A 115,343-nucleotide genomic window follows, 5' to 3' on the forward strand; every position below is an offset into this window, starting at 1 on the left:
CCGTAGCGGTCGCGGTAACGGTCAACGTGAATTTACCGCTGTAGTAATCCGGCGTTTTGATGCTTAGGCTGCTCAGGTCCAGGCTGCTGACATCGACCTTGGTGGTTGCATCGGTCACCATAACGCTATGGCCATTCGCATCACTCAATACCGAGCCAGCAGGTGCGCCGGACATCGTGGTGATGTGAGTTTCTGAGCCGTCGTTATCGGTATACGTCGCGCTGACAGAACTGAGTTTGATCGCAGTATTTCCTACGCCGTGGTTGAGTTCGTAGCCTGCGTAGTAACCCTCGCCGATGACGCCATTCACCTCGTTCAGGCTGGAAACGGTCAGGCCTGCATTGGTCAGATCGCTCACGTTACGGTAAAGCAATGCATTGGCGCTGTTCAGCTCCGAGGTCACGCCGTTTACCGTCAGATTGATGGTGTAGTTTCCAACGTTGTCCTGGTTGTAGTGGTAAATATCCAGCGTGTAGAAGCCGGTTGCCGTTGGCGTGTATTGGCTGGAGGAAATAGCCCCAGAGTTGATGCCCCACGCCGCGTTGGCTACCGTCTTACCGCCGATGGTGATCAGCAAGCTGTCATCGGCCGTACCGCCGAAGCTGTAAACCTTGCCAGCTTCCAGGTAGACAAGTCCGGAAATTTTAGTGGCGGTACCTACTGCAACATCTCCCGTCGACTTTGTGATCGATGTATCGGTGTGTGTGGTGGGAGTAATGGTGGTATTGAAGCCCAACTTGATCATCGACTCCGTTGCGCCGCTGCCGCTACCAGACATACCGGTCAGGGTATTAACCCATACGTCCTTTACCAGTCCGGTTGAGCTGATCACTGCACTGCCAAGCGCCAGGCTCGGCTGATCGGCAACGGGAGTGATATCGACTTTCAGGGTTGCCACGGTACCCGTTACACCCTCAAGGGTCGGTTTGAACTGAATCTGCGCGTAGTCGGCTTGCTTGTTACCGACACCGGTTCCGCCAAAGCTGTCTATACCCGACTCATTGCTGAGCGGCACAAAGGTCAGCTTGTTTTGGACAATGTCGTCTTTGCTGATGACCTGATTTGCAATGACGGCAACACCGTTGAGCAGCAACGTACCGCTGCCCGGAAGCGTGGTAATGATGATGCTCGGAACGGCTGTTGCGTTGACCGGGTTTGCAACGCCGAAGTTATCCCACGTCAGAGTCAACGTCTGATCTTCGGTGCCAGTGGCCTTCCCGCCAGCTGAAACCGGAGCATCCGCGTCCACGATGCTCGTAGTAACGCTGTTGTTGGCGCCAGGCACCAAGCTTTCGAAGTTGCCACCCGTGGCCGAGTCGATTTTGACTGTGAACTTCTCGGTGCCCTCTACAAGCCCATCGGTGAGGGCTTTGATGTCGAGCAGCGCTGTTGTCTGGTTGGCTTTGATGATCACCGTGGTTACGCCACTGAAGTCACTGCCATTGGTGGCGGTGCCGGTGTAGCTAAGCTTGACCGTTACATCTGCTGTTGGCGTGTTGCTCAATGTCAGCGTGTAGTGGGCAGTAGCGCCTTCTGTCACTTGTGTTGACCCAGCGGTGAAATTGACAGTGGTGGTGTCGATGGTGTCAGTAACAGCCGTGGTTGCCGAAGCCTTGCTCAGATCGAGACCTTCCAGCTGACCGTCTTTACCGTTGGACACCCCGGTCACACTCAGGGTGGTCGGACCGGCATCCTTGTAGACGTCGTCTGCCGGCGCGGCAGCGGTGAAACTGGCTGATGTGGCGTTGGCCTTGATGGTGACGTTATCACCATTGGACAGGGTCAGGACCAGGTCGGACTTCGGTGCATTGGCCACCGAAACGGTGTAGTGAATCGTGCCGCCTTCGGCCACGGTGTCGGACGCGGTCAAGGTAACGGCGGTGGTGTTAATGGTGTCGGTAACAGCCGTGGTTGCCGAAGCCTTGCTCAGGTCCAGGCCTTCCAGTTGGCCGTCTTTACCGTTGGACACCCCGGTCACGCTCAGGGTGGTCGGACCGGCATCCTTGTAGACGTCGTCTGCCGGCGCGGCAGCGGTGAAACTGGCTGACGTGGCGTTGGCCTTGATGGTGACTTGATCACCATTGGACAAGGTCAGGACCAGGTCGGATTTTGGCGCATTGGCCACCGAAACGGTGTAGTGAATCGTGCCGCCTTCGGCCACGGTGTCGGACGCGGTCAAGGTAACGGCCGTGGTGTTGATCGTGTCAGTGACGTTGACCGTTGCCGAGGCCTTACTCAGGTCCAGGCCTTCCAGTTGGCCGTCTTTGCCGTTGGACACCCCGGTCACGCTCAGGGTGGTCGGACCAGCGTCTTTGTAGACGTCATCTGCCGGTGCGGCAGCGGTGAAACTGGCTGACGTGGCGTTGGCCTTGATGGTGACGTTATCACCGTTGGACAAGGTCAGGACCAGGTCGGATTTCGGTGCATTGGCCACCGAAACGGTGTAGTGAATCGTGCCGCCTTCGGCCACCGAACTATCAGCGGTCAAGGTGACCGCCGTTTTGTTAATGGTGTCGGTAACAGCCGTGGTTGCCGAAGCCTTGCTCAGGTCGAGGCCTTCCAGCTGGCCGTCTTTGCCGTTGGACACCCCGGTCACGCTCAGGGTGGTCGGACCGGCGTCTTTGTAGACGTCGTCTGCCGGTGCGGCAGCGGTGAAACTGGCTGACGTGGCGTTGGCCTTGATGGTGACTTGATCACCATTGGACAAGGTCAGGACCAGGTCGGATTTTGGCGCATTGGCCACCGAAACGGTGTAGTGAATCGTGCCGCCTTCGGCCACCGAACTATCAGCGGTCAAGGTGACCGCCGTTTTGTTAATGGTGTCAGTAACAGCCGTGGTTGCCGAAGCCTTGCTCAGGTCGAGGCCTTCCAGTTGGCCGTCTTTGCCGTTGGACACCCCGGTCACGCTCAGGGTGGTCGGACCAGCGTCTTTGTAGACGTCGTCTGCCGGTGCGGCAGCGGTGAAACTGGCTGACGTGGCGTTGGCCTTGATGGTGACTTGATCACCATTGGACAAGGTCAGGACCAGGTCGGATTTTGGCGCATTGGCGACCGAAACGGTGTAGTGAATCGTGCCGCCTTCGGCCACGGCGTCGGACGCGGTCAAGGTAACGGCGGTGGTGTTGATCGTGTCAGTGACGTTGACTGTTGCCGAGGCCTTGGTCAGGTCGAGGCCTTCCAGTTGGCCGTCTTTACCGTTGAACACCCCGGTCACGCTCAGGGTGGTCGGGCCGGCGTCTTTGTAGACGTCGTCTGCCGGCGCGGCAGCGGTGAAACTGGCTGATGTGGCGTTGGCCTTGATGGTGACGTTATCACCGTTGGACAAGGTCAGGACCAGATCGGATTTCGGCGCATTGGCCACCGAGACGGTGTAGCTGATGCTGCCGCCTTCGGCCACGGTGTCGGACGCCGTCAAGGTGACGGCGGTGGGGTTGATCGTGTCAGTGACGTTGACCGTTGCCGAGGCCTTACTCAGGTCCAGGGCTTCCAGTTGACCGTCCTGGCCATCGGCGATCCCGGTGACTTTCAGGGTGGTTGGGCCGGCGTCCTTGTAGACGTCGTCTGCCGGTGCGGCAACCGTAAAGGTGGCTGACGTGGCGTTAGCCTTGATGGTGACGTTATCACCGTTGGACAAGGTCAGGACCAGGTCGGATTTCGGTGCGTTGGCCACCGAGACGGTGTAGCTGATGCTGCCGCCTTCGGCCACGGTGTCGGACGCCGTCAAGGTGACGGCGGTGGGGTTGATCGTGTCAGTGACGTTGACCGTTGCCGAGGCCTTACTCAGGTCCAGGGCTTCCAGTTGACCGTCCTGGCCATCGGCGATCCCGGTGACTTTCAGGGTGGTCGGGCCGGCGTCCTTGTAGACGTCGTCTGCCGGTGCGGCAACCGTAAAGGTGGCTGACGTGGCGTTAGCCTTGATGGTGACGTTATCACCGTTGGACAAGGTCAGGACCAGGTCGGATTTCGGTGCGTTGGCCACCGAAACGGTGTAGTGGATCGTGCCGCCTTCGGCCACGGCGTCGGACGCGGTCAAGGTAACGGCCGTGGGGTTGATCGTGTCAGTGACGTTGACCGTTGCCGAGGCCTTACTCAGGTCCAGGGCTTCCAGTTGACCGTCCTGGCCATCGGCGATCCCGGTGACTTTCAGGGTGGTCGGGCCGGCGTCCTTGTAGACGTCATCTGCCGGTGCGGCCACCGTAAAGGTGGCTGACGTGGCGTTGGCCTTGATGGTGACTTGATCACCATTGGACAAGGTCAGGACCAGGTCGGTCTTCGGTGCATTGGCGACCGAAACGGTGTAGTTGATGCTGCCGCCTTCGGCCACGGTGTCGGACGCCGTCAAGGTGACGGCGGTTTTGTCGATGGTGTCGGTGATCTGCGTTACTGCGGGCGTCGGGTCGATGGTCAGTACCAGGCCCCCCCCGCCGGTGGTGCCGGTCACTGTGGTCGATATCTGGCTTGGATCTATGTAAGGCGTGTTGTGGTCCTGGATCTGGAGGGAGCTACTGCCCGTGGTCTGGCCGCCAGCGATCACGATGGTCTGGCCATTGGACAAGGTAATGGTCAGGTCGGTCAGTGGCGCCTGGGTTACGGTCGCGGTGTATACCAACGTACCGCCAGCTTCGGTCAAGGTCGGGGTGGCGGTCACGGTCAAGGTCGAGGCGCGCAGAGGTGCGCTGGTATCCACGGCGCCAGCGTTTTGGGTGGTCGACAGGGTAGAAAAGCCAATGCCTGCAGTGGGAAAACCGATTGTAGGGTTGACCACACCCGCCGTGGCATCCAGCACGACAAAACTATGGCCGCCACCGGCAGCACCACCACCAGCGCCTGCCGGGGTCGGGCCAGCGGCAGCCGCTTCAAAGTCTTGCGTCGGGTCAGCACCGGCGGCGATGGCCTGCTGCAACTCTGCAACCGAAGGCGCGGCTTGCGCGGTAGCTTCCGCCAGGTTGGTGGCTGAGTCCGGTGCATCGGCACTCCACTGCGTGTCACGGCCCAGATCAATGCTGCGGCCGTCCGCGAGTTCAAGCGTCACGGCACCTTCAGGCCCCGTCAGTGCTTGCTCCCCGGCAAACAGCCGATCCCCTTCGATGAGCACACGACGAATCCCTTCAGGGGAAACTGCGATTACTTGGCCAACAATGCTTTTGACGATGGCAACAACACTGCTCATTTGGGGGACTCTCCGGTTTTACCGTCAGTGGGTATCCATTATGCCGACCGGCTTTTTTATATGCCGCTTCGTAACGTGGAGTACTTAAGTGTTCAATTATATTCAATAGCGTTTGGTGTATGTTTGACGTCAAGTTATTAGCGTGTGTTTTTACGTTGCGTTGTAACCTGCAATACTGAACTGTCCAACTATGTTCGACGCATATTTGGCGTCAAATTATCAGCGTATGTTTTATATGTCGCGTCGCAACACACAGCACTGAAGTGTTCAACTATGTTTAACTATGTTCAATAACGTTTAGTGTATATTTGGCGTCAATTTACTAGCGCTCACTGTTGCAAAAATTAACTTTCTGCCAAACTATTGACCTATTCGGCGCCATCCTAAACAATCCGCTTCGTAATGTCACATTGATATTTAAATGGCAACGCGGCTTTCTGTTGTGTGATCCAGTTCCTATTCAGAACATTCCGACAACGGTCCATTTGATTGCCATTTTTCCGATGCAGCGGTCGGTTTTTGCTGTGTTTTGAAACCAGAAAGTCCTCGGGATATAATTTACATGCGTGCGTACTTCTTTAAGGCTCTTCCTTTCGCTCTGACCGCCAGTTTCGTCCAGGCACAAAGTCTGCCAGAGGCCATGCAGAAGGCCTTGGACGTTCATCCAGAAGTCCAGGCTGGAGTTAATAGCCGCCTTGCTGCTGACTACAATTTACGGGCTGCAAAGGGTGGCTATTTGCCGCGTGTAGATGTATTGGCCGGTTACGGGCGGGAAGGTTCTGACTCTCCGAGCTCACGTGTTAACACTAACGGCTGGGACACCATGAACCGAGGGGAGTCCAGCGTACGTATGCAACAGATGCTGTTTGATGGCTTTGCCACCAGCAGTGAAGTAGGTCGTCAGCAAGCCACCGTCAACTCTCGTGCCTATGCGTTGTTGAATACGTCTGAGCGTACAGCGCTGACCGTTGCACAAGTTTATCTGGACGTTCTGACCCGCCGCGAGATGGTGCGTTTGGCTGAAGATAACTTGAAAAGCCACGAACGGATCTTCGATCAGATCAGGTTGCGTACAACGCGTGGCGTCGGGAGAATGGCTGACATGGACCAGGCCGAAGCGCGACTGGCTCAGGCACGAAACAACTTACTGACCGAGCAGGCCAACTTGGCTGATGCTCAGACCAACTACCTCAGCGCCGTCGGCGAAATGCCCGATCAACTGAGCCCGCCACAAGGCTTTATCGCCTTGATGCCGGCAAATTTGAACGAAGCGCGCCAGCAGATGATCGAGAACAGTCCTGTTCTGCGCTCTGCTGAGTCAGACATTGCCGCCGCCGAGAAGCAATATCAGGCCGCGAAGTCGAATTTCTACCCACGTTTCGATGCGGAGCTTGGCCGCACTGCCGACAATAATATTGGCGGCGAACAAGGCCATAACAATAGCTGGGAAGCGATGGTGCGCATGCGGTTTAACCTGTATTCGGGTGGCAGCAACAAAGCGGACCTTGAATCCAAGTCCTACCAGGCCAATCAGGCGCTGGACATCCGCAACAACGCACTGCGCCAGTTGAATGAAGAAGTCGGCCTGGCCTGGAACGCCTACAACAACGCCAACGCGCAATTGCCGATTGCCCAGCAATACGTTGACCGCAGCAACAGTGTGCGTGTTGCCTACCAGCAGCAGTTCAGTTTGGGAGAGCGCACCCTGCTTGACTTGCTCGACAGCGAGAACGAATTGTTCACCGCTCAGCAGCGTCTTGTGCAAATCAAGAACCAGCAGCTTTACACTCAGTACCGCATCAAGGCCGACATGGGTCAGTTGCTTAAAAGTCAGGGTGTCGTAGCGCCGATGGCGTCAGTTGTGCAAAACGATATGAAACCGTCGGTAAACCTGCCAGGCATGAACTGATTCTTGACTGAGTCAGGTCATTCAATTGCTTAAAAGAGAGTGTCAGCGTGGATTCGGAATTAAGTGCAGTTCAACTCAGCCATGATCCTCGCAGCCAGCATGATGACCCGTTGCTGGACGGCCTGCTGACACTTTGCTCTCTACATCACAAGCCAGCCAGCCGGGCGATGTTGACCACCGGCCTGCCGTTGCCGTCGCAGCGGTTGAGTGCCGACTTGCTGCCCCGTGCGGCGGCGCGAGCCGGTTTGCAGGGGCGTCTGCTGCAGCGTCGTCTTGAGCAGATTCCTTCCATTGCCTTACCCGCCATGTTGTTGCTCAAGGACGCGCGTTGCGCGGTTTTGTTGGGTTGGGAGGGTGATACTGCGCGCCTGCTGCTGAGCGAAAGCGACGGTGGCGAGGTACACGTCGGCCGTGATGTGCTGACTGAGGATTACAGCGGTCGGGTGTTCTTTGCCCAACCGCAGCATAAATTCGACGTGACCAAGGGCTCGCTCATTCCTCGGGCGCGCTCCTGGTTTCGCGACACACTCAAACGCTCGCGCTGGCTGTACGCCGACGCGATTGCCGCCAGCCTGGTAATCAACTTGATTGCGTTGGCCGCGCCGTTGTTCGTGATGAACGTCTACGACCGCGTCGTGCCCAATCAGGCAACCACGACCTTATGGGTGCTGGCCGCCGGTATCTGCGGCGCTTACCTTTTCGACTTGTTGCTTAAGGGGCTGCGCAGCCTGTGCCTGGACCTGGCAGGCAAGAAGACTGACCTGATCATTTCGGCAACGCTGTTCGAGCGCATTGTCGGCATGTCCATGAAGTTTCGCCCTGCTCGTGTGGGCAGCTTTGCCCAGAACATCCACGAGTTTCAGGGCATGCGTGACTTTCTGACCTCGCTGACCCTGACCAGCCTGATCGACCTGCCGTTCACCCTCATCATTCTGCTGGTGATCGCTCTGCTGGGCGGAAACCTTGTGTGGATTCCCATCGTCGCGTTTCCGTTGGCGTTGGGTATCGGTCACTTTTTGCAGAAGCCGTTAACGGCAACCCTGGAACGCACCATGGCGCTGGGTGCCGAACGCCAGTCGAGCCTGATCGAGACCCTCGCCGGTCTGGATGCGGTGAAGGTCAACAACGCCGAAAGTGAGCGCCAGTATCAGTGGGAGCAAACTATCGGCACCCTCAGCCGCCTTGAGCTGCGGGTCAAGGTTCTGTCTGGTCTGGCCATGAACATCACCTTGCTGATCCAGCAACTCGCTGGCGTGGCGATGATCATTTTCGGTGTTTACGAAATTATTGCCGGCAACCTCAGCATGGGCGGACTGGTGGCCTGCTACATGCTCAGTGGCCGTGCATTGGGGCCCTTGGCGCAGCTGTCGGGGTTGTTGACCCGCTATCAGCAGGCCAAGGTCACCATGGTTTCCGTGGATCAGATGATGGAGCTGCCGCAAGAGCGCAATTTCGACGAGCGCCCGTTCAGCCGTCAGGTCTTGCAGGGTGCCTTGGAGTTTCGCAACCTGAACTTTACGTATCCCAACCAGCAGACGCTTGCCTTGCAGGGCATCAATCTGGTGGTTCGCCCCGGCGAAAAAATCGGCATCATTGGCCGTAGCGGCTCGGGCAAAAGCTCACTGGCAAAATTGTTGGTCGGGTTGTACCAGCCTGACTCTGGCGCCTTGATGGTAGACGGCGTCGACATTCGCCAGATTGACGTGAGTGAGCTGCGCCACAACATTGGTTATGTGGCGCAGGACATTCAGTTGTTGGCAGGTACCTTGCGCGACAATCTGGTATCGGGCGCTCGCTACGTTGACGACGAAATGGTGCTGCAAGCAGCAGAGCTGGCCGGTGTGCATGAGTTCGCCCGGTTGCACCCGCAAGGCTATGAACTTCAAGTCGGCGAGCGCGGCCAGAACCTTTCCGGTGGCCAGCGGCAGAACGTTGCGCTGGCTCGCGCATTGCTACTCAGCCCGCCGATTCTATTGCTGGACGAACCGACCAGCGCCATGGACAACACCGGCGAGGAGCGCTTGAAGCAGCGCCTGCAAGCCGTCATCGAGAACAAGACCGTGATCCTTGTCACACACCGGGCCTCACTGCTCAGCCTGGTTGATCGCCTGCTGGTAATCGACCGCGGGCAGATTCTCGCCGACGGTCCTAAAGCCGCCGTCATGGAAGCGTTGAAGAAGGGGCAGATCAGTGTTGCTTAAGTCCGGTCCAGGCCGCTTCAAAGACGCAATTTTTGGTTACTTCAAGGGGTCTGACTCCCTCGACGGGCAACCGATGCCAGAGGTCGAAAAGGCCCTGATCGACGATGCCCCGCGCATCGTCCGGCTGACCATTTGGGGGATCATCGCGTTTTTCGTCTTTCTTCTTTTATGGGCACACTTTGCGATCATTGATGAAGTGACCAAGGGTGAAGGCAAGGCGATTCCATCCTCCAAGATCCAGAAAATCCAGAACCTTGAGGGCGGTATCGTTGCTCAAATCTATGTTCACGAAGGCCAGATCGTCGAAGCCGGCGCGCCGTTGGTGCGTCTGGACGACACGCGCTTTGCCTCTAACGTAGGCGAGACCGAGGCTGATCGGGTGTCGATGGAGCTGCGCGTAGAGCGCTTGAGTGCGGTAGTGGACGACCGGCCGTTGAACATCACGCCTGCAGCGCGCAAGGCAGTACCTAATCAGGCGGCCAACGAAGAGTCGCTGTACCTGAGCCGTCGCCAGCAACTGGCTGACGAGATAGGCGGTTTGCAGCAGCAACTGATCCAGCGCCAGCAAGAGTTGCGCGAGTTCAGTTCCAAGCAGGAGCAGTACCGCAACAGCCTGAGCCTGTTACGCCAAGAGATCGGCATGTCCGAACCGTTGGTCAAACAGGGCGCTGTTTCGCCTGTTGAAGTCTTGCGCCTCAAGCGCTCGGAAGTGGAAACCCGTGGTCAGCTCGATGGCACCACGCTGGCCATTCCTCGGGCACAGGCGGCGATCAATGAGGTGCAGCGCAAAATCGACGAGACCCGTGGCAGGTTCCGTAGCGAAGCGTTGACCCAGCTGAACGAGGCCCGCACTGACCTGAGCAAGGCCCAGTCCACGGCTAAAGGCCTGGAAGACCGGGTCAATCGCACCATGGTGACCTCGCCGGTTCGTGGCATCGTCAAGCAAATGTTGGTCAATACCGTGGGCGGCGTCATCCAGCCAGGCAGCGATCTGGCCGAGATCGTTCCGCTCGACGACACCCTGCTGATTGAGGCGCGCATTCGCCCGCAAGACATCGCCTTCCTGCACCCGGGTCAAGAGGCAATGATCAAATTCACGGCCTACGACTACACCATCTATGGTGGGATGAAAGGCAAGCTTGAACAGATCGGCGCCGACACTATCCAGGATGAAGAGAAGAAGAACACCTTCTATGTCATCAAACTGCGCACTGATCGCAGCCACTTGGGGACCGATGAGCACCCGTTGCTCATCATCCCCGGCATGATTGCTTCGGTCGACATCATCACTGGCAAGAAAAGCATCCTCAGCTACCTGCTAAAACCCGTGCTTAAAGCACGCGCTGAAGCGATGCACGAGCGGTAGCCGTGCGTCAGTCACCGAAAAAACATCAACCCATCAACGCACCACCCGGCCCGAAACAAAATGCGCGATATCGTTGTAACCCGGTGTAGACGAGTGCCCCGGTGTTACCAGCGAATCAATGAATGCTTCGTCTTCGGCAGTGATTTTCACGTCCATGGCTTTGATGTAGCCATCCCACTGTTGCTCGGTACGCGGCCCGACAATCGCGGAAGTGACGGCCTGGTTGTTCAGTACCCAGGCGATGGCGAACTCGACGATGCCGACGCCTTTGGCCTGGGTGTACTCCTGAATTTTCTGCGCGATACGCAGAGACTCGACCCGCCATTCGGTTTCCAGGATGCGTTTGTCCTGGCGCCCTGCGCGGGTGCTGCTGTCGGGGGTGACGTCTGGAGCGTATTTGCCGCTGAGCACACCGCGCGCCAGAGGGCTGTAAGGCACCACGCCCAAACCATGAAAAGCCGCAGCGGTGATTTGCTCAATCTCGGCCATTCGGTTGGTGATGTTGTACAGCGGCTGACTGATCACGGGCTTGTCCACCCCCATGCGCTGGGCGATATTCACGACTTCTGCGATGCGCCAGCCGCGATAGTTGGATAGGCCCCAATAGCGAATCTTGCCTTGGCGCAGCAGGTCGCCGATGGCCGACACCGTCACCTCCAGCGGCGTATCGTGGTCTTCGCGGTGCAGGTAATAAATGTCCACGTAATCGGTGCCCAGCCGGTTCAGGCTGGCCTCGATGCCATTGAAAATATGTTTGCGGCTCAGCCCGCTGGAGTTGGGCGCACCCTTGGCGGGACCATAGCCCACCTTGGTCGCTACTACCCAGTCATTGCGCCGTGATGCGATGGCCTCCCCGACTATTTCCTCGGAGCGCCCACCGCCATAAACATCCGCCGTATCGATGAAATTGACGCCCTGATCCCAGGCCTTGTCGATGATGCGCAGGGACTCTTCAGTACTGGTCTGCTCGCCGAACATCATGGAGCCGAGAGTCAACGTAGAAACCCGCAGGCCGGATTGGCCAAGAATGCGATAAGTCATGCTCGATATCCTTTTCAATGAGTGGAAGGGAAAAACAGAATGTTTCCAAACATAGAACCTCGCCACGTCGCGGTCCATTACAAATGCAGGGTATTTATGAATGGCTCTGGGCCATTCGACACCCTTGACGGCCAGCACCGCTACCGTAGACTGCCGCCTTTAGTCGGGAGTAAAGGCTATGCGCCACTTGCGTTGTTGGGCTTACGGATTTGCCTGTCTTGCTGGCTTGGCACAGGCAGACACTTCCCAATCGAATGATCCATTGTTGGACAGTGCTCCCCCCAGCGCGCAGACCGTGACCACCGGCGAAGCCCGTGGCGTCTTGCGGGCTCGTGATCAGGCGGTGCTTGCCAGCGAATTGTCCGGGCGAATCGTCGACATGCCGTTCAGCGAAGGCGAGGCCTTCAACAAGGGCGATACCCTGGCGCGCTTCGACTGTGCCGCTTATCAGGCCCAGCTCAATGCCGCCCAGGCAGGCATTCGCGGCGCCAGTGAAGAGTTGGCGCACAACAAACAACTGGCCTCGCTCAACTCCGTTGGCCGTTTCGAAGTGGCGCGAGCCGAAGCCAAACTGGCTGAAGTGCAGGCTCAAGCGCAGGTCTATCAGGTTCAGGTCAAGCGCTGTAGCGTGGTCGCGCCATATGATGGTCAAGTAGTGCTACGCAAGGCGCAGCGCTATGAAAGCGTTTCGGCTGGCGCGCCGCTGATGGAAATTGTCGACAACCGCACCCTGGAAATTCACCTGTTGGTGCCGTCGCGCTGGATGTCACGACTCAAGCCTGGGCAAACCTTCAGCTTTACCCCCGATGAAACTGGTCAGCCACTGACCGCAACGGTCAAGCGATTGGGTGCGCGCATCGATGAGGGTAGCCAAACGCTGTTGCTGGTCGCCTCGCTGACTGACGTCAAGGGCCTGCTGGCGGGCATGAGTGGTACCGCGCATCTGGCGTCCGCCAAGTGAACGCTGCGGCGCCAGGCATAGCCGACCGGGTTTTCGCGCAATTTCTCGATCTGGAGCGTCAGACCCGCGCCGCCAAAGATATCGATCAACTGGCCTACAGCCTGGTCAATGACGGTCAGGCCCTGTTCAGTTTTCGTCACGCAGCGCTGTTGATCGCTGGCAAGGTGCGCGCAGTGACGGGCGTCAGCATGGTTGAACCCAATGCGCCCTTTGTCGCCTTCGTCGAGCACGCTGTGGCAGACCTGTTCAAAAAAAATCAGTTAAACCAGCCGGGTTCTGTCGCCATCGAACAGCTGGGTGGGCAGGACCAGGCGGAGGTGCAGGCGCTGTCGGCGACCCAAGTGTTCTGGCTCCCCTTGCTTGATCGCAAAGGCCTGGTATTTGGTGGGTTGTGGTTGGCCCGCGAACAAGCCTGGACACAGCCTGAGCAAATGCTTCTGGCGCGGTTGGGCGACACCTACAGTCACGCCTGGCTGGCGTTGCAACCGCGCAAGCCGTGGCGTTTGCATTGGTCCGGGAAAAAGCAGCTGGCGTTGGTCGGGGTGTTGTTGCTGTGTCTGTTGATACCTGTGCGTCAATCGGTGCTCGCACCCGCCGAAGTGGTGCCATTGGGTGGCCGCGTGGTGGCGGCACCGCTGGACGGAGTGATCGCCGAGTTCTTGGTCAAACCCAACCAGCCGGTAAAAACTGGCGACCTGTTGCTGCGCTTCGAAAGTACCACGCTCAAAGCGCAGGCAGATGTTGCTGAGCGGACCTTGGGTGTGGCCGAAGCGGAGCTCAAGGCCAACGCACAGCGGGCCTTCGCTGATGCCGAATCCAGCTCGCGCATCGACCTGCTGGCGGCGCGCGCCGAACAAAAGCGCGCCGAGCGTGATTACGCGCGTGAGTTGCTCAAACGCAGTGAAGTGCGGGCCGAACGTGACGGCATCGCGGTATTTGCTGACGCAGAGCGCTGGACCGGAAAACCGGTGCAGACGGGCGAGCGCCTCCTGGATATTGCCGACCCGACCCAAGCGGAGCTGCGTATCGAACTGGCGGTTGGCGATGCCATTGAGCTTGAGCCTGGTGCAAAGGTGGCACTCTTTCTCGACAGCGATCCTTTGCACCGCTATGAGGCAACTCTGGAACGTGCGGCTTACGAGGCACAACCTACCGCTGCGGGGCAATTGGCCTACCGGCTGGACGCGAGCTTCAGCGAAGCGCCGCCGCGAATTGGTTTGCGTGGCACCGCCAAACTCTTCGGTGAGCGCGCGCCAGTGGGGCTCTATCTGCTGCGTCGTCCTCTGGCAGCGTTGCGTCAGAGCGTAGGCCTTTAAATGAACGTGCCCGCGCTGCGAGCGGATTTGCAGCTGTCGGCGGCTGCCCCGGCGCTGGACGGTTCGCCACGCTGGACCCTGGCTGACCCGGTGCGTGGGCGTTACTTCAAGCTCGGTGCGGCGGCAATTCGCTTGCTGCGCCATTGGTCGCTGGGTGATGCCAGCAAAGTTTTGGCTGCTGCCAATCAGGAACCTGGTCTTCCATTGGTCGGGCATGAGCTTGACGAGCTGCTGAGCTTTCTGCGCGCCCATGACCTGATTGCCGCACTGGATCAGGAGCAGCGCGACAGTTATATGCGCAAGGCGGCCGCCCAGCGTCAGGGCGTTTGGCAGATGCTGCTGCATCAATACCTGTTTTTCCGAATCCCGCTGTGGCGCCCCGATGCTTTCCTCAATCGCGTCTGGCCGTGGCTCGAACGTTATGGCTCGCGTCTGCTGCGCTATGGCTTACCCCTCACCCTGGGAACTGGCGTGTTTCTGGTGGCGCGTGATTGGGACCGTTTTCTGTCGACGTTTCCGCATTTGTTCAGTCTCGGCGGCGCGATGGCGTTCGGCATCGCGTTATTTTTCGCCAAACTGTGTCACGAATTCGGTCATGCATTCATGGCCAAGCGTGCCGGTTGCCGGGTACAAAGCATGGGCGTGGCATTCATGGTTATGCTGCCGTTGTTTTATACCGATGTCAGCGATGCCTGGCGGGTCAATGATCGCCGTTCACGGCTGCTCATTGGCGCGGGTGGCGTGCTGGCTGAGTTGGTCTTGGCCTGCATCGCCTTGCTGGTCTGGTCACTGCTGCCCGACGGCCCGGCGCGTACCGCTGCGTTCATGCTGGCCAGTGCGACCTGGCTGACCACGCTGGCGGTGAACCTCAACCCATTCATGCGCTTTGATGGTTATTTTCTGCTCAGTGATTTGTGGCAGGTGGACAACCTGCAAGGTCGCGCCTTCGCTCTGTGCCGCTGGCGCTTGCGTGAGGTCCTGTTCGGTTATCAGCAACCGGCACCGGAGCCGTGGTCTCCCGCCATGCAACGTCGACTGTTGTTGTGGGGGTATTTCTCCTGGCTGTGGCGCGCAGCGTTGTTCTTTGGCATTGCGCTGGCGGTCTATCACCTGTTCTTCAAGCTGCTCGGCATCTTCCTGATGATGGTCGAGTTGGTGTGGTTCATCTTCCTGCCGATTTGGAAAGAAATGCGCATCTGGTGGAAAAGTCGCGAATACGCCCATAACGCTCGCGCCCTGTTCAGTTTGCTGGGTTTGCTGGCAGTTATTGCCGTACTGGTATTGCCATGGCGCAGCAGTGTCGAGTTGCCGGCGATGCTTGAAGCCGGACGTGTCAGTGCGCTGCACACGCCTATCGCGGCGCGGGTCAAACGAGTGAACGTGCAGGACGGGCAGCGCATCGAGGCAGGGGCGGTTTTGATCGAGCTGGAGTCGCCGGATCTGGACTCGCGCCAGACCATCGTGCGTCGGGAGATAGATATTCTGCAGCTGCAATTACGGCGTCAGGCCGGACGTAGTGAAACGGTGGCCGATGTGGGCATCTTGGAGCAGCGGCTGGCTGAAGCGGTGGCTCAATACCGTGGACTGGTGGCGCAGCGTGAGCGTCTGCTGGTGCGTGCGCCGCAGGCCGGACAGGTGCGTGATCTGTTACCAGAACTGAGCGTCGGGCGTTGGGTATCGACCAAGCTGCCATTGGCGCGCGTGGTGGAGGACGGTGTCCGGCTGCGAGGCTATCTGGCTGAGGAAGCATTGTGGCGTGTTGCGTCGGGCGCGGAGGGACGTTTTATTCCTGATGACCCGATGCGCCAGGCTATCCCTGTGGCGCTCCTGGAGGTGGACGCCAACGGCGTGAACTATCTGGATCTGGAAGCCCTGGCCTCCGATCACCATGGGCCAATTGCCGTTCGCCGCGATGAAAGCCACCGCGCCGAACCTGTGCAAGCGCAATACGGCGCACGCTTGAGCATTCTGCAACCCACGCCTACCCCAAATCAGCCCCTGCGTGGTTTGGTGGTGTTGCAGGGGCGCAGTGAGTCGCTGCTGGGCAATGCCTGGCGTCGATTGGCGGCGTTGGGCGTGCGGGAAAGCGGTTTCTAAGAATAACGAGCGCACTGGGCTGGCAAGTGCTCATCGGCATACTGTTATAAAACGTTATTTTTTCAGGCCGTTACCGAGGGACGGCTCAAGTGTTTTTTCGTCGCCAGAAAACTGCCGAAGAGGCCTGTATTTACGGGGGGGTTCATCCCGAAAAAGTGCCAGGTGATATCAAAACAATACTAGGCGTATATTCCACGATCCGGTAATCTTGTCCTACAAATGGACTTCCGCAGTGGGTGAAGGGATTAGCAAGTTTTCATTTTATTTCAGGCTTGCCGCGTTCCGGGTCTACCCTGCTCTCCGCTATCCTTCTGCAAAACCCAAAATTCCACGCCGGCATGACCAGCCCGCTGGGTTCGTTGTTTTCTGGCGTGCTCGAACAATGCAGTGCGGGCAGTGAGTTCGGTGCGGTTATCGACACCGGCATGCGCCAGCGCCTGCTGCGTGGGTTGTTCGATTCCTACTACGCCGACAAAGCCGACAAGCCCGTTATCTTCGACACCAATCGCCAATGGTGTGCACGTTTACCTGCCCTCAAGGAACTGTTCCCCCAGGCCAAGACCATTGCCTGTGTGCGTAACGTTGCCTGGGTGATGGACAGCATTGAGCGGTTGTACCGCGCAAATCCGTTCGAGAACACCAAGTTGTTTTCCGACGCGAACGAGCGCAATACCGTTGAGAGCCGCGTCGAAACCCTGGCCCAACGCAACCGCCTGGTGGGGTTCGCCTGGTCAGCGCTTAAAGAAGCCTATTACGGTGAGCAAGCTGACTCGTTGTTGATCGTCGACTACGAGCTGCTGAGTCAGGCACCCGAGTTGGTCATGCGCCTGGTCTACGACTTTATCGGCGAGCCCTGGTTCGAGCATGACTTCGAGAACCTGGTCTATGACGCGCCGGAGTTCGATCAAGGTCTCGGCATGAGTGGCCTGCACAAAGTAAGACGCAAGGTCGAGATGACACAGCGGCGCACGATCCTGCCGCCAGATATTTTCGAGAAGTACGCAGAGTTGTCCTTTTGGAACGATGGTCGGTCCAGTGCCGCCAACGTCATCCGTATAAAAAACTGAAACCGCTATCAACTGATAGCGGTCATTCGTTTGAGAGTCTGAGTTTCGAGCGCAGGTGAGCCTCATGTGGTGGAATAAAGCTAAGTCGTCGAGTGCAAGACAGGTAGCGCCACGGGCGAAAGCTTTGGCTGCGCCATTGATCATGTCGCTTGAGCCGCGAATGCTGTTCGACGGTGCGGTCGCCGCGACAGTTGCGGACACCGCTCACGCCGACAGCCATGCCACCACGGACGCCGCCAAGCCAGCGGCGGCGACTGATCATGCTGCCAGCAACGATAGCCATCCCCAGACCGATACGGCCGCAACGCCGACACCGACACCGCCTGCTGTCCCAGGGCAGACCGTGGTGTTCGTCGACTCGCGGGTCAAGGATTCCGAAAGCCTGCTTAAAGGTGTCGCGGCCGGTACCCAAGTGGTCGAATTACAGGCCGGCAAGGACGGCTTGCAGCAAATTGCCGACTACCTCGACACCCACCACGGCGTGAGCACCGTTGAACTTATTGCCCACGGCAACTCGGGCGACCTGTGGTTGGGCAGCACCTACCTCTCGGCCGATAACGTCGCGGCACGGGCCGACGTATTGGCGCGCATCGGCAATGACATGAATGTCGGCGGCGATATCCTGCTCTACGCCTGCAACACCGCCGCGGGCGACAAGGGTATCGGCTTTGTCGACTCCCTGGCGCAATACACCGGGCGCGATATCGCGGCGTCGACCAACCGCACCGGCCTGGGCGGCGACTGGACCCTGGAAATAGCCACCGGCACCATCGAAAGCCACAATGTGCTGTCGGCCGATGCCGTGGCTGCCTATCAGTACGGTCTGGCGACCATTACTGTGACCAATGCCGCTGACAGCGGCGTCGGTACGCTGCGTGCGGCCCTGAATAATGCGGTGACGGGCGATATTGTCACCTTCAACGCCGCCGGCATGACGGTCAACCTGGTCTCGCAACTGACCATCACCAAGAACCTCACCGTCGAAGGCGACCTGAACCACGACGGCGTTGCCGATGTGACCCTTAACGGGCAGTACCAGACCCAGGTGCTCAGGGTCAATTCCGGGGTCACCGCGACCCTGGACGGTCTGATCATTACCAAGGGCCTGGCGGCCGGCAATGGCGCGAATGCCGGGGTCGACGGCACCTCGGTCATGGGTGGCGGTATCGTCAACGCCGGTAACCTGACCCTGAACAACGTCACGGTGACCAGCAACGCGGCCTCGGGTGGCGGTGGCGGTGGCGGGGTTACTACGCCTTACGTCGGCGGTGCAGTCGGCGGTGGCGGTGGCGGTGGCGGTGCCCTTGGCGGGAAAATCGGTGGTCACGGCGGTACCGCAGGCTTCGGTACCGGGGTCTATGCTGGTACCGCAGGTTCTGCCAACCAAGGCGGTAACGGCGGTAGCTACGACCCCAACTACATGGGCGGTCGCGGTGGCAGCAGCACCGGCGGCTCGGGTGGCTTAGGCGCCTCCAACTACAGTAACGGCGGGGTTGGCGGCACGGCGAACAATGGCACTATCTCCATTGGCGGCGGCGGTGGCGGCTCCGGTTGGGACAAGCCGGGCCGGGCCGGCGCCTCGGCCAGCGGCGGTATCTACAACGCGAGTACGGGTACCCTGACCGTCGTCGGCACCTCGGTGATTTCCAATAACATCGCTGCCGGCGGTGGCGGTGGCGGTGGCGGTGGCTTGGGCGGCTCTGCCGACCCCGGTGGCGCGGCCGGTAAAGGTGTCGGCGCGATCTGGAACAAAGGCACGTTGTTGGTGACCGCCGCCAACTTTGCGGCGATGACCGGCAACGCCGGCGGCAGCGGCTCCGGCGGTTCGGCGCTGGGCGGCGGCAGCACCGGCGCCAGCGTGGCGTCCGTGAACAATATCTTCAATGACGGCGGCACACTGAACACCGCCTATGCCCCGGCACCGACCGCGACCATCGTGGTCTCCAACACCTCCCAGCACATCGGGAGCACCTCGCTGGTGACCTTCACCTTCAACCAGACGGTGGCGGGGTTCACCAACGCCGACCTGACGATTTCCAACGGTACCCTGGGCACCCTGACTACCAGCGACAACATCACCTATACGGCGACCTTCACTCCAAGTGCCAGCGTCACCAGCGCCACCAACCACATCGTCCTCGACAATACCGGGGTCAGCAGCGTGTCGGCAGGCACGGTGGGCAGCGGCACCACCGCGTCCAACAACTACGCCATCGATACCGTGCGCCCGACCGCGACCGTCACGGTGGTCGCGCCGACGTTGAGCAGCACGGTCAACTCGACGGTGAACATTACCTTCAGCGAAGCGGTGAGCAGTTTCAGCCTGGCTGACATGTCGGCCTCCAACGGCACCCTGAGCAACCTGAGCACCAGCGACAATATCCACTGGACCGCGACCCTGACACCGACCGCCAGCAGCAACAGCAGCGGCAATGTCATTACTCTGGATAACACCCTCTATACCGATACCGCGACCAACGTCGGTACTGGCACGACCACCTCCAACACCTATGCGGTCGACACCGTGCGGCCGACCGCGACCATCGTGGTGGCCAATACTGCGCTGAACATCGGTGGAACCTCGCTGGTGACCATCACCTTCAGCGAGGCGGTGACCGGCTTCACTACCGCCGACCTGACGGTCGGCGGTGGGACCTTGAGCGGCTTGAGCAGCAGCGACGGCGGTACCACCTGGACCGCGACCCTGACGCCGACCGCCAGCGTGACCCAAACCGGCGATGTCATCACCCTGGATAACACGGGGGTCAGCGATGCGGCAGGCAATGCCGGCAGTGGCACCACCCACTCCAACACCTATGCCGTCGATACCCAGCGGCCGAACGCGACCGTCGTGTTCGCCAACACCAACCTGGGCGTCGGCCAGACGTCGCTGGTGACCATCACCTTCAGCGAAGCTGTGGTCGGTTTTACCAACGCCGACCTGACGGTCTCCAATGGCACCCTGAGCGCGGTGAGCAGCAGCGACGGCGGCATCACCTGGACCGCGACCTTCACCCCGACAGCGAGTATCGTCAGCGCGAGCAACCACATCACCCTGGACAACACTGGGGTCCAGGATACGGCGGGCAACGCCGGCAGCGGCACTACCACGTCGAACAACGTGGTCATCGACGGCGTGCGTCCGACCGCGACTGTGGTGGTTGCGAACCACTCCCTGATCATTGGCCAGACCTCGCTGGTGACCATTACCTTCTCGGAAGCCGTGGTCGGTTTCAGCAACGCCGACCTGACGATCGCCAACGGCACCTTGAGCGCGGTGAGCAGCAGCGACGGTGGCATCACATGGACCGCGAACTTCACCCCGACGGCGAGCATCACCAACGCCAGCAACGTCATCACCCTGGACAATACCGGCTATAGCGACACCAGCGGCAACGCCGGGACCGGCAGCACCAACTCCAACAACTACGCCATCGATACCCAGCGTCCGACCGCGACCATTGTTGTCGCCGATCCTGCGCTCACGGCCGGCGAAACCTCGTTGGTGACCATCACCTTCAGCGAAGCGGTGACCGGCTTCACCCTGGCCGACCTGAGTGTGAGTCACGGTAGCTTGAGTGGCTTGAGCACCGGCGATGGCGGTATCACCTGGACCGCGACTTTCACTCCGGGCACCAATACCAGCAGCGCGACCAACGCCATCACCCTGACCAATACCGGTATCGCTGACATCGCTGGCAACGCTGGCGCGGGCACCTCTAACTCGGCGAACTTCAGCATCGACACCGTGTTGCCCTCGGCGACCATCGTGATGGCGAACCCGTCTCTGAAAATCGGCGACACCTCGCTGGTGACCATTACCTTCAACGAGGCGGTGACCGGGTTCAGCAATGCCGATCTGTCGATTACCAACGGCACCCTGGGCGCGGTGAGCAGCAGCGACGGCGGCATTACCTGGACCGCCACGTTCACCCCGTCGGCGAGCATCACCGATGCCACCAACCAGATCACCCTGGACAACACTGGGGTCCAGGCGGCCGTTTCGGGCAATGTCGGCAGCGGCAGCAGCGTTTCCAACAACTATGTCATCGACACCCAGCGTCCGACGGCCACTGTCGTGGTCGCGACCGATCATCTGGGCATCGGCGGTACATCCCTGGTGACCATCACCTTCAGCGAGGCGGTGACCGGTTTCAGCCTGGCCGACCTGACGATCGACAACGGTACCGTGAGCATCCTGAGCACCAGCGACAACATCACCTATACCGCGACCCTGACGCCAGCGGCGGGTATCACCCAGGGCAACAATCACATTGTCCTGGACAACAGTGGCGTGGCCGATGGTGCTGGCAACGCCGGCTCTGGCACCACCAACTCGAACACTTACGACGTCGACAGCGTGCGCCCGACGGCGACCATCGTGGTCGCCAACCCGACCCTGGCGGCCGGGCAGACCGCGCTGGTGACCATCACCTTCAGCGAGGCGGTGACCGGGTTCGACAACAGCGATCTGAGCGTGCCCAATGGTACCCTGAGCGCGGTGAGCAGCAGCGACGGCGGCATCACCTGGACCGGGACTTTCACCCCGACCAGCAACGTTCACGACACCACCAACCTGATCAGCCTGAACAACGCGGGCTATACGGACCTGACCAATAACGCCGGCACCGGCATCACCAATTCGGGCAACTTCACCATCGATACGGTGCGCCCGACCGCAACCATCGTGGTGGCGGACAACGCCCTGAACATCGGCGAAACCTCAGGGGTGACCATCACCTTCAGCGAAGCGGTGAGCGGTTTTAGCAATGCCGACCTGACGATCAGCAACGGCACATTGACCGCCGTGACCAGCAGCGACGGCGGTATCACCTGGACGGCGACGTTCACGCCAACCAACGCCATCACCGACAGCAGCAACCTGATCAGCCTGGACAACAGCGGTGTGCAGAACGCCTCGGGCAATACCGGCAGTGGCACCACCGACTCCAACAACTTTGCCATCGATACGGCGCGTCCAACCGCGACCATCGTGGTGACCGACCCTGCCTTGGGCGTCGGCCAGACCACGCAGGTCACTATCACCTTCAGTGAGGCGGTGAGCGGGTTCGATAACAGCGACCTGACCATCGATAACGCCACCCTGAGTAATGTCGCCAGCAGCGATGGCGGCATTACCTGGACCGCCACATTGACGCCGTTAGCCGGCATCACCGACACCAGCAACATCGTCCGGCTGGGCAATGCCGGCGTTCAGGATCTGTCCGGCAATATGGGCAGCGGCACCACCGACTCCAACAATTACGCCGTCGACAGCCAACGCCCGACAGCGACTATTGTGTTGAGCGATACGCTCCTGAGAGCAGGGGAAGCCTCGCTGGCAACCATCACCTTCAGCGAGGCGGTGAGCGGCTTCGACAACAGTGATCTGACCATCGCCAACGGCACTTTAAGTGCGGTGAACAGCAGCGACGGCGGCATCACCTGGACCGCTACGTTCACCCCGACCACGGGCCTGACTGATACCACCAACGTCATCACCCTGAATAACACTGGCGTCTCAGACTTGGCTGGCAATGCGGGTGTGGGCACCACCGACTCCGCCAACTATGTGGTGGAAACCCAGGTTCCGACCGCGACCATCGTGGTGGCAGATAACGCCCTCAAGGCCGGCGAAACCTCAGGGGTGACCATCACCTTCAGCGAAGCGGTGAGCGGTTTCACCAACGCCGATCTGACCATTGCCAATGGCTCCTTGAGCAACGTCAGCAGCAGCGACGGCGGCATTACCTGGACCGCGACCTTCATACCAACGGTTGACGTGACGGACAGTACCAACCTGATCAGCCTGGACAATCGGGGTGTGACCAACGCTTCGGGCAACAGTGGGGTCGGCGTGACCGACTCGAACAACTTCACCATCGATACGGTGCGCCCGACCGCAACCATCGTGGTGGCGGACAACGCCCTGAACATCGGCGAAACCTCGCTGGTGACCATCACCTTCAGCGAGGCGGTCAGCGGGTTCGACAACAGTGATCTCACGGTAGCTAACGGTTCCCTGAGCAACGTCAGCAGCCGCGATGGTGGCATGACTTGGACCGCAGCGTTCACCCCGACCGGTAACATCACCGGCGCCAGTAACCGGATCACCCTGAACAATAGCGGCGTCAGTGACCTGGCAGGCAACGCCGGAGTGGGCAGTACCGACTCGAACAACTACGCCGTCGACACCCAGCGGCCTACCGCCAGTGTTGTGGTCGCCAGTTCGGCGTTGACCGCAGGACAGACGTCGCAGGTGACCATCACCTTCAGCGAGGCCGTGAGTGGTTTCGATCTGTCCGACCTGAGCGCCACTAATGGCACGCTGTCGAACTTGTCCAGCCACGATGGCGGCCAGACCTGGACTGCCACCCTGACGCCGACGGCCAATATCAACGTCGCCAGCAATCTGGTCAGCCTGAACACCCTCGGCGTGACGGACCTGGCAGGCAATGCTGGCACCGGCAGTACAAACTCCAATAGCTTTGGCATCAACAGTATTTCCATGACCGGTGACCCGGAATTCCGCACCAGTATTACGCCAGCTGCGCTTCCGGGCGTGTCCAACGTGGCGCTGCAACCGAACGTGTTCGCTGCGCCGCCCGGCAATCTCGGCTCACCGTTGGCCTTCAACTCGCTGTTTCAGTCGCCGACCCTGGGCAGCGATGTACCGGCCCTAGGCAACATCTTCATCAATAATCAGGCGCTGGCGCCAAGTTATATTGCCCAGGTTTTCGGTAGCAGCGACAGCACGGGCAGCGTAACCAGTGGCTTTCATGGTGCTGGCGGGGGCGACGGTGGAGTGTTCGGTACTAGCACGATTTCCGGGGTATTTGGTCGGGACTCGGTGCCTGATGTTTCGCCGCTGAACGTGTTCGACGGTAAGCAATGGAACAGCAGTAGCAAAAATGCAGGCGAAGGGGTGCGCGGAATTTTTGGCGCGCCGACACTGAGCCAGCAATTGCATCAACTCAAAGAAAACGAGCAACGCCAGATTCGCGAATTGACGTTGGCGCTTGTGCAGATCGGCGCGAGTGAAGCGCAGGCCTGACTATAAAGAAGCTGTTTGCCGTACTAGGGGTTAGGGATGAATAAGGCTCAGAAGTTGTTCAGCGTCAGCTTGCTGGCGTTGATTGTGAGTGGTTGTGCGGTCACCAGTAAGCCGATCGATCGAAGTGAAAGCGAGCAGCGCGCCAAGAGTGATCTGGTCGATATGTACAAGGATCAGGAGCCGCTCAATGGTCCGCTGACCTTGCATGAGGCGATGGCTCGCGCGGTGAAATATAACCTCGAAGCCCGCCTTAAAGTCATGGAAGAGGCCATGGCTCAGCGTCAGGTCGATCTGGCCAGCTTTGACATGCTGCCACGCATGGCGATGAGTGCCGGTTACGCCGGGCGTAATAACGTCGGAGCCTCCAGCAGCCAAAGTATCCAGACCGGAACCCAGTCGTTGGAACCCTCGACCTCCCAGGACCGCGACCGCCGGGTTGCCGACTTGACCATGGTCTGGAACGTGCTCGATTTTGGTGTCAGCTACATCAGTGCCAAGCAACAGGGCGATCAGCGCCTGATCGTGCAGGAGCGTCGGCGCAAGGTGGTTAACACTATCGTCCAGGACGTGCGTTCTGCTTACTGGCGTGCTCTGGCTGCTGAACGGTTGCTCACGCAAATCGACAGTCTGATGGCGCGCGTCGAAAAGGCCCAGACCAACAGCGAGGCCATGAGCGACCAGCGCGTGGGTGACCCGGTTCAGGCCCTGAGTTATCAGCGCGCCCTGATCGAAGCGACCCGGCAACTGGAAGACCAGCGCCGCGCTTTATCCTTGGCCAAAACCGAGCTCGCAACCCTGATCAATCTGCCATTGGGTTCCGATCTGAAGCTGGCAGCGCAAAGTGATTACGAGGTCCCCGTGCTGAAAGTGGGCCTTTCTCGTTTGGAGGACGAGGCCTTGGCCAGCCGTCCTGAACTGCGCGAACAGGATTATCAGACGCGCATCAGCGCTGCAGAAACCCGTAAAGCCATGCTGCGCATGTTGCCGGGGCTTGAGTTCTCTGCTGGCGGGCATTACGACAGCAACTCCTTTCTGGTCAACCAGAGCTGGGCTGATTACGGCGTCAAGGTGACCTGGAACCTGTTCAACGTGATTTCGGCGCCCGCCGCCATCAACGTTGCCAAGGCAGGGGAATCCGTGGCTTCAGCTCGTCGGCAGGCCATGTCGATTGCGATTCTGGCGCAGTTGTATGTTGCCAACGCCAATTACCAAGAGGCCCTGCGTCAGTTCAAGACCAGCCAGCAATTGTCGAAACTCGACGGGCAGATTGTCGGCCAACTGCGCAATCGCTATAAGGCCAACAGCATTGGCGAACTCGATTTGATTCAGGGTGAACTCAATACTCTGCAAGCCGATTTGCGCCGTGACTTGTCCTACGCTGACTTGCGCAACGCCTATGGGCAAATCTTCGCCAGTGCCGGCCTTGATCCGCTGCCAGTGACGTTGGAATCGACGGAAATAAAATCCATTGCCAGCGCGTTGGCTACGCGTGAAGACGGCTGGGCGCAGGGTAAGATCTCGACGCCATGAGTGGGATGCGTTCGACGTCGCCTGACAGGCGCTCTGTCGGCGCGTTTGAACGCTGCGCTTTTCCATCGCCCAAAATTAAGCCCGGCAAAAGCCGGGCTGAAAGAACCTGCATAAGGTGTTAGCTCACACGGTTTGTACCGACGTGGTCATCGCTGATATTGATAGTCCGGAAAAATCATACTGATCATAGGATTAGCGATTTTTTTCCGGGCGATGCGAAGGAGTAGTGCGAGGGGTGTGGTTTTTTCGATGCTCGCAGCGTTCTATTTTTTGACCGAAATCGGGGCAGGAAAGTGCAACAAGGTCGGCGCAACGGCCATTCATCATTAGCCGTTGCAGCCTGTTGTAACTATTCCACGACCGCAGTCAGCTCGGGTGTACCGAAGCCTTTGAGTTCGGCATGCGAGCGTTCGAAGTAACCCGTCCAGAAGCTTTGCAAGTTCTGGATCAGTTTGCCGGAGCGGTAGCCGTTCTTGTTGTCTTGAGGGACGAACGCAGCACCGTGAACATAGACGCGGGCTCCCGCGAAGTCGGCAAACAAATTCTGCTTTTCGACCTTGGCCAACTCGGCTGCGGGGTTGATATCGCGTATCCGATTAGCCGCATAGAAACTGCCGAAGTCGCTGTATTCGAGCATGTCGGACATCAAGAAAATGACCTGTTCGTTGGCGTCTTTGGCGTTGCGCAAATCGGCGGAAATTTCCCGCAAGCTGAACAGGATCTCACTGCGCGGAATGTCCGTGCTGGAGGTGCCCATGGTCGCTGCGAATGCCTTGCCGAAGTTCTGCCAGAGCACCTGCGGTTGAGCTTTCAGACAGTTGCCCAGTTTGCGCGCAGGCATCATCGGCACATCGCCAATGACACTGTCTTGCAACGGATTTTCCAGGGTTCCGGAGAATTGCAGTCGGGTGTAGTGCCCTTCCAGGTAGGCGCTGAAGCTGTAAAGCCGCAGCTTGTCCCCAGGCTGAATGAACCGCTTGATGTGGCTCCAGGCGGTTTGCTGCAGCTCCTTGGTCAGCGGCGTGGTCTGGTCGATGATAACCGTCAACAAGCGCCCCGAAGAGGGCGCCTTGAACTCGGTCAACTTGCTTTGCTCATAGCAGCTGGGCACGTCGTTGCGCTCAGCGCCCCATGCTATTAGCGGGACAAAGGCCAGCACAGCGATCAGTGTTTTGATCATCATCAGCTTTCCTGCTCGTCCAGCATCTGGAGTTTGTAAGCACGGCGGATCAGCGTTTCGTCCACGCCTTTTTTGCCCGCGACATAGGCTAGGTCTTCCTCCTCATAGCCGGTCAGCTTGCCCCAGGCGTGCGGGTCGAAACCGGCCGTCTTGGTGGAGACGTGTGCAATGGGTTCTGGCGTGACATCGACCGCGGAGGTCACCACAGCGGCTTGCCGTGTTTCGGCCGCGATGGGGTCAGGGATGGCCGACAGGTTTTCGGACCTTTTGTTTTCGATGAAGCGCTCAAAGGTCCGCGCGTGTTTGTTCGATTCCTTCTCGCTGTGATCAGTGCCAGAGATATGGAACTGGGCCGACAGCAGCGCTTGCAGCGTGCTCAGTGCCTGTTGTGCGTCAACCGCAATGGAGCTTACGAGGCGGCGGTGATAGGCCACATATTCATCGGCGTTGGCAAAACCGACGGTCTGCTCCCAGGCCTCTTTCGATTTGCTGCCAACAAAACCTCGGGAGTACGCCAGGTAAGTGCTGGTGAACTGAATGAACACGAACAGTGCGCTGAGCACGCCGAAAGTGATCATCGACGCGCGGTGCATCGAATCAATCTGGTCCTGAGCGCTTTTGGTTTTCGAATCGTTGCCCAGCGACTTCATGTCGTCGGTGATCGGGAAGTCATTCGAGGACGGGAAGTCATCGGCCGAAGCACTGATGGCCGGAGGGTTGGCGATCAACTCGGCCTCTTGGGCCTGCAGAGTTTCAGCCCGCACCCAGAAGGCTGCAACCGCCAGAATCAGGATGAAAACGCCATAGGCGACAGTGATGCCGAAGGACTTGGCTGGCGTTTGCTTGCTGTAGTTGACCTTGATGCGGTTGAGCATCTGCTGGTACGCCGGGCGGTCATTATCATCGTAGGTCTTGTCGATATTAAGCCGGTCTTTTTTGATGAAGTCGCCTTCCTCACCTTTCTTGCGCATGGTGGCGTAGGCCATGATCTGGCCGACCATGTGGTTCAGGTACAACTGGCGACCGGTCAGCTCAGACAGCAGCAAGGCGATGATCGAAATGACCAGACCAATACCAAACGCACCCGCCAGCGCGGTGTTGGGCGTGGCGAGTGTCATGGCGTATGGCGACAACGCGTAACCGAACGCAGAGGCTTCGATCACCATCAGCATGATCACCAGCATCCACAGCCACATGCTTTTTTCGATGCGGTGATCCTCGCTGACTTTCATCAGATAGTCTTCGCACTTCTGAAAGAACTGACCATTTTTTACATGGCCCTCGTAGTAGTGGTAGTAGGCGCTGCACAGCTGGGTTTCGGCGTCGAGGAAGTGGGTTTTCGGGTTCTGTTCGCCCGGATGATTGACCCAATGTTTGATCTTCCCGAACAGCGGGACGTTGTGCCGGGCCAGCATTAAGCCGTAACGCACTTTGTTCCAGTAGATGACCACCGGAATCATGAGAAAGAGCGTCGCCAGGAGAGGCACAACGATGTACCAGTAGGCGATGAAGAACGCCTGAATTGTCTGCAGCATGTTATTTCCCTATTTCATCTGGTTAGCGACGAACCGGCTCGAATTCAGCGACGAAAGCCTCGCCTTGTTTTGGATAGAACAGTTCCCCGGCTGTCGCGGCGCCTGTTCTTTTGTCGAACACGATGTCCATGCAGGACACCGGCGACTTCGATGCATCGACTGCGAAAACCCGGTACAGCACCTTGGTTTCACCGTCGAAGGTATTGGCAATCGACTGAATCTTTTCCGACTGCTTTTTTGAAGTCTTGTAGTCAGGGATGAATTGCATGAACGGCTGTACTGCCACCGTCGCATCTTCTTTGAGAATGGCGACTGGCCCGACCAAGGCGACATGCCCGTTGATGGCCTGGCCCCAAGGGCGACCGTTCATCCCAGGCAGGTAGTCAGTGGTGGCGATATCCACCAGCGCTCGATCAGTGGCCAGGTTTTTTACTTCGCCCGCCATACGTGGCATATCGGCGACGCAGGAACCTACCGGAGCCGAGGCGTAGGCCGGAGAGATAACGCTGAATACCGATTTCTTGGGCTCGATACCGCGCGCCAGTGCCGACTCCATACTGACGACCTGATGGCCGCCAAAATCGATACCACCTTTGCCCTGAACCGGAATGCCTGTGGAAGGCGCAGGTTGGGCTGTCGCGGGCGAGGACTCGGCTTTGTCGGCTTTGCTCAGGGTCGGTGTTTTGACCGGTGCACTGGCAGCTGTTGCCGCCGGGCTGGTCCGGGTGCCGTGTTCCAGGTATTTGGGGTTGTTGCGCTCGGCGCGTACGCGGGCAACCAACAGTTGCTGGTTATCGACCTGGGTCAATTCCACTCGACGGTTTTGCGCCCGACCTTCGGTCGTGATGTTGGCCGCCACAGGTCGCGAGGCACCGGCACCCTGGTAATAGATGTCTGCGGGCTGCAAACCGGCCTGGGCGAGGATTGTGCTCACGGCGCGGGCACGTTGTTCCGAGAGTCGCTGGTTGAGCTCGGCGTTGCCGGTGGAGTCGGTATGGCCCACTACCAGGATTTTCTTCGGCGCCGTTTGTGTTCCGCTCTGGCCTTCCGCAAGTACCGCAGCCATCTTGCGCAACTGACGTTCCCCATTGGCGGTCAGCATGGCAGAGCCGGTGGCAAACATTGCACTGTCCTGCACCTGCGCCTCTATGCCCACGGGTTGCAATTGGGGGGCGCTTTTACCTGGAGTGGGAGCCTGGGCCGTTGCAAGCTCCTTGATCTGCATGCTCATGCCTTCCTCGGTGGCAATCGCCTGCAGACGCTTGACGCGTGCCTGATACGCCAACGTTGCACCGCATCCGACAGCGGCACCGGCAATCGCACCGCCCGCAGCGTTCTTGCCTAGGGCAACCGCCACACCCGCGCCCAGCACGGCACCCAACATGCCGCCAGCCACGCATGCTGAGGTCTTATCCATTCCGCCCAATTGGTTATCGACGCTGGCGCAACCGGTTACACCGAGAGCAATGGCCATAGCCAGTGCTGTCGGGCGCACATTCCTTGAGTTCAACATCCCTTGCTGATTCCTTTTTTGTCCTTGGCACCTGACAGACTTGTCGGTGTGCCATATCACGCAAAACGCGTTGCTATCCCGTGTCATTACACAACGAACGCCACCATGCCAGAGTGGGCGGCCCGACGGTTAATCAGGCTGGCGTCGCATCCGAGAGTGCGTGCTTTGACGGGTGTTACAAAATGTCGGGGGATAGTAGTAGCATTTCGATGTCAATAAAACAGTCGGCGACCACTTTCATTGAAGCCGGGGCAACGAAGTTGCCCCGCAATCGATGCCTGCCAGAAACACGTTCGAGGGGTGGCCGCAGACGCTCGCAGACGCAAGGGGCTGCGCATCAGAACGCCGGCAACCCCCATGCTTCAAGCGGGAAATCCAACAGCGACTCAAGGCGCAGATCGGCGTGAACGTATTGCTCGATTGGCATATGGGCGTCCGGCACGGCCACGGCGGACATGCCCGCAGCCTTGGCGGCCGTCACGCCGAAGGGCGAGTCTTCGAACACCAGGCAGTCCTTTGGGGCAACGCCCAGGCGGCGGGCGGCGACCAGGAAGATATCCGGTGCGGGTTTGGCGGCGCCCACTTCCGAGTCGTCAGCCGTTACCACGGTGTCGAACAGCTCGAACCATGCCCGATGCAGGGTGGTTTTGGCCTTGAAGTAGTGGATCGACGAGCTGGTGCCCACGGCGATGGGGATATTGTGCGCGGCCAAATGCCGGACCAATGCCTCGGCGCCTGGCATTGCGGGTGAACGTGGGAAGCGCTCATCCAGCATGGGTTCGCGAGTGGTCAGAAACTCATCGATGGACAGCGGCAACTCCAGCGCGCCGATCACGTAACCGGCGAAATCCCGCGCCCCACGGCCGATGGTGTTCTGCTTGATCGTCCAGTCAAACGTCCGACCGTAACGACTGGCAATAATATGAGTGACTTCGGTGTAGATACCCTCGGTATCCAACAACAAGCCATCCATATCGAAAATAACGGCCTTGATCGGGCCAAAAACGGTGCGTTGCTCACTCATCTCGTTTGATCCCGTTTTCAAATTCGAACATCAGCCTACCGTCTGAGGGAAGACCGTGGCTAGCGGCGGATGATAATCTCGGTCGATTATGGACAGCGAAGTGGGGCGGAAGATGAGCAAATCAGCAAACGTTGCAGTAGGCGTCGTCATTGCGGTGGCGGCACTGGGCACCGCTGGGGCGTGGTACACCGGGACTCAACTGGATGGTGTTTTGCGCGATTCGATCGACAACGCCAACCGACAGTTCAAGTCGTCTTTTAGCGGAACCGACGACAGTATGAGCGTCGAGCTGGTGTCGCTCGAGCGCCATCTGTTCACCAGCACTGCGCACTATCGTGTGAATGTTCAAAGCAAAAGCCTGGGCAAAAACAACGAAAAGATCGAGCTGTTGTTCGTGGATAACATTGAGCACGGCCCGTTGCCTTTTTCGCGACTGAGGTCGTTGAAGCTGCTGCCGGTCATGGCTTCCAGCAATTATGAAATCGAGAAAAACGCTTTTTCCGAAAAGTGGTTTGCCATGACTAATGGTGCCGCGCCGCTCAAAGGCAGTGCGAGCATCGGCTACGACCGCGCTACCGAAGGCACCCTGCAATTGCTGCCATTGGATATCAATGACAAAGACGGCATGTTCAAGTTCTCCGGCCTCGACCTCGCTGTGGCGGCCAGTGCCGATGCAGAGAAGCTCAAGATCACCGGGAATATGGACAACCTGCAACTCAACGTAGCTTCGGAACAGGGCCCTGTGAGTGTTGAACTCCACGGCGTGACCTTCGACACCGGTGGCACCAAAGGCGCCTCGGGTTTCTATCTTGGGCATAGCAACCTCAAAGTGGCCAGCGCGTTGTTCCAGATCGGGGACAAGCCTCCGGTGCTGTTCAAAGACTTTGTGAACACCAGCTTGATGCAAGAGGCAGATAGCAACCTGTCGGCTCAAGTGACCTATGACATCGGCATGATCAACTACAACGGCAAGGACATTGGCGCCTCGCAGATGCTGTGGAAGTTCGGCAACTTCGACGTAGCGTCTACACAAGCACTGCTCCATTTCTTCCAGGAGAAAGTCCAGCCTCAACAACAGGCTGCCGCGCAGGCCGGTATACCGTTCAAGTTGAAGCTGAGCGATGCCGATCAGGCAAAAATGAATGCCGACCTGGCGAAACTGCTGAACGCCAAGCCGCACATCGAACTGGAAAAAATATCGCTCAAGACCTCCAACGGCGAAAGCCACTTCAGCCTTGCGGTGGACCTGAAAAATCCCGGGCCGCTCGATCAACCGCCTGCAGAAGTGGGCAGAAAAATGATCGGCGAACTGAACGCCAAATTGCTGCTGTCTCAACCCATGATCAAGGATGTCGCCAGTCTGCAAGCGAGCCTCAACGGTCTGACCGACCCCAAAGCGATCGCTGAACAGGCGCAGGGCGCGAGCGACATGGTCAGCGGCATGGCGGTGATGACCCAGTTGGCCAAGGTCAAGGGCGAGAACGTTGTCTCGGACCTTCACTATGCCAACGACATCGTTGACTTCAACGGCCAGAAAATGACCGTGCAGCAGTTCTTCAGCATGGTGACGAGCAGACTTGGCGGGCTGAGCACAACGGATCAGTAAGTCACCGAGTCAGCAAAGAGGGGCGAGTTTATTTATCGAAAATAAACTCGCCCTTTTTCTGCATGTTTACTGTCAGCGATGCCGACGAGATCAGCGCTCCGATGTATGCCATTCCATAGGGTTAGACGAAGGGCTGACCATGAAACCCTCGAGGGAGTCGCTGCGGTCCGGGCATATCCGTGAGCCGCTGTTGCCAAGAGGCACGCCAGTCGCTCGATGCATGAGCAGTCCTCGCTTTCCTCGCAGCTCTGCGTGCTGCGTTTCGCACGGTTTTCCTCGCCTCTTTGAAGGCATCGGTGTTACGGCAGTTGCGACACTTCACACGTCCAAGCTCAGTGGTGGAGATGATGTTGTCGCCGTGGCGGCCGCAGGCGATGTGCCCGGCGAGCCTGTAGTGAGTAACCATCGGTAAATCTCCTTCGCAGTGATTGCGGTACAGGAGTAAAAACAAGACGGATTTATCTATTAAAAGTAGATCCGTCTTGCTCAATTTGCAACGTACCGTTGGTCCCAACAATCTGCGCCACCCGCTCCAATGCGATCTTCAATTGTGCTCGATTGCTGGCTGCACACAGGCTGATGCGTACGGCATGGGTATCGTGTTCCTTGACTGCGAAAACCTCAGCAGGCACCACGTCGACCTGTGCTGCACGGCAGGCCTCGGCCAGCTTCATGGAGGGCAGTGAGCTGGTGACCCAAATGTGAGGAGACGGGCTTTGTGCCTGATACAACGCCGCGCCGAGTGTCTTTTTTGCCAAGCGCCAGCGCTGGGTGGTTTCTTCGGTCTGCCACGCCAGACGACGTTGTGCGGTTCCATCGTTGATCCATTGGCAGGCGATACTCAGGCAGAGCGGTGAAACGCCCCAGTGCGTGGCCTGCGCGTGGGGGTCGATACGTTCAAGCACGGACGGTTCGGCCGTGATCCAGCCAACCCGTAAACCGGGCGCGACCGTTTTCGACAGACTTGTCACCAACAGGCCATGCTTGCCCAACAGTCGCGTCAGTGGAGGTGAGGAGGTCAGCGCGCCATAGACATCATCTTCGATAATCAGCAGGTCATGCTGTCTTGCGACTTCCGCGATCTCGAATTGCCGCTGGGGCGACATGATCGTTGACGTCGGGTTCTGTAGCGTGGGCGTCAGCACGACGATTTTTGCCCCGGTGGCCCGCGCCATCCGGTCGAGTTCGTCAGGGAGGATGCCGCATCGATCAAGCGCAACGCCATGCATGGGCAAGCGCAATTGGCGGCAGGCCGCTTTGATCCCTGGCGCAGTGAAGGCTTCCACGATGACCGGCTCGCCGGGCTGACACAGCGACAGCAACGCCGTGAACAACCCCTGCTGGGCGCCGTTGCACAGCATGATGTTTTCTGTGGGCACGTTCAGGCCCCGGGCTTGCAGCCAGGCGGCACCCTGAGCCCGGCCAACTGCCAGGTCGTCAGCCGTGAGGTAGCGTTGCAGGCGCTGTGCTTGTCCGTTATTGATCAGCGTAGAGAGCGCCAAGACTTCGTCCTGACTGTCCTCATCGGTCACCGGCACATTGGTGCAAAGATCAATCAGGGCAGGGCGTTCGCTTGGTTGCTTGAGCCGGAACAACGTCGCCTCTTTGCTCCCGGCCAATACATAAGTGCCGCGCCCCACTTCACCCGAAACCAAATGCCGCCGCGCGGCCTCACGATAGGCCTGCATCGTCGTACTTGGGTTCAGGCCCAGGTTCCAGGCGAGACGTCGTTGCGGTGGCAGCCGCTCGCCGACTTTTAACTCGCCGCTTTCTATCGCGCGCGTGATCGCTTCAACCAAGGCCAGGTACTTCGGCTGCGCACTGTCGTTGAGCGTCGGCGTCCACATTTATTGTTGCTCATGCAATATAAGGTTTAACCCATACAATGCCCCGGCCCTAAGATCAGGTCAAACCCACCCACAACCCGGTGACCTGATGTTTGACCTCGCCTCGTTACGCCACGCCGCGCAAACCATTCGCCCACTGGTTCCGCCTACCCCCCAATACGCATGGCCGCGCTTGGCCGAGCGTCTGGGTTGTGAGGTCTGGGTCAAACACGAAAACCACGCACCGACCGGCGCCTTCAAAATTCGTGGTGGCCTGCTGTACGTACAGGGATTGCTCAAGCGCAAACCTGACGTTACCGGGCTGGTGACTGCCACCCGAGGCAATCATGGGCAGAGCCTTGCAACGGCCGCACGCAACGCAGGGCTGCCGATTATCATCGTTGTGCCCCTCGGCAATTCGCAGGAAAAAAATGCCGCGATGCGGGCCATGGGCGCGCAACTTATCGAGTACGGGCAAGACTTCGACGAGGCGCGGATAGAAGCCGCGCGCCAAGCCGAAATGCAGGGCTACGAGAGTGTCCCGGCGTTTCATCCTGACCTTATTTTAGGTGTCGCGACCTACGCGCTGGAATTGCTGGAGGCGGTGCAGGGTCTGCAGACGGTCTACGTCCCCATCGGTATGGGTTCCGGCATATGCGGCCTGATCCAGACTCGCAACTTACTGGGCCTGAAAACCGAAATCGTCGGTGTCGTATCCGAACACGCCGACGCCTTTGCGCAGAGCGTCGAACAAGGCCGAATCATCACCACCGAAACCGCCAACACCTTCGCCGACGGCATGGCCTGTCGCCTGCCATTGCCGCAAGCATTCGACATCATCCGCCGAGGCGCAGCGCGAATCGTCCGGGTTAATGACGACGAAATCGCCAGCGCGATCCGGATCTTCCACGAAGACACCCACAACACCGCCGAAGGCGCCGGAGCTGCGGGCCTGGCGGCGCTGATCAAAGAGCGTGAGCGCCAACAAGGTGCCAAAGTGGCGGTGATTTTGAGTGGGGCGAATATTGATCGGCAGGTTTATGCGCGGGTGCTTGGGGGGTGAGTTTTCAGTGTTGGATTACGTCTTCTTGCGCCTACCAATAACCCTCTGAAATAGAACATCATCTGTGGGAGCTGACTTGTCTGCGAATAAGCCCGGTACGGGCTTCAGACATGCCCTAATGCACCCACATCACTGCATAGCCCAAGGTCATCAGACCCCAGGCTACCAGCGGATGAAACACCACTTGCCACACGCGTGCATGCGGGTCGAAGCCCACGCCGTGCACGTACCCCGCAGCCACGCCCCACATGACCAGCATCAGCAGGTTGTGGTTGTAGTGCCCTTGGGCGTTGAGGATGGTGATGGGGTGGATCAGTAGAATCAGGCTCAACGGAACGGCCAGCAGCAGGGACAAGACCCTGCTGCTGGCGCGTCGCAACCGCGGTGTGGCTTCAGATGTCACCCGCTGGCTCCTTGTCCAGCGTGTCGGTGGCCTCGAGCCACATGACGTTGATGATGCCGAAGCTACAGGCCAATAAGACACCGAGGATCCAGGCGAAATACCACATAGTGTGTGCTCCTCAGTAAAGGCTGTGAGTGTTGGCGTCGATGTGTTTGGTGGTCACTTTTCCCCACATTTTGGCGTAGCACCAAAGGGTATAGCAGAGGATCAGTGGCACGAAAATCGCTGCCGCAACCAGCATGATATTGAGTGTCATGCGGCTGGAAACAGCATCCCACACGGTCAGGCTGGAGGCAGGGTCGATACTCGACGGCATGACAAACGGAAACAGGGCGAAACCGGCTGTGCAGAGGGTGCCAACGATGGCCAGGCTGCTGCCCAGGAACGCACAGCGACTGTGACCGCCGCTGGCCGAGAGCAGGGCCAGCAGCGCGCCGACTATCCCCAAGACCGGCGCAATGATGGTCAGTGGGTATTTCCCGTAGTTCACCATCCAGCCCGGATTACTCGCGGCCACGGTTTTGCTCAGCGGATTCAAGGCTATGCCGGGTTCGAAGGCTGAGGTGATGGTTTGCCCTTCAATGCCGCCCAGCAAGAGCCAGACTCCGGCACCGATGAAGGCGAGCAGGTAAACCGCCGCGAACAGTTGAGCAGCGCTGCGAGAACGCCGGGCGATGTCACCCTCTGTACGCATCATCAACCATGTGCCGCCGTGCAGGCAGAGCATGCTCAAGCTGACGACGCCAGCGAGCAGCCCGAATGGGCTGAGCAGTTGCCAGAAGCTGCCGTGGTAGCTGGAGCGCAGGGTATCGTCAAATTGGAAGGGCACGCCCAGGAGCAGGTTGCCGAACGCCACACCGAATACCAGCGAAGGCACCACGCCGCCAACGAACAGGCCCCAGTCCCAGCTTTGCCGCCATCGGGTGTTGCTCAGTTTGCTCCGATAATCGAAGCCTACGGGGCGAACGAATAAGGCGAACAGTACCAGCAGCAGGGCCCAGTAGAAGCCCGAAAACGCGGCGGCATACACCAATGGCCAGGCGGCGAACAACGCCCCGCCGGCGGTAATCAGCCAAACCTGGTTGCCATCCCAATGCGGCGCGATGGTGTTGATCACCACGCGTCGTTCGTTATCGTTGCGGCCGACGAAGGGCATCAGCGCGGCGGCGCCGAGGTCGAAACCATCAGTCAGGGCGAAGCCGATCAGCAAGACGCCAACCAGTACCCACCAGATCAGTTTGAGGCTTTCATAGTCGAACATCGTTGTGCTCCTCAGACCAGGGTCGGCTGTGTGGCGTTGTCGGGTGTTGCCTCGCGTTCCAGGTGATAACGACCCGTGTGCAGACTGCTCGGCCCGAGTCGGGCGAACTTGATCATCAGGTACATCTCGATCACCAACAGCACGCTATAGAACGCGATCAGCGCCAGCAGAGAACCCCAGACATCACCGGTCGACACGCTTGAAGCGGACAGATGGGTCGGGAGTATTTCACCCACGGACCAAGGCTGACGACCGTGCTCCGCGACAAACCAGCCGGTCTGCGTGGCAACCCACGGCAGTGGCAGGCTGAACAGGGCCCACCTGAGCAGCCAGGGTTTGCTCATTTCGTTCTTGCGGGTAGACGCCCAGAACGCACAGACGAACAGGGCCAGCATCAGGAAACCGCTGAGCACCATCAGGCGAAAGGTCCAGAAAATCGAAGCCACGCCCGGGATAGAGTCCAGCGCGGCCTGCTTGACTTGTTGGTCGCTGGCATCGACCACCTTGTTCGTGTATTTCTTGAGCAGCAGACCGTAGCCCAGGTCCTTTTTCACCGCATTGAAGGCAGAGACCGTCTGTTCGCTTTTATCCCCGGCGCGCAGTTGCTGAAGCAGATCATAAGCAACCATGCCATTGCGAATCCGTACCTGATGCTGGGCAACCAGGTCCTTGATGCCTGTCACCTTCGTGTCCAGCGAGCGCGTGGCAATAATCCCCATGACATAAGGGATTTTTACCGCGTAGTCGGTACGTTGCTCGGCCTGATTCGGCAGCCCGAACAGGGTAAAGGCTGCAGGTGCGGACTCGGTATCCCACTCGGCCTCGATTGCCGCGAGCTTGGTTTTTTGAACATCGCCGATTTCATACCCGGACTCGTCGCCCAGAATGATCACCGAAAAAATCGACGCCATGCCGAAAGCCGATGCAATGGCAAAGGAGCGCCGCGCGAACCCTATATCGCGGCCCTTGAGCAGGTACCAGCTTGAAATAGCCAAGACAAAAATCGCGCCGGTCACGTAACCGGACGCAACGGTGTGGACGAACTTGACCTGTGCCACGGGGTTGAACAGCAATGCGCTGAAACTGGTCAGTTCCATCCGCATAGTGGTGAAGTTGAACTCTGCGCCGACCGGGTTTTGCATCCAGCCGTTGGCGATCAAGATCCACAATGCCGACATGTTCGAACCGATGGCCACCAGCCAGGTAACCCCCAGATGCTGGACTTTGGTCAGACGATCCCAGCCAAAAAAGAACAGGCCGATGAAGGTCGATTCCAGAAAGAACGCCATCAAGCCTTCAATCGCCAACGGGGCGCCGAAAATGTCGCCGACGTAATGGCTGTAGTACGCCCAGTTAGTCCCGAACTGGAACTCCATGGTCAGGCCGGTGGTGACACCCAAGGCGAAGTTGATGCCGAACAGCTTGCCCCAGAACCGGGTCATGTCCTTGTAGACCTGCTTGCCGGTCATCACATAAACCGACTCCATGATGGCCAGGAGGAAGGTCAAACCCAGGGTCAGAGGGACGAACAGAAAGTGATACAGCGCCGTCATAGCGAATTGCAGTCGAGATAAGTCGACGACTGATTCCGAGATCATTGGGGGTTCTTCTCAGGAAGTGCGGGAGGGGGGCCAAGCATGTGTTGGCCTACTTTGACGCCGTCATCCATGACCTCAACCGGAGCGCTGAACCAGATGCTTCGGATCCCCAACAACAAGACGAGCTTGATAAGCAATATCAGGCCAATTTCCTTCATTAATGGTTTTTTTAGAAAATCGAAGGGGCCTGGCATGACGGGTACTCGCAGGGATGGCGGAATTGTCCTGACGGCGACGGTGGCTAATATTGATCTGGATCAATATTTTCAACTGCAACGGGAGTGACGGAACGTCACACCCAGGCCGCGAGACGCATGAGCTGTCCGCACCGGGCAATGCTCGTCGGCCTGATCGTAGGGAACCGAGAACGGGTGTGATACACGACAGTATTGGGTACCGAACTAACGCTGATAAGCCACGTTGGCAGCTATGATGTTGTAGTCGGTATCCAGAATGATGGTCGACTGTTTTTTAAGTTCGAGATACAACACCCGCTCGTGCTGTTCTTGGGTTGACGTATGAAAACTCAATAAAAACAGTTAGTTGTAAGTTTATTCAGATAATAGAAGATTGGCATGCTGATTGAGATGAATACAGGTGGCCAGTCGCGTGTCACCCAACCATCAGGAGAGCCGCTGTGATCATCGGTGACCAACTGCAGGTAGAAGCGTTCTTCGACAGCCATACGTGGACGGTCAGTTATCTGGTGCTGGACCGTGCGACGAAACAATGTGCGCTGATCGACAGCGTGCTGGATTACGACCCCAAGTCAGGACGCACCCATACCGATTCGGCCGACCAATTGATCGCACGGGTTCGTGAGTTGGGCGCATCGGTAGAGTGGATACTGGAAACCCACGTGCACGCCGATCATATTTCCGCCGCAGCCTACCTGAAGAAAACGCTCGGCGGAAAAACCGCCATTGGTAGCCTGATAACCGTCGTGCAGGAAGTGTTCGGCAAGCTCTTCAATGCCGGCAGCGATTTTGCCCGTGATGGAAGTCAGTTCGATGTACTGCTCGATGATTGCGCGCACTTCAGCATTGGCTCGCTGCGGACCAGGGCGATGCACACGCCGGGGCATACACCTGCGTGCATGACTTATGTCGTCGAAGTCGAAGGCGAAACCATCGCTTTCGTAGGTGACACCCTGTTCATGCCGGACTACGGCACTGCGCGGTGTGATTTTCCTGGTGCCGATGCGCGAACGATGTATCGCTCGATAAAAAAGATCCTGAGTCTGCCTCCACAGACCCATCTGTTCATGTGCCACGACTACTTGCCCAATGGCCGCGAACTCAAGTACCTGACAACCGTCGCGGAACAACGCGCCAGCAATATCCACATACACGACGGCATCGATGAAGACGCCTTCGTCAAGATGCGCGAAGCACGCGACGCTACCCTGGAAATGCCCGTCCTCATCTTGCCATCGGTGCAGATCAATATGCGCGGCGGTCTTCTGCCGGAGCCCGAAGACAACGGCGTCCGCTATCTGAAAATTCCGCTTAACGCGATTTGAATATGGGCTCAGGCGGAAAAATGAACGAACACAACCTGCTGCACCGGAGGGACGCAACGATGATCGACTGGTTAAATTTCACACCCTGGACTTCGTTGGCCGGAGGCGCGCTGATCGGGCTGGCCGCCAGCCTGTTTGTTCTGGCCAATGGGCGGGTGTCCGGGATCAGCGGTCTGCTCGGCAGCCTTCTACAGCCCGACAGCGAAGGCCGTAGCGAAAAGGCACTTTTCCTGCTCGGCCTATTGATTGCGCCACTGGTGTGGGGACTGTTTGCTGCCTTGCCGCTAATAGCGTTCAAAAGCGGTTGGTTTGGCCTGGCAGTGGCCGGTTTGCTGGTGGGCGTCGGCACCCGCTACGGTTCGGGCTGCACCAGTGGGCACGGGGTGTGTGGGATTTCCCGGCGTTCCCCGCGTTCCATCGCGGCCACCATCACCTTCATGTTCGCGGGATTCATCACCGTCTTTGTCCTACGTCATCTTCTCGGGAGCTAATCATGCGCAAACTGACAGCCTTCATTGCTGGCCTGCTATTTGGTATCGGCCTCTTGCTCGCCGGTATGGCCAACCCGGGCAAAGTGCTGGGATTTCTCGATCTGGCAGGCGCTTGGGATCCGTCGCTGGCGCTTGTGATGGTCGGCGCCATCGCCGTGGCGAGCGTGCCGTTCAACTGGGCCGGCAAACAATCGACATCGTTGCTGGGTGCGCCGATGCAACTGCCCGTCAAACGCGAGCTGGATGCGCGCTTGATCGGTGGCAGCCTGCTGTTCGGTATCGGTTGGGGCATCGCCGGGATATGCCCGGGACCGGCAGTGGTCCTTCTGCTGACGGCCCACTGGCAAGCTTTTGTTTTCGTGTTGGCCATGCTGGTCGGCATGTTGTTATTCACCGCGCTGGAAGCCCGGCGCGTACATTGATCGGGAGATCACCATGAACGCAAACGTTGGAACCATCGACCGCGTCCTGCGCATCGCACTGGGCGTTATTCTCATCGGGCTGACCGTATTCGGGGTCATTGGCGTGTGGGGTTGGATTGGCGTAGTACCACTGGCGACCGGCATCTTCCGCTTTTGCCCAGCCTATTCACTGCTGGGCATCAAAACCTGCAAACGTGATTGATGCGTCGTCCGATGTGAAAGGAATCCCTTCAGGCCTTGAATCGCTCAAGTCGCTTTGATGGGATTTTTTTGAGCTCCGGGACTGACGCCAGGCGCCAGTCCTCAGCTTCAAATAGTTACCGGGGAACCGCAGCCTCCAGAGCTTGGGCGAGGTCGCTGAGGATGTCATCGCAATGTTCGATGCCGATGGAGAGTCGGACCATATCCCTTGGCACGCCGGCCTTTTCCAGCTCTTCGTCGTTCAACTGGCGATGAGTGGTGGACGCAGGATGGCAGGCCAGTGATTTGGCATCGCCGATGTTGACCAGGCGCACCACCAGTTTCAAGGCATCGATAAAGCGTGCCCCGGCCTCCTGTCCGCCCTTGATACCGAACGACAGGATCGATGCGGGTTTACCAGCGGTATAACGCAAAGCAAGTGCATGCTCTGGATGGTCGGGTAACCCGGCGTATTTCACCCACGCGACGTTTTCATGAGCCTTGAGATAGTGCGCGACTTTGAGCGCATTTTCTGTGTGGCGCTCCATGCGCAGCCCAAGCGTTTCCAGGCCTTGCAGGATCAGGAAGGCGTTGAATGGCGACAGCGCCGCCCCCGTATTGCGCAGTGGCACTACCCGGCAGCGGCCGATGAAGGCGGCTGGGCCGAAGGCTTCGGTGTAGGTCACGCCATGGTAGGACGGGTCGGGCGTGTTAAGCAGGGGGAAACGTTCTTTGTTGTCAGCCCATGGGAATTTGCCGGAGTCGACGACGATGCCGCCGATGCTGGTCCCGTGTCCGCCGATGTACTTGGTCAGCGAGTGCACAATGATGTCGGCACCGTGCTCGAAGGGGCGGCAAAGAATTGGCGTGGCAACGGTGTTATCGACGATCAGCGGCACACCATGCCGGTGGGCAGCGTCGGCTAGTGCCTGAAGGTCAATAATATTGCCGGCCGGGTTGCCAATGGATTCGCAGAAAACCGCCTTGGTCTTGTCGTCGATCAGCGCCTCAAGCGCCGCGATGTCGTCATGGGCAGCGAAACGCGTCTGGATACCAAAGCGCGGCAGGGTATGCGCCAGCAGGTTGTAAGTCCCGCCATAAAGCTTGGCCACCGAGACGATATTGTCACCCACTTCGGCCACGGTCTGGATCGCATAGGTAATCGCGGCCATGCCTGACGCAACCGCCAACGCACCGACACCGCCTTCCATGGCTGCAACGCGCTTTTCAAGCACGTCATTGGTAGGGTTCATGATGCGCGAGTAAATATTGCCTGCGACTTTCAGGTCGAACAGGTCGGCACCATGCTGGGTATCGTCGAACGCGTAGGACGCGGTTTGGTAGATCGGCACCGCTACTGCTTTAGTTGTCGGGTCGGGGCTATAGCCTGCGTGGATAGCCATGGTTTCCAGTTTCATGCGCTCTCGTTCCTTCAGGAGTTGTAGGTGTCCCCGAAGAATGTGTCGAGCAAAGGCGGGAGTCAAGTCAGGGGACGGCGCTTGATTTCAGTGCGCATCACTGCGTGCATGCGTCCATTTCAAGGCATTGCAAATGCATACGAAGGGGGCATACATGGTTTGAAGTTATGGGGCGAGACAGGGAGGGATAGCCAGAAACAACAAAGCCCGCACAGGGCGGGCTTCTTGGGGTGTTTCGTAGACTGTCTGAGACAGCCAGAAACAGCTATTTGGTGCACCAGGCGGGATTCGAACCCACGACCACTGCCTTCGGAGGGCAGTACTCTATCCAGCTGAGCTACTGGTGCAATGCGGGCGCCATGATACTCATCTGGCTGGCGGGCGTCCATGCTGGTGAGTGCTGTTGTTGATTTCGCACGTAACAGGGTGTGAACGTGACGTTGATCTGAAACTAATCGGCTAAACTCCGTTTTCGTTCTTTTTTTCGAACAGACTATTGTCCTTTACCCCCGCAGACCCTAGGATTCGTTTGAGATTTCAAACGCTTTTGGCTGGGTGCTGAACCGCACGTTCTACGATCAGTGCGCTATTTGTGCTTGAGTACGGTGAATGATTTCCTGACGGCAGCCTTTTATAGGCGCCTTTGAACAAACAAAAAATTCGCTCCGCGCGTGCGCGGTGCTGTTTAGGAGACCGACATGCAGCTTAAAGACACCCAATTGTTCCGTCAGCAAGCCTTTATCGATGGCGTTTGGCTGGATGCGGACAATGGTCAGACGATCAAGGTGAACAACCCGGCTACCAATGAGATCCTCGGGACTGTTCCGAAGATGGGTGCTGTTGAAACCCGTCGCGCGATCGAAGCTGCTAACAAGGCGCTGCCGGCCTGGCGTGCGTTGACCGCCAAGGACCGTGGGAACAAGCTGCGTCGTTGGTTTGAACTGATTATTGAAAACCAGGACGACCTCGCTCGCCTGATGACCCTGGAACAGGGCAAGCCGCTGGCTGAAGCCAAGGGCGAAATCGTTTACGCCGCTTCGTTTCTCGAGTGGTTCGCTGAAGAAGCCAAGCGCATCTACGGTGATGTGATTCCTGGTCACCAGCCAGACAAGCGTTTGATTGTGATCAAGCAGCCAATCGGCGTGACGGCGGCGATTACGCCGTGGAACTTCCCTGCAGCGATGATTACCCGTAAAGCGGGCCCGGCGTTGGCTGCTGGCTGCACCATGGTTCTGAAACCGGCTTCGCAGACTCCGTTCTCGGCTCTGGCGTTGGCTGAGCTGGCGCACCGCGCGGGTATCCCGAATGGTGTGTTCAGTGTTGTCACCGGCAGTGCTGGCGACATCGGCGGCGAACTGACCAGTAACCCTATCGTGCGTAAATTGTCCTTCACAGGCTCGACTGAAGTCGGTCGCCAACTGATGGCTGAATGCGCCAAGGACATCAAGAAAGTGTCCCTGGAATTGGGCGGCAACGCGCCCTTCATCGTGTTCGACGACGCCGATCTGGATAAGGCGGTCGAAGGTGCGATCATCTCCAAGTACCGTAACAACGGTCAGACTTGCGTTTGCGCCAACCGCTTGTACGTGCAGGACGCAGTCTATGACGCGTTCGCCGAGAAGCTGAAAGTCGCGGTGTCCAAGCTCAAGATCGGTAATGGCCTGGAAGTCGGCACCACTACCGGCCCGTTGATCGACGGAAAAGCCGTGGCCAAGGTCAAGGAACATATCGCTGACGCCATCAGCAAAGGCGCGACCGTACTGGCTGGCGGCAACAGCATGGAAGGTAACTTCTTCGAGCCGACCATTCTGGTCAACGTGTCTAAAGATGCGGCTGTCTCCAAGGAAGAAACCTTCGGTCCGCTGGCTCCGCTGTTCCGCTTCAAAGATGAAGACGAAGTGATCGCGATGGCTAATGACACCGAATTCGGTCTGGCGTCGTACTTCTACGCCCGCGACCTTAGCCGCGTATTCCGTGTTTCCGAGGCACTGGAATACGGCATGGTTGGCGTTAACACAGGCCTGATCTCCAACGAAGTCGCGCCGTTTGGCGGGATCAAGGCGTCGGGTCTGGGCCGTGAAGGCTCGAAGTACGGCATCGAAGATTATCTGGAAATCAAGTACCTGTGCCTGGGCATCTAATTCTGTCAGCACAGTAGCGACACGTAATTCCACCTGTAGTTGGAACGTTGCAGCAGTCGATCATCGTATGCTGCTGCAACTGCCACCCGACTGCTTAATCCTTGAACTACGCCGCCCGATGAGCGGTGAATGAGGACATTATGAGCCAGACCAACGAATCCTTGATGAAACGCCGCAATGCCGCTGTTCCGCGCGGCGTGGGCCAGATCCACCCGATCTTCGCGGCTTCCGCGAAAAACGCTACTGTTACCGACGTTGAAGGTCGTGAGTTCATCGACTTCGCGGGCGGTATCGCGGTACTCAACACCGGTCACCTGCACCCGAAAGTTATCGCGGCCGTGCAAGAACAACTGACCAAGCTGACCCACACCTGTTTCCAGGTGTTGGCCTACGAACCGTACGTTGAGCTGTGCGAAAAGATCAACGCCAAGGTGCCAGGTGATTTCGAGAAGAAAACCCTGCTGGTCACCACCGGTTCCGAAGCGGTAGAAAACGCTGTGAAAATTGCCCGCGCCGCCACTGGCCGTGCCGGTATCATCGCGTTCACTGGCGCTTACCACGGCCGGACCATGATGACCCTGGGTCTGACCGGTAAAGTCGTGCCTTACTCGGCCGGCATGGGCCTGATGCCAGGCGGCATCTTTCGCGCGCTGTACCCATGTGCACTGCACGACGTGACGGTTGACGACTCCATCGCCAGCATCGAGCGCATCTTCAAGAATGACGCCGAGCCACGTGATATCGCCGCAATCATCATCGAACCTGTTCAGGGCGAAGGTGGTTTCTACGTTGCGCCGAAAGAGTTCATGATTCGCCTGCGTGCCCTGTGCGACAAGCACGGCATTCTGCTGATCGCGGACGAAGTTCAAACTGGCGCTGGTCGTACCGGTACGTTCTTCGCGATGGAACAGATGGGCGTATCTGCCGACCTGACCACCTTCGCCAAGTCGATTGCTGGCGGTTTCCCGTTGGCTGGCGTTTGCGGCAAAGCTGAGTACATGGATGCCATCGCTCCAGGCGGCCTGGGTGGCACTTATGCAGGTAGTCCGATTGCATGCGCTGCTGCACTGGCCGTATTGGACGTGTTTGAAGAAGAGCACCTGCTGGAGCGTTGCAAAGCGGTTGGCGAGCGCCTGGTGACGGGCCTGCGCGCGATTCAAGCCAAGTACCCAGTAATCGGTGACGTTCGTGCCTTGGGCGCGATGATCGCTGTCGAGCTGTTTGAAGGCGGTGATCCGCACAAGCCTAACGCGGCTGCTGTGGCTCAGGTTGTAGCCAAAGCGCGCGACAAGGGTCTGATCCTGCTGTCGTGCGGTACTTACGGCAACGTGTTGCGCGTTCTGGTGCCTCTGACTGCTCCTGACGAGTTGCTGGACAAAGGCCTGGCGATCATGGAAGAGTGCTTCGCTGAACTCGCATAAGTGTGAGTAAGTAAGCAAAAAAACCCGCTTCGGCGGGTTTTTCTTGTTTTAGGACAAGCATTTGCGCTTAGCGCCTATATCCCCACGGTTTGTTTGGATAGAGTGCGGGTATCGCTGTCGGAGAGCCCGGAATGACTGTTCTTGAACCGCCCACTGCACCCCGTGTTTTGATCGCTGAGGCTGACCCTTGGGTGCGCGACATGCTGACCGAATTAGTCCTGAGCGTGCGCGGTGATGCTGATCTGAAAGTGTGCTCCGAAGGGCTGGAGGCGCAAGACTGGTTGAGTCATCACCACCCCGATCTGGTGATTGCCGGTTGGGAACTGCCGGGCTCCGATGGCTTGAACCTGCTGCGCGGGGTGCGTCAACAGCGTCGTCAGCCGACGTTGCCTTTTATCCTGCTGAGTAGCCGCAATGACAGCGCCAGCGTGCGCGAGGCATTGCCGCTGGCGCCCACCGCTTACTTGACCAAGCCCTTGAATATGGACGGTCTGCGCCAACGCCTGGAAGATTTGCTGCTTCAGTCGAGTGAGCCGGTCGCTGTCGAAATTCCGGCATTGGCACCTGGTTTGAGTCTGTCGCAGTTCCTTGAAAGTCGCCGGGAAACCGCAGATGGTGCGCCCTTGCGGGTGGATGTGCATCAGGCGCTGAGGAGCAGTCAGGGTGCGACCGGCGCGGATTTGAGGCTGCTGGAGCAGGAACTGCGAGCTGACCCGCATATCACGGCAGTATTGATCGCTGCGGCCAACAGTGCGGCGCAGCACTTGGGCAAAGGCGTGCAGACCTTGCCGCAGGCGCTGCAGGCGCTGGGCCCGACGCAGAGTGTCAATCTGCTCCTTGGCCTGGCCATGAAGCGCGGGGCGAGGCTGACGGACAAAGGGCTGATCACCCACGCCCAGCGTTTTTGGGAGCAGTCGAGTCGCGCGGCTGAATACGCGCGCTCGCTTGCGCGTTTGCTGGATCTGGACCAAGAGCGTTGTTTCTGTGCCGGATTGTTGCACAGTCTGGGTGATTTGACGGTGTTGCGTTGCTTGCAGGACTGGATGCTGGCCGGTGGTGAGCTGGATGAGAAGGCGGTCAGCGAGTCGTTGGCGCAATTCGGTGCGGGGTTCGGTTCGGCTCTGCGCACGCGCTGGCGCTTGCCACTGGAACTGCGTGAGTTGATCGCGGCGGTCTATCACTTCGGCGGAGGCGTTTACTCGCGCGAGGCCCTGGCTATGAACGTGGCGGCGCAACTGGCGCTGCTCGGCCCGGAAGAGGGCGTTGATGCACTGGCCAACAGCAAACCGGCCCGTCTCTTGAAGATCGGGGCATCAGAGCTGGGGCGGTTGCGCAAGACGTAAATCTTCGTTGGCCAATAGGCCATTTTTCGCGAAAAAATCGCGAAAAGGCTGCATCAGGGACAGAAAACCTTCAGACCAAGACAATCTGATTCTTGCCCTGACGTTTGGCTTGGTACATCGCGGCATCGGCCCGAGCGTAGAGAACTTCCAGGCCAAGGTCATCGTCGCGGAGGTTGGTCAGGCCCTGGCTTACGGTGATGCCGAATGCCTGGTTGTTGCACTGGAAGCTCAGGCGCTGGATTTCCCGCTGCAGCCGTTCGGCGATTTGCTTGGCCATGTCCGGTGCGCACCCAGGGAGCACGGCGGCAAACTCTTCCCCGCCGATACGTCCGAACACATCGCCTCGACGAAGAGCTGAACGTCCACTCTCGGCGATGCGTTGCAACACCTGATCGCCTTCCTGATGGCCGTATGTATCGTTGACCAACTTGAAATCATCGATGTCCAAGAGCAAAAACGCCAAGGGCAAGCCCTGCAAGCGAGCCTGTTCGAACTCATGCTGAGCGCATTCGAAAAAGTGCCGACGGTTACTGCTCTGGGTCAGCACATCAGTGGTGGCGAGACGTTGAAGTTCGCCTTCAAGCTGCTTCTTTTCGGTGATGTCTTCGGCGATACCCACCACAATCAGACGCTGTCCGAGTTCCTGGCGACTGATAAAGCATTTGTCGCTCAGCCAGCGAACCTGCCCGTCTGAACGGATGATCCGGTATTCGCGGTCTTCGATGGCGCCCTTGTCCAGCACCTGGGTCAGGCTGCGTTCGGCATAGTCCAGGTCGTCGGGGTAAATGCTGTCGCGCCACTCGTTGTAGTCGGCGAGCAACAGGCCGGCCGAGCGCCCGAAAATCTGCTCATAGGCCGGGCTGACGTAAATCATTTGCTGGGTTTCCCAGTCGAACGCCCATAACACCGCGTTGACGCTGACCAGCAGCGAACTGAAAAGCTGTTCTCGTTCGCTCAGGCGTGCGACTTCTGCTTGGGCGTGCATCAGCGCCAGGAGGGTTTCCGCGGAAGGCGGCAGGTCGGTGGGAGAGGGCTGGTTAATGGGTGTCTGTCTGTCCATGAGCACTGCATCTCTAGAAGATGTGCGGCGCACAGCCACAAGTGAGCCCACCGAAATAGTGAGCTATTCATTCAGATAGAAAGTAGGACATGAAGTTCCAGCAGGCGCGCTCCCGGGCGGGGCGCGCCGATCAACGGTGTCAGACGGCGACAGGCCGTAGCGAGTAGGTTTTCAGTTGGCTGGCGAAATCACGCAGTGACTGGATACCACTGGCTTCGGCTTCATGAACCCACTCTTTGATCGCGGCGAGCATGTCGTGACCGTTGGTGCTGGTTTTTAGCCAGATATGTTGCAATGCCAAGCGCTTCTCGTAGATCACTTTCAGTGCTTGGCTGTGTTCAAGCATGGTCTGGATGTGCAGATGGTGCTTGTCATCAAGCAGGCTGGTTTCTCGAGAGAGCAGGCGCTTGGCGCGATGGAACTGATGGCGTACCGACACATCGGCCTTGGTCAGTTCTTGTTTCACCAGCGGCGCGATCACCAATTTGCGGTACTGAGCCATGATCTGAAAGCGATTGTTGAGGATTGCCATGGCGGTATCCATGTCAACATGGCCCTTGCCTTCAACCCGGTGGGCGATAGGCGCAACGCGTTGAACCTTAGCCAGACGGAAGAAGCTGAAAACCTTGATCCAGGCCCAGCCCATGTCGAACTCCCACTTCTTGACCGACAACTTGGCCGAGTTCGGGTAGGTGTGATGGTTGTTATGCAGCTCTTCGCCGCCGATCAGGATGCCCCATGGCACCAGATTGGTCGCCGCGTCACGGCATTCGAAATTACGGTAGCCCACGGCATGACCAAGACCATTGACGACGCCTGCGGCCCAGAAGGGAATCCACATCATCTGTATCGCCCAGACGGTGATGCCGATCACGCCGAACAACGCGAGGTCGATCACCGCCATTATCGAGATCCCGAGGAGAGGGAAACGAGTGTACAAGTGGCGTTCGATCCCGTCGTTCGGACAATTTTTGCCGTAGATGCGAAGTGTGTCCGGATTTTCCGCTTCAGCGCGATACAATTCGGCGCCTTTGCGCAGTACAGTAGACAGCCCTTTGATCACAGGACTGTGTGGATCATCGACGGTTTCGCATTTGGCGTGATGCTTGCGGTGAATGGCGGTCCACTCACGGGTGTTCTGGGCAGTGGTCAGCCACAGCCAGAAACGGAAAAAGTGTTTGAGCCCAGCGTTGAGTTCCAACGAACGATGGGCGGAGTAGCGATGTAGATAAACCGTGACGCCGACAATGGTCACATGGGTCATCAACAGGATGGCTACCACCAGTTGCCAAACTGATAAATCAAGAAGACCGTTGTTCCACATAAAATGTGTTGCCCTCAAAAATGCTCGATGAATATAAAAGCAGCAGCAGGCATTATCACTGACTCAGCTGATAAAACCAGTCGCACTTTTAGATAAGAGTCGCCGGATGTTTCTACTCTATAATCCGCGCCTTTCGTAAGGTTTTTTTAATTTTATGTCACTTTCTTCTCGCAATGCGCTGCGGACGGCCCTGCTCTACGCGCTGGTGTCGGCTTTGTGGCTTGAGATCAGCAATGCCTCGCTTCGGCATCTGATCCAGGATCAGGCTAGTTTCGACCAATGGCAGTTGGTAAATGCCTATGCATGGCTGATTTTCAGCGCCGTGCTGATTTTTTTCGCCCGCACCCGGCTCCTCGGCTGCATGGCCGCCGCTGCCCGAGCCGGGCTGAAAAAGCAGGACCAGGAGCGCTTGAGCCAAGCGGAGGCGGTGTTCGATTGCACGTGCGAAGGCGTCGTGGTCACTGACAAGCAGGGTTTGATCGTGCATGTGAACCGGGCCTTCATGGAAATTACCGGTTACCAGGCAAACGAAGTGCTCGGGCTTAACCCGAAAAAATTCAAGTCTGGCCGCCACGGACCTGAATTTTACCAGACCATGTTTCAGGCGTTGAACGCCAGCGGTCAATGGAGCGGTGAGATCTGGAACCGTCGTAAAAACGGCGAGATTTTTCCGCAATGGCAAAGCATCCGCGTCATCAAGGATGAGAACAGTGAAATCAGCCATTATGTGGCGGTATTTTCGGACATCTCCGCCATCAAGCGTTCGCAGCGCGAACTGGTGCACCTGGCGCACTTCGATCCGCTGACCAGTCTGCCTAATCGTCTATTGTTTACCGACCGTACCGAGCAAGCTCTGGAGCATGCCCAGGCCAACAAGCGTGGCTGTGCGTTATTGCTGATCGATCTGGATCACTTCAAGAACATCAACGACAGTCTTGGGCATAACGTTGGCGATCAGGTGCTCAAAATTGTGGCTGAGCGCCTGAATACATTGCTCGGCAACGGCATCACCCTGGCTCGGCTCGGGGGGGATGAGTTCGCCGTGTTGGCAGAAAACTGCCAGCAGGTGGCACAGGCCGCAGAACTGGCTCAAAGAGTCATCGAGGGTTTGAAGAAACCGTTCGTGTTCGAGGGCCATCAGCTGTTTATCAGCGCAAGCGTGGGCATCAGCCTGTTCCCCAGTGATGCCCTGAATGCCGAGCAACTGCTGCGCAACGCGGATTCGGCGTTATTCAAGGCTAAAAGCGAAGGCCGCGAAGGGTATGCCTTGTATACCGAAGAGCTGACCGCGCATGCGCAGCAGCGGGTCGAATTGGCCAGTGAGCTCCGTCGCGCCATAGCGCACGAGGAGTTGCGGGTGTTTTATCAGCCGATACATGACCTTTCCAGCGGCCGTATGTCCGGGGTCGAAGCGCTGGTCCGCTGGCAGCATCCTGAACGGGGGCTGGTGTCCCCGGGCGACTTTATTCCGGTTGCCGAACAAAGTGGCTTGATCGCCGATATCGACATTTGGGTGCTCAAGCACGCCTGCCAGCAGATGAGTGATTGGCGCAAAGCCGGGGTCGGCCTTGAATTTGTCGCGGTGAATGTTTCTAGTCGGATGTTTGGTCGCAGCGATATGTATCAGCACGTCGCGCAGGCTCTTCGCGACACGGGGCTTGATTCGCGTTTTCTAGAACTGGAGGTCACTGAAAGTGCGGTGATGGAAGATCCGGACATGGCCATCGAGCAACTGCATCGCCTGCGCGAGTTGGGCCTGCGACTGGCCATTGATGACTTTGGCACGGGCTATTCATCGTTGCTGCGGCTCAAACGCATGCCGGTGCAGAAACTGAAAATCGATCAGGGCTTTATCGCCGGTTTGCCCCATGACGAGGATGATGTCGCCATCGTTCGAGTGATCATCGCCCTTGCGCAAACATTGGGCATGCAGGTGTTGGCCGAAGGCATCGAGCGTCCCGATCAGGCGAGTTTCCTGCTGGAAAACCATTGCGAGCAGGGCCAGGGCTACTGGTTTGGCCGTCCACAGCCGGCTGAAAAGCTGGATTTACACCATGTGGTGACGTTGTCCTGAGCACCCGAATGTCACGTTGCTGGAAACGCGCAATACGTTTCCTTGCCGGGAAATATCTCTAAATTCTTTTTGGTTATATCTGCATTCTTAAATAGTCTTTTTAAGAATAACTGCGCCTCTCTAAGATTACCTCCACGCCACAAGCAGTTGCCCGCGAATCGCTACTGCAGGCACCTCTTATCAAGGAGAAGAATCATGAGCGCATCTCTACGCAGTGTTGACGGCCAGGACGAAGCAAGCATCCTGCGCGAAATTCAGAGTGCGTTGCGCGACCTGCGCTTCGGCGCAGTGGAAATCACTGTGCATAACGCGCAAGTGGTTCAGATCGAACGCAAAGAAAAATTCCGCCTGCAGACCCCGAACAACAAGACCAGTTGACCTGCGGACCCAGGCGTCCGCCAGCTCCCACAGGGAGATGAGTTCGACCCATCAAGCAAAAGCCAACAATCAAAGAATTGTCCAGGAGCTTCACCATGTCTATTCGTCGTTTTGCCTTGGCTGCGCTCGCCAGCGCTGTTTTTGCAGGTTCCGCCGTTGCCAAGGACATTGAGCTGCTTAATGTGTCCTACGACCCGACGCGCGAGCTGTACCAGGATTACAACGCTGAGTTCATCAGTTTCTGGAAGAAAACCCACGCTGACGATACTGTGAAAATTCAGCAATCCCATGGCGGCTCAGGCAAGCAGGGGCGTGCGGTGATCGACGGTCTGCGCGCGGATGTGGTGACTTTGGCCCTGGCTGGCGACATCGACGAAATTGCGAAAATCGGCAAAACCTTGCCCGAGAACTGGCAAACCCGCCTGCCGGATGCCAGCACGCCATACACTTCAACCATCGTGTTCCTGGTTCGCAAGGGCAACCCTAAAGGCATCAAAGACTGGGGCGACTTGATCAAGAATGACGTGTCGGTCATCACCCCTAACCCGAAAACCTCTGGCGGCGCACGCTGGAACTTCCTTGCCGCGTGGGCTTATGGTCTGAAGGCCGGTGGTAGCGAAGCCAAGGCGCGGGAATACGTGCAGGCCTTGTTCAAGCATGTGCCGGTTCTCGACACGGGCGCTCGCGGTTCAACCATTACCTTCGTCAATAATGGTCAGGGTGACGTGTTGCTGGCATGGGAAAACGAAGCCTTCCTGGCACTGAAAGAAGACGGTGGCGCCGACAAGTTCGACATCGTCGTACCTTCGCTGTCGATTCTGGCCGAGCCGCCGGTATCGATTGTCGACAAGAACGTCGACAAGAAAGGCACCCGTGAAATTGCCACTGCTTACCTGGAGCATCTGTACAGCCCGGCCGGTCAGGAAATCGCCGCGAAAAACTTCTACCGCCCACGTAACGCAGAAGTGGCGGCCAAATATGCCAGGCAATTCCCTAAACTGGACCTGGTGACTATCGACAAAGACTTCGGTGGCTGGAAAACTGCGCAACCGAAATTCTTCAATGATGGCGGCGTGTTCGACCAGATTTACCAGGCGCAATAGCCTGTGCAGCGCTACGTTGAAAAGCGTATCGCTTAGTTTGGCCTTTAGCCCGGATTCATTTCCGGGCTTCGTGCGTTAACCAAGGACTTTTATGTCGCGTCGTATTTCCCCCGTCATACCCGGCTTCGGGCTGACGCTGGGCTACACCTTGGTGTACCTCAGCTTGATTGTGTTGATCCCGCTGGCTGCCATGTTCATCCATGCTGCCCAGCTGACGTGGGATCAATTCTGGGCCATCGTCACTGCCCCGCGTGTGGTTGCCGCCTTGAAGCTGAGTTTTGGCACCGCATTTTATGCCGCCATCATCAATGGCGTGATTGGCACACTGCTGGCTTGGGTGCTGGTGCGTTACACCTTCCCCGGGCGCAAGATCATCGATGCAATGATCGACCTGCCGTTCGCGCTGCCGACCGCTGTCGCCGGTATCGCCCTGACGGCGCTGTATACGCCGACAGGCCTGGTAGGGCAGTTCGCCGCCGACCTGGGCTTCAAGATTGCTTACACCCCGCTTGGCATCACCCTCGCCCTGACCTTTGTCACGCTGCCGTTCGTGGTGCGCACGGTGCAGCCAGTGTTGGCCGATATCCCGCGTGAAGTCGAAGAAGCCGCCGCCTGCCTGGGCGCGAGGCCGTTGCAAGTGTTCCGCTATATTCTGGTGCCGGCCCTGCTTCCCGCATGGCTGACCGGGTTCGCCCTGGCCTTTGCGCGTGGCGTCGGCGAGTACGGATCGGTGATTTTCATTGCCGGCAACATGCCGATGAAAACCGAGATCCTGCCGCTGCTGATCATGGTCAAGCTCGATCAATACGATTACACCGGCGCCACCGCCATTGGCGTGATGATGCTGATGGTTTCTTTCGTCCTGCTGCTGCTGATCAACTTGTTGCAGCGTCGCATCGAAACCCCATCCTAAGGAGGCGCGTATGTCTTACTCAACTGTTTCTGCTGCCGCCTCCGCCAACGCTGCCCGTCGTGGCAGCGCAGTGTCTCGACGGATTCTGATCGGCCTTGGCTGGCTGGTTTTTATCCTGTTTCTGGGGCTGCCGTTGTTCATTGTGGTCTCTCAAGGCCTGAAAAACGGACTGGGCGCGTTCTTCACCGCGATCTTCGAGCCGGACGCATTGTCGGCGCTCAAACTCACCGTGATCGCCGTGCTGATTTCGGTACCGCTCAATGTCGTGTTCGGCGTCAGCGCTGCCTGGTGCGTGAGCAAGTACTCGTTCCGTGGCAAAAGTATGCTGGTGACCCTGATCGACTTGCCGTTTTCGGTGTCACCGGTAATCGCCGGTCTGGTCTACGTCCTGATGTTCGGCGCTCAAGGCTTGTTCGGGCCGTGGCTACAGGATCACGACATCCAGATCGTGTTTGCCTTGCCGGGTATCGTGCTAGCGACTATTTTCGTGACCGTGCCGTTTGTTGCTCGCGAGCTGATCCCGTTGATGCAGGAGCAAGGCACGCAGGAAGAAGAGGCGGCGCGGCTGTTGGGTGCCAACGGCTGGCAGATGTTCTGGCACGTCACGGTCCCGAACATCAAGTGGGGTTTGATCTACGGCGTGGTGCTGTGTACCGCACGGGCCATGGGTGAGTTCGGCGCGGTCTCGGTGGTTTCCGGGCACATTCGCGGCGTCACCAACACCCTGCCGTTGCACGTTGAGATCCTTTATAACGAATACAACCACGTCGCAGCGTTTGCCGTGGCGAGCCTGTTGCTGATCCTGGCGCTGTTCATCCTGCTGCTCAAGCAGTGGAGCGAGTCGCGCATTACCCGTCTGCGCCAAAGTGCGGCGGAGGAATAATTCATGTCGATCGAAGTCCGTAACGTCAGCAAGCGTTTCAACGCTTTCCAGGCCCTGAACTCCATCAATCTGGACATTCAAAGCGGTGAGCTGGTAGCTCTGCTGGGCCCGTCAGGCTGTGGCAAAACCACCTTGCTGCGTATTATTGCCGGCCTGGAAACCCCAGATGAGGGCAGCATCGTTTTCCACGGAGAAGACGTCTCCGGGCACGATGTGCGTGATCGCAATGTCGGGTTCGTGTTCCAGCACTACGCACTGTTTCGCCACATGACGGTGTTCGACAACGTCGCGTTCGGTCTGCGCATGAAACCGAAGAACCAGCGTCCGACCGAAAGTCAGATTGCGGTCAAGGTTCATGAACTGCTGAACATGGTGCAGCTCGATTGGTTGTCGGACCGTTATCCGGAACAGTTGTCCGGCGGTCAGCGTCAGCGTATCGCGCTGGCCCGTGCGTTGGCGGTCGAGCCTAAAGTGCTCTTGCTTGATGAACCGTTCGGCGCGCTGGATGCCAAGGTCCGTAAAGAGCTGCGCCGCTGGCTGGCGCGCCTGCACGAAGACATCAACCTGACCTCGGTCTTCGTGACCCACGACCAGGAAGAAGCCATGGAAGTGGCAGACCGCATCGTGGTGATGAACAAGGGCGTGATCGAGCAGATCGGCTCACCGGGTGAGGTGTATGAAAACCCGGCCAGCGATTTTGTTTACCACTTCCTGGGTGACTCCAACCGTCTGCACCTGGGCGACGATAACCACGTGCTATTCCGCCCGCATGAGGTGTCGTTGTCGCGGCATGAACTGGAAGACCACCACGCGGCCGAAGTGCGTGATATCCGGCCGCTGGGCGCCACCACTCGTGTGACCTTGAAGGTCGAAGGTCAAAGCGAACTGATCGAAGCCGAAGTGGTGAAAGACCACGACAGCCTGATCGGTCTGACACGTGGTGACACCTTGTTCTTCAAGCCGAAGGTCTGGCAGAAACTGGCGGGTAGCTGATCTTTTTGACGCGGCGTGTTCGGCACACCGCGTCAAACCATTCGCCTGTGCCGGCTGTGTGGAGCGAACGCATTCGCGAATGACGTCAATCAAACCAGCGCTTTCTTCCCGCGAATACCGGTAGGCCCGACACGCTCTTCCATGGCGTGCTTGAGTGACTGTCGCAGCCCCAGCAAAAACGCCACTTCGGCCACCACGAACAGTGGCCCGACGATCAGCCCCGACACATCGTCAACGAACGCCGGTTTACGCCCTTCGTAAAAATGGCCGACAAATTGAATCGCCCAACCGACGACAAACAAACCGACGCCGCTGCTCAGCCAGACCAGCGTCGACTGCACGGCAAGCGTGTGTCCTGTCCAAAGGGATAGGCCGAGCAGGGCGCCCATCACCACACCGAACCGCATATCCAGGCGCAAGTAGAACCCTGTAGACCCCAGTGCCAGCAGGGTTGCGGGCGAAAGCCATATGCCGCCTATCACGGCGCCGGGACGCGAAAGGAGCACGGCCACCGCAATGACAATCAGCGGAATGCCGATAAAGTGACTGACGATGTTGCGTGTGTCGCGATGGTAGGCGGCGTATTGACTAAGATGATCAACGAGGTTTTTCATTGTTATTCCTCCTGTGGAACGATGATCATGCCTCGGGATTTGAAAGAGCTTTGTCCGTTACCCGACAAAGTCTGCAATTAAGGAGTTCATATGAGCGGAGCCGTATGGCGGACCCGACTGCTGACCGGCTACTGGTTCAGCAATCTGCCGGCTGGTTTACAGGATAGCTTGCTCAATGCCGCGAAAACGCGACGCCTGACGCCAGGTAAGCCGTTGTTCCGGCGCGGCGATCCGCCGTGTGGGTTGTATGCGGTGCTCGAAGGCGCGATTCGTATTGGCTCGGTCAGCGAGCAAGGCAAGCAGACGTTGCTGTCGCGGATCGAGCTGCCTTACTGGTTTGGCGAGGTGTCGTTGTTCGATGGCCTGCCGCGCACCCATGACGCATTTTCCGAAGCCCACAGCATTCTGTTGCAGGTCCCGCAGTCGGCGCTGGTGACTCTGCTGGAAAAAGAGCCTCAGTATTGGCGCCATTTCGCCTTGTTGATGAGTCAGAAACTACGCCTGACGTTCGTTCATCTCGAGCAGCAAAGCTTGTTGCCTGCCGCCGCGCGCGTGGCCTGTCGCTTACTGTTGATCGCCGAAGGGTATGGCGAGATCAATCGCTCGCGAGAGGTGATCGAGCTGCCTCAGGAGCCGTTGGCGCAAATGCTGTCGATGTCTCGCCAGACCATCAACAAAATCCTCAACGATTTTCAGACTCAGGGTGTCCTGGACATCAGTTATGGCGAAATCAGGATTCTTGACCTGGATAAACTGCGTGCGGCGGCCTCGCAATCAGCCTAGCCTAGACGCACGATAAATGAGGTGCACCATGCGTTTGCTGTTAGTGGAAAACGATCTCAGTACCGCCAATCAGTTGGCCAAGGGGCTTGGCGAGTCGGGGTTTAGGGTCGACGTCGCGGATAACGGCCTGTCCGGCCGCCATTTCGTCGAAGAGAATGCCTACGACCTGATCATCCTCGATGCCATGTTGCCGGGCCTGAATGGCTGGCAACTGCTGCAACTGGTCCGTCAGCGCGGCAATACGCCCGTGTTGTTCCTGACCGCCCGCGATACCATGGAAGACCGGTTGCGCGGGCTGGAACTGGGTGCCGATGATTACCTGCTCAAGCCCTTTACCCTTGAGGAACTGTTGGTCCGGGTTCGGACCTTGCTGCGGCGTGGGCCAACCGGTACTGCCGACAGCTACTCTATTGCCGATCTGGAAATCGACGTACCACTCCAGCGCGTTAGTCGTGGCGGGCAACGGATCTCGTTGAGCGATCAGGAGTTCGAACTGCTGCAGTTGCTGGTCAGCCGTCAGGGTGATGTCATTTCACGCGCGCTGATCGCTTCGCAGGTGTTCAACAATGACATGGACAAGGTCGAAATCGCCATCCATCGCCTGCGCTCTAAAATCGATGAGCGCTACTTGCCGAAACTGATTCATACCGTGGGTGTTGTGGGCTATCAGTTGGAGGTGCTGGAAGGCTGATTGAGCTCTGTTGGCTGACTCCAACATGCACTATAGGCAGCTTTCTGCCCGGTAACGTTTCTGTCACAGCGTTTGGATAAGCTCGAATTGTAAGTTTTTTATGGGCCGCTCCTTAGGCAGGGGGCGGTCCTTTTTTTTGCCTGCCGAATCTATAATCCTTATATTCTTTTAAGGTCTTAATAAATAGCTTCTTATTCCTTAACGAATATATGTCGCGTCCTTATACTTTGCCCATGAACGCAAACAGGCAGGAGGCGCACCCCATGCGTAACGAGTCGATCCGCTATCTGATCGTGCCAGGCTGGCAAGGGTCGTCTGACGACCATTGGCAAACGCATTGGCAGAACAGTTTGCCCAACAGCGCGCGCGTGGAGCAGGCCGACTGGCTCAAACCACGGCGCGAGGATTGGGTCGGTGAATTGCAGCGCGCGATTGTCGCTGACAGCACGCCGGTGATCCTGATCGCTCATAGCCTGGGGTGCATCACCGTTGCGCATTGGGCCGAACTCGCGCCTTTGCAGTCGCTGCGTCAGGTGCGCGGTGCCTTGCTGGTGGCGCCTGCTGACGTTGAACGGCCGAACTGCTCGCCTGCGTTACGTAATTTCGCACCGATTCCTGGGCACCTGCTGCCGTTTCCGACCCAAGTGGTCAGCTCGGATAACGACACGGCGGTCAGTACTCAGCGCGCGCTGGAGCTGGCTCATAACTGGGGCGCAGAAGCAGGCATTCTCAGGGGGGCGGGGCACATCAATGTGAAGTCCGGCCATCAGCGCTGGGAGCAGGGCTTCGCCTATCTGTACCGCCTGCAAAACCGAATGGAACACCACGCTCGGCGTCGCGCCTGAATTCGATCGGCGCGGCAGACGCCATGCTTTACTCATCGACCTCAATAATTTTCACGCCGGACCCTCGGGCCCTATTGTCTATTTTTAACGCGTGAGTCGTCGCAAGGGCTCAGGCGGGAGTTTGCCATGAGCCTTCACGAAACCTTTGGTCAGCCGTTATTGACCTTCCCCGATGCGGAAAAAAGCCCGCTGAGCATTCGCGCCAAAGCGCTGGTGTTCGTCGACCCGCGCTCGCGTCAGTTGCGCGAAGAGCTGGAGCAACTGGCACCGCGCTCGTTACCGGTGCTGATCCGTGGCGAAACCGGCAGCGGCAAGGAACTGCTGGCCCGGCATATCCATCGCGCCAGCGACCGTGGGGGCTTATTCGTGTCAGTGAACTGCGGAGCGATCAGCCCGACGTACGCCGATGCCGAGCTGTTCGGCTATGCCGCCGGCGCTCACAGCAGCTCCGCCAGCAGTCGTGCGGGATGGTTCGGTTCGGCCAATGGCGGGACCTTGTACCTGGATGAAATCGGCGATTTGCCGCTGCCGATACAGATCAAGCTGTTGGCGGCGCTGGAGAACCATGAAGTGACCCGCGTTGGCGCCCAGCAACCCAGCCCGGTGGACGTGCGTCTGGTGGCCGCCACCAGCATCGATCTGGCGCAGGCGGTGGCCGTCGGTAAATTTAACGAGCGGCTTTATCACTACCTCAGCGAAGGTCGACTGGACCTGCCTGCGTTACGCGAGCGAGTGGGTGACATCCTGTCTTTGGCCGAATATTTTCTCGGCATTTACAGCCAGCGTTTGGGCTTGCCGGTGCCACTGATCAGTGAAACTGCGCAACAGGTATTGGAGCGGCACAGTTGGCCGGGCAATACTCGCGAGCTGGAGAACGTTATTCATTTCGCGCTGTTGGTCAGCAGTGGCGATGAAATTTTGCCCGAACACCTTAATCTGCCCGACAGCGCGAATCCTCTGGCGCAGATCGAGCAGCAAGCGGAGCACTTGCTCGCTTTCGCGCATCCCGGGCAACTGTCGGAATTGCAGCGATTGCTGGAGCGCCTGAGCCAACGCGTGTCGCAAACCCCGCGTTAGACGCTGTGTTTCGCGGAGAGAGTGGCGCTTAATGCTAGTCAGCACAAAAAAGCATAACCATTGACGTAAAAAGTATTGTCATGGAATAAGAAATATCGGTAATGTCCGTTTCACGCCGCTGAGTCATAAGGTTCAACCGATGATCAGCGGCAACTCACTGATAAGCCGTCGTTTGTGACGACCGCGACTTTCGCTAAGGACACCGCATGAAAAAGACGTTGTTGTTGACCGCCCTCGCTGCTGCGCTTTCGATTGGCCTGGCCCACGCGGGTGAAAAACTGGTCGTCGGCGCTACGCCTGTTCCGCACGCCGAGATTCTTGAGTTGATCAAGCCTGAGCTGGCAAAAGAAGGCGTGGACCTGGAAATCAAAGTCTTCAACGACTACGTGCAGCCGAACCTGCAGGTTTTCCAGAAGAAGCTCGATGCCAACTACTTCCAGACCAAGCCGTACCTGGATGGCTTCAACAAAGGCAAGAAGGCTGATCTGGTTACCGTCGTCGGCGTTCACGTCGAACCGTTCGGTGGCTACTCGTCCAAGTACAAATCCCTGGCTGACCTGCCGGACGGCGCAACTGTTGCCATTCCAAACGAAGGCAGCAACGCTGGCCGTGCACTGCTGCTGTTGGAGAAAGCCGGTCTGATCACCCTGAACGACCCGACTGACGCACTGGCAACGGTAAAGGACGTCAAGACCAACCCCAAGAACCTGAAGTTCAAGGAGCTGGAGTCGGCCATGTTGGCGCGCGCTTACAATCAGGTTGATCTGGACATGATCAACACCAACTATGCGTTGGAAGCCAAGCTCAACCCGAAGAAGGATGCACTGATTCTCGAAGGCGCTGATTCGCCTTACGTGAACTTCCTGGTGGCGCGTCCAGACAACGCCCACAGCGATGCAATCCAGAAACTGGCCAAGGCGCTGACCAGCCCTGAAGTCAAAGCATTCATTGCCAAGAAGTACGACGGCGCGGTACTGCCGGCGTTCTGATCTGAATTCAAGCGTTAACGTTTTTTACGCCGGCGGCTTTCATTAGCGTCGGCGTTTTTGCGTTTGGAACTGACCTGCCCGGCGGATCGCTAGTGTGTTCAGTGATATCTATATTCCTCAACGGTATTTAAATTAAGTTTCTTATACCTATAAAGTTCTGACTCTTGTTACCCAGCACACCCGGAGTCGGAGTTCTCATGCCAGCAGCCTCCCAAGCGTCCTCATCTGTATACATAGCCGATCAAGCATTCGACATACGCTCGTTCGCCGAAAAAGTGGGTGCGGAAATCATCGGCCTGGATCTGTCCCGGCCTCTCAGCGATGCGGACTTCGCCCGTGTCCATCAGGCGCACCTGGACTACCACGTCGTGGTGTTTCGCGATCAACACATCACCCCGCAGCAGCAGATTGATTTCAGTCGGCGTTTCGGCATCCTGCAAATCCATGTACTCAAGCAGTTTCTGCTAAAAAACCATCCGGAAATTCTTATCGTTTCGAACATCGTCGAGGACGGTCAGCCGATTGGCTTGGGCGATGCCGGCAAGTATTGGCACTCGGACCTGTCCTACAAGGAACTGCCGAGCCTCGGTTCGATGCTGCACGCCCAGGAGCTGCCTGACGAAGGTGGTGACACGTTGTTCGCCAATCTGCACGTTGCCTGGGATACGTTGCCGCACGCCCTGCGTGAGGCGGTCGAAGGCCTCTCGGCGGTGCATTCCTACACCTCGCGCTACAGCGACGGCAAAAATGCCGCCAACTGGCGCCCGGCGCTGACGTCGGAGCAGCTTGCACAAGTGGCTGAAGTGACTCACCCGATTGTGCGCACCCATCCAGAAACCGGGCGCAAGGCGTTGTTCGTCAGCGAAGGATTCACCACGCGCATCGTCGGCCTGCCGGAAGACGAAAGTCGCCAGTTGCTGGATCAACTCTATGCCCACAGCGTGCGTCCAGAGCATGTCTATCGGCACCAATGGCAGCCCCATGATCTGGTGTTCTGGGACAACCGCTCGCTGATCCATTTGGCTGCGGGTTGCCCCACTGAACTGCGCCGCAAGCTGTTCCGTACCACGATTCAAGGTGATGCGCCGTTCTGATCGAGGGAGTTGTTTCATGAACGCTGTTTTGCAGGACCACACGGCCAGCGATAGTTTTATCGCACACAAGGTCAATCAGCAGACGGCTGAGCCTTTGTTGCAAGTACAGGGCGTGAGCCTGGAGTACCGCACCCCCGAGCGGGTGGTGCGGGCGACTCATCAAGTGAGTTTTGAAATCGACCCTGCGGATCGCTTCGTGCTGCTGGGGCCCTCGGGCTGCGGCAAATCCACCTTGCTCAAAGCTGTGGCCGGCTTCATTCAGCCCAGTGAAGGGCAGATCCGTCTGGCGGGCGTGCAAATCAAAGAACCTGGCCCGGACCGGATAGTGGTGTTCCAGGAGTTCGATCAGTTGCCGCCCTGGAAAACCGTGATCCAGAACGTGATTTTCCCGTTGGTGGCGTCTCGCACTCTCAAGCGTCGCGAGGCCGAAGAGCGTGCGCGTTACTACCTGGACAAAGTCGGCTTGAGCGCGTTTGCCGACGCCTACCCGCACACCTTGTCCGGCGGTATGAAAGCGCGGGTGGCGATTGCTCGCGCCTTGGCCATGCAGCCAAAAATCCTGTTGATGGACGAACCCTTTGCCGCCCTCGATGCACTGACCCGACGCAAGATGCAGGAAGAACTCCTGGCGCTGTGGGACGAGGTGCGTTTCACCTTGTTGTTCGTCACCCACTCCATCGAAGAAGCGCTGGTGGTCGGTAACCGAATTTTGCTGCTTTCGCCCCATCCAGGCCGCGTTCGGGCTGAAATCAACAGCCATCAATACGACCTGAACAGCCTCGGCGGTGCCGGTTTTCAAAACACCGCGCAACGCATTCATCGCCTGTTGTTCGATGAGGGTGGGACCGAACCGGTGGACCGCGAACTGAGCTTCCAGGATGTGCGCATAGCGTACTGACCATGACCCCGTCTCCCAGAAAAACGCTAACCCCTGTAGGAGCTGACTTGTCTGCGAAAGGCTGGGGTCGCGTCCGCCCCGGAGGACCTTCATACGGGGATGAATCCAGCCATTTTGCGACTGCTGCGCAGCCGATTCGCAGACAAGTCAGCTCCTACCTGGACATGATCCACCAAGAGAATTCGAGCATGAGCGTCCGAGAGGAATACGAAATCACGCTGACGCCTTTTACTCAGGCGGCACTGGCGGGTGATATCCCGCTGACGCAACGTATCTGGCAACTGAGCTGGGTGCGCAAAAGCGTGATCCTGATCGCCCTGGCGGTGATCTGGGAACTGGCTGCGCGTGTGCAAAACAATGACCTGCTGCTGCCGAGTTTTTTGCAGACCGCCGCTGCTTTCTACGACGGCATCATCACCGGTGAGTTGCTGAACAAGGTCTGGATTTCCCTGACCGTGCTGGTCAAGGGCTACCTGATCGGGATCATCCTTGCGTTCGGCTTGACGACGCTGGCGGTATCAACGCAATTGGGCCGCGACCTGCTCAGCACGCTGACCGCGATGCTCAACCCGTTGCCTGCGATTGCCTTGCTGCCGTTGTCGCTGCTGTGGTTTGGCCTGGGTGAGAACAGCCTGATTTTCGTGCTGGTGCATTCGGTGCTGTGGGCGCTGGCACTGAATACGTATGCGGGCTTTCTCGGTGTCTCGGAAACCCAGCGCATGGCCGGGCGTAACTATGGCCTCAAGGGGCTGCGCTTCGTCTGGTTCATTCTGATCCCTGCCGCGCTGCCATCGATTCTGGCCGGGCTGAAAATTGGCTGGGCCTTCGCCTGGCGCACGTTGATCGCCGCAGAGCTGGTGTTTGGTGCGTCGTCGGGTAAAGGCGGGTTGGGTTGGTACATCTTTCAGAATCGCAACGAGCTGTATACCGACAAAGTATTCGCCGGGTTGGCCGCCGTTATTTTGATCGGCTTGCTGGTGGAAAACCTGCTGTTCAACAACATCGAACGCCTGACCGTAAAACGCTGGGGCATGCAGCGCTGACAACACGCGTAACCTTCTTATCTGCATTGCGAGGATCACATGGCCACTTCTTTCAAGCGTCCGGCGCTGACAGCACTTGCGACGGCATTCGGTTTATTCGGGGCACTCCTGAGCAGCGGCGTGCAAGCAGAAGGCAAGATCAGCATCGCCCAACAATTCGGTATCGGCTACCTGATTCTCGACGTGGTGCGCGATCAGCAATTGATCGAGAAACACGGTAAACAGCAGGGCCTGGACATCAAGGTCGACTGGAACAGCATCTCGGGATCTACGGCCATGAACGAAGCATTGCTGGCCGGTGCGCTGGATGTGGTCTCGGCCGGGGTTCCTCCGATGTTGACCCTCTGGGATCGCACCAAGGGCAAACAGAACGTCAAGGCCATCGCTTCGCTGGGTTCGATGCCTAACTACCTGCTTAGCAACAACCCGGACGTGAAGAGCTTGAAAGACTTCACTGACAAGGACCGTATCGCCGTGCCTGCCGCAGGTGTCGGCTTCCAGTCACGCACGTTGCAGATCGAAACGGCCAAGCAGTTTGGCGATGCCGACTTCAAACGCTTCGATACGATCTCCGTCAGCCTGCCGCACCCGGATGCTACCTCGGCGTTGATCGCCGGCGGGTCTGAAATCAGTTCACACTTTTCCAGCCCGCCGTTCCAGTATCAGGAGCTGGAAAACCCGAAGGTGCATAAGGTGCTCAGCTCCTATGACGTGCTCGGCGGTCAGGCCACGTTCAACGTGCTCTACACCACTGAAAAATTTCACGACGAAAACCCCAAGACCTACAAAGCGTTCTATGACGCCCTGGCTGAAGCCGAGCACATCATCAAGGCCGACAAGCCTGCCGCTGCTCAGACCTACATTCGTGTGGAGCAATCGAAATTGCCATTGGCCTTCGTCGAAAAAATCGTCGCCGACCCGGAAATCGATTTCACCATCACCCCTCAGCGCACCTTCATCTACGCCAGCAAATTGCAGGAATTGGGCGTGCTGAAAAACAAGGCTGACAGCTGGAAAGACTTCTTCTTCGAAGAAGCACATGGCGCGCCGGGAAGCTGATTTCTACTCATAGATGGTGGCTGCGATCTTTTAGGACCGGTACTACAGACAGTTTTTTTGTTTTCCACTAATTTCTGCTACTTCGAGTCAGTTGCCGATTTTCGGGCGCGCGGGGGCAGCATGTTTTACATGAACCGATGTTTGTATTCAGGGCTGCTGATCTGCGCCCTGTTAATGGCGCCATGGGCCGCCGCCGATACCTGGTTGGAAAACGACTATTGGCGAATAGAGATAGACCCGGCAACACTGGCGATTCGTGCCATTCCTGCCCGGGGTGCAGCAGTGCAAGCCTCCGCCGGAGTGGTTGCGCATCGGGTCAGCGCTCTGGATAAGCATGCGGAGCGCATCAACTGGCTGTGGGATGACGGTGCCTGGCAGCTCAGCGCAACGCTGGATCAGCGTGAACTCTCTCTGACTATTCAAGCCCGAGACCCCGGTGAGCTGGTTTTTCTCCGGCAACCCGGTCATGCGATGGGGAAGGGCTTGATATGGCCGCTTGCTGAAGGGCGTTATGTCCCGGCAGGTGATCCAGTGTGGCAGCGGTTCCTGCTGGATCAGGGCGAATTCAATACCACTCAGGACCTCAGCTTGCCGCTGTGGGGTATCGATCATGGCGGTTTCACCCTGAACTGGCTGATGACGAATCCCTACAATAACCGCCTGACATTGAGCGCCGAAGGCCTGGGGTTGGCGATTGCGGCCAGTCATGAATTCACCTCGCTGGCCCCGTTGACGCCGCTGACCTTTAGCCTCTATTTGGGCGAGGCCGACCCGCTGGCTGGCGCCAAACGCTATCGACAGGGGCTGATTCAAGCTGGACGCTATGAAACCTTCAGCGACAAACTGCGGAAGACCCCAGAAGCCGCGAAGTTGCTGGGAGCCAGTCACATCTATTTATGGGGCAATGATTTACTCGGGCCGGATGATGTACGCAGTTGGCCGCGCTTGCTTGAACTACTGCGCGGCAAAGGAACATTGGCTACAGCGTTGCGCGGTTATCTTGATGCTGCAGCCACGCAGATGCTGGAAATCGCCCAGCCCCCGCTTAGCCGTTACCAACAGGCCACCCTGTTGAGCGGCCTTAATCAAGCCCTGAACACCAAAGCGCGAGAAAGTTGGCAGGGGGCGGCCAGACCGGATATGCAGGCGTTGGCCAATCGCTACGGCGAACTGCGCGAGGAGTTCGCGAAGGCTTTCGTCACGGCGCTGACACCGCAGCCTGAGCGGTGGGGCAGCATCATGTCCGAGACGACGATCAAGCAACTCCAGGCCGCCAAGCTGACGCGTTTGTGGCTGGGAGTGGCCGAAGGTTGGGAAGGCGGCCTGTGGCATCCCGAGGCGATACGCGCCGGCGTACAGGCTGGCTATCTGATGGCCCCATACGACTCTTATCAAACGGCATTGTCGTCGACGGAAAACCCGGACTGGACTACCGCGCATCTGGGAAACGACGCCTATCGCGATTGCGCCATATTATTGAAGCGCGGCGAGTTCAAGAGTGGGTTCCAGCAGTCAGGACATTACACCGACCCGCGCTGCGTGCGGCCTTTACTTGAGGCTCGAATAAAGGCGATTCAGGCTAAAGCCGGGTTCAACAGTTGGTTCCTCGATGCCTACGCGACCAGCATGTTGTTCGACAGCTATCGTCCTGACGCCAGCATGACCCAAGCGCAAAATGCCGCTGGCAATATTGATGCCTCACGCTGGATCGCTGAAACCTTGAAGCTGGTCGCAGGCTCTGAAGACGGAAATGCTGTCACCGCCCAAGGCATCCTGTTCGCTCATGGTATGCAGACGCCGGTTATTGGTTGGGGCGATCCGGACCTCAGCAAAAACAAACAGTCACCGTACTATCTGGGTGACTGGTACCCACCAGAACAGCCGAGCGTATTCTTCAAGCAGGTTCCGATCAAAGAACCCTATCGAACCGTCCATTTCGATCCCGCTACGAGGCTCCCCCTGTATCAGGCCGTGTTCCATGGCTCGGTGATCACCACTCATCACTGGCTGTTCGACAACGTCAAGCTGAGTAACGTGAGAGCGGAGAACGAGTTGATACAACTGCTCTACAACGTGCCGCCGCTTTACCACCTGAGTGCTGACACGCTGAAGCATCGGTTGCCGCTGATTGAGCGCCAGAACGCTTTTTTCCAACCTTTGCACCAACGTTTGGGGACTCAGTCTTTGACGGAATTCCGCTGGCTGACGCCCGATCGGCAAGTTCAGCAGACCACGTTTACCGATGGCACGCGATTGGTGGCCAACTTTGATCGCCAGGTGCGGGAGGTCGTCGGCAAGCGCTTTGCCGGGCAGTCTATTACAGCGTTTGAGGCGGACGGGCAGGTGACGGAATATATTGCCGACCAAAATCTCTGTGGGAAGTCCTTCAAGCCTTGCGCCACACACTCGCCAGCCACGGCTGTTTCTCGCGGGGCAGTCCTTCGGGGCGGTAATAGTGTTCAAGCTCGGTGAAGCCCACGTCATTGAGCAGTTCGCGCCAGGCTTCCAGGTCGTGATAGGAGCCATAACGGCTGCCGTTCCAGCCTTCCTGATTTTCGCCCCTTGGATTGGAGCTGAACAGCACGCCGCCCGGCTTCAGCGTTGCGTGCAGTTCGCGCAGGACCCGTGGCAGTTCCTGGCGGGGGACGTGGAACAACACTGCGTTGGCGAAGATGCCGTCGAAGCGCTCGGCCGGTAGATCTAGTTCGAGAAAGTTCTGCTGCAAGACTTCACAGCCGGTCTCGGCACGGGCCATGTCGGCGAAACGCTCGGCGCCGTCCAGACCCACCGCACTATGACCCATGGCGCTGAAGGTCTTCAGATCGCGTCCCGGTCCGCAGCCAAAATCCAGAATATGCCACGGCGCCTCGCCTTCGATATGTCGCAGCAGCGCGGCTATGTTCTGGCTGACGTCGTGGTCACGGGTGCCTTCGCGGAAGTCGTCAGCCACTTCGTTGTAGTGGCCGACGGTGGTGGCGGTGATTTTGGCGAGGTCCTGCGGGGCGAGTTTCATTGCGGGTCTGTCTGGGCGTGGGTAAGTGATGAATATACCCCCGCCCAGCCGTTGTTCAATCACTCAACGCTTGTTCAGCACCTGAGCCAGTCGATCACCGCCAAACTGAATCACTGCGACCAGCACCACTAACAAGGCAATCACAGTGAGCATCACCTGGCTGTCGAAGCGCTGATAACCGTAGCGGTAGGCGATGTCACCCAATCCACCTGCGCCGATAGCCCCGGCCATGGCCGACGAGTTGATCATCGTCACCAGTGTAATGGTGAAGCCGCCGACGATACCCGGCAACGCTTCGGGCAGCAGCACATGCCAGATGATGTGCCATCGGCGGCAGCCCATGGCTTGCGCGGCTTCGATCAGGCCATGGTCGACCTCGCGCAGGCTGACTTCAGCGATGCGCGCAAAAAACGGCGTCGCTGCGATGGTCAGCGGCACCACGGCCGCCCAGACGCCGTAGGTGGTGCCGACGATCAGCCGGGTGAACGGAATCAGCGCGACCATCAGGATCAGGAACGGAATCGAGCGGAACAGATTTACGAAGGCGCCCAGCACGCGATTCAGAGTGGGCGCTTCGTAGATTCCGCCTTTGGCGCTGGTGACCAGAATCACTGCCAGCGGAATGCCCAGCAGCAGGGCAATCAATGACGATACCCCGACCATCAAAAACGTATCGATGACACCTTGAAGCAGTCGATCAAACCACATAACCCAATACCTCCGCGCGTTGCGCCAGTGTGCGGGCGCGATTGAGTAATTCGTCCAAGTCATGTGGCGAGTGGGCGACCTCGATCACCAGATGCCCCAGTGCGCGGCCCTGAATGCGCTCAACCCCACCCTGCAACAAGCTGATGCGCCCGCCAAGGGAATTGAACAGCGCGGCCAGGTCCGGCTCTTCGCCGCCAACGCCAGTGAAATGCACGTCCAGTACCACCGCAGCCGTGGGGTGCTGTGGCTCGGGGTTCAAGCGCGCTTGCACATCCTCGGGGAGCCCGTGTTGCAGCGGCGCCAGCAAGGTTTTGCTGACGTCGTGCCGAGGGTTGCCGAACACCTGCCACACAGGGCCGTGCTCGACGATTTGACCGTGTTCAAGCACCACCACCCGGTCGCAGATATCGCGGATGACCGCCATTTCATGGGTGATCAAAATGATGGTCAGGCCCAGCCGTTTATTGATCTCGCGTAGCAGACCGAGAATCGATTGCGTGGTCTCCGGGTCCAGCGCCGAGGTGGCTTCATCGCACAGCAGAATCGCCGGATCATGGACCAGGGCGCGGGCAATCCCCACGCGCTGTTTCTGTCCGCCCGACAGCTGTGCCGGGTAGGCCTTGTGCTTGTCTTGCAAACCGACCAGTTCCAGCAGTTCGGCGACTTTGCGCTGGCGCTGTTCACGAGGCACGCCGGCGACTTTGAGCGGCAGTTCGACGTTCTGCCACACGGTCTTGGCCGACATCAGGTTGAAGTGCTGAAAGATCATCCCGATACGCCGACGCAGCTGCACCAGATGGTCTTCGTCGAACTCGCTGATGTCCACCTGATCGATCAGCACCCGACCGCTGCTCGGGCGCTCCAGGCGGTTGATGGTCCGAATCAATGAAGACTTGCCCGCGCCGCTACGGCCGATGATGCCGAACACCTCACCGCGTTGAATCGCCAGGTCGATGTTCTGCAGTGCATCCACCGGCCCGTGCTGGCTGTCATAGGTTTTGCCCAGGTTGATAAAACGCACATGGGCCCGATTCAAGTCCGGGTGCAGCTCCGAGGGCTGCTCGGCCCTGGGCGATTCATGCTGTAACTGGCGTTGGGCGGTCGCGTTCATGTTCAGCCTTCCCAGCCGGCTTGATAGAGTTTGCCATGGGCTTTATCCAGGGCGGCGCGAACAACGGGCGAGTGCTGGTAGATGTCGACGAACTTGGCCAGACGCGGGTCATTTTTGTTCTCGGGCTTGATCACGAACTGGATCACGTATTCCTTATGATCCAGACCGTCGAACAGCAACGCGGAACCGGCATCGAAGGTTTTCGACAGGCGAATGTAGGCCGGGTAGCCCTGCACCAGATCAGCGTCATCGTAGGCGCGCACCAGTTGCACAGCCTCGACCTGAATCAGTTTGATTTTTTTCGGGTTGGCAACGATGTCTTCTTCGGTGGCCTTGTAGCCGACGCCAGGTTTGAGGGTGATCAGCCCGGCTTTGGCCAGCAGTTGCAGGCCGCGTCCGCTGTTGATCGGGTCGTTGGCGATGGCCACGGTGGCGCCAGTCGGCAGCTCATCGAGGCTTTTGTACTTCTTCGAATACAGCCCGACGTTGTTGATGATCCCGGACGCGTAAGGCACCAGATGGAAGCCCGCTGCGGCATTGGCATTTTCCAGGAACGGGACGTGCTGGAAGTAATTCACGTCGATATCGCCTGCCGCGAGGCTGACGTTCGGGGCGATCCAGTCGCTGAACTCCACCAGCTCTACCTTCAGGCCTTGCTTGCCGGCTTCTGCAACGGCCGCTTCCAGCGGGATGGCAAAGGCGGCGGTAGTGCCGACTTTGAGCGGTTTATCGTCGGCGTGGGCGTTGAGAGTGAAGAGCGCGAGGGCCAGGGTGATTATTGTTTTGGTCATGGCTGAAATCCTGGGAGTAATAAGGGCTGGAGTTGATGTTGTCTGACCGTGCGCAACAGTTGCATTGTTATTTCCCCGCATGTCGATACCCCGTCCCCGCATGCGACGCAGGTAAACGTGGGCCCTCGCGAAACAACTTCTCGCGCAGGGTGCCGCTGTCATAAGCGGTTTTGTAAGAACCACGGCGTTGCAGTTCCGGAATCACCACATCGATGAAATCCGCATAGCTTTCCGGGGTCACGGTGCGGGTCAGGTTGAAGCCGTCGAGACCGGTTTCGGCGATCCAGGATTCCAGTTCGTCAGCCACCTGTTCCGGCGAGCCGACCAGGGTGAAGTAGCGCCCGCCCAGCGCGTGTTGATCGAGCAGTTTGCGGCGGGTCCAATCATTGTTTTTCAGGCTCTTGGTCGCCGACTGGATCGCGTTGCTTTTCACGTACTGGATCGGCTCGTCCAGTGTGTATTCCGCGAAGTCGATCCCGGTAGAGGCCGCAAAATGCGCAACGCCTGCTTCGGCGCTGGCGTATTCCAGATACTCCCGATGCTTGGCGCGGGCCAGTTCCTCGGTGGCGCCGACGATCACATTCAAGCCCATGAACACCTTGATGTCCTCGGGGTTACGCCCGGCGGCTTTGGCGCTGGCGCGAACCTTGTCCACTTGCTCGCGGGTCGCGACCTTGTTTTGTCCGCTGATAAAAACGCACTCGGCATGGCGCCCGGCGAACTGCAAACCGCGATCAGAAGTGCCTGCCTGAAACAACACCGGGGTGCGCTGCGGTGACGGTTCGCAAAGGTGATAACCCTCGACCTGGTAGAACTCGCCTTTGTGCCGAACCTTGTGCACTTTTTCGGGCTGGGCATAGATCCGTTGCTGGCGATCATTGATCACCGCGTCATCTTCCCAGCTGCCTTCCCAGAGTTTGTACAGCACCTCCAGGTATTCATCGGCCTGATCATAACGACGGTCGTGTTCGACCTGTTCGCTCAGGCCAATGGCCTTGGCTGCGCTGTCCAGATAACCGGTAACAATGTTCCAGCCCACGCGGCCACGGCTCAGGTGGTCGAGGGTCGACATGCGTCGGGCAAACAGATACGGCGCTTCATACGTGAGGTTGGCGGTCAGGCCGAACCCCAGATTTTTCGTGACCGCCGCCATGGCCGACAGCAGCATCAGCGGGTCATTGACCGGCAACTGGATCGACTCTTTAAGCGTGACATCCACCGAGTTCTGATACACGTCGTACACACCGGTGATATCGGCGATGAACAAGCCATCGAACAGGCCGCGCTCCAGCAGTTGCGCCAGCTCAGTCCAGTATTCGAGAGTCTTGTACTCGGTGGAGTTGTCCCTGGGATGCGTCCAAAGGCCATGGTTGATATGGCCAATGCAGTTCATGTTGAACGCATTGAGGAGGATTTTTTTCTTCGTCATCAGAGGGTCCCCCGCAGTGGCGGGTTTGTATCATTGAGGTAGTAATTGCCGATGGCGTGATATTTCCAGCGCACCGGGTCGTGCAGGGTGTGCACGCGGGCGTTGCGCCAGTGACGGTCCAGGCCATGCTCGGCCAATGTGGCTTGACTGCCCACCAGCTCGAATAAGGTGCTGCCCGCTGCGAGAGAGATTTCGGTACTGATGGCGCGTGCTTCGGCCACCGCAATGGACGCGGCAGCGACGTTTTCAGCGGTGCTGTCGGCTTGGGCGCGATCAAGAAACTCACCGGCGCGTTCCAGCAGCGCTTCGGCCGCGTGCAGGCGAACGCCGAGCTTGCCGAAGCTATGCAGGGTCAATGGGTCGTCCACGGCTTTTTCGATACCGGAATCAATCCATGGCCGGGTGCGAGTGCGGACGAAGTGCAAGGCGTCCTTATAGGCCGCGCGGGCGATGCCGGTGTCGATGGCCGCATGAAGAATCTGTGCCAGCGGGCCTACGGTAGTTGGGCGTTCGAAGGCGGTTTGAAACGGCACCACGTCATCGGCGCTGACAAACACGTTATCGAACACCACAGAGCCGCTGCCGGTGGTGCGCTGGCCGAAGCCGCTCCAGTCATCGATCACCGTCAGGCCCGCAGCGTCACGCGGGACGAAGGCCAGTTGTTGCACACCTTGTTCGTCCACCACCGAGGTCGGTATGCGCTGCGCATACAAGGCGCCGGTCGCGTAAAACTTGCGGCCGTTGATGCGATAGCCATCACCGTCCTGGGTCAGGCGCGTAGTGCGGTCGTGAGCGGTTCTGGTGCCCAACTCGGCCAGTGCGTTACCGAAGCGTTGCCCGGCTAGTACTTCCGCGTACAGGCGTTTTTGCTGTTGAGCGCTGCCATTCACGCGCAGCACCTCAAGGGCATAGAAATGGTTCTGAGGAATCTGTCCGAGGGACGAGTCAGCCTCGGCGATCAGTTGTGTGACCTTGGCCAGGGTGACGATGGAAACGCCCGCACCGCCGAAAGCTTTTGGCACGCTGATGCCCCACAGACCGGAGCGGGAAAACAGTTCCAGTTCTTCGTGTGGCAAGCGGCGTTCACGGTCACGCAGGGCGCTGTCGCGCTTAAAATGTTCAGCCAGATCGGCGGCCATGTTCAAGGCTTGGGCGTCGCTGTCGATCACTGCTGCCGTTTGCGGCAGGTGAGATATAAGGCTCATACGTTCTCCAGTGCTCTGGTCAGATCCAGGAATGCCGGGCCGGCACTGTGCCGTTCAGGTGGTAAGCGCCGACGGCGTGGTATTTCCAGCGCACCGGGTCGTGGAGCGTGTGAACGCGAGCGTTGCGCCAATGGCGGTCGAGGTTGAACTCGGCCAGAGTGGCGCGACTGCCTGCCAGCTCGAACAGCTTTTCGCTGGCGAGCAGGGAGATTTCAGTGGTCAGGACCTTGGCTTCTGCAACGGCAATCGAGGCGCGAGCGGCAGAGGCTACGTCCACGGGCGCGGCGTTGACCTCATCCAGCACCTGACCCGCTTTGCGCAGTAATGCTTCGGCGGCGTGCAGTTCGAGTTTCAGTTTGCCGATGTCGGCGATCACGTACAGATCGTCGCTGGCCCGTTCGACGTTGGCATCGATCCATGGGCGCGAGCGCTCGCGGACAAAACGAATGCTGTCGTCGATGGCTTCGCGAGCGATCCCGACATCGATGGCCGCCTGGATCAATTGCGACACGGCGCCCTGAATGTTCGGCGTATGCGCCAGGCGCCAGTTCTCGATGATGTGCTCGGCTTCCACCGGCACGTTATTGAGCAGCACCGTACCGCTGGCGGTGGTGCGTTGGCCAAAGCCGGACCAGTCATCGACAATGCGCAAACCCGGTGTGCCACGCGGGACGAATACCAGCACTTGTCGACCGTCATCGTTCAGTGCTTTGACTGCCACCCAATGCGCGAACAGCGCCCCGGTGGAATAGAACTTCTGGCCGTTGAGGACAAACCCGTCGCCCTTGGCGGTGATTCTAGCTTTGATATCCAGGGTGTTTTTGGTGTCGCGTTCAGGCCCGGCATTGCCGATGCGCCAGCCGTTCAGCACGCTTTGAAACACCTGTTTTTTTTGTGTTTCGTTGGCGCTGCCCAACAACGAATTGAGGATGCCCACCTGATTCTGCGGGATCTGCCCCAGCGCAGGGTCAGCAGCGGAAATGATCTTGAACACCTCCGCCAGGGTAACGAATGAAACCTGCGGGCCACCGTATTCACGGGGGATGGAAATGCTCCCCAACCCGCTGCGGGTGAAGTGTTCGATTTGGGCCCACGGCAGTTTGCGCTGACGATCACGCTGTGCCGCCTGCAAGCGCGCGAGCTGCGCCAATTCATGGGCAGCGGCGATGGCTTGGGCGTCGTTACTCAGGACCTTCGCTGGCAATAGCAGCGGGGCGATGTCCAGATCGCTCTGGAGGAGTGTAGCCACGAGATCCGACATCAGCGCCGCTCCGTGGCGGTACGCAATGCCCTGGCGATCTGCACGGGGGTGATTGTGAAAGTGACCATTCCAAACCTCACATCGACATAAGCCGCGTCTCTGCGGCGAAAACAAACTGACGGTGGTCCGGTGGTCCGGTCTATATACCCTAAGCGTGTATAAAAATTAAATAAACTTACTTTTTGGAATAAGCATAGACGGGAGAGTTGCAGGTCGTGATTTAAAGCTCTGTGGTGTATTTAATCAGCGACGCCACTGACGTTAAGTGCGCGTGGTGGCGCCCAGCGCGACGTGTTGCCCACCCGGTCGATAATGCAGTAAGTCACTTCCAGCTGATGGTCTTCGCCGCCTTCCAGAATCAATGCCGGCGGAATATTCAATGTAATAGGCTTGCCCACATCGCTGGCATCGATGGCTGGCAGATCCATGCGTACATCCCCCCAGCGCAGGGTGATTTCATCTTTGGCGGCCATGTTTTGGTACGCTTCAATGGTCAGCTCAACACCCTGTCGTCGCTGTTTTGCGGTGAGCCCGTGGCGCAGCAGAGTGTCGGGTACAGCCAAGGGCGCGAGGCTCTGGTTTTCTTCGGGGCTCAACGGGTTGGGGTGACCACCAGGGCAATCGAGTTTTACCCATACATCTATGCTCGCGGAGAGCGACGGCGTACTGCCGATCTTTTGGATCTGGTACCAGATTTTGACCTTGCCGCTCTGTAAAAAACTTTCCGGGACACGCAGTGCCAGGGTCTCGCCGATATCTGCGGTCGTCAGCAGCTTTGATGCAACGTAACGGCCACCCCAGAACAGTTCGATCAGGTCGCCCTCGTCCATGGCCGCATAAGGCTTGATAGTGACCCGCAGATGCGCGGCGGCACTCACGCCAATACCGTGCTTGTTTGCTTGGGGCAAATAAGGGGCATGCAGTTTGATCTGATGGGACGTTTGGGTCGCACAAGCCATGTTGAATACTCCTCGTGATCAGCGGCTAACACGCGGCGCCGCGGATACCTCTATGAATGGATATCAATGAATCGTGATAGCCAGCTAAGAGAGGATGGGAACGAGTGTCAAGGCAGTGCGAGCGTGAAACGCGAGCTTCGGATGGAATCAGACAGTTCCTACATTTGTACGGCTTGTGGGTTACTTGGGTCTCAGTACTGCGTCCTACTCAGCAACCCCAAGAAATGTCAGGCGCGAAAAAAAACAGCGCCGGGTGAGCGCTGTTTTTTGTTATCTGCAGGGTTGATCAGTGCCTGCTTCGTTCCAGAAACTGGCGAGTCCGCTCTTCCTTAGGGTTGGCAAACAGCGCCTTGGCGTCGCCTTGTTCAACGATCACGCCCTTGTCGATAAAGATCACCCGGTTGGCGACATCCCGGGCAAAACTCATCTCGTGAGTCACGATGACCATGGTGCGTTTCTCTTCCGCCAGGGCGCGGATGGTCGTCAATACTTCACCCACCAACTCCGGGTCCAGCGCTGAGGTGGGCTCATCGAACAGAATGACCTCGGGCTCCATGGCCAAGGCGCGGGCAATCGCTACCCGCTGTTGCTGGCCGCCGGACAGTCGCCGTGGGTACGCGTCTTCCTTGCCGGCCAGGCCGACCTTGGCCAGCAGCTTACGCGCCAGCGCCTCGGCTTGCGGGCGGGGCATTTTTTTTACCACCAGCGGGCCTTCCATCACGTTTTCCAGCGCGGTGCGATGGGGGAACAGGTTGAAGTTCTGAAAGACGAAACCCACGTGCTGGCGCAGTTGTCGAATCAAGCCTTGCTGCTGACTCAGCGGGCGACTGCCATCGATCTCGATGTCACCGACGATGATCTTGCCGCTGGTGGGTTCTTCGAGAAAATTGAGGCAACGCAACAGGGTGGTTTTACCGGAACCGCTGGGTCCGATGATGGCCACAACCTCGCCAGCTTCGACGGTCAAATCGATGCCGTTGAGTACCGTCTGCCCTTTGAATTTCTTGGTCAGTTTTTCAACCACGATCATGCTTCAAGACTCCTGATCATGTCGGTTGACCCTCGCTTCCAGGCGGTGCTGCAGGTGCGCGAGCAGGCTGGCAAGGATCCAGTAGATCAGTGCGGCGGCAAGGTACATGGTGAAAATTTCGAAGGTCCGCGCAGTGATCAACTGTGCCTGACGGAACAGCTCGGGCACCTGAATGGTTGCCGCCAACGCGGTGTCCTTGACCAGTGAAATGAAGCTGTTGCCCAGCGGCGGCAAAGCGGTTCTCGCGGCTTGCGGAAGAATCGCCCGGCGCATGGTTTGCGCACGGGTCATGCCGATGCTGGCCGCAGCTTCCCATTGTCCGCGATCCACTGCGCCAATGGCTGAACGCAGAATTTCGCAGGCATAAGCGCCCATGTTCAGGGAAAAACCGATCAGCGCTGCGGGCAGCGGGTCCAGTTCTATCCCCAGTTGTGGCAGGCCGTAATAGATCATGAACAACTGGACGAGCAAGGGTGTGCCGCGAAAGAACGACACATATACCCGTGCAATTCCGCTCAGCAGCTTGAGGTGCGATAAACGCATCAATGCCAGGCCGAAGCCCAGCAGCAAGCCGAAGAACATCCCGCCCAGACTGAGGATGACCGTGAAATATGCGCCCTTAAGCAGAAAGGGCGCGGAGTCCAGCGCTAGCTTCAGACTCTCTTCAATCATTGGGTCACGTCAGAGCCAAAGTACTTCTGCGACAACTTGGCGAGGGTCCCGTCGGCACGCAGTTTGTCGATGGCTTTGTTGATGGCGGCGACCAACTCGGGCTCGCCTTTGCGTATCGCGATACCGGATTCCTGGCGGGAAAACGGCGCGCCGGACACGGCTAGCTTGTCATTGGTTTTTTTGACCATTTCGAATGCGGCCAGACGGTCAACGAGGATCGCGTCAGTGCGGCCGGCGATCAGGTCCTGGAATTTGGTAGGGTCATCGTCATAGGTTTTGACGATGGCTTTAGGCACGTTTTCCTTGAGCCATTGTTCGTAGTTGGTGCCCAGGCCGACGCCGACTTTTTTGTCTGCAAGGGAGTCAGGTGTCGGGAACTTGCCTGCGTCCTTCTTCTGGGTCAGCGCTTGAATCCCGGAGATTGTGTAGGGCTCGGAAAAGTCGTACTTCTTCTTGCGCTCTTCGGAGATGGTCACCTGATTGATCACGACATCAAGGCGTTTGGATTCCAGCGCCGCGAGGATGCCATCCCATTTGGTCGGTTGCAGTTTGGCTTTCACCCCCAGCTCTTTGGCCAGGGCTTGGGAGAACTCGACTTCAAAGCCGTTGAGGTCGCCTTTCTCGTCCACGAAGCTGAACGGCGGATACGTGCCTTCAAGGCCGACATTGATCGTGCCGCTGTCCTTGATTTTTTGCAGCTGGTCCCCGGCGACGGCTTGCCCGATCAGGCTGGAGCCGAGCACAAGGCTCAATGTGGAAAGAAGAAATGTCCGGCGGATGGCAGCAATGTTCATGACGAGCCCCTTATGGTGTTTTGAGCGACAGGCAAGAATCAGACCCAATGAACGCTACTGCGGCCTTGAAACTTAATCCAGTTATTTCAGGCGACTTTATTCCCTTAGTGAGCCTTCACAGGGCGTGGCTAATCCTGCACGCCGTGTGACTATAGGGGCTGCTGCATATGAATTAAAATAATTAAAAATAATTTATATATTTCTAATTGGAATATGGAGGCTGGCTGGAAAATCAGCCCGAAAAGGCGCCGGGATAAGCGAACAAGGCCGGCGCGCCGCCCGTGTGCAGGAAGATGATCGGACCCTCATTGAAGCGCTGGCGACCGATGCCGTCGAGCAGCCCAGACATGGCTTTGCCGGTGTACACAGGATCGAGCAACAGGCCTTCCTGGCTGGCGACCAGCTTGATTGTGGCCAGGGTGCCCGCGTTGGGTGCGCCGTAACCGGGTGCGAAATATTCATCCCACAGGTCGATCTTGAAGCTGCTCGGCAGATTGATGCCCAGTAACTCTGCAGTTCTCTGTGCCAGTCCTTCGACTTTCGGCCGCTGGGCTTCTTCGCTACGTGACACGGTAACGCCCACCACAGGCAACCGGGGCAACGCTTCGCTGAGTCCCAAGGCCAGGCCGCTTTGCGTGCCCGCACTGCCAGACGCGAGGACCACGGCGGCAAATGTCAGCCCGGTCTGCTCGATTTGTTCGGCCAACTCCAGCCCTGCGCGCACATACCCCAGCGCGCCCAACGCGTTGGAGCCACCAATCGGCACCGAATAAGGCTTTTTGCCGCCAGCCCGCAGACGGGCGGCGAGGGCATGCAGTTGCTCATCGGCGTTATCCAGGTTCTCGACCAGCTCGACCTTGGCGTCGAACAGGTCCAGTAACAGGCGGTTGCCATTGCTCAAGTAGCTGGTGTCGGTGCTGGCGATGGGGTTTTCCAGCAGCGCGACGCAACCCAGGCCCAGACGTGCAGCCAGCGCGGCCGTCTGGCGCACGTGGTTGGACTGGATTCCTCCGGCGGTAATCAACGTGTCGGCACCTTGGGCCAACGCGTCGGCAGCCAGGTATTCGAGCTTGCGCACCTTGTTGCCGCCCAGTGCCAGTGTGGTGGTGTCATCGCGTTTGACATAAATATCCCGGCCGGTCCAGGCAGACAGACGCTCCAGTTTTTCCAGTGGAGTGGGGGCGCCGAGCAATTTCAGGCGGTTAAAACGAGCGAGCTGTTGTTTGATCATGGTGGTCAATTGGCCGGGAAGTGAGTCGATGGACTATAGGCAACCGACTGAGCCCTGTGCAACATTTGCAGGAATGAACGGTGTTCGGCAAAGGCCCTACGGAAATTGTTAATTTTTCGTCGCAAAAGTTTGCCGTAGAGTGGGAGCATCAGCGGCCGTTATCGTGCGACCGTGAACGTGGCTCTTTTACCTTGAATGCAGAAGGAGTGGTGAGCGTGAGCGATATTCCAGAGGCATCGGCCGACAGCCGTACCGATAACTGGCAGTTGCAGCAAATCGTCAACCAATTGCGTGCGGCGCGTGATGACTGGCGCACGCGTAATGGGCGTGTGAGTGGTGAGCATGGCGGTCGTGAGCTGCCTTCACGAGCGGCCATGCGCGACATTCTCGAAGCACTGTGTGGGGCGTTGTTCCCGATGCGCCTGGGGCCGGTGGACTTGCGCGAAGAGAGCGAGGACTTCTACGTCGGCCATACCCTCGACGTGTCCCTCAATGCGTTGTTGGCGCAGGCTCGCCTGGAACTGCGCTATGTGGCGCGTCAACATGGCAAGAACGTCGCCGCTGCCGACACGCACGCGGTGCAGCTGATTCAGGATTTCGCCAGCGCCTTGCCGGTGATTCGCCGTTTGCTGGACACCGACGTGCTGGCGGCCTACCACGGCGACCCGGCTGCGCGCAGCGTCGACGAAGTGTTGCTGTGCTATCCGGGCATTCTGGCGGTCATTCATCACCGCTTGGCGCACCACCTGTACCGCGCCGGCCTGCCGTTGCTGGCACGGATCAGTTCGGAGATTGCACACTCGGCCACCGGCATCGACATCCACCCCGGCGCGCAGATTGGCCAGAGCTTCTTTATCGATCACGGGACAGGTGTGGTCATCGGTGAAACCGCGATCATCGGCGAACGTGTGCGCATCTATCAGGCTGTGACTCTGGGCGCGAAACGCTTCCCGGCGGACGAAGACGGTCAATTGCAAAAAGGCCACGCCCGTCATCCGATAGTCGAAGACGACGTGGTGATCTATGCCGGTGCGACCATTCTTGGGCGCATCACCATCGGCGAAGGTTCGACCATTGGCGGCAACGTCTGGCTGACCCGCAGCGTACCGGCTGGCTGCAACCTGACCCAGGCTAACCTGTTGCAGCAGGATGATGGGTGTCAGAAGTAGGGCGCTGAGTCGCCTGACACCTCATTCTCATGAATGAATTCGCTCCCACAGAGATTGCTTTTCTGTGGGAACGATTAGTGCTCTCCATGCGTCACACCTCCATACCAAGCGAGCGACAACCCGCCTGCGATTAGTCCTCGCGGGGCCATTTATGTTTAACTTGACCGTTCGTTCAAGTTAAATTCGGTGGTTCGCTGCCCGCTCACAACAGGAGGCTTACCCCTTGAGTTCGTTTTTCCCGGTTACTTCCCTCTTCCATGAGGCGCAGTCCCTATGAGTGCGCCTACCCCGCAGGTCAGCAGCCAAGTTCGGATGAATCCGCCGGTTTTTTATTTTGCGGCGGGTTTCATTTTGCTGTTCGGGCTGCTGGTGATTGTCTTTCCGCAACGCTCCGGCGAGTGGTTACTGGCGGCGCAAAACTGGGCGGCCAACACGGTCGGCTGGTATTACATGCTGGCGATGACCCTGTATCTGGTCTTCGTGGTGGTCACCGCCTTGTCTGGCTACGGCAAGATCAAGCTCGGTGCCGACCACGACGAACCCGAGTTCAGTTATTTGTCCTGGGCCGGCATGTTGTTCGCTGCCGGGATCAGCATCACCCTGTTCTTTTTCTGCGTTTCCGAGCCGCTCACCCACATGCTGCAACCGCCACAGGGCGAGGGCGGTACCACCGAGTCGGCGCGACAGGCCATGCAGCTGCTGTTTCTGCATTGGGGTTTGCATGGTTGGGGTGTGTTCGCGTTTGTCGGCATGGCGTTGGCGTATTTCGCCTATCGGCATAACCTGCCGCTGGCCTTGCGCTCGGCGTTGTACCCGCTGATCGGCAAGCGCATCAACGGTCCTATTGGCTATGCGGTGGATGGTTTCGGCATCATCGCCACGGTGTTCGGGCTGGGCGCCGACATGGGCTTTGGCGTACTGCACCTTAATTCAGGCCTCGACTATCTGTTCGGTATGCCACATACCCAATGGATTCAGGTGGGGTTGATCACCCTGATGATGGGGGCGGCGATTCTGGTGGCCATCGCGGGCGTGGACAAGGGCGTGCGCGTCATGTCCGACATCAACATGTTGTTGGCCTGCGCGCTGCTGCTGTTCGTGTTGTTCGCCGGTCCCACCCAGCATCTGCTGAACACGCTGGTGCAGAACATCGGTGATTACCTGGGCGCGCTGCCCACCAAGAGTTTCGATGTTTACGCCTACGATAAAACCGGCGACTGGCTGGGCAGCTGGACCGTGTTTTATTGGGCATGGTGGATCGCGTGGTCGCCCTTTGTCGGGCTGTTTATTGCGCGTATTTCCCGTGGCCGCACCATCCGTGAGTTCGTCTGCGGCGTGCTCTTGATTCCGCTGGGTTTCACCTTGGCCTGGATGTCGATTTTTGGTAACAGCGCCATTGACCAGGTACTCAATCACGGGATGGTCGCGCTCGGGCAGTCAGCCATCGACGACCCTTCGATGACCCTCTACCTGCTGCTGGAAAACTACCCGTGGAGCAAAACTGTCATTGCCGTGACGGTGTTCATCAGCTTTGTGTTCTTTGTCACCTCGGCGGATTCTGGCACCGTGGTGCTGTCGACCCTGTCCGCGCGTGGCGGGAGTGCAGACGAGGATGGACCGAAATGGCTGCGGGTGTTCTGGGGCGTAGCGACTGCCCTGATCACCAGCGGGTTGTTGTTTGCTGGCAGTATCGATTCGCTGAAATCGGCGGTGGTGCTGACGTCGTTGCCGTTCTCGCTGATTCTGTTGCTGATGATGTGGGGGCTGCACAAGGCTTTCTATCTGGAGTCGCAGCGGCAAATCGCCCAGCTGCATTCGCTGGCGCCGGTGTCCGGCTCGCGCCTTGGGCGTGGCGGGTGGCGACAGCGCTTGACCCAGGCTGTGCACTTCCCGTCACGCGACGAGGTCTATCGTTTCCTTGAGCAGACGGTGCGTCCGGCCATCGAAGAGGTCACGGCGGTGTTCGTCGAGAAGGGCCTGAAGGTGGTGACCCAGCCCGATCCGAGCAACGACAGCGTCAGCCTGGAAGTCGGCCACGGCGACGAGCGTCCGTTCATCTATCACGTGATGATGCGCGGTTATTTCACGCCGACCTTTGCTCGCGCCGGCATGGGTTCGAAAGGCATGAACAATCGGCGTTACTACCGCGCCGAAGTTCACTTGAGTGAAGGCAGTCAGGATTACGATCTGGTCGGCTACACCAGGGAGCAGGTGATCAACGACATCCTTGACCAATACGAGCGGCACTTGCAGTTCCTGCATTTGGTGCGCTGATGCAAAAAAAAGCGCCTGAATGCCCCGATGATCGGGCTTCAGGCCAGCCCGCCGTTGGCGCGCAAAATCTGCCCGTTGACCCAGCCGGCATCCGGGCCGACGAGGAAGGAGACGACGTTGGCGATGTCTTCTGGCTGACCCAGGCGTTGCAACGGTGGCATCTTGGCGAACTGCTGGATCTGCTCTTCGCTTTTACCGTGCAGGAACAACTCAGTCGCAACGGGCCCAGGCGCGACGGCGTTGACGGTGATGTTGCGGCCGCGCAGTTCTTTGGCAAACACATGGGTGAAGGATTCGACGGCCGCCTTGGTGGCGTTGTAGATCGCGTAACCCGGCAGGTTCAGTGCCAGGGCGGTGCTGGAGAAATTGACGATACGACCGTCGTCATTCATCCGCGTAGCGGCTTCCCGCAGGGTGTTGAAGGTGCCACGCGTGTTGATCCCGAAGGTCTGTTCGAACAACTCGTCGCTGGTGTCGGCCAAGGGGGAGGGATTCATCACGCCTGCGTTATTGATCAGCACGTCGACACGGCCCAGTTGCTGTTCGGTCACGTCGAACAGAGTGCGCACGTCGGCCGCGTTCGATACGTCAGCCTTGATGGCAACAGCCTGGCCGCCGTTGGCGACGATCCGGGCGACCAAGGTGTCGGCTTCGGCAGCACTGTTGGCGTAGTTGACGGCGATGGCGAAACCGTCGGCAGCCAGACGCTTGGCGATTTCAGCGCCAATGCCGCGTGATGCGCCGGTAACGATAGCGACTTTGCGCGCGCGGGTGTGAGTGGCCTGATTCTGGGTAGTAGGGATCATGCTGCACCTCCTGACTGAATGTGTTTGTAGATTCACATGTTTATTCAGGGCGATAAATGGCCGTAAATTGCCTTTACTGTTCAATAAATCTCAACAATACAGTGCAGTACGGGGGCGTCTTGATTAGTCGGACTATTGGGGTGGGGCGCTTACGGGTATGCTCGGTCAGCTCGCCTGACCCCGTTGCAGCAATCGGTGTATTAAAAAAAGCAGGAACTGCGAGCTACGTTCAGGGGTCGCACCCATGCACCTTTAACGAGAGAGGATTCGATGACTTATATCGCTGCCGAAAACCGTTATGAATCCATTCCGTACCGCCGCGTCGGCCGTAGCGGCCTGGTTTTACCGGCCTTGTCCCTTGGGCTGTGGCACAACTTCGGCGACAGCACGCCGATGGACACTCAGCGTTCACTGCTGCGTACCGCCTTCGATCTGGGCATCAACCACTTCGATTTGGCCAACAACTATGGCCCGCCCTATGGCAGCGCCGAGATCAACTTCGGTCGTCTGCTGCGCGAAGACTTCAAGCATTACCGAGATGAGCTGATCATCTCCAGCAAAGCCGGTTGGGACATGTGGCCGGGGCCTTATGGTCAGGGCGGCGGCTCGCGCAAATACGTGCTGGCCAGCCTCGATCAGAGCTTGCAGCGCATGGGCCTCGATTACGTCGATATCTTTTATTCGCACCGTTTCGACCCGCTGACCCCGCTGGAAGAAACCGCCAGCGCCCTGGCCACCGCCGTGCAGCAAGGCAAGGCCCTGTACATCGGCATCTCGTCTTATTCCGGGTCGAAAACCCGCGAAATGGCGGCGTTGCTCAACGAATGGAAAGTGCCGCTGCTGATTCATCAACCGGCTTACAACCTGCTCAACCGCTGGGTCGAAAAAGACCTGTTGGACGCCACCGAAGAACTCGGCGCAGGAGTGATCGCCTTTACGGCACTGGCGCAAGGTTTGTTGACCGACAAATACCTGAATGGCGTGCCGAAGGATTCGCGGGTCAATCGCCCGGGCGGTGGGTCATTGCAGGCGTCGCACCTGTCCGAGAGCAACATCGCTCACGTGCGTGCCCTCAATGAAATCGCCCAGCGTCGTGGCCAGAGCCTGGCGCAAATGGCGCTGGCCTGGACCCTGCGTGATCCACGCGTGACCTCGGCGTTGATCGGCGCCAGTCACCCAGAGCAAATCATCGAAAACGTCGGGGCCTTGAAAAACCTGTCGTTCAGCAGCGAAGAGCTGGCCGAAATCGACCGCTTCGCAGTTGAAGGCGGGATCAATCTTTGGGAAAAACCGTCGACTGATCAGTAATTGACAGCGCTACTATAGGAGTCTGTGCCTGACGCATATTTTTAACTGTGGGAGACTTTACGACCAGGTTTGCCAAGGACGGCGCTCCACGATAAGGTTTCAGGACTTGTTGGGGTTTCACCAAGAGGTGTTGGCTTGTTTCTATCTTCGCTCTTACACGATGCATTCTTTATCGGCGCTTTGGTGGAAGGGGTGGGGCGAGGTCTCCCACGGTCTGTACTGTCTCATCAGTCAGAAGCGAACTGTTCGTCCCACCACCCCTTCAAGTCCTACCATACAAGCGAATGAATTCGCTCCCACATGGGTCCTTTAGTACACCAAATCTGTGGGAGCTGGCTTGCCTGCGAAGGGTTTGATGCGCTTTGTCAGACAGGCCGCTATAACGCAATCTCTGGTCTCTCACGCTCAAACGGGTAATACACCGGCCCGAGTTTCGCTCGCCACGCCACGGCCATGAACCTTGGCACCTCACTTCTCGGATTTGCGGGTAATTGCCCTGGATTGATCGGTGGCGTCCATTTAACGGTAAAGAATGGCGTGCTGCTGATCAGGCTCATGAGCGCCCCCTCTGCATGATAATCGGATCGGTCGAGGTTTCTGGTGTCACAGGCTGCACGCGCGGAATGTGCGGCGGCCGTTTCGTGTCAGGGCCGAATGTGGGGTCTGGCGGCACCGCATTATGGTATTCCGGAAATCGATCCTGAAAATCTATGGCAGCTTGAATGATCATCGCTTCGTTGAAGCGTGTTCCCCAGAATGCTGCAGTGATCGGCAATTGCGCGGGTAGACCGGTCCGCCCATATCCTATGGGAAATGTCAGCATGGGCCAACCTTGTAAGTTAGGCACGTCGTAGTGTGAACGTTGGTTCGGCAGCCTTTCGCTGCCATCAAAGCGCCTGCCGATGTGAGCACCCAATGGCATGACCAGCATAAAGTCCACGGCGTAATCATCAAGCGCCTGTTGGAGAAGCGCTTGCTCTCGTCGGCGCCGTTCCTCAGCTTCCGTTCTCATGGCAGAGGTGATGTAGCTCGCAGAGGTATTGGTCGCGGGGTGGTAATGCCCAAGTAACTCGGTCCGGTACTCGGCTGGCAGGTCCTGCGCAAATTCCGCAACCGACTGCCAGTGTCGACAGTCGAGTCCGTTACTCCAGAAAACTGCTTTGAATGGCGTGATGGGTTCTAGGTCCGGCAGTAACCCTAACTCGTGAGAGTGGGTGAAAGGTGCATTGTCGGGAATCTGTAGATCCAGGCCCGGGAATTCAACGACAGTGGCACCCAGGTCCCGTAGTTGCCCCTTAAAGCGATCGAACGCTAGCTTGTAGTCGGGGTCGTAGGTGTCGGCGGGAGGAACGGAGATGGAGTTCATCCAGTCCGTTTGAGGCACCCCAATGGTCAGCCCGCGCAGAGGCAAAAGGCCCTCTCTGGCGGTCGTTGGCAGCAGGTTTGGCGGGATCGGTGCCGACAGGGTATGGGGATCGTTGAGCTGATCGATCCCCGAGATGAGTGACAAAATCAGTGAGGCATCGCGAACCGACCGGCACATCGGACCTATCACATCAAGGCCGTTACTTGCGGGCATCAGACCGGCTACGGATACCAGCCCAAGAGATGGTTTGATCGCGCTGGCTCCGTTGCACGCTGCGGGGATGATCATCGAGCCGCCGGTTTCCTCGCCCAGCGACGCCGCGCAAAGGCGGGCCACTGGCGCGACCCCTGAGCCTTGGCTGGATCCGCCGGGTGCTCGCGCCGGGTCCCAGGCATTTCCAGCAAAAGTCCCCGTTGTATCGCCCGAGTAAGCCGAACACGTATTGTGCCCGACCAACACCGCACCTTGTGCCCGAAGCTTGGTCACACAGGTAGCATCCTGAAGCGCAATATTGCTGCTGAATGCCGCAGTGCCGTTTGTACTCTTTCGGTCTTGTATGCCGATTGAATCTTTCACTCCCATCGCAATACCACACAGTGGTGGTGCCGGGCCGCGTTCGTCGTTGGGATTGCTTAGCCATTCATCGGCCAGTCTGGCTTGTTCCTGGGCCTCTATCAGATCGATGCGCACGAAGGCGTTGTAGCCGCCGTTTTCATCATAGGTTTCGAAGGTGCCGTTGAATTGGCTGATTCTATTCAGGTAGGCGAGGAGCACTTGTTCTGCGGTCAACTTATTCGGATTGCCCTCGCGGAACAACGCAGACATTTCGACGACTTCATAGTCGACGATTCGGTCGCGTTTTTTGATTGAGGAACCACGGGGGAGCGCTGCGAGAAGGCGGGCATTGAGTGCCTGCTCTTCGGGGGTAAATGCAAAAGTCGGTTTTTCCATGACGGCTATCTCCTTGATGACCTCAGGATCGAGGTCATTTTTGGAGCTAACCAGTGAAAGACAGATCTGTAAACCCTGTCAGAAATGACAGGTCATGGCAGCCGAATAGTCTGCGTAGGGGCAAACAATCGCATTTCCCTGTGCAGACAGGTCTTCCCGTGAGCGATCTGGAATCAACCAAAGCGCAAAAAGATCTTAGGCGTCGTCGCCTTCGTCTTCGTCGCCGTCGATTTTCATCCCCAATTCCTTGATCTTGCGCGTCAAGGTATTGCGGCCCCAGCCCAGCAACACGGCGGCATCGCGGCGGCGGCCAGCGGTGTGCTTGAGGGCGGTTTCGATCATGATCCGCTCGAACGTCGGAACCGCACTGTCGAGCAGACTGGACTGCCCGCGTGCCAGCGCCTGATCGGCCCATTGGCGCAGCGCATGTTCCCAGTTGGTAACCGGTGCGGCGTCATGCGGCAGGCTAAGCAGTTCTGGTGGCAGGTCGCTGATGTGCACCTCGCGACCTGAGGCCATGACGGTGATCCAGCGGCAGGTGTTTTCCAGCTGACGGACGTTGCCCGGCCATGGCAGGTGCTTGAGGTATTCCTCGGTTTCGGCTTTGAGCAGTTTCGGCTCGACCGACAACTCTTGCGCGGCACGGGCGAGGAAGTGCTTGGCCAGGGTCGGAATGTCTTCGCGACGGTCGGACATCCGTGGAATGTGGATGCGAATCACGTTGAGGCGGTGGAACAAGTCCTCACGGAATTTACCCGCTTGCACCAGGGTTTCCAGATTCTGGTGAGTCGCGGCAATGATGCGTACATCGACCTTGACCGGGGTATGCCCACCGACACGGTAGAACTCGCCATCAGCCAGTACCCGCAGCAAGCGCGTCTGGGTATCTGCCGGCATATCGCCGATTTCATCAAGGAACAGGGTGCCGCCGTCCGCTTGTTCGAAACGGCCGCGACGCAGGTTGGCCGCGCCGGTAAAGGCGCCTTTTTCGTGGCCGAACAGCTCGGACTCCATCAAGTCCTTAGGAATCGCTGCCATGTTCAATGCAATGAACGGCGATGCGGCTCGGGGGCTGTGGCGGTGCAACGCATGGGCGACCAGTTCTTTACCGGTGCCGGACTCGCCGTTGATCAGTACGGTGATGTTGGAATGGCTCAGGCGCCCGATGGCGCGAAACACTTCCTGCATCGCCGGGGCTTCGCCGATGATTTCCGGGGTGCGGGTCAGGGCTGGCACGACCTGCATGCCGTGTTGTTCCTGGGCATGCTGATTGGCGCGTTTGACCAGCGATACGGCCTCATCGACATCAAACGGCTTGGGCAGGTATTCGAACGCACCGCCTTGATATGACGCCACTGCACTGTCGAGATCTGAATGCGCGGTCATGATGATGACCGGCAAGCGCGGATGCAGTTCGCGGATCCGGGCCAACAACTCCAGGCCACTGGCGCCCGGCATGCGAATGTCGGAAATGATCACATCAGGCTGCTGGCGGGCCAGGCGACTCATCACCCCGTCGGCGCTGTCGAAGCTTTGGGTGGTCATGCCTTCTTGTTGCAGGGCTTTTTCCAACACCCAGCGGATAGAACGGTCGTCATCGACGATCCATACAGTTTCACTACGGCTCATGTCGACGCGGCTCCTTGTTCTAGCGGCAGGAAGATCGAGAAGGTGGTGTGGCCAGGATGGCTGTCACACTCGATCAGTCCCTGATGCTGACTGATGATGTTCTGGGTAATCGCGAGGCCGAGCCCGGTGCCATCCGGTCGGCCGCTGACCATGGGGTAAAAAATGGTTTCCTGAAGCTCGGCCGGAACGCCCGGACCGTTGTCGATGATTTCAATCTTGCACACCAGACGGTGGCGGACGTGGCCGATGGTGAACTGGCGCAAGGCGCGGGTACGCATGCTGATCCGGCCCAGACGCAACTCGTTCTGACTGCTGATGGCCTGCATGGCGTTGCGCACGATATTGAGGACGGCCTGGATCATTTGCTCGCGGTCGATCAACACGTCTGGAATGCTCGGGTCGTAATCGCGCACCAAGGTGATGCAGCCTTGGCTTTCGGCGTCGACCAGGCTGCACACGCGCTCGAGCACTTCGTGCACGTTGGTCATTGCCAGCGAAGGCAGCTTGTTGGAACCCAGCATGCGGTCGACCAGATTACGCAGGCGGTCGGCCTCTTCGATGATGACGTTGGTGTAATCCTTGAGGCTCTCTTCAGGCAGCTCCCGGGCCAGCAGTTGGGCGGCACCGCGAATCCCGCCGAGCGGGTTCTTGATTTCGTGGGCCAGGCCGCGCACCAGCATTTTGGTGGTTTCCTGCTTGGACAGCTGAGCCTCTTCCTTGGTAATCCGCAGCAAGCGATCACGTGGGTGGACCTCCAGCAGGAGCAGGGTTTCGCCTCCGCTGAGGATCGGGGTGACGGCGTAGTCGACGGTCAAGGTCTGCCCGGTCAACGCGGTGAGCATCGCTTCGCGCTTAGTGAACGGGTGAGCCTGTTCGACAGCCTGACGCAGCGAGCTCAGTGCTTCAGCCGATTCGGTGAACAGCTCGCTGATGAATTGTCCATGGCTGCGTTGGCCGCTGATGGCCAGCAGCATTTCCGCTGCTGGATTCATGTACTCAAGACGCAGGTTCGAGTTGAGTAAAATGGTGGCAGTGGTCAGGTTGTCGAGTAAAAGCCGGTGCAGCGCGTCACTGATAGTCATTACTTGTCGTTGACCTCTTTTGGCACATTGCAACCCCAGGCGGGCCCGGATCGCAGGCGCTGGTTGGTCTTCGCCAGCATGGGTTTAGCCGCTGATACGGTACTGATAGTACGAATCTGCAAAAACCAAACCAAGGCTCCGAAAAGAAGCGCCAAACCCGCAAAATCGGGCTTTTTTCGGACATTGGGTCGTTAGAGGCTGCTCTCCGCCAGGATTTTCGAACCAAAATGGGTGGCTTCGTCGATCACGCTGCAAGCTATCGCACCAATATAGTGCCTGACGCTGTTGAGTGGTCAGAAGAAAGGCAGGAGGCTGCTTTTTTTCTCCGCAGGCTTATCGGCAAGGGCGCATTCGGGGCGTACACCGTAATCCGCTTCCTTGCACGGCTGCGCCAGACGTTTTTGCGCCAGGGTGATGCGCAACATATGGAAGGGCTGGTTGGGTGTTCGCTCTACGATGCGATCCGTTTCATCCATAATCTCGACGGCCAGCTGGTGTGTCCCGCGATCAATGTTGATCAGTGGGAACACCGGACTGCGACCTGCTTGCCCGTAGGGTTGGCCGTCGACCAGCAAGCGATACGTGTGACCGTTCTGCAGGGCCGGGTCATTGCTGACGCTGACGATCAGTTTCCCCGTCATGCTGCGCACCGTTGCATCCGGTTCGGGCACCAGGATCCGCAGGAGTTGGTAGCGGAATATGGGCGCGGGTTTTGTGGGGGCGTGGGCCTTCTGCACGACGTGCTTGCGTGGCTGGGAGCTCATATTGCTGGGCGGGATCTCGACGCGATGCGCGTTGCCAGGGTGCGCCTGGTCAGTGAACACCCGGTTGCCTTGCGGATCGACGTAGGTATAGACGTCGGCAACCGCTGGTAATGCGAACAAAATCAGGCATAGCAGCAACAGGCTGCGCACGGGGTTTGATCGGGAAGGCATCTTAAGGTTTACCGAGATGGACGCGCTGCACGCTGATCGTGACGGTCGGGCTTTGCTGGATGATCTGTTGGTCGTTTATCACGCGGACCGCGAGGCTGTGCTCCCCCCGGTCAAGGTTCACTACCTGGAGCCTCGGGACGTTGCTGGGTTGTCCGTAAGCGTTACCGTCGAGCACCAGTTGCAAGAGATGCCCGGGTTGCAGGCGTGGTTGCAGCTGGACGCCAATCGTGAATGTTCCGTTGTTGGCGCGCAGCGCTTCATCGGTCGGCAGGTCACTCAGCGTCAGCACGCCATAGGCGTCGGATGACTGACCCTGATTGGCGCTGGAGGGCGCGTTGTTTTGCTGAGCGGCAGGCTTCTTGGTATCGACACTGTTCAGTGGCGGCAACTGCACGGTTTCGCTTGGTGTGCCGTTGGGTGGTTGATTGCTGTAGGCGGGATTGCCATTGGCGTCGGTGTATTTATAAATCTGCGCCGCAGCGGGCAAGGCGATCGACAGCAGCAGAAATATAAGGCTTCGATGCATGGAATCGTCCAATGGCAATAGCGCGGGTTTTAGTTGGTAGGCTCTACCGATATCGGCATACCGGGGGTGCCAGCATAGAACACAATGAGTTCGGTGGGGCTATTGCCACTGAGGCCGCGGTGAACAATGTTATTCATTTCAGGTAAAACCTGTCCGGCTGTCAATGTTACGGTTTTATCGCTATCCCGTGCCTGAACGATCAACTCGCCCGAGACTACATAACCGGCCGCCGGCATTGGGTGGGAATGCCAATCGAAGCTGCTGCCGGGTGCCATGGTTACTTTTCGAACAGTCAGTTCTGGCTGTCCTTGTGGGTATGCAACATAGGGCGTGCCGTCCCAGGACGATGAGCTCTGCAAAAGGATCTTTGAATCAATGGCTGGCTTCATCTGGGCGTTGGCCGTACCGATGAGAGTCAAGAGGCTTAGGGAGAGCAGGGCTTGTTTGATCATATTCAACTTCCTCGGTCTGCCAGGGCGAAACGCCCTGAGCGCAGCCGAGTAAACGTCATGATCAGGGGCACAAACCAGCCTTCAAGAATTGCAGAAAATGTCGGAAATACGAAGTCATGTAATGGAGGCTCAGCGTCGTATTTTCATGCTAAAGCGGGTTCTCCAGACCTGAGGGGCTAGCTGTTAGCAATCTTGTCAGCGGGGCTGCTGGGTGATGATACAAAGCTCCCCGACTGCACGTCCCAGTGCGATGTCATGGATGGCGTCGTTTGCCTGAAGCTGTCGTTGCTGGTTCAGCCAGGTCGGGCATTGTGGATCGTGCCGGTAGGGCGTGAAGGCTGCGAAGTTTTGCAGCAATCGAATTTGCAGTCGGTCGAGCTGTGGGCGGACTTGATTGACCAGGTCCGGTCTCGCTGTATTCGGCGCCTTGCCTGCCGCGTGCCAATTGGCCAGTAGCGTGTACTGCACCAGCTTGTTCGCCTCGATTTGCGCCGCCAGGAATTGACTGACTTCTTCGGGATTGAGCTTGTAGGCCGGGGCCAGCTTTGCCGCGTTGGCGATGACCTGTTGTTCGCGCAGGCTGTCCTGGATCGGTTTTCCGCTGTCCCATTTGGTGAGTGCGACCTGATCGGCGATGCTCAAGCGTTCACTGACGGTCTGGATCAAGGGCGCCAGCGAGTCGGGTGGTTGAGAGGGTGTGGGCGTATTGGCGCAGGCGCTTATGCTGACTATGGCCGCACATAGAAGAGACAAATGCGGCAGTCGATGTGAATTCGACATGGGTAGACCTCTGGCTGATTCGGCGACCTGATAAAGCCAGAGAGTTAACGCCACAGGTTGTGCTCAAAGCCAGAAACCAATTGTTAAAAAATATCAGGCATAAAAAAGGCCCCCCGAAGGAGGCCTCTATTACGTCGATGCGGCTGACGTAACTGGATTAGCAGCTGTAGTACAGCTCGTATTCCAGTGGGTGTACGAAGGTGCGTACTTTGATTTCTTCTTCGCTTTTCAGAGCGATGTAAGCGTCGATGAAGTCATCGCTGAATACGCCGCCTTTGGTCAGGAACGCACGACCTTTGTCCAGCTCTTCCAGGGCTTCTTTCAAGCTGCCGCAAACTTGTGGGATCTCTTTCGCCTCTTCAGGCGGCAGGTCGTACAGGTTTTTGTCAGCAGCGTCGCCTGGGTGGATTTTGTTCTGGATGCCGTCCAGGCCAGCCATCAACAGTGCAGCGAAGCCCAGGTACGGGTTAGCTGCTGGATCCGGGAAGCGAGCTTCGATACGGCGAGCTTTAGGGCTGGACACGTAAGGAATACGGATCGACGCGGAACGGTTGCGAGCCGAGTAGGCGAGCATTACCGGTGCTTCGAAACCTGGGACCAGACGCTTGTAGGAGTTGGTCGACGGGTTGGTGAAGCCGTTCAGTGCTTTACCGTGCTTGATGATGCCGCCGATGAAGAACAGGGCGGTATCGGACAGGCCGGCATAGCCTTCGCCTGCGAAGGTGTTCTTGCCATCTTTGGAGATGGACATGTGTACGTGCATACCTGAACCGTTGTCGCCATACAGAGGCTTAGGCATGAAGGTAGCGGTACGGCCGTAGGCATCGGCTACGTTGTGTACGCAGTATTTCAGGGTCTGAACTTCATCAGCCTTGGCAACCAGGGTGTTGAATTTCACGCCGATTTCGTTCTGACCGGCAGTCGCCACTTCGTGGTGGTGAACTTCGATGACCAGGCCCATTTCTTCCATGGCATTACACATGGAGGTACGGATTTCGTGGTCGTGGTCGAACGGTGGAACCGGGAAGTAGCCGCCTTTGATACCTGGACGGTGGCCACGGTTGCCGCCTTCCACGTCCTGGTCGGACATCCAGGAGCCTTGTTCGGAGAAGATCTTGAACATGGAACCGGAGATGTCGGACTTGAACTTCACTTCGTCGAAGATGAAGAATTCTGGTTCCGGGCCAACGAAAACAGTGTCGCCGATACCCGTGGACTTCAGGTATTCCTCAGCGCGACGGGCAATGGCGCGTGGGTCGCGGTCATAGCCTTGCATGGTCGAAGGTTCGATGATGTCGCAAACCAGGATGATGGTTGGCTCTTCGGTGAACGGGTCGAGCACGGCAGTGCTGTCGTCAGGCATAAGGATCATGTCGGACGCTTCGATGCCTTTCCAGCCCGCAATGGAGGAACCGTCGAACATTTTGCCGATTTCAAAGAAATCTTCATCCAGCGCATCGCGAGCCGGCATGGTCACGTGGTGCTGAGTGCCTTTGGTATCAGTGAAGCGCAGATCAATCCATTTAACGTCATGATCTTTGATGAGTTGAACCGACTTCGACATGGTGTCCTCCGGGTGGCTTCGGGCCACTTTAGTGGTTTGGCCCTTAGAATTGGGTGATGCCGGCGCGAATACTCTGCCAAGGCAACCTGCCTCACAAGGGAGCAAATTGCATGCCAGTGCCCCGACTTGGGTTTTTCGCGCCAAACGCAGGCATTGCGGGCATTAAAGCTGATAAATCGAAAATTTGATGCACTGATATGATGCGGATTGATGAGAGAGCGGTCTTTTTTGGTGCGTGCAATATTGGCTGTACGATAACTGGTTAAACCTTGAGCAATTTCCGCTATAATCCTGCCCCCTATTTTTCGGCTGGCACCTCGCGCGTTTTTTACATGAAACTAATCGTAAAAGTCTTCCCCGAAATCACTATCAAAAGCCGGCCGGTGCGTAAGCGTTTCATCCGCCAGTTGGCCAAAAACATCCGTACCGTGCTCCGTGATCTGGACCCGGCATTGGTGGTGGGAGGCGTGTGGGACAATCTTGAGGTCGAAACCAGGGTTAGCGAGCCGAAAGCCTTGCAGGAGATGATTGAGCGCCTGAGTTGCATGCCGGGCATCGCACATTTTTTGCAGGTCAATGAATACCCGCTAGGCGATATGGACGACATCGTCGCCAAGTGTAAAGAACACGTCGGCGCATCGTTGGCCGGCAAAATGTTTTCAGTGCGCTGCAAGCGTGCCGGCAAACACAGTTTCAGCTCCATGGATGTCGAGAAATACGTCGGTAGCCAACTTCGCCAGCAGTGCGGCGCTGCCGGAATTTCCCTGAAAGCACCCGAAATCGAAGTGCGCATGGAAATTCGCGACCAACGGTTGTTTGTGATTCACGGTCAGCACAACAGCATCGGCGGTTATCCGCTGGGTGCGCTCGAGCAGACACTGGTGCTGATGTCCGGCGGTTTCGATTCCACGGTCGCGGCCTACCAGATCATGCGCCGTGGGCTGATGAGCCACTTCTGCTTCTTCAATCTCGGTGGTCGCGCCCACGAATTAGGGGTGATGGAAGTCGCCCATTTCTTGTGGAAGAAGTACGGTAGCTCGCAACGCGTGCTATTTGTCAGCGTCCCGTTTGAAGAAGTACTGGGAGAAATTCTCGGTAAAGTCGATAACAGTCATATGGGCGTGGTGTTGAAGCGTATGATGTTGCGCGCAGCGACCCGTATCGCTGATCGGCTCGAGATTGATGTGCTGGTAACAGGCGAGGCGATCTCTCAGGTCTCCAGCCAGACCCTGCCCAATCTGTCGCTGATCGATTCGGTCACGGAAAAGCTGGTTTTGCGTCCACTGATCGCCAGCCACAAGCAAGACATCATCGATCAGGCTTACGATATAGGCACTGCCGATTTCGCCAAGCACATGCCCGAGTATTGTGGGGTGATTTCGGTCAACCCCAAGACCCACGCCAAGCGCAACCGCGTGGAGTATGAAGAACAGCAGTTTGATATGGCGGTGCTCGAGCGTGCGCTTGAGCAAGCCAGGTTGGTGCCGATCGATCGCGTTATCGACGAATTGGGCCAGGACATTGAAATCGAGGAAGTCAGTGAAGCACTGGCCGGTCAGGTCATCGTCGACATCCGTCATCCGGATGCTCAGCATGACGAACCGCTGGAGTTGCCTGGCATTGAAATACAGACGCTGCCGTTCTATGCATTGAACAGCCGCTTCAAGGAACTGGATGAGACTCGCCAGTACCTGTTGTATTGCGACAAAGGCGTGATGAGTCGCCTGCATGCCCACCATTTGCTCAGTGAGGGGCATGCCAATGTGCGCGTTTATCGACCGAGCTAAGTGCCCGGGGCTGTTTGCCTGTGGCTTGCGTCACCGGCCCCCCGACGCCAGTCGTCAAGCCGTCATGGCTTTCGCCGACTCTACTGTTAATAGCTGCCTACAATAGGCAGCTGACCGAATCCTCTGATCGAGATACACAAGTGATCGAAAATCTACGTAACATCGCCATCATTGCTCACGTTGACCATGGTAAAACCACCCTGGTAGACAAACTCTTGCGTCAATCCGGCACCCTGGAGCGCAACGAGCTCAACGACGAGCGCGTGATGGACTCCAACGACCAGGAGAAAGAACGCGGTATTACCATTCTTGCCAAGAACACCGCTATCAACTGGAACGGCTTCCACATCAACATCGTGGATACCCCGGGCCACGCCGACTTCGGCGGCGAAGTTGAACGCGTAATGTCGATGGTTGACTCCGTTCTGCTGCTGGTTGACGCTCAAGACGGCCCTATGCCGCAAACCCGTTTCGTGACCAAGAAGGCTTTCGAAGCCGGCCTGCGTCCGATCGTTGTGATCAACAAGGTCGACCGTCCGGGCGCTCGTCCAGACTGGGTTCTGGATCAGATCTTCGACCTGTTCGACAACCTGGGTGCTACTGAAGAACAGCTGGACTTCCACGTTGTTTACGCGTCTGCACTGAACGGTATTGCCGGTCTGTCGCACACCGATATGGCCGAAGACATGACCCCGCTGTACCAGGCCATCGTCGACCACGTGCCGGCTCCAAAAGTCGACCGTGACGGTCCGTTCCAGATGCAAATCTCCGCTCTGGACTACAACAGCTTCCTGGGCGTCATCGGTGTTGGCCGTATCGCTCGTGGTCGCGTCAAGCCGAACACTCAGGTTGTAGCTATCGACATCGACGGCAAGCGCCGTAACGGTCGTATCCTCAAGCTGATGGGTCACCACGGTCTGCACCGTATCGACGTTGACGAAGCAGCTGCCGGCGATATCGTTTGCATCAGCGGCTTCGACCAGCTGTTCATCTCCGACACTCTGTGCGACCCACTGAACGTCGAAGCGATGAAGCCGCTGACCGTTGACGAACCAACCGTTTCCATGACTTTCCAGGTAAACGACTCGCCTTTCTGCGGTAAAGAAGGCAAGTTCGTCACCAGCCGTAACATCAAGGAACGTCTGGACAAAGAATTGCTGTTCAACGTTGCACTGCGCGTTGAAGAAGGCGACTCGGCTGACAAGTTCAAAGTGTCCGGCCGTGGTGAGCTGCACCTCTCGGTACTGATCGAAACCATGCGTCGCGAAGGCTTCGAAATGGGCGTTGGTCGTCCAGAAGTGATCATCCGTATGGTTGACGGCGTTAAGCACGAACCGTACGAAAACGTCACCATCGACCTGCCGGAAATTGCGCAAGGCGCGATCATGGAGCAAATCGGTATCCGTAAAGGCGACCTGACCAACATGGTTCCGGATGGCAAAGGGCGCGTTCGCCTTGAGTACAACATCCCGGCACGTGGCTTGATCGGTTTCCGTAACGAATTCCTGACCCTGACATCCGGTGCCGGCATCCTGACCAGCATCTTCGACCGTTACGACGTAATGAAGTCCGGCGACATGTCCGGTCGTCAGAACGGCGTACTGGTTTCGGTTGCTACCGGTAAGGCTCTGACCTACTCGCTGGAAACTCTGCAGGCGCGTGGCAAGCTGTTCCTGGGTCACGGTGAAGACGTGTACGAAGGTCAAATCGTCGGCATCAACAGCCGTGACAACGACCTGGGCGTTAACCCAACCAAAGGCAAGAAGCTCGACAACATGCGTGCTTCCGGTAAAGACGAAACCATCGCTTTGGTTCCGCCTATCCGTTTCACTTTGGAACAAGCGCTGGAATTCGTTCAAGAAGACGAACTCTGCGAAGTAACGCCGAAGTCGATCCGCCTGCGTAAGAAAATCCTTGGTGAAAGCGAGCGCACCCGCTCTGCCAAGAAAAACGGCAACTGATTCATTAGTTAGCTGTTAAAAAAACGCCCCCGACCGCAAGGTCGGGGGCGTTTTTGTTTGTCTGGAAAATGTCAGAAACGCTGTAAGAGTGGTGCGTCAAGTTTGACTGGGTTGGTCCACTCGAGCGCTAATTAGACGGTATATGACAGACACGGCTCCCCAGCGGGCAGGCGACCGGTGTTGATCAGAAGGTTGGTTTAGCGGACTTTAAAGCAGCGCTGGCTGCGTGGGGAGTGCAGCCAGCGGCAGATATAGCGACACGTGCGATCACTCAGCGGCGATCATGATCATCCCAATGTTTGCGATGACCATAGGCATGACCACGACCGCGATGGTCGCCGCGGTAATCACGACGATCATCGCGACCACGGTAGCGGCGGTCTCCACGACCATCGTCGCGGCTTTCGTTGCCCATGTAGTTACCCAGGGCGCCACCTGCACCGCCACCGGCTGCTGCGCCGATCAGGCTGCCGGTAGTGCCGCCGACGCTGCGGCCAAGCACGTTGCCGCCCGCTGCGCCCAAGCCGCCACCAATAGCGGCTTCACCACGGTTGCGACGGTCTGCGCCCACTGCGCCACCTGCCGCACCGCCTAGACCAGCGCCAATCGCTGAACCTGTGCTGCCGCCCAATTGTTGGCCGACAACGGAACCGAGTACCCCACCCAATGCACCGCCCACGCCGGCTTCAGCGGTGCCGCCAGCTGAGGCAAAACCACTGGCCAGGGAGAGAGACAACAACAGAATCGAGGAATACTTCATGTATGGAACCTCATAGGGATGACGGCGCGATCCTGAGGCCATGTCAGTATTGCTACAATCTAAATCCGACGAGTAACACGTATTATAAGAAAACACTAACATGCTGTTTTTTAACGGGAACTTTAGTTGTAAATAGCACTCTGAGCTTACTTGGCATACATGCCGTTAGTCGCTGTATGCCATTGTTCCTTGTCAGTTTACATAATCCGTCCGTCGTCACTTGCTGTTTCCAGGCGGATAGCGATGAACTTTGACGTTGGTGTATGGCTGCCGTCACCCACGCTTTCGAGTGGCACTAACGGGTTCACTTCCGGGTAATAAGCGGCTGCTTGTCCGGCGGGAATATCGAATGCCAGCAGGGTGAAGCCTTTTACGCGGCGCTCGCGACCATCGTCCCAGATCGACACCAGGTCCGCCTTCTGCCCCGGCTTGAAGCCCAGGCGGATAATGTCTGCTTCGTTGACGAACAACACATCCCGCTGACCTTTGACCCCGCGATAACGGTCGTCCAGCCCATAAATAGTGGTGTTGTACTGATCGTGCGAGCGCATGGACTGCATGATCAGGTCGGGAGTCTGGCCGGTAGAGCGTACGTTCTCATGCACCAGGTCCAGCGGCAGGACGTTGGCCTTGAAGTTGGCTCGGGCGGTGGGTGTGTTCCAGCGGCGTTTACTGGCTGCATTGCCGAGATAGAAGCCCCCCGGATTTTTCAGGCGCTCATTGAAGTCCTTGAAACCGGGGATGGTGTCAGCAATCAGGTCGCGAATACGGCTGTAATCCGCAGTCAGCCACAACCAGTCCACGGGTTGCGTGCCCAGGGTCGCGGCAGCGATACCGGCGATGATTGCCGGCTCCGAACGCATCTGTCTGGACAGGGGCTGCAGTTGGCCATTGGACGCATGAACCATGCTGAACGAGTCTTCCACCGTCACCGCTTGTGGGCCTTCGGACTGGATATCAATATCGGTCCGGCCGAAGCATGGCAGGATCAGTGCGTGTGCGCCGTGAGTCAGGTGGCTGCGGTTGAGCTTGGTGCTGATCTGCACCGTCAGGTCGCAGTTGTTCAAGGCTTCAACGGTGCGTGTGCTGTCTGGTGTGGCTTGGGCGAAGTTGCCACCCAGGCCGATAAAGACCCTTGATTTGCCCGCGAGCATTGAGTGGATAGCTTCCACCACGTTATGACCCGATGCGCGTGGGGCTTTGAACTGGAAGCGTTTTTCCAGCGCATCAAGGAATAACGCAGGTGGGCGCTCATTGATGCCCATGGTCCGGTCGCCCTGCACGTTACTGTGACCACGCACTGGGCACAGGCCTGCGCCGGGCTTGCCGATGTTGCCGCGCAGGAGCATCAGGTTGGCAATTTCCTGAATGGTCGGCACCGAATGGCGATGCTGAGTGATGCCCATCGCCCAGCACATGATGACTTTCTGACCTTTGCAGTACATCTTCGCCGCGTGCTCGATATCGGCAAGGGGCAAGCCGGACTGCTCAATGATCTCTTCCCACGAGGTGTCATCGACGGTCGCCAGGTAATCAAGCACGCCGTCGGTGTGTTCGTTTAGGAAGGCGTGATCGAAGACCGACGGTGCGTTGTTGGCCTGAGCCTCGCGTTCCCATTGCAACAGGTACTTGGCCATGCCGCGCAACAGCGCCATGTCGCCACCCAATGCCGGGCGGAAGTACGCAGTGTTGGTCGGCTCCGAGCCGTTGGTGAGCATTTCCAGCGGGTGCTGCGGATGCTGGAAGCGTTCCAGGCCGCGTTCTTTGAGCGGGTTGACGCACACCACTTGCGCGCCGCGTTTGACGGCTTCACGCAGCGGTTCGAGCATGCGCGGGTGGTTGGTGCCGGGGTTTTGGCCGAGAACGAAAATCGCATCGGCGTGTTCGAAGTCATCGAAGGTTACCGTGCCTTTGCCGACGCCAACGCTTTGCGCCAGGGCGACACCGCTGGCCTCGTGGCACATGTTCGAGCAGTCGGGGAAATTGTTGGTGCCGTAGGCGCGTACGAACAGCTGATACAGGTAGGCGGCTTCATTGCTGGCCCGGCCCGAGGTATAGAACTCGGCCATGTTTGGGCTTGGCAGGTTACGCAGATGCTTGCCAATCAGGGCGAACGCGTCGTCCCAACTGATTGGCGTGTAACGATCGGTTTCAGCGTTGTAGCTCATCGGCTCGGTCAGGCGACCCTGGTACTCGAGCCAGTAGTCGCTTTGCTCACGCAGGGCGCTGACGCTGTAGCGGGCGAAGAACGAGGCATCGACACGGCGCTTGGTGGCTTCCCAGTTGACCGCCTTGGCGCCGTTCTCGCAGAACTTCACGATGCCGCTTTCCGGCGAATCGCCCCACGCGCAGCCTGGGCAGTCGAAGCCGCCGTTCTGGTTAGTCTTGAGCATCATGCGCAGGTTCTTCAGTGCGTTATCACTGCTCAGCCAAGCCTGCGTAACACTGACCAGTGCGCCCCAGCCGCCCGCCGCGCCTCTGTACGGTTTGTAGCGGGGCGTCGGGGTTTTGTCGGCTTGGTGACGAATGCTCACGCTTGATTCTCCATCGCAGGGCTATAGACCCGCGGCGCACTGTGTTGCGGCAGGTGGATTAAATTGAGGTTGTGTCGGCGTGCCCATTGCAGGGCCAGGCCGGTGGGCGAGGACAGGCTGACCAGCGTCTGAATGCGGGCGCGCAGTACTTTCTGGATCAGTTCCAGGCTGCAACGGCTGGTGACGATGGCAATCCCGCCAGTCAATGGAATGTTCTGGCGGATCAACGCACCGATCAGTTTGTCGAGGGCGTTATGCCGGCCGATGTCTTCGCGGCCCAGCAGCAGCTCTCCCGTGCTGTCCATGAACAGCGCGGCATGTACCGCGCCGCAATGCTGGCCCAGTGGCTGGAATGCGCTGATGCGTTGGCGCAGCCCTTCCAGCCAGATCGCAGGCGGCAATGGCGCGCCCGGCAATACATCGAGTTCGGGTAACGCTTGCTCGACCGCTTCCACACCGCACAGGCCACAGCCACTGGTCCCGGCCAGTTGGCGACGCTGCTGTTTGAGGTTCCAGAAGGCGCGGCTGGCGATCTCCACCTGCGCGTGCTGCGCAGAACCCGAGCCGCTGAGCTTCAGGTCGTAGATTTCGTCGGGAGAGGCAATGATGCCGCTGCCCAGGCTGAAGCCGACGATGAAGTCTTCGAGATCGGTCGGGCTGACCAGCATCACCGCTTGGCTGATGCCATTGTAGGCAATGGCCAGCGCCACCTCTTCGGCCAGCGCCGTGCTCCCCGAGGCTTCGCGTTCAAGGTTTGAGTAGCTGTAGGCGTGGCTTGCGGCGGACGCGGGCGCCGTGCTGACCGTGCGCTTGGCGGGCATGGGATCGTACCGGCAGGTTATTTGCCTTTAGCCTAGGCCTGTCGTCGGATAACGTCTAATCGCTAGTGCTGATGCCTTGATAGATGACGTCGATCAAGATGCTTCGATGATTTTCTGGTAGGCCGCGAAGCATGCTTCGGCCAGGGCAGAGTGCGGCGCGCTACGACGCATGATCAAACCCAGCCGGGCCAGGGTTTTGGCCTCCGCGATAGGGTGCAGGCGCAGGTGCTCGGTCAGGGTCTCCAGACCGCCATCAAGTGGCATGATCGCGCAACAGAAACCGCCATGCACCGCTTGCAGCAACTGATGGACCGCGTCGGTTTGCAACAAGGGCAGGGGGTTCAGGCCCCGACTGTGGAAATTGTGGTCGATGGATTGACGAAAGTGCATGCCGCTGGTCAGTAGGCCGAGGGGCAGCTCGATCAGGCTTTCCCAGCTGAGTGGATCTTCACCGAAGCTGAAGTGACGGTGATCGTAAAGCAGGCCCATGCGTGTTTTTGCCAGTGCCAGAGAATCAAAGCGCTCACCGTCGAGCCGGTCCAGATACGACACGCCCAGATCCAGCTGATTGCTCGCCAACTGCTCCAGAATCTGCTCGGAGCTGAGCGCCGACAGTTCGAAGCGCAGGTTGGGGTGCAACTGATGCAGGCGTTGCATCAGTGGCAGTGGATCGAAACTCGACAGCGGCACCACGCCCAGGCGCAACGTACCGACCAGATGCCCCCGGCACGCTGCCGCTTCGGCGTACAAGCCGTCATAGGCGGCGAGTACCGTCCGCGCCCAGGCCAATACCCGTTCACCCGGCGCGGTAAAACTTTCGAAGCGCTGACCACGATTGACCAGCGGCAACTCCAGCTCTTCTTCCAGGCTGCGCAGGCGCATCGACAGGGTCGGCTGGGTAATGTGGCAGCGCGCCGCCGCTTGGCCGAAGTGCCGGGTCTCGTCGAGGGCGATGAGGAATTTAAGCTGTTTGATGTCCATCTTCGCTCCGGGGCGTTATGCAGGCAGTTCGTCCTGTAGCTGGCTTGCCTGCGATCAGGTTGATGCGGTGTGTCAGGTAAAACGCCATCGTGGGCAAGCCCGCTCCTACAGTGTCCGCGCAGCTAAAGCCCCGCAATCAACGTCCGATAATCCGCTACCGCGGCAAACTCTTCGGTGTTCTTCGGGCCCTTGCGGCTGTCGGGTTCGCTGACGGCCAGCAGATGGGCGATTCCGAATGTTCGGGCGCTGCGCAGGATCGGCAGGGTGTCATCGATGAACAGGCTGCGACCTGGCTCGAAGGCGATGTCGGCGTGCAACGCAGCCCAGAACTGCGCGTTCTCTTTGGCGAACCCGTAGTCGTGGGAGCTGATCATGCGTTCGAAGTAGGGCGCCAGTTGCACCCGCTCCATCTTTAATGACAGCGAGTCGCGGTGGGCGTTGGTGATCATGATCACGCGTTTGCCGGCCTGCTTGATTGCCATCAAAAACGTTTCGGCATCCGGACGCAGGGAGATCAGGTGCGCAGTTTCCAGTTTCAGCTCGCGCAGCGGTAGCTTCAGCTCGGCGCTCCAGAAGTCCAGGCAGTACCAGTTGAGCGTGCCAGCATTCTTTTCGAACAGCGGGGCCATTTCCAGTTCGGCCATGGCCCGGCTGACCCCGTGCAGTTCGGCGTAGCGCTGTGGCAGGTGCTCCATCCAGAAATGGTTGTCGTAATGCAAGTCGAGCAGGGTGCCGTCCATATCGAGCAGAACGGTATCAATGTCGCGCCAGGGTAAAGAAGGCATTCAGGTCTCTCGGGCGGTGAATGAGCCACGTCAGCATATCCGACACAGACAATCGGGAAAGCCACGGTATAGTACTCCGTCCACGCCAAGGAGCTTGCCATGCGACAGAAACCCACCATCCTCGCCCGCGAAATCGTCGCCAGTAGCCATCTGTTCCGTGTCGAAGCGTTGCAGTTACGTTTTGCCAACGGCGTCGAGCGCACGTACGAGCGTCTGGTGAGTAGAGGCGTTGGTTATGGCGCAGTGATGATCGTCGCGATGCTCGATGCCGACCACGCGGTATTGATCGAGGAGTACTGCGGGGGGACCGACGAGTACGAGTTGTCTTTGCCCAAGGGCCTGATCGAACCGGGCGAAGACATCCTGGCCGCTGCCAATCGTGAGCTTAAGGAGGAAGCCGGGTTTGGCGCTCATCAGCTTGAGCATTTGACCGAGCTGTCCCTGTCGCCCGGTTACATGAGCCAGAAGATTCAGGTGGTGTTGGCCACTGATTTGTATGAAGAGAGCCTGCCGGGCGACGAGCCAGAGCCGATGCGCGTCGACAAGGTCAATCTGCGTGAACTGTCCAGCCTGATTCAACACCCACAGTTCAGCGAGGGCCGTGCCTTGGCGGCGCTGTATCTGGTCCGCGACTTATTGACCCAGCGTGGAGTATTCGAGCCATGACCCAAGCGTTCGCTCATCTGCCGCATCCGTTGTTGGCGCCCGTGATTGAGCTGGCCAGACGTGCAGGCGAAGTGATCCTGCCGTATTGGCGCGCAAATGTGTCCGTCGTCACCAAGACCGATGCGTCGCCCGTCACCGCCGCGGATATAGCGGCGCATCATCTATTGGTCGCGGGTTTGCAGGCGCTGGCGCCTGATATTCATGTGCTGTCTGAAGAAGATGCCGACATTCCCCTCAGTGAGCGCTCCACTTGGGAGCGCTGGTGGCTGGTCGATCCGCTGGACGGCACCAAGGAATTCATTTCCGGCAGCGAAGAATTCACCGTCAACATCGCCCTGATCGAACAGGGGCGCGTGGTGTTTGGCGTGGTCTCGATGCCCACCAATAATCGCTGCTACTTCGGCGGTGCGGGGTTGGGCGCGTGGCGCAGTGATGATGAGGCGCATGCTGCGCCGATCCGCGTGCGAACGGCGCCAGCACCCGGCCAAGCGTTTACCGTGGTCGCCAGCCGTCGTCACACCAGCCCGGCACAGGAACGCTTGTTGGCGGGATTGTCCGAGAGTCTGGGTGATTTGCAACTGACCAGCGTCGGCAGCTCACTGAAGTTCTGCCTGCTGGCCGAAGGGGCCGCCGATTGTTATCCGCGTCTGGCGCCGACCTCGCAGTGGGACACCGCTGCGGCTCAAGGGGTACTCGAAGGCGCAGGCGGCGAAGTGCTCGATCTGGCAGGCGAGACGTTCAGCTACCCGTCGCGCGAGTCGCTGCTCAACACCTCGTTTCTCGCGTTGCCGGCGAACGCGCCGTGGCGCAGCAAGCTGTTGGCGCTGGCCAAATCCGAGCTATAGGGCTTAACGATGCAACACAAACTGCCCGCTGAAACGTACTGCCGCGTCGTCACTGCCCTGATTGAAAATGTGCGTCGGCAAGGTCAAGCGGGCGCGTCCATAACGGCGGTACGTGCTTAGAAATTTTTCCCAGGCGGCATCCTCTGGCGCCTCGCACGTGGCGATGGCGTCGGCGGTGACCGGTAGCGGATAGCTGATCTGCCCTTCCTGAATCACAATATGCCCGTCTTCGATTCCCTCTTCGCGCAGGCGCAAATGCAGCCAGCCCCAACCCGCCAGCACGGCCGCGCTGTACAGGCTACCGCCGAACATGGTGTTTTTGTGATTGGTGTTGGGGGCCAGGGGCAAATGCAGACGCAGCTGTTGCCCTTGCCAGCTGAGCACCTTGAGGCCCATCTCGCGGGTCAGAGGGATGTCGTGATGCAGCACCTTCTGCAAATGGTGGCTGTCGTTATTCATGCGGGCTCCTATTTATCAATCGAGCTCATCGGCAGCGCTGCCGCTGCTGTCACCAAAGCTCAGGCCGTGTTTGCGCAACTTGTCGTGCAGGGTTTTGCGTGGCAGCCCCAAGGCTTCGGCGAGGCTGCGCACGGAACTGTGAGGCCGGGTCAGCTCTGCCGCGATCAAGGATCGTTCGAAGCTTTCAACCTGCTCGCTGAGCCCGCCTCCGGTGGTTGGCATATTAGGGACTTCATTGCCTTCAAGGGCCAGTTCCAGGCCAAGGGCAAAGCGTTCTGCGACGTTCTGCAGTTCGCGCACATTGCCCGGCCAGGTGTGCCGCAACAGCAAGGCGCGTTGGCCCGGTTGCAGTTCGTGTTTGGGCAATCCGTGGCGGGTGCTGGCTGAGTCGGCAAAGTGCTGGAACAGCATCAACGCGTCTTCGCCACGCTCGCGCAGCGGTGGAATTTTCAGCGGTGCGACGTTCAACCGGTAATACAAGTCAGCGCGGAAGCGTCCTTGATCGGCAGACTGACGCAGGTCTTCCTTGGTCGCGGCGATCACCCTGATATCCAGTGGAATCTGCTGATTGCCACCCAAGCGCTCGACCACGCGCTCTTGCAGCAAGCGCAGCAATTTGACCTGCACCTCCAGGCTCATGCTCTCGATTTCGTCGAGAAACAGCGTACCGCCGTTGGCGAATTCGAACTTGCCGATCCGGCGTTTTTGCGCGCCAGTGAACGCGCCCGGCTCATGCCCGAACAGCTCGCTTTCGACGACGGACTCGGCCAGTGCCCCTGCGTTGATCGCGACAAAAGGCCCGGCACGGCGGTTGGACAGGTCGTGCAAGGCGCGGGCAACCACTTCTTTGCCAGTGCCGGTTTCACCGAGTATCAGCACGTCGGCCTTGGTCGCGGCCAAGGCACCGATCTGTTCACGTAGACGCAACATTGGCGCGGACTGACCGACCAGGCGCGTACTCAATTGGGTCCGATCACTCAAGGCCAGGCGCAGGCTGCGGTTGTCCAGCACCAGGCTGCGCAGATCAAGCGCGCGGCGCACGCTGTCGAGCATGGCGTCGCTGGAGAACGGCTTCTCCAGGAAATCATAGGCGCCGGCGCGCATGGCTTGCACCGCCAACGGCACGTCGCCATGACCGGTCATCAGCAGCACGGGCAGTTCCGGGTCCTGAGTATGCAGTTGTGCGAGCAGTTCGAGCCCGTCGATGCCGGGCATGCGGATATCACTCACCACCACGCCAGGCCAGTCGCGCTCAATGCGACTCGCCAGGCCCTTGGCGTCGGCCAACGCCAGAACGTGCAAGCCGGCAAGGTCCAGGGTCTGGCTGAGGGCGCCTCGCAGATGCGGGTCGTCGTCGATCAGCACCACCTGAATCCGGCTGTCGATGGCGTGGTCCGTACTCATGCAGATAGATCCTCTGGCGGTTGAAGATTGACCCCGGCCGCCCCGGCCTGCAGGTGCAGGGTCAGCAGGGCGCCGCCGTCGGGATGATTGGCGAGCAGTAACTCTCCGCCCAGCGCGCGCATCAGCGTATCGCAAATCGCCAGGCCGAGGCCCAAACCCTGGGTGCGGGTCTTGGTGGTGAAGAACGGCTCGCGGGCACGGGCCAGAGCTTCTTTGGAAAAACCCGGGCCGTTATCGCGGATATACAGATTGACGCCTTCGGGAGTCTGTTCGGCACTCAGCCAGAGTTTGCGTGGCGGACCTTTTTCGGTGAGCGCATCAAGGGCATTGGCCAACAAGTTACCGAGTACCTGACGCAAGCGGGTTTCACCGGCCTGGACCCAGAGTGTCGCGTCCGGCATGTCGCGGATCAGTTCAACTTCCATTGCCCGACGACGTTTGGACAGCAGCGCCAAGGCATCGTCGAGCGCCGGTTGCAGGGCGACACTTTCCGGCGCATGCCGATCACGTCGGGCAAACGCGCGCAGATGGGCAATGATCGAGGCCATGCGTCCGGTGAGTTCGCTGATCAGCTTGAGATTGCCGCGAGCGTCCTCGGTGCGTTCGTGATCGAGCAGCACTTCGGCGTTTTCCGCATAGCTGCGGATCGCCGCCAGCGGTTGATTGAGTTCATGGCTAATGCTGGCAGACATGGTCCCCAGTGCCGAGAGTTTACCGGCCTGCACCAGTTCGTCTTGTGCGCGGACGAGTTCCTGCTGCGCCTGCTCGCGCTCCAGTACTTCTTGCTTGAGTCGACTGTTCAGGCCTTCCAGGTCGGCGGTACGTTCGATTACGCGCATTTCCAGCTCGCGACGGGCCTTGGCTTCGAAGGCAATGCGGTCCAGATAATGGCGCCGGCGTTGCATCATCAGGCCCAGCAGCAGCATCAGCACCAACAGGGTCGCGCCGCCGACAGCGACGGCGGTACGCACCGGTCGGTCGATCAGCCCACGTGGGGCAAGGATACTCACGGCCCAGCCGGTCTCGTCGATCTGCTGGGTTTGCGTCAACCAGGCCTTTTCGTCGAGGTGCAACGGTTTTGGGTTCCGGGTCGGATAGGGCTGGATGGCGTTGATCGCTTGCTGTTCTTCCTGGCTCAGCGGACGGGTTGCGCGAAAGCGCCATTCCGGGTTTGAGGTCAGGATCACCACGCCATTGTGATCGGTCAGCAGCAATTGCTCTGGGGTTTTGCCCCACAAGGTCTCGGTGCGGTCCAGATCGACCTTGACCACCAGCACCCCAATCACCTTGTCGCCATCGTGCACGGCACCGGCAAAGAAGTAACCGCGTTTGGCCGAAGTCGTGCCCAAGCCGAAAAAGCGCCCCAGGCCGCCGGCCATGGCTTCACTGAAGTAAGGGCGAAAGGCGAAGTTGCGCCCCACGAAACTGTCGCGCTGGTCCCAGTTGGACGCTGCCAGCGTATTGCCGCTGGGGTCCATCAGGTACATCACCTCTGCCCCGGTCTGTTCGCAAATATCCTTGAGTAACCGGTTGGCGTCTTCCAGAGTGACCTTTTGCTGGGGATTCGCCAACACCGCGCGCAGGGCTGGAAGATCGCCGAGAATTTGTGGTAATACTTCATAGCGATGCAGGGTGCCGAGCAGGTTGGCGACGTAGAGATCAAGCGTCTGGCGGTTCTGGCTGACCAGCTCGTTGCCGTAATAACGCTCGGCCAGATGCTGCAGTGGCCACAACAGCGGCGCAAGACAAAGCGCCAGCAACGCAAGGCTGCGCCAGCGGGGGCGTCGGGCAACGGTGGACGTCGTGATCATAGAAATGCGCCAGATGATGTTCGCCTGACACGGATTATTTGTAGGCACTGACGTGTCTGCGAAAGCGGTGTCCCAGGTACTCCGCGTGACGCCGCTCTCAGACACGTCAGTGCCTACGCCCTCCGGGCAGAAGCTGATCGACCCATTATGCCTACTGCTGACCGGCTAAGCACTCCAGCAACGCGTGATGCCAATCAGGCTGCTGCACCTGCCATTCACGCTGCAGAAGACTGCAATCGAGGCGTGAGTTCAGCGGGCGTTCGGCGGGAGTCGGGTAGGCGCTGGACGGAATCGCTTCCAGCGTCGCACAGGGCTTGCCTTGTTTGATCAGTTGCTCACCAATGGCCTGAGCAAAACCGAACCACGACGTCTCGCCGCTGGCGGTCAGGTGATACGTACCCCAGGCGCCAGCCTGTCCGTCGCGCCAGTGTTCGATCAGCAAGCGCGTGCTGTGGGCGATGGTGCCGGCCCAGGTGGGTGCGCCGATCTGGTCCGAGACGATGCGCAATTCTGCCCGCTCTTGCAGCAGGCGTTGCATGGTCAGCAGGAAGTTACGCCCGTGCAGGGAGTAAACCCAGCTGGTGCGCAGGATCAGGTGTTTGCCCCCCACCGCCGCAATCGCCTGTTCGCCCGCCAGTTTGCTACGACCATACACACCCAGCGGGTTCGGCAGATCCTGCTCGGTATAGGCCGAGTCTTTTTTGCCGTCGAACACGTAATCGGTGGAGTAGTGAATCAGGGGGATGCCCAGCCGATCAGCTTCTTCAGCGAAAATACCCGGTGCCGTGGCATTGATCGCGAAGGCCAGCTCGGGTTCGTTTTCAGCCTGATCGACTGCGGTGTGCGCTGCCGCATTAATGATCAGGTCTGGACGTAGTGCGCGCACGTGGTCACGAATGGCCTCGGGCTGGCCAAGGTCCAGTTGATCGCGCCCCAGCACGTGCAGTTCGCCGAGATCAGCCAGGCTTTTCTGCAACTCGCGTGACACCTGACCATGCTGTCCACTGATCAATATCTTCAGTGGTGGAGTGGAGGACTGGGTCATGAGAACAGCTCAGCCTCATTCAGGCTTCTGCCGTTTTGATCCTTCTCCGACAGTTTCGGGATGTCGGTGAGCTGCCAGTCAATTGCCAGGTCCGGGTCATTCCAGCGAATGCAGCGCTCGGCACGAGGCTGATAGTAGTCGGTGGTCTTGTAGAGGAATTCGGCGTAGTCGCTGAGCACCAGGAACCCGTGAGCAAAGCCTTGCGGAATCCACAACTGACGATTGTTTTCGGCAGAAAGCCGGATGCTGGCCCAGCGACCGAAGGTCGGTGAGCTGCGGCGAATATCCACCGCGACATCCAGCACTTCTCCCGCCGTGACCCGAACCAATTTGCCTTGGGTGTGTTCCAGTTGGTAATGCAGGCCCCGCAACACGCCCTTTTGCGAGCGTGAGTGGTTGTCCTGAACGAAGTCCGCTTCTATGCCAGTGTCTTGTTTAAAGTCGCGCGCATTGAAGCTTTCATAGAAAAACCCGCGCTCGTCGCCAAATACTTTGGGTTCCAGGATCAGGACCCCAGGCAGTTCAGTCGGCACCACCTTCATTATTGATATTCCCCGGCAAGCTTGAACAGGTATTGGCCATAGCCGGTCTTGCCAAATGCATCTGCGCGGTTGAGCAGGTGCTCGCGGTCGATCCAGCCGTTTTGGAACGCGATCTCTTCCAGGCAAGCCACTTTCAGGCCCTGACGATGCTCAATGGTCTGAACGTACTGCGACGCTTCCAGCAGACTGTCGTGGGTGCCGGTATCAAGCCAGGCAAAACCCCGACCGAAGCGCTCGACCCGCAGATCGCCGCGTTCCAGATAGGCGTTGTTGACGTCGGTAATCTCCAGCTCGCCACGGGGCGAAGGCTTCACCGCTTTGGCGATCTCGATAACGTCATTGTCGTAGAAATACAGACCGGTCACGGCGTAGCTGGATTTCGGCTTTTTCGGCTTTTCTTCGATGGACAGCGCACGGCCACTCTCATCGAAATCAATCACGCCAAAACGCTCTGGATCCTTGACCCAATAACCGAAGACCGTCGCGCCTTTGGGGTGCTCGGCGGCACTTTGCAACTGCTCGCTGAAATGCTGTCCGTGGAAAATGTTGTCGCCCAGAATCAGGCACACCGGGTCATCGCCGATGAATTCTTCGCCGATCAGAAACGCCTGGGCCAGGCCGTCCGGAGTGGGCTGTTCCTTGTAGTGAAAATGCACGCCAAACTGGCTGCCATCACCCAGCAGGTTGCGATATTGCGGCAAGTCCTGCGGGGTGGAAATAACCAGGATTTCACGGATGCCGGCCAGCATCAGGACCGAGATCGGGTAATAGATCATCGGTTTGTCATAGACCGGCAGCAATTGTTTGGAAACACCAAGGGTGATGGGGTGCAGACGCGTGCCCGAACCGCCAGCCAGAACGATGCCTTTCATCATGCGATCAAATCCTTAAGGTCAGTGAATCCCAGTCGTTCGCCTTGGTAGCTGCCGTCCTGGACCCTACGGCACCAGTCTAGGTTATCCAAATACCACTGCACGGTTTTGCGCAGACCCGATTCGAATGTTTCTTCAGGGGTCCAGCCCAGCTCGCGCTCGATCTTGCTGGCGTCGATGGCATAGCGCATATCGTGGCCTGGGCGATCGGTTACGTAGGTGATCAGATCAGCGAAATTCGCTACACCCGGCGGATGCTCAGGCGCCAGTTCTTCAAGTAGCGCGCAGATGCCGCGCACCACATCGATATTCTTTTGCTCATTGTGCCCGCCGATGTTGTACGTCTCGCCGACAACACCCTCGGTTACCACTTTAAGCAGCGCCCGGGCGTGATCTTCGACATACAGCCAGTCGCGTACTTGCAGGCCATTGCCATACACCGGTAGCGGTTTACCCGCCAAGGCGTTGAGGATCACCAGCGGGATGAGCTTCTCCGGGAAGTGGAACGGCCCGTAGTTATTGGAGCAGTTAGTGACGACAACCGGCAGGCCATAGGTGCGGTGCCAGGCCCGAACCAGGTGATCGGACGCCGCTTTGCTGGCCGAATACGGCGAGCTTGGCGCGTAAGGCGTGGTTTCGGTGAACAGGTCATCGACGCCGTGCAGGTCGCCGTACACCTCGTCTGTAGAAATATGGTGGAAGCGGAACGCCGCACGTTCTGCTTCAGGCAGCTTGCTCCAGTAGGCGCGTGTGGCCTCAAGCAGGCTGTAGGTGCCGACGATGTTGGTCTGAATGAATTCCGCCGGACCATCAATAGAACGGTCAACGTGGGACTCAGCAGCCAAATGCATAATCGCGTGGGGCTCGAAGCGTGCCAGCACAGCGCTGACAGCGGCCTGATCAACGATATCGGCCTGCACAAACTCATAGCGGGTGTTGGTCGCAATGCTTTGCAGCGACTCCAGATTGCCGGCGTAGGTCAGTTTGTCGTAATTGAGGACTTCGTGATCGGTGTTCTGGATCAGGTGACGGATCAGCGCCGAACCGATAAAGCCGGCACCGCCTGTAACGAGGATTCGCATGAGTTTGCCTTCTTCCTTGGATGGACGTTAAGCGGATGAGACATAGCTTGTCGGCAGGAGAGGGCAGGTGCAAGAGCGATTGATCGAGAAAACGCTACAAAGCCATGAAAAAAACACATGAGGAGCAGGTTGCGCGCCATAAAACTGTCGCGACCGAAGTTGGTGACCATAAACACCTAAATTTTTTGAGTTTTCCCGTGCGTTAAGTGCGGCAAAAAAAACGCAGAAGGTCGTCCGCGCGCCCGCGATCCTGTAGATACCGTATTGATCCCCAATGAGCATGCGCCCACTGCGTCCTCTCTGCCGTTCATAGAAGCCGTTCATTTCTTCCTTATTGTGGTTTTTCCTGAACACACCCCTTGCACATCGCCCAGCCAACTGGCGATATAGGCCGCTAACAAGAACCGTTGAGGTCGTCATGTCGCTCGCCACGTTGATTCATCGTTCCAGTCTGCCGTGCCCGGAAGTCAGCGCCGAGCAGGCGTTGCTATTGCTTGAGCAGCATTACGGGTTGAGCGGCACGCTCAAGGAGTTGGGTAGCCAGCAGGATCGTAACTATTTGCTCGACAGCGCTCAGGGGCGCTATGTCTTGAAGATTTGCCACGGTGATTATTCGTTGCGCGAGCTTCAGGCACAGCACGCGGCGTTGGGGCATTTAGGGGCGGAGCCGGGGTTGCGTGTGCCTCGGGTGATGGCGGCCAGCAACGGTGAGGAATTGCTTTCGCTGGAGATCGGCGGTCGGACGGTGCAGGCGCGGTTGCTTGAGTTCATCGACGGTCAGTCGTTAGCCCATTTGCCCCACCTGAGCCGCGACGTGGTGGTGGGATTGGGTGAACTGTGCGCTCAGGTCGACCTGGCGCTGGCGAGTTTTCAGCACGCGGGGCTGGAGCGAACGCTGCAGTGGGACCCGCGGCATGCCGATGCGTTGATCAGGCATCTATTACCGGTCATCAATAACGCTGAAGAGCGCGCCTTGCTCGCACACGCCGCCGAGCAGGCGGCGCACCGCTTACGACCGCTGGTGGCGAAGCTGCCGGTGCAGGCGATTCACCTGGATATCACCGAATATAACGTGGTCTGGGTACGCGATCAGCAGCGCCAATGGCAGTTGCAGGGCTTGATTGATTTCGGGGACTTGGTCACTACCTGGCGAGTTGCCGACCTGTCAGTGACGTGCGCGGCGCTGTTGCACCATGCCGATGGCAATCCGCTGTACATCCTGCCGGCGATTCAGGCGTATCAGGCCATCAACCCGTTGCAACCCGAAGAGTTGCAGGCGCTGTGGCCATTGATCGTCGCGCGGGCCGCGATTCTGGTGCTCAGCAGCGAGCAGCAGGCCAGCATCGAACCGCACAACACTTACATCCAGGCCAATTTGCAGAGCGAGTGGGGTATCTTCGATGTGGCCACTTCGGTGCCTCTCGAATTGATGGAGGCGGCGATTCTGGCCAGCGTCGGGCTGGCTCAGCCAGAGACCCGCGCTGAATCGTTCTTGCCCCTGCTGCCCAGCCTGAGTGGTCGCGAATTCACCCCTGTCGACCTGGGTGTGCTCAGTACGCACTTCGCCGCCGGCAATTGGGAGAAGCGCGGTATTGATGAACAGCTGTTGTTCGAAGCGGGCATCAAAAGCGGACTGGCCTCGACCCGATATGGTGAATACCGCTTGTCGCGCACGGTCCCCGACAGCGCTAAAGAGCCTGACACCTGCGCTTTGCATGTCGAACTGCATGTGCCTTCAGGCACTGAGCTGCATGCGCCATTCGGCGGCACGTTGCGTCTGACCGCTGATGCTGCGCTGTGGTTGATCGGCGAGCAGATGAATCTGCGCGTGTGGGGCGTGACCTCTTCGCTGGACTCAGGGTGTGCCGTGCGTGCAGGTCAGGAGATTGGTCAGAGCAGCGGCTCTTTGATCGTCCAGCTGTGTCGCGTGACCGATATCAGTCCGCCGTTGTTCAGTACGCCTTCGTGGGCGCCAGCCTGGCAAGTGGTATGCCCTTCGCCCGCCGCGCTACTGGGATTCGATTGCGATGCGCCGCCGATTGAAGACTCAGCGAAGCTGCTGGCGCGTCGCGATGCCAGCTTCGCCCGGTCGCAGAAGCACTATTATCAGGACCCGCCGCAGATCGAGCGGGGCTGGCGCAATCACCTGATTGATATGCAGGGTCGGTCTTATCTGGACATGCTCAACAACGTCGCGGTATTGGGGCATGGGCACCCGCGCATGGCCGAAGAATCCGCACGCCAGTGGTCGTTGCTCAACACCAACTCGCGCTTTCATTACGCGGCCATCGCCGAATTCTCCGAACGATTGCTGGAGCTGGCGCCGGACTCCATGGACCGGGTGTTTCTGGTCAACAGCGGCACCGAAGCCAATGACCTGGCGATTCGTCTTGCCTGGGCTTACAGCGGCGGGCGCGACATGCTCAGCGTGCTGGAGGCGTATCACGGCTGGTCAGTGGCGA

Annotated in this window: 92 protein-coding genes, 1 tRNA gene and 1 pseudogene (2 of these 94 running past the window's edge); 42 read left to right on the forward strand and 52 right to left on the reverse strand. The window is 58.4% G+C overall.

Annotated features, from left to right (window positions below; translation table 11 throughout):
• Positions 1 to 5,170: the 5' portion of a retention module-containing protein gene (locus tag RHM55_RS15580; RefSeq protein ID WP_322177227.1), read on the reverse strand. The gene continues 1,673 nt to the left of window position 1, outside the view; only the first 5,170 of its 6,843 coding nucleotides appear in the window; its start codon is at positions 5,168 to 5,170; the stop codon falls past the left edge of the window.
• Between the two features lie 562 nt (positions 5,171 to 5,732).
• Here RHM55_RS15580 and RHM55_RS15585 point away from each other — a divergent pair.
• The 3 genes from RHM55_RS15585 to RHM55_RS15595 are packed head-to-tail and all read left to right on the forward strand — an operon-like array spanning position 5,733 to position 10,646.
• A complete protein-coding gene (locus RHM55_RS15585; RefSeq protein ID WP_322177228.1) occupies positions 5,733 to 7,079 on the forward strand; it encodes a TolC family outer membrane protein in 1,347 nt (448 codons plus the stop codon).
• A 47-nt stretch (positions 7,080 to 7,126) separates the two neighbouring features.
• Entirely contained in the window at positions 7,127 to 9,280 is a 2,154-nt protein-coding gene (locus RHM55_RS15590) for a type I secretion system permease/ATPase (RefSeq protein ID WP_322177229.1), read from the forward strand.
• A complete protein-coding gene (locus tag RHM55_RS15595; RefSeq protein ID WP_322177230.1) occupies positions 9,270 to 10,646 on the forward strand; it encodes an HlyD family type I secretion periplasmic adaptor subunit in 1,377 nt (458 codons plus the stop codon). The genes RHM55_RS15590 and RHM55_RS15595 overlap by 11 nt, the downstream gene beginning before the upstream one ends.
• 33 nt (positions 10,647 to 10,679) lie before the next feature.
• Here RHM55_RS15595 and RHM55_RS15600 read toward each other — a convergent pair whose 3' ends face one another.
• Positions 10,680 to 11,687 carry an aldo/keto reductase gene (locus RHM55_RS15600; RefSeq protein WP_322177231.1) on the reverse strand — a complete coding sequence of 336 codons (1,008 nt, stop codon included), beginning with the start codon at positions 11,685 to 11,687 and terminating at the stop codon, positions 10,680 to 10,682.
• 178 nt (positions 11,688 to 11,865) lie between these two features.
• Between RHM55_RS15600 and RHM55_RS15605 the strand changes: the two genes are divergently transcribed.
• The 6 genes from RHM55_RS15605 to RHM55_RS15630 all read left to right on the forward strand — a co-directional run bounded on the left by RHM55_RS15605 (position 11,866) and on the right by RHM55_RS15630 (position 25,712).
• Positions 11,866 to 12,648 carry an efflux RND transporter periplasmic adaptor subunit gene (locus tag RHM55_RS15605; RefSeq protein ID WP_322177232.1) on the forward strand — a complete coding sequence of 261 codons (783 nt, stop codon included), beginning with the start codon at positions 11,866 to 11,868 and terminating at the stop codon, positions 12,646 to 12,648.
• The gene (locus RHM55_RS15610) at positions 12,645 to 13,964 is read left to right on the forward strand and encodes an efflux RND transporter periplasmic adaptor subunit (protein ID WP_322177233.1); all 1,320 of its coding nucleotides are present in this window, start codon (positions 12,645 to 12,647) and stop codon (positions 13,962 to 13,964) included. Before RHM55_RS15605 ends, RHM55_RS15610 begins: the two co-directional genes overlap by 4 nt.
• Positions 13,965 to 16,061: a site-2 protease family protein gene (locus RHM55_RS15615; RefSeq protein WP_322177234.1), complete on the forward strand. Its 2,097-nt coding sequence runs from the start codon at positions 13,965 to 13,967 to the stop codon at positions 16,059 to 16,061.
• A gap of 236 nt (positions 16,062 to 16,297) precedes the next feature.
• On the forward strand, positions 16,298 to 17,128 hold the full coding sequence (locus tag RHM55_RS15620) for a sulfotransferase (protein ID WP_322177235.1): 831 nt from the start codon (positions 16,298 to 16,300) through the stop codon (positions 17,126 to 17,128).
• Between the two features lie 160 nt (positions 17,129 to 17,288).
• A complete protein-coding gene (locus tag RHM55_RS15625) occupies positions 17,289 to 24,182 on the forward strand; it encodes an Ig-like domain-containing protein (RefSeq protein ID WP_322182969.1) in 6,894 nt (2,297 codons plus the stop codon).
• Positions 24,183 to 24,218: 36 nt separating this feature from the next.
• Positions 24,219 to 25,712: a TolC family protein gene (locus tag RHM55_RS15630; protein ID WP_322177236.1), complete on the forward strand. Its 1,494-nt coding sequence runs from the start codon at positions 24,219 to 24,221 to the stop codon at positions 25,710 to 25,712.
• Positions 25,713 to 26,061: 349 nt separating this feature from the next.
• Here the strand turns inward: RHM55_RS15630 and RHM55_RS15635 are convergent, their stop codons facing one another.
• The 4 genes from RHM55_RS15635 to RHM55_RS15650 all read right to left on the reverse strand — a co-directional run bounded on the left by RHM55_RS15635 (position 26,062) and on the right by RHM55_RS15650 (position 30,964).
• Complete coding sequence (locus RHM55_RS15635; RefSeq protein ID WP_322177237.1) at positions 26,062 to 26,895, reverse strand: hypothetical protein; 834 nt, start codon at positions 26,893 to 26,895, stop codon at positions 26,062 to 26,064.
• Positions 26,895 to 28,427, reverse strand: a complete 1,533-nt coding sequence (locus RHM55_RS15640) for a hypothetical protein (RefSeq protein ID WP_322177238.1) — start codon at positions 28,425 to 28,427, stop codon at positions 26,895 to 26,897. Before RHM55_RS15640 ends, RHM55_RS15635 begins: the two co-directional genes overlap by 1 nt.
• A 22-nt stretch (positions 28,428 to 28,449) precedes the next feature.
• Positions 28,450 to 29,940 (reverse strand): OmpA family protein, encoded by a 1,491-nt coding sequence (locus RHM55_RS15645; RefSeq protein WP_322177239.1) that lies wholly within the window; start codon positions 29,938 to 29,940, stop codon positions 28,450 to 28,452.
• Between the two features lie 337 nt (positions 29,941 to 30,277).
• Complete coding sequence (locus RHM55_RS15650; protein ID WP_322177240.1) at positions 30,278 to 30,964, reverse strand: HAD-IA family hydrolase; 687 nt, start codon at positions 30,962 to 30,964, stop codon at positions 30,278 to 30,280.
• 112 nt (positions 30,965 to 31,076) lie between these two features.
• On the opposite strand from RHM55_RS15650, the gene RHM55_RS15655 reads away from it, so the two are divergent.
• Positions 31,077 to 32,570, forward strand: a complete 1,494-nt coding sequence (locus RHM55_RS15655; protein ID WP_322177241.1) for a YdgA family protein — start codon at positions 31,077 to 31,079, stop codon at positions 32,568 to 32,570.
• A gap of 121 nt (positions 32,571 to 32,691) precedes the next feature.
• On the opposite strand, the gene RHM55_RS15660 is transcribed toward RHM55_RS15655, so the two are convergent.
• Positions 32,692 to 32,976, reverse strand: a complete 285-nt coding sequence (locus RHM55_RS15660; protein ID WP_257604449.1) for a hypothetical protein — start codon at positions 32,974 to 32,976, stop codon at positions 32,692 to 32,694.
• A gap of 52 nt (positions 32,977 to 33,028) precedes the next feature.
• Entirely contained in the window at positions 33,029 to 34,417 is a 1,389-nt protein-coding gene (locus RHM55_RS15665) for a PLP-dependent aminotransferase family protein (protein ID WP_322177242.1), read from the reverse strand.
• Between the two features lie 88 nt (positions 34,418 to 34,505).
• Between RHM55_RS15665 and RHM55_RS15670 the strand changes: the two genes are divergently transcribed.
• Positions 34,506 to 35,459, forward strand: coding sequence for a threonine dehydratase (locus RHM55_RS15670; RefSeq protein ID WP_322177243.1), 954 nt, complete (start codon positions 34,506 to 34,508; stop codon positions 35,457 to 35,459).
• 115 nt (positions 35,460 to 35,574) lie between these two features.
• Here RHM55_RS15670 and RHM55_RS15675 read toward each other — a convergent pair whose 3' ends face one another.
• The 6 genes and pseudogenes from RHM55_RS15675 to RHM55_RS15695 all read right to left on the reverse strand — a co-directional run.
• Complete coding sequence (locus RHM55_RS15675; RefSeq protein ID WP_322177244.1) at positions 35,575 to 35,862, reverse strand: cyd operon YbgE family protein; 288 nt, start codon at positions 35,860 to 35,862, stop codon at positions 35,575 to 35,577.
• Entirely contained in the window at positions 35,852 to 35,968 is a 117-nt protein-coding gene (cydX, locus tag RHM55_RS15680; RefSeq protein WP_322177245.1) for a cytochrome bd-I oxidase subunit CydX, read from the reverse strand. Before cydX ends, RHM55_RS15675 begins: the two co-directional genes overlap by 11 nt.
• Positions 35,969 to 35,980: 12 nt before the next feature.
• Positions 35,981 to 37,123: a cytochrome d ubiquinol oxidase subunit II gene (gene cydB, locus RHM55_RS15685; RefSeq protein WP_322177246.1), complete on the reverse strand. Its 1,143-nt coding sequence runs from the start codon at positions 37,121 to 37,123 to the stop codon at positions 35,981 to 35,983.
• An 11-nt stretch (positions 37,124 to 37,134) separates the two neighbouring features.
• Positions 37,135 to 38,721: a cytochrome ubiquinol oxidase subunit I gene (locus RHM55_RS15690; protein ID WP_322177247.1), complete on the reverse strand. Its 1,587-nt coding sequence runs from the start codon at positions 38,719 to 38,721 to the stop codon at positions 37,135 to 37,137.
• Positions 38,718 to 38,915: a cytochrome oxidase putative small subunit CydP gene (gene cydP / locus RHM55_RS25965; protein WP_330201613.1), complete on the reverse strand. Its 198-nt coding sequence runs from the start codon at positions 38,913 to 38,915 to the stop codon at positions 38,718 to 38,720. Before cydP ends, RHM55_RS15690 begins: the two co-directional genes overlap by 4 nt.
• 111 nt (positions 38,916 to 39,026) lie before the next feature.
• Positions 39,027 to 39,260, reverse strand: a pseudogene (locus RHM55_RS15695) (AAA family ATPase); the annotation flags it as partial.
• A gap of 98 nt (positions 39,261 to 39,358) precedes the next feature.
• On the opposite strand from RHM55_RS15695, the gene RHM55_RS15700 reads away from it, so the two are divergent.
• From RHM55_RS15700 to RHM55_RS15715, 4 genes are read left to right on the forward strand one after another with little or no spacing between them, the layout of a single operon-like run.
• The gene (locus tag RHM55_RS15700) at positions 39,359 to 40,243 is read left to right on the forward strand and encodes an MBL fold metallo-hydrolase (protein ID WP_322177248.1); all 885 of its coding nucleotides are present in this window, start codon (positions 39,359 to 39,361) and stop codon (positions 40,241 to 40,243) included.
• 20 nt (positions 40,244 to 40,263) lie between these two features.
• Positions 40,264 to 40,734, forward strand: coding sequence for a YeeE/YedE family protein (locus tag RHM55_RS15705; protein ID WP_322177249.1), 471 nt, complete (start codon positions 40,264 to 40,266; stop codon positions 40,732 to 40,734).
• Positions 40,735 to 40,736: 2 nt separating this feature from the next.
• A complete protein-coding gene (locus RHM55_RS15710) occupies positions 40,737 to 41,156 on the forward strand; it encodes a DUF6691 family protein (protein ID WP_322177250.1) in 420 nt (139 codons plus the stop codon).
• Positions 41,157 to 41,169: 13 nt separating this feature from the next.
• Positions 41,170 to 41,358 carry a DUF2892 domain-containing protein gene (locus RHM55_RS15715; protein WP_322177251.1) on the forward strand — a complete coding sequence of 63 codons (189 nt, stop codon included), beginning with the start codon at positions 41,170 to 41,172 and terminating at the stop codon, positions 41,356 to 41,358.
• Positions 41,359 to 41,473: 115 nt separating this feature from the next.
• Here RHM55_RS15715 and RHM55_RS15720 read toward each other — a convergent pair whose 3' ends face one another.
• Together RHM55_RS15720 and RHM55_RS15725 are read right to left on the reverse strand one after the other, a co-directional pair.
• Complete coding sequence (locus RHM55_RS15720; protein WP_322177252.1) at positions 41,474 to 42,754, reverse strand: bifunctional O-acetylhomoserine aminocarboxypropyltransferase/cysteine synthase; 1,281 nt, start codon at positions 42,752 to 42,754, stop codon at positions 41,474 to 41,476.
• 270 nt (positions 42,755 to 43,024) lie between these two features.
• Positions 43,025 to 43,101 (reverse strand) — tRNA-Arg (locus tag RHM55_RS15725).
• Positions 43,102 to 43,452: 351 nt separating this feature from the next.
• Here RHM55_RS15725 and gabD point away from each other — a divergent pair.
• The 3 genes from gabD to RHM55_RS15740 all read left to right on the forward strand — a co-directional run bounded on the left by gabD (position 43,453) and on the right by RHM55_RS15740 (position 47,659).
• Positions 43,453 to 44,895, forward strand: coding sequence for an NADP-dependent succinate-semialdehyde dehydrogenase (gene gabD, locus RHM55_RS15730; protein ID WP_322177253.1), 1,443 nt, complete (start codon positions 43,453 to 43,455; stop codon positions 44,893 to 44,895).
• A gap of 140 nt (positions 44,896 to 45,035) precedes the next feature.
• Positions 45,036 to 46,316, forward strand: coding sequence for a 4-aminobutyrate--2-oxoglutarate transaminase (gene gabT, locus RHM55_RS15735; protein WP_322177254.1), 1,281 nt, complete (start codon positions 45,036 to 45,038; stop codon positions 46,314 to 46,316).
• 131 nt (positions 46,317 to 46,447) lie between these two features.
• Positions 46,448 to 47,659, forward strand: a complete 1,212-nt coding sequence (locus tag RHM55_RS15740; protein ID WP_322177255.1) for an HDOD domain-containing protein — start codon at positions 46,448 to 46,450, stop codon at positions 47,657 to 47,659.
• Between the two features lie 70 nt (positions 47,660 to 47,729).
• Here RHM55_RS15740 and RHM55_RS15745 read toward each other — a convergent pair whose 3' ends face one another.
• Both RHM55_RS15745 and desA read right to left on the reverse strand, forming a co-directional pair.
• Positions 47,730 to 48,719 carry a sensor domain-containing diguanylate cyclase gene (locus RHM55_RS15745; RefSeq protein ID WP_322177256.1) on the reverse strand — a complete coding sequence of 330 codons (990 nt, stop codon included), beginning with the start codon at positions 48,717 to 48,719 and terminating at the stop codon, positions 47,730 to 47,732.
• Positions 48,720 to 48,858: 139 nt separating this feature from the next.
• A complete protein-coding gene (gene desA / locus RHM55_RS15750; protein WP_322177257.1) occupies positions 48,859 to 50,043 on the reverse strand; it encodes a delta-9 fatty acid desaturase DesA in 1,185 nt (394 codons plus the stop codon).
• Positions 50,044 to 50,197: 154 nt separating this feature from the next.
• Here desA and dibA point away from each other — a divergent pair, with 154 nt between their 5' ends.
• From dibA to RHM55_RS15780, 6 genes are all read left to right on the forward strand, one after another.
• Positions 50,198 to 52,117, forward strand: coding sequence for a phosphodiesterase DibA (gene dibA / locus RHM55_RS15755; RefSeq protein ID WP_322177258.1), 1,920 nt, complete (start codon positions 50,198 to 50,200; stop codon positions 52,115 to 52,117).
• Between the two features lie 195 nt (positions 52,118 to 52,312).
• Entirely contained in the window at positions 52,313 to 52,495 is a 183-nt protein-coding gene (gene oscA / locus RHM55_RS15760) for a sulfur starvation response protein OscA (RefSeq protein ID WP_322177259.1), read from the forward strand.
• 95 nt (positions 52,496 to 52,590) lie between these two features.
• A complete protein-coding gene (locus tag RHM55_RS15765; protein ID WP_322177260.1) occupies positions 52,591 to 53,598 on the forward strand; it encodes a sulfate ABC transporter substrate-binding protein in 1,008 nt (335 codons plus the stop codon).
• Between the two features lie 91 nt (positions 53,599 to 53,689).
• Positions 53,690 to 54,511, forward strand: a complete 822-nt coding sequence (cysT, locus tag RHM55_RS15770; RefSeq protein ID WP_219063721.1) for a sulfate ABC transporter permease subunit CysT — start codon at positions 53,690 to 53,692, stop codon at positions 54,509 to 54,511.
• A gap of 10 nt (positions 54,512 to 54,521) precedes the next feature.
• Positions 54,522 to 55,394: a sulfate ABC transporter permease subunit CysW gene (gene cysW, locus RHM55_RS15775; RefSeq protein WP_322177261.1), complete on the forward strand. Its 873-nt coding sequence runs from the start codon at positions 54,522 to 54,524 to the stop codon at positions 55,392 to 55,394.
• Positions 55,395 to 55,397: 3 nt separating this feature from the next.
• Positions 55,398 to 56,387: a sulfate ABC transporter ATP-binding protein gene (locus RHM55_RS15780; RefSeq protein ID WP_322177262.1), complete on the forward strand. Its 990-nt coding sequence runs from the start codon at positions 55,398 to 55,400 to the stop codon at positions 56,385 to 56,387.
• Positions 56,388 to 56,476: 89 nt separating this feature from the next.
• Here the strand turns inward: RHM55_RS15780 and RHM55_RS15785 are convergent, their stop codons facing one another.
• Positions 56,477 to 57,001 (reverse strand): DUF962 domain-containing protein, encoded by a 525-nt coding sequence (locus tag RHM55_RS15785; RefSeq protein WP_322177263.1) that lies wholly within the window; start codon positions 56,999 to 57,001, stop codon positions 56,477 to 56,479.
• Positions 57,002 to 57,091: 90 nt separating this feature from the next.
• On the opposite strand from RHM55_RS15785, the gene RHM55_RS15790 reads away from it, so the two are divergent.
• The 10 genes from RHM55_RS15790 (at position 57,092) to RHM55_RS15835 (ending at position 67,952) form a co-directional block, all read left to right on the forward strand.
• Positions 57,092 to 57,784 (forward strand): Crp/Fnr family transcriptional regulator, encoded by a 693-nt coding sequence (locus RHM55_RS15790; RefSeq protein ID WP_322177264.1) that lies wholly within the window; start codon positions 57,092 to 57,094, stop codon positions 57,782 to 57,784.
• Between the two features lie 28 nt (positions 57,785 to 57,812).
• Complete coding sequence (locus tag RHM55_RS15795; protein ID WP_322177265.1) at positions 57,813 to 58,475, forward strand: response regulator; 663 nt, start codon at positions 57,813 to 57,815, stop codon at positions 58,473 to 58,475.
• 263 nt (positions 58,476 to 58,738) lie between these two features.
• Complete coding sequence (locus RHM55_RS15800) at positions 58,739 to 59,320, forward strand: alpha/beta hydrolase (protein WP_322177266.1); 582 nt, start codon at positions 58,739 to 58,741, stop codon at positions 59,318 to 59,320.
• Between the two features lie 126 nt (positions 59,321 to 59,446).
• Positions 59,447 to 60,397 (forward strand): sigma 54-interacting transcriptional regulator, encoded by a 951-nt coding sequence (locus RHM55_RS15805; protein WP_322177267.1) that lies wholly within the window; start codon positions 59,447 to 59,449, stop codon positions 60,395 to 60,397.
• 206 nt (positions 60,398 to 60,603) lie between these two features.
• Positions 60,604 to 61,386, forward strand: coding sequence for a MetQ/NlpA family ABC transporter substrate-binding protein (locus tag RHM55_RS15810; RefSeq protein WP_219063730.1), 783 nt, complete (start codon positions 60,604 to 60,606; stop codon positions 61,384 to 61,386).
• 197 nt (positions 61,387 to 61,583) lie between these two features.
• A complete protein-coding gene (locus RHM55_RS15815) occupies positions 61,584 to 62,480 on the forward strand; it encodes a TauD/TfdA family dioxygenase (protein WP_322177268.1) in 897 nt (298 codons plus the stop codon).
• A 16-nt stretch (positions 62,481 to 62,496) separates the two neighbouring features.
• Positions 62,497 to 63,378 carry an ABC transporter ATP-binding protein gene (locus RHM55_RS15820; protein WP_322177269.1) on the forward strand — a complete coding sequence of 294 codons (882 nt, stop codon included), beginning with the start codon at positions 62,497 to 62,499 and terminating at the stop codon, positions 63,376 to 63,378.
• A 188-nt stretch (positions 63,379 to 63,566) separates the two neighbouring features.
• Positions 63,567 to 64,421 carry an ABC transporter permease gene (locus tag RHM55_RS15825; protein ID WP_322177270.1) on the forward strand — a complete coding sequence of 285 codons (855 nt, stop codon included), beginning with the start codon at positions 63,567 to 63,569 and terminating at the stop codon, positions 64,419 to 64,421.
• Positions 64,422 to 64,460: 39 nt separating this feature from the next.
• Positions 64,461 to 65,480, forward strand: a complete 1,020-nt coding sequence (locus RHM55_RS15830) for an ABC transporter substrate-binding protein (RefSeq protein WP_322177271.1) — start codon at positions 64,461 to 64,463, stop codon at positions 65,478 to 65,480.
• Between the two features lie 129 nt (positions 65,481 to 65,609).
• Positions 65,610 to 67,952 carry a glycoside hydrolase gene (locus RHM55_RS15835; RefSeq protein WP_322182971.1) on the forward strand — a complete coding sequence of 781 codons (2,343 nt, stop codon included), beginning with the start codon at positions 65,610 to 65,612 and terminating at the stop codon, positions 67,950 to 67,952.
• Here RHM55_RS15835 and RHM55_RS15840 read toward each other — a convergent pair.
• The 12 genes from RHM55_RS15840 to RHM55_RS15895 all read right to left on the reverse strand — a co-directional run bounded on the left by RHM55_RS15840 (position 67,867) and on the right by RHM55_RS15895 (position 79,684).
• Positions 67,867 to 68,493 (reverse strand): class I SAM-dependent methyltransferase, encoded by a 627-nt coding sequence (locus RHM55_RS15840; protein WP_322177272.1) that lies wholly within the window; start codon positions 68,491 to 68,493, stop codon positions 67,867 to 67,869. The genes RHM55_RS15835 and RHM55_RS15840 overlap by 86 nt on opposite strands.
• Before the next feature lie 63 nt (positions 68,494 to 68,556).
• The gene (locus RHM55_RS15845) at positions 68,557 to 69,201 is read right to left on the reverse strand and encodes a methionine ABC transporter permease (protein ID WP_322177273.1); all 645 of its coding nucleotides are present in this window, start codon (positions 69,199 to 69,201) and stop codon (positions 68,557 to 68,559) included.
• Positions 69,191 to 70,312 (reverse strand): methionine ABC transporter ATP-binding protein, encoded by a 1,122-nt coding sequence (locus RHM55_RS15850; RefSeq protein ID WP_322177274.1) that lies wholly within the window; start codon positions 70,310 to 70,312, stop codon positions 69,191 to 69,193. The genes RHM55_RS15845 and RHM55_RS15850 overlap by 11 nt, the downstream gene beginning before the upstream one ends.
• Before the next feature lie 2 nt (positions 70,313 to 70,314).
• Positions 70,315 to 71,103, reverse strand: a complete 789-nt coding sequence (locus RHM55_RS15855) for a MetQ/NlpA family ABC transporter substrate-binding protein (RefSeq protein WP_416151983.1) — start codon at positions 71,101 to 71,103, stop codon at positions 70,315 to 70,317.
• Between the two features lie 67 nt (positions 71,104 to 71,170).
• Positions 71,171 to 72,532 carry an LLM class flavin-dependent oxidoreductase gene (locus RHM55_RS15860; protein WP_322177275.1) on the reverse strand — a complete coding sequence of 454 codons (1,362 nt, stop codon included), beginning with the start codon at positions 72,530 to 72,532 and terminating at the stop codon, positions 71,171 to 71,173.
• Complete coding sequence (locus RHM55_RS15865) at positions 72,532 to 73,737, reverse strand: SfnB family sulfur acquisition oxidoreductase (RefSeq protein WP_322177276.1); 1,206 nt, start codon at positions 73,735 to 73,737, stop codon at positions 72,532 to 72,534. The genes RHM55_RS15860 and RHM55_RS15865 overlap by 1 nt, the downstream gene beginning before the upstream one ends.
• 19 nt (positions 73,738 to 73,756) lie before the next feature.
• Positions 73,757 to 74,998, reverse strand: coding sequence for an SfnB family sulfur acquisition oxidoreductase (locus RHM55_RS15870; protein ID WP_322177277.1), 1,242 nt, complete (start codon positions 74,996 to 74,998; stop codon positions 73,757 to 73,759).
• Between the two features lie 239 nt (positions 74,999 to 75,237).
• Entirely contained in the window at positions 75,238 to 75,957 is a 720-nt protein-coding gene (locus RHM55_RS15875; RefSeq protein WP_322177278.1) for a hypothetical protein, read from the reverse strand.
• A gap of 286 nt (positions 75,958 to 76,243) precedes the next feature.
• Positions 76,244 to 76,987, reverse strand: coding sequence for an L-cystine ABC transporter ATP-binding protein TcyN (tcyN, locus tag RHM55_RS15880; protein ID WP_322177279.1), 744 nt, complete (start codon positions 76,985 to 76,987; stop codon positions 76,244 to 76,246).
• A gap of 3 nt (positions 76,988 to 76,990) precedes the next feature.
• On the reverse strand, positions 76,991 to 77,656 hold the full coding sequence (gene tcyL / locus RHM55_RS15885; protein WP_219063783.1) for a cystine ABC transporter permease: 666 nt from the start codon (positions 77,654 to 77,656) through the stop codon (positions 76,991 to 76,993).
• The gene (gene tcyJ, locus RHM55_RS15890) at positions 77,656 to 78,453 is read right to left on the reverse strand and encodes a cystine ABC transporter substrate-binding protein (protein ID WP_219063744.1); all 798 of its coding nucleotides are present in this window, start codon (positions 78,451 to 78,453) and stop codon (positions 77,656 to 77,658) included. The genes tcyL and tcyJ overlap by 1 nt, the downstream gene beginning before the upstream one ends.
• 232 nt (positions 78,454 to 78,685) lie before the next feature.
• Positions 78,686 to 79,684 carry a D-cysteine desulfhydrase gene (locus tag RHM55_RS15895; RefSeq protein ID WP_322177280.1) on the reverse strand — a complete coding sequence of 333 codons (999 nt, stop codon included), beginning with the start codon at positions 79,682 to 79,684 and terminating at the stop codon, positions 78,686 to 78,688.
• Between the two features lie 215 nt (positions 79,685 to 79,899).
• On the opposite strand from RHM55_RS15895, the gene epsC reads away from it, so the two are divergent.
• Both epsC and betT read left to right on the forward strand, forming a co-directional pair.
• Positions 79,900 to 80,853 (forward strand): serine O-acetyltransferase EpsC, encoded by a 954-nt coding sequence (epsC, locus tag RHM55_RS15900; RefSeq protein ID WP_322177281.1) that lies wholly within the window; start codon positions 79,900 to 79,902, stop codon positions 80,851 to 80,853.
• 312 nt (positions 80,854 to 81,165) lie between these two features.
• Positions 81,166 to 83,127, forward strand: a complete 1,962-nt coding sequence (gene betT / locus RHM55_RS15905) for a choline transporter BetT (RefSeq protein ID WP_322182974.1) — start codon at positions 81,166 to 81,168, stop codon at positions 83,125 to 83,127.
• A 38-nt stretch (positions 83,128 to 83,165) separates the two neighbouring features.
• Here the strand turns inward: betT and RHM55_RS15910 are convergent, their stop codons facing one another.
• Positions 83,166 to 83,933, reverse strand: coding sequence for an SDR family oxidoreductase (locus RHM55_RS15910; RefSeq protein WP_322177282.1), 768 nt, complete (start codon positions 83,931 to 83,933; stop codon positions 83,166 to 83,168).
• A gap of 270 nt (positions 83,934 to 84,203) precedes the next feature.
• On the opposite strand from RHM55_RS15910, the gene mgrA reads away from it, so the two are divergent.
• Positions 84,204 to 85,241: an L-glyceraldehyde 3-phosphate reductase gene (mgrA, locus tag RHM55_RS15915; RefSeq protein ID WP_322177283.1), complete on the forward strand. Its 1,038-nt coding sequence runs from the start codon at positions 84,204 to 84,206 to the stop codon at positions 85,239 to 85,241.
• Between the two features lie 553 nt (positions 85,242 to 85,794).
• Here the strand turns inward: mgrA and RHM55_RS15920 are convergent.
• The 8 genes from RHM55_RS15920 to glnA form a co-directional block, all read right to left on the reverse strand.
• Entirely contained in the window at positions 85,795 to 87,558 is a 1,764-nt protein-coding gene (locus RHM55_RS15920) for an amidase (RefSeq protein WP_322177284.1), read from the reverse strand.
• Between the two features lie 195 nt (positions 87,559 to 87,753).
• Complete coding sequence (ntrC, locus tag RHM55_RS15925; protein ID WP_322177285.1) at positions 87,754 to 89,187, reverse strand: nitrogen regulation protein NR(I); 1,434 nt, start codon at positions 89,185 to 89,187, stop codon at positions 87,754 to 87,756.
• Positions 89,184 to 90,269, reverse strand: a complete 1,086-nt coding sequence (gene glnL, locus RHM55_RS15930) for a nitrogen regulation protein NR(II) (protein WP_322177286.1) — start codon at positions 90,267 to 90,269, stop codon at positions 89,184 to 89,186. Before glnL ends, ntrC begins: the two co-directional genes overlap by 4 nt.
• Positions 90,270 to 90,562: 293 nt before the next feature.
• Positions 90,563 to 91,183, reverse strand: coding sequence for a DUF4124 domain-containing protein (locus RHM55_RS15935; RefSeq protein ID WP_322182976.1), 621 nt, complete (start codon positions 91,181 to 91,183; stop codon positions 90,563 to 90,565).
• A 22-nt stretch (positions 91,184 to 91,205) separates the two neighbouring features.
• Positions 91,206 to 91,730 (reverse strand): DUF4124 domain-containing protein, encoded by a 525-nt coding sequence (locus tag RHM55_RS15940; protein WP_322177287.1) that lies wholly within the window; start codon positions 91,728 to 91,730, stop codon positions 91,206 to 91,208.
• 29 nt (positions 91,731 to 91,759) lie between these two features.
• The gene (locus tag RHM55_RS15945) at positions 91,760 to 92,182 is read right to left on the reverse strand and encodes a cupin domain-containing protein (RefSeq protein WP_322177288.1); all 423 of its coding nucleotides are present in this window, start codon (positions 92,180 to 92,182) and stop codon (positions 91,760 to 91,762) included.
• 195 nt (positions 92,183 to 92,377) lie between these two features.
• A complete protein-coding gene (locus RHM55_RS15950; RefSeq protein WP_322177289.1) occupies positions 92,378 to 92,962 on the reverse strand; it encodes a chorismate mutase in 585 nt (194 codons plus the stop codon).
• A gap of 157 nt (positions 92,963 to 93,119) precedes the next feature.
• The gene (glnA, locus tag RHM55_RS15955; RefSeq protein WP_322177290.1) at positions 93,120 to 94,526 is read right to left on the reverse strand and encodes a glutamate--ammonia ligase; all 1,407 of its coding nucleotides are present in this window, start codon (positions 94,524 to 94,526) and stop codon (positions 93,120 to 93,122) included.
• Positions 94,527 to 94,858: 332 nt separating this feature from the next.
• On the opposite strand from glnA, the gene thiI reads away from it, so the two are divergent.
• Positions 94,859 to 96,313 carry a tRNA uracil 4-sulfurtransferase ThiI gene (gene thiI / locus RHM55_RS15960; RefSeq protein WP_322177291.1) on the forward strand — a complete coding sequence of 485 codons (1,455 nt, stop codon included), beginning with the start codon at positions 94,859 to 94,861 and terminating at the stop codon, positions 96,311 to 96,313.
• 140 nt (positions 96,314 to 96,453) lie between these two features.
• Positions 96,454 to 98,274, forward strand: coding sequence for a translational GTPase TypA (gene typA / locus RHM55_RS15965; protein WP_322177292.1), 1,821 nt, complete (start codon positions 96,454 to 96,456; stop codon positions 98,272 to 98,274).
• 271 nt (positions 98,275 to 98,545) lie between these two features.
• On the opposite strand, the gene RHM55_RS15970 is transcribed toward typA, so the two are convergent.
• From RHM55_RS15970 to yrfG, 5 genes are all read right to left on the reverse strand, one after another.
• Entirely contained in the window at positions 98,546 to 99,034 is a 489-nt protein-coding gene (locus RHM55_RS15970) for a glycine zipper domain-containing protein (RefSeq protein WP_322177293.1), read from the reverse strand.
• Positions 99,035 to 99,231: 197 nt separating this feature from the next.
• On the reverse strand, positions 99,232 to 101,568 hold the full coding sequence (locus tag RHM55_RS15975) for an FdhF/YdeP family oxidoreductase (RefSeq protein ID WP_322177294.1): 2,337 nt from the start codon (positions 101,566 to 101,568) through the stop codon (positions 99,232 to 99,234).
• Entirely contained in the window at positions 101,565 to 102,389 is an 825-nt protein-coding gene (fdhD, locus tag RHM55_RS15980) for a formate dehydrogenase accessory sulfurtransferase FdhD (protein ID WP_322177295.1), read from the reverse strand. Before fdhD ends, RHM55_RS15975 begins: the two co-directional genes overlap by 4 nt.
• A gap of 93 nt (positions 102,390 to 102,482) precedes the next feature.
• Entirely contained in the window at positions 102,483 to 103,370 is an 888-nt protein-coding gene (locus RHM55_RS15985; protein ID WP_322177296.1) for a LysR family transcriptional regulator, read from the reverse strand.
• 122 nt (positions 103,371 to 103,492) lie between these two features.
• On the reverse strand, positions 103,493 to 104,155 hold the full coding sequence (gene yrfG, locus RHM55_RS15990) for a GMP/IMP nucleotidase (protein WP_322177297.1): 663 nt from the start codon (positions 104,153 to 104,155) through the stop codon (positions 103,493 to 103,495).
• Between the two features lie 99 nt (positions 104,156 to 104,254).
• On the opposite strand from yrfG, the gene nudE reads away from it, so the two are divergent.
• A complete protein-coding gene (gene nudE / locus RHM55_RS15995) occupies positions 104,255 to 104,821 on the forward strand; it encodes an ADP compounds hydrolase NudE (protein ID WP_322177298.1) in 567 nt (188 codons plus the stop codon).
• Complete coding sequence (cysQ, locus tag RHM55_RS16000; RefSeq protein WP_322177299.1) at positions 104,818 to 105,666, forward strand: 3'(2'),5'-bisphosphate nucleotidase CysQ; 849 nt, start codon at positions 104,818 to 104,820, stop codon at positions 105,664 to 105,666. Before nudE ends, cysQ begins: the two co-directional genes overlap by 4 nt.
• A gap of 3 nt (positions 105,667 to 105,669) precedes the next feature.
• On the opposite strand, the gene RHM55_RS16005 is transcribed toward cysQ, so the two are convergent.
• From RHM55_RS16005 to rfbB, 7 genes are all read right to left on the reverse strand, one after another.
• Positions 105,670 to 106,125, reverse strand: a complete 456-nt coding sequence (locus RHM55_RS16005; RefSeq protein WP_322177300.1) for a thioesterase domain-containing protein — start codon at positions 106,123 to 106,125, stop codon at positions 105,670 to 105,672.
• Positions 106,126 to 106,140: 15 nt separating this feature from the next.
• Positions 106,141 to 107,529, reverse strand: a complete 1,389-nt coding sequence (locus RHM55_RS16010) for a sigma-54 dependent transcriptional regulator (protein WP_322177301.1) — start codon at positions 107,527 to 107,529, stop codon at positions 106,141 to 106,143.
• Positions 107,526 to 109,340, reverse strand: a complete 1,815-nt coding sequence (locus RHM55_RS16015; protein WP_322177302.1) for a sensor histidine kinase — start codon at positions 109,338 to 109,340, stop codon at positions 107,526 to 107,528. Before RHM55_RS16015 ends, RHM55_RS16010 begins: the two co-directional genes overlap by 4 nt.
• A gap of 151 nt (positions 109,341 to 109,491) precedes the next feature.
• Positions 109,492 to 110,385 carry a dTDP-4-dehydrorhamnose reductase gene (gene rfbD, locus RHM55_RS16020; protein WP_322177303.1) on the reverse strand — a complete coding sequence of 298 codons (894 nt, stop codon included), beginning with the start codon at positions 110,383 to 110,385 and terminating at the stop codon, positions 109,492 to 109,494.
• On the reverse strand, positions 110,382 to 110,927 hold the full coding sequence (rfbC, locus tag RHM55_RS16025) for a dTDP-4-dehydrorhamnose 3,5-epimerase (protein WP_322177304.1): 546 nt from the start codon (positions 110,925 to 110,927) through the stop codon (positions 110,382 to 110,384). The genes rfbD and rfbC overlap by 4 nt, the downstream gene beginning before the upstream one ends.
• Positions 110,927 to 111,802, reverse strand: a complete 876-nt coding sequence (gene rfbA / locus RHM55_RS16030) for a glucose-1-phosphate thymidylyltransferase RfbA (protein WP_219063769.1) — start codon at positions 111,800 to 111,802, stop codon at positions 110,927 to 110,929. Before rfbA ends, rfbC begins: the two co-directional genes overlap by 1 nt.
• Positions 111,799 to 112,881, reverse strand: a complete 1,083-nt coding sequence (rfbB, locus tag RHM55_RS16035) for a dTDP-glucose 4,6-dehydratase (RefSeq protein WP_322177305.1) — start codon at positions 112,879 to 112,881, stop codon at positions 111,799 to 111,801. The genes rfbA and rfbB overlap by 4 nt, the downstream gene beginning before the upstream one ends.
• A 418-nt stretch (positions 112,882 to 113,299) precedes the next feature.
• On the opposite strand from rfbB, the gene RHM55_RS16040 reads away from it, so the two are divergent.
• A protein-coding gene (locus tag RHM55_RS16040; RefSeq protein ID WP_322177306.1) for an aminotransferase crosses the window boundary here: on the forward strand, positions 113,300 to 115,343 show its 5' portion. It continues 869 nt past the right edge of the window; 2,044 of the gene's 2,913 nt are visible here — the first part of the coding sequence; its start codon is at positions 113,300 to 113,302; its stop codon lies beyond the right edge, outside the window.

The sequence above is a fragment of the Pseudomonas sp. MH9.2 genome, from assembly GCF_034353875.1.
GTDB lineage: Bacteria > Pseudomonadota > Gammaproteobacteria > Pseudomonadales > Pseudomonadaceae > Aquipseudomonas.

Bases quoted from the DNA above. Each gene is read 5' to 3' on its own strand.
- RHM55_RS15585 (WP_322177228.1), top strand. From the start codon at position 5,733: ATGCGTGCGTACTTCTTTAAGGCTCTTCCTTTCGCTCTGACCGCCAGT.
- RHM55_RS15600 (WP_322177231.1), bottom strand. From the start codon at position 11,687: ATGACTTATCGCATTCTTGGCCAATCCGGCCTGCGGGTTTCTACGTTG.
- RHM55_RS15605 (WP_322177232.1), top strand. From the start codon at position 11,866: ATGCGCCACTTGCGTTGTTGGGCTTACGGATTTGCCTGTCTTGCTGGC.
- RHM55_RS15615 (WP_322177234.1), top strand. From the start codon at position 13,965: ATGAACGTGCCCGCGCTGCGAGCGGATTTGCAGCTGTCGGCGGCTGCC.
- RHM55_RS15625 (WP_322182969.1), top strand. From the start codon at position 17,289: ATGCTGTTCGACGGTGCGGTCGCCGCGACAGTTGCGGACACCGCTCAC.
- RHM55_RS15630 (WP_322177236.1), top strand. From the start codon at position 24,219: ATGAATAAGGCTCAGAAGTTGTTCAGCGTCAGCTTGCTGGCGTTGATT.
- RHM55_RS15635 (WP_322177237.1), bottom strand. From the start codon at position 26,895: ATGATGATCAAAACACTGATCGCTGTGCTGGCCTTTGTCCCGCTAATA.
- RHM55_RS15640 (WP_322177238.1), bottom strand. From the start codon at position 28,427: ATGCTGCAGACAATTCAGGCGTTCTTCATCGCCTACTGGTACATCGTT.
- RHM55_RS15645 (WP_322177239.1), bottom strand. From the start codon at position 29,940: ATGTTGAACTCAAGGAATGTGCGCCCGACAGCACTGGCTATGGCCATT.
- RHM55_RS15650 (WP_322177240.1), bottom strand. From the start codon at position 30,964: ATGAGTGAGCAACGCACCGTTTTTGGCCCGATCAAGGCCGTTATTTTC.
- RHM55_RS15655 (WP_322177241.1), top strand. From the start codon at position 31,077: ATGAGCAAATCAGCAAACGTTGCAGTAGGCGTCGTCATTGCGGTGGCG.
- RHM55_RS15660 (WP_257604449.1), bottom strand. From the start codon at position 32,976: ATGGTTACTCACTACAGGCTCGCCGGGCACATCGCCTGCGGCCGCCAC.
- RHM55_RS15665 (WP_322177242.1), bottom strand. From the start codon at position 34,417: ATGTGGACGCCGACGCTCAACGACAGTGCGCAGCCGAAGTACCTGGCC.
- RHM55_RS15670 (WP_322177243.1), top strand. From the start codon at position 34,506: ATGTTTGACCTCGCCTCGTTACGCCACGCCGCGCAAACCATTCGCCCA.
- cydX (WP_322177245.1), bottom strand. From the start codon at position 35,968: ATGTGGTATTTCGCCTGGATCCTCGGTGTCTTATTGGCCTGTAGCTTC.
- cydB (WP_322177246.1), bottom strand. From the start codon at position 37,123: ATGTTCGACTATGAAAGCCTCAAACTGATCTGGTGGGTACTGGTTGGC.
- RHM55_RS15690 (WP_322177247.1), bottom strand. From the start codon at position 38,721: ATGATCTCGGAATCAGTCGTCGACTTATCTCGACTGCAATTCGCTATG.
- cydP (WP_330201613.1), bottom strand. From the start codon at position 38,915: ATGCCAGGCCCCTTCGATTTTCTAAAAAAACCATTAATGAAGGAAATT.
- RHM55_RS15705 (WP_322177249.1), top strand. From the start codon at position 40,264: ATGAACGAACACAACCTGCTGCACCGGAGGGACGCAACGATGATCGAC.
- RHM55_RS15710 (WP_322177250.1), top strand. From the start codon at position 40,737: ATGCGCAAACTGACAGCCTTCATTGCTGGCCTGCTATTTGGTATCGGC.
- RHM55_RS15715 (WP_322177251.1), top strand. From the start codon at position 41,170: ATGAACGCAAACGTTGGAACCATCGACCGCGTCCTGCGCATCGCACTG.
- RHM55_RS15720 (WP_322177252.1), bottom strand. From the start codon at position 42,754: ATGAAACTGGAAACCATGGCTATCCACGCAGGCTATAGCCCCGACCCG.
- gabD (WP_322177253.1), top strand. From the start codon at position 43,453: ATGCAGCTTAAAGACACCCAATTGTTCCGTCAGCAAGCCTTTATCGAT.
- gabT (WP_322177254.1), top strand. From the start codon at position 45,036: ATGAGCCAGACCAACGAATCCTTGATGAAACGCCGCAATGCCGCTGTT.
- RHM55_RS15740 (WP_322177255.1), top strand. From the start codon at position 46,448: ATGACTGTTCTTGAACCGCCCACTGCACCCCGTGTTTTGATCGCTGAG.
- RHM55_RS15745 (WP_322177256.1), bottom strand. From the start codon at position 48,719: ATGGACAGACAGACACCCATTAACCAGCCCTCTCCCACCGACCTGCCG.
- desA (WP_322177257.1), bottom strand. From the start codon at position 50,043: ATGTGGAACAACGGTCTTCTTGATTTATCAGTTTGGCAACTGGTGGTA.
- dibA (WP_322177258.1), top strand. From the start codon at position 50,198: ATGTCACTTTCTTCTCGCAATGCGCTGCGGACGGCCCTGCTCTACGCG.
- oscA (WP_322177259.1), top strand. From the start codon at position 52,313: ATGAGCGCATCTCTACGCAGTGTTGACGGCCAGGACGAAGCAAGCATC.
- RHM55_RS15765 (WP_322177260.1), top strand. From the start codon at position 52,591: ATGTCTATTCGTCGTTTTGCCTTGGCTGCGCTCGCCAGCGCTGTTTTT.
- cysT (WP_219063721.1), top strand. From the start codon at position 53,690: ATGTCGCGTCGTATTTCCCCCGTCATACCCGGCTTCGGGCTGACGCTG.
- cysW (WP_322177261.1), top strand. From the start codon at position 54,522: ATGTCTTACTCAACTGTTTCTGCTGCCGCCTCCGCCAACGCTGCCCGT.
- RHM55_RS15780 (WP_322177262.1), top strand. From the start codon at position 55,398: ATGTCGATCGAAGTCCGTAACGTCAGCAAGCGTTTCAACGCTTTCCAG.
- RHM55_RS15785 (WP_322177263.1), bottom strand. From the start codon at position 57,001: ATGAAAAACCTCGTTGATCATCTTAGTCAATACGCCGCCTACCATCGC.
- RHM55_RS15790 (WP_322177264.1), top strand. From the start codon at position 57,092: ATGAGCGGAGCCGTATGGCGGACCCGACTGCTGACCGGCTACTGGTTC.
- RHM55_RS15795 (WP_322177265.1), top strand. From the start codon at position 57,813: ATGCGTTTGCTGTTAGTGGAAAACGATCTCAGTACCGCCAATCAGTTG.
- RHM55_RS15800 (WP_322177266.1), top strand. From the start codon at position 58,739: ATGCGTAACGAGTCGATCCGCTATCTGATCGTGCCAGGCTGGCAAGGG.
- RHM55_RS15805 (WP_322177267.1), top strand. From the start codon at position 59,447: ATGAGCCTTCACGAAACCTTTGGTCAGCCGTTATTGACCTTCCCCGAT.
- RHM55_RS15810 (WP_219063730.1), top strand. From the start codon at position 60,604: ATGAAAAAGACGTTGTTGTTGACCGCCCTCGCTGCTGCGCTTTCGATT.
- RHM55_RS15815 (WP_322177268.1), top strand. From the start codon at position 61,584: ATGCCAGCAGCCTCCCAAGCGTCCTCATCTGTATACATAGCCGATCAA.
- RHM55_RS15820 (WP_322177269.1), top strand. From the start codon at position 62,497: ATGAACGCTGTTTTGCAGGACCACACGGCCAGCGATAGTTTTATCGCA.
- RHM55_RS15825 (WP_322177270.1), top strand. From the start codon at position 63,567: ATGAGCGTCCGAGAGGAATACGAAATCACGCTGACGCCTTTTACTCAG.
- RHM55_RS15830 (WP_322177271.1), top strand. From the start codon at position 64,461: ATGGCCACTTCTTTCAAGCGTCCGGCGCTGACAGCACTTGCGACGGCA.
- RHM55_RS15835 (WP_322182971.1), top strand. From the start codon at position 65,610: ATGAACCGATGTTTGTATTCAGGGCTGCTGATCTGCGCCCTGTTAATG.
- RHM55_RS15840 (WP_322177272.1), bottom strand. From the start codon at position 68,493: ATGAAACTCGCCCCGCAGGACCTCGCCAAAATCACCGCCACCACCGTC.
- RHM55_RS15845 (WP_322177273.1), bottom strand. From the start codon at position 69,201: ATGTGGTTTGATCGACTGCTTCAAGGTGTCATCGATACGTTTTTGATG.
- RHM55_RS15850 (WP_322177274.1), bottom strand. From the start codon at position 70,312: ATGAACGCGACCGCCCAACGCCAGTTACAGCATGAATCGCCCAGGGCC.
- RHM55_RS15855 (WP_416151983.1), bottom strand. From the start codon at position 71,103: ATGACCAAAACAATAATCACCCTGGCCCTCGCGCTCTTCACTCTCAAC.
- RHM55_RS15860 (WP_322177275.1), bottom strand. From the start codon at position 72,532: ATGACGAAGAAAAAAATCCTCCTCAATGCGTTCAACATGAACTGCATT.
- RHM55_RS15865 (WP_322177276.1), bottom strand. From the start codon at position 73,737: ATGAGCCTTATATCTCACCTGCCGCAAACGGCAGCAGTGATCGACAGC.
- RHM55_RS15870 (WP_322177277.1), bottom strand. From the start codon at position 74,998: ATGTCGGATCTCGTGGCTACACTCCTCCAGAGCGATCTGGACATCGCC.
- RHM55_RS15875 (WP_322177278.1), bottom strand. From the start codon at position 75,957: ATGGCTTGTGCGACCCAAACGTCCCATCAGATCAAACTGCATGCCCCT.
- tcyN (WP_322177279.1), bottom strand. From the start codon at position 76,987: ATGATCGTGGTTGAAAAACTGACCAAGAAATTCAAAGGGCAGACGGTA.
- tcyJ (WP_219063744.1), bottom strand. From the start codon at position 78,453: ATGAACATTGCTGCCATCCGCCGGACATTTCTTCTTTCCACATTGAGC.
- RHM55_RS15895 (WP_322177280.1), bottom strand. From the start codon at position 79,684: ATGATCAAACAACAGCTCGCTCGTTTTAACCGCCTGAAATTGCTCGGC.
- betT (WP_322182974.1), top strand. From the start codon at position 81,166: ATGAATCCGCCGGTTTTTTATTTTGCGGCGGGTTTCATTTTGCTGTTC.
- RHM55_RS15910 (WP_322177282.1), bottom strand. From the start codon at position 83,933: ATGATCCCTACTACCCAGAATCAGGCCACTCACACCCGCGCGCGCAAA.
- mgrA (WP_322177283.1), top strand. From the start codon at position 84,204: ATGACTTATATCGCTGCCGAAAACCGTTATGAATCCATTCCGTACCGC.
- RHM55_RS15920 (WP_322177284.1), bottom strand. From the start codon at position 87,558: ATGGAAAAACCGACTTTTGCATTTACCCCCGAAGAGCAGGCACTCAAT.
- ntrC (WP_322177285.1), bottom strand. From the start codon at position 89,187: ATGAGCCGTAGTGAAACTGTATGGATCGTCGATGACGACCGTTCTATC.
- glnL (WP_322177286.1), bottom strand. From the start codon at position 90,269: ATGACTATCAGTGACGCGCTGCACCGGCTTTTACTCGACAACCTGACC.
- RHM55_RS15940 (WP_322177287.1), bottom strand. From the start codon at position 91,730: ATGCATCGAAGCCTTATATTTCTGCTGCTGTCGATCGCCTTGCCCGCT.
- RHM55_RS15945 (WP_322177288.1), bottom strand. From the start codon at position 92,182: ATGATCAAACAAGCCCTGCTCTCCCTAAGCCTCTTGACTCTCATCGGT.
- RHM55_RS15950 (WP_322177289.1), bottom strand. From the start codon at position 92,962: ATGTCGAATTCACATCGACTGCCGCATTTGTCTCTTCTATGTGCGGCC.
- glnA (WP_322177290.1), bottom strand. From the start codon at position 94,526: ATGTCGAAGTCGGTTCAACTCATCAAAGATCATGACGTTAAATGGATT.
- thiI (WP_322177291.1), top strand. From the start codon at position 94,859: ATGAAACTAATCGTAAAAGTCTTCCCCGAAATCACTATCAAAAGCCGG.
- RHM55_RS15970 (WP_322177293.1), bottom strand. From the start codon at position 99,034: ATGAAGTATTCCTCGATTCTGTTGTTGTCTCTCTCCCTGGCCAGTGGT.
- fdhD (WP_322177295.1), bottom strand. From the start codon at position 102,389: ATGCCCGCCAAGCGCACGGTCAGCACGGCGCCCGCGTCCGCCGCAAGC.
- RHM55_RS15985 (WP_322177296.1), bottom strand. From the start codon at position 103,370: ATGGACATCAAACAGCTTAAATTCCTCATCGCCCTCGACGAGACCCGG.
- yrfG (WP_322177297.1), bottom strand. From the start codon at position 104,155: ATGCCTTCTTTACCCTGGCGCGACATTGATACCGTTCTGCTCGATATG.
- nudE (WP_322177298.1), top strand. From the start codon at position 104,255: ATGCGACAGAAACCCACCATCCTCGCCCGCGAAATCGTCGCCAGTAGC.
- cysQ (WP_322177299.1), top strand. From the start codon at position 104,818: ATGACCCAAGCGTTCGCTCATCTGCCGCATCCGTTGTTGGCGCCCGTG.
- RHM55_RS16005 (WP_322177300.1), bottom strand. From the start codon at position 106,125: ATGAATAACGACAGCCACCATTTGCAGAAGGTGCTGCATCACGACATC.
- RHM55_RS16010 (WP_322177301.1), bottom strand. From the start codon at position 107,529: ATGAGTACGGACCACGCCATCGACAGCCGGATTCAGGTGGTGCTGATC.
- RHM55_RS16015 (WP_322177302.1), bottom strand. From the start codon at position 109,340: ATGATCACGACGTCCACCGTTGCCCGACGCCCCCGCTGGCGCAGCCTT.
- rfbD (WP_322177303.1), bottom strand. From the start codon at position 110,385: ATGACCCAGTCCTCCACTCCACCACTGAAGATATTGATCAGTGGACAG.
- rfbC (WP_322177304.1), bottom strand. From the start codon at position 110,927: ATGAAGGTGGTGCCGACTGAACTGCCTGGGGTCCTGATCCTGGAACCC.
- rfbA (WP_219063769.1), bottom strand. From the start codon at position 111,802: ATGATGAAAGGCATCGTTCTGGCTGGCGGTTCGGGCACGCGTCTGCAC.
- rfbB (WP_322177305.1), bottom strand. From the start codon at position 112,881: ATGCGAATCCTCGTTACAGGCGGTGCCGGCTTTATCGGTTCGGCGCTG.